Below are 115,343 nucleotides of genomic sequence, written 5' to 3' on the forward strand. Positions count from 1 at the left end.
ATCCGAAAGATCCAAGCACAAATCCAAAAGATCCAAACACAAATGCAGAAGAAAATAGCGATTCAAAAGTTCCACCTACTACAGAAAATGATAAGCCAACATTACTTCCCAACACAGGAGGAACATCAGCAGAAATGAGTTCAATTCTTGGAGGTATGGTATTGTTCCTTTTAGGTGGAATCCTACTCGCTCGTCAGCGAATAAAATAATAAAAAAGCTTTAGATTATTGATTACACTGTAATCTGAGTAGCTGACAAATTAAAAAATTACTATTTGATATTGCTCCCTTTGGGTAAGTATTCAAAAACACTTCACGATAAAGTGAAGGGAAGAATGCAGCCTGAAGGGTTTTTTTATAGAAAAAGAGAACAGTTTCAAGGTGGACTCAATCAGCGGCCCTAAAGCGATAACAAAACCGTCTTTAAAAAGCCTATTATCCATTGGACCATAAGCTTAGAGCATGGTATCGCATGTAATGTAAGGTCAATGCTATACAATAAATGTGTTTTTATTTATATATTACGATTTTAATTATACACGATAATACCATGTAATAAATATGCTTTTATGCATATTTATTTTTTTATTTTTTTTTCAATAAATAGCCACCGATTAATCGGTGGCTTGAAATAGTATTAAGCGGCTTTTTGTTCTGTTTTCACGGTAGATTGAAGGCTATTATGGACGCCTGTACCAATAACCTCTAATGCCATTTTCATACGTTCAGGTGAAATGTTCTCAAATACGTTATCTTGAGGTGTGTGATATACCTTCTCGATATGATAGATTAATGGATTCCAACTATCTACTCCCATCCAAATAAATAGAGCCGCAGGAATGCCAACTTCAGCAAACGGTACGTGATCACTAGAGCCAAATTTCCCTTGAAGAACGAGGTCATTATTTAATTGTTTACCTGCTTGTAAGGCTGCGTCTGTTACAAGGTTTGTAGAACCGTTAGGCGTCATAGCATATAAATTCTTTGCCTTATCGTAATTTGTTGCAACCATGTCTGCGTTAAAGACACCTAAAATTCGATCGCGTTCTTTTTGGGATAGACTATTAACGTAATAATCGGAGCCAAGTAAGCCAGTCTCTTCAGAACCAAAAGCAATAAAACGAATTTCTTTATCAGTTTCTACATTTTGAAAAGCACGAGCTAACTCTAATACTAATCCTGTACCAGAAGCATTATCGTTTGCTCCAGGTGCTCCAACTACACTATCATAGTGCGAACTTACAACGACAGCTTTTTCATTACCTGTACTGTTTTTTGGTTTCTTTTTAGCGATGACGTTTAAGGATTTTAAATTAGATTCATGTCTCGCTTTTAGGGAAAGAATTGTTGTCCCTTTTTTAGCGATTTCTTCTTTAAATGCATTTCCTTGCGCATAAGCAAGACCAAAGACAGGAATAGATTGCTTTTTCGTTAGGCGGGGATTGAAGGTTTGTCCATAATTTCCGCGTCCACCAATTAAACTGTATAAAAGGACACCTTTTGCTCCTTTGCTAACAGCATTTTCAACTTGTTTATTGTAGTCTGCTACTGTTGTTCCCCTTTCAAATAGAACAATCTTTCCATTTACTTCATTTGGAATATCCTCTAATTTTGTCCCATCTTGAACAAAGATAAGAGGAGCTGTAACAGCTTCTGTAGAAATTAGTGCGTTAGGAGCAGCGCCAGCTTGCCAATTACGCTTTGTGGATAATGGGGATTCAATAAAGCCAACGTACTGATCTGGCACTTGAAATGGTTGATAGTCTACTTCATAGCCCATTGATTTAAGTTGCATACCAACGTAGCGAGAAGCCCATTCTTCTGATTTTGTCCCACCAGGGCGAGGACCAATTGTTTCGGATAAGAAACGGATGTGTTCGATGGCGCGGCTTGCATCAACTTGTTTTGTGATAGGTGAAGTCTGTGTGATTTCTGACGTGGAATTAGCTTTGGCTTGTCCAATTGGAGCCAAGCTAACAGCGAGTGATACAGCAAGCAAAGAGCTTACTATTTTTTGTTTTAAAGATTTTTTCATTTTTTCCTCTCCTATTCTTCTATTCTCTCTGACTGACAAAAGAAGACGGATAACGACTTTATTTTACCTTTATATTTTTTATTTTTCAATATTCTGACATTGAGAAATAAAAAATACTATATGCATATTTGCATATTTTTGGTGGAGATATGTATGCTATCATTTTAAATGAAGGTTCGCTTTCTGCTTGGAAAGCTCCTACATTGCATGAATCTAGTGTACCCAAACTTTAGATTATGTAGAGAAAAGAATCCACTGTAGGGTTTCTTTTCTCGTGTTTGAATCATGTGATGATAAATATGTTTCCGCATTTCATAATTATCATCAGTGATATATGTAAGGCATCCATATGAAAATACGAGGCTGTTCAAAGGTTTTCCGTACTTTTGGGCAGCCTCACCCCGTTAAAAAGGTGGTGCCTTGATGCACCACCTTTTATTTATATAAATTTTTGCATACCTAAAAGTACCTAAAAGTAATAAAAAATAGCCGTTTGGTAGGTTTCTGCTACCAAACGGCTATTTTTTATATTTCTGTTAAAATAATCGGTTCGCCGCGAGTTACGACAACTGTATGTTCACATTGTGCAACAAGACTTTTATCAGGTGTAACGAATGTCCAACCATCATCGCCACGTTCGATAATGTGATCAGCTTTCATAGAAATGAATGGTTCTACAGCGATAACAAGACCGTCTTTTAGAAGCGCATTATCCATTGGGTCAAAGTAGCTTAAAATGTGATTTGGTGCTTCATGTAAGCTAAGACCAATACCGTGACCAGTTAGGTTTTGAATCACATTGTATCCATTTTTATGTGCAAAGTTTGAAACAGCACGCCCAATTTGGTTTTGTTTTGAACCAGCTTTAACTTTTTTCATTGCTGCCCAAAATGCATCAACAGCTGCTTGGCAAAGCTTTTCTTTTGCTTCATCTTCTCCAAGTACAAATGAAATACCTGTATCTGCATAATAACCATCAAGTGCAGCAGATACGTCGACATTTACAAGGTCGCCTTCTTTCAATACGCGATCTCCGGGAATACCGTGAGCAACTTCTTCGTTTACACTAATACAAGTTACACCTGGGAAATCATATTCTTTTTCAGGTGCAGAAATAGCACCATGCTCATCTAATACTTTTTTACCGATCAAATCAAGCTCTTTCGTTGTCATACCTGGCTTCGCTTCTTTTTTCATTTCTTCACGTGCAAGCGCAACGATGCGGCCGATTTTTCGTAAGCCTTCTAAATCTTGTTCATTACGAATAATCATGAAAACCACTGTCCTTCCTCGAATGTATATCTTACCCGATTGTATCATGTTTATTTTCGTCCTGCTACTCGCTTGCGGTATGTGGGCTGATTCCTCTCATAAGGAATACATGACAATTGTCATATCGATGTCATGACGCATCATACTGTTTCCTAAGTTTTCCAAAACGTACAATGTAAATATAAGAAACAGCGGGGGTGGAGAGATGGAAAAGATTATAGAAGTAAATGGTGTTTCTAAAACATTTAAATATAAAAAGGCAGTAAATAACGTTTCATTTCATGTGAATAAAGGAGAAATAGTAGCACTACTTGGACCGAATGGTGCAGGAAAAACAACGACGATGTCGATGATGCTTGGATTAAAGGATCCGACGGAAGGAACTGTTTCTATATTTGGAAAGAGTCCCAAACATAGAGATGTTCGTAATAGCCTCGGTGCGATGTTACAAGAAGTAAGTGTCATTGATAGCATTACAGTAGAAGAGGCAATTGAGTTATTCCGTAGTTATTATACGAATCCGGTAGCGAAAGAAACGTTACTACAGTTATCAAATTTAGAATCGGAGCGAAAGCAAAGATGTGAGAAATTATCAGGTGGGCAAAAAAGAAGGTTAAACTTTGCACTCGCACTTGCAGGAAATCCTGATTTGTTATTTTTAGATGAGCCGACAGTTGGAATGGATATTACGTCTCGAAGAACGTTTTGGGAAACAATTCGAAAGTTAGCAAGTGAAGGGAAAACAATTATTTTAACAACGCACTATTTAGAAGAAGCGGATGCATTGGCGAATCGCATTTTATTATTTGCGAATGGAAAGATTATCGCAGATGGTACACCAGATGAGATGAAGGCGACGATTTCGCGAAAAACAATCAAGTTTTATTCGAAGGAAAGTATTCCTGCAAAATTACTAAAAGAATTACCAAACGTAACCGAAGTACAGTCAAACGAAGGGCACTTCACTTTAACAACTGAAGATACAGATGCAACTTTAAAAGCGATTTATCAAAAGAACTTACCTGTAACAGATGTTTCAGTTGAACGTGGAAGTCTTGATGAAGCATTTGAACAGTTTATCGCAAATCAGGAGGAGGGAATCGCATGAGAGCTTTATGGATGCAATGCAAAATAGAAATTTTACGTACGTTTCGCAATAAATTATTTATCTTTTTCTCATTATTAATGCCAGTTATGTTTTACTACATTTTCACAAATGTTATTCAAGTGCCACAAAACGGAGATGCTTGGAAAGCGCATTATTTAATCTCAATGGCGACGTTTAGTATTGTAGGGACGGCACTTTTTAGTTTCGGTGTAAGGATTTCTCAGGAAAAGGGGCAAGGGTGGACACATTTGTTAAAAATTACACCACTTCCAGAGGGGGCATATATAACAGCCAAAATCATCGCTCAAACTGTAGTGAATGCTTTTTCAATCTTAGTTATCTTTATCGCAGGAATATTAATTAATCATGTCGAGTTAACAGTAGGGCAATGGATTGGCGCTGGATTATGGTTGTTGTTAGGTGTAACACCATTTTTAGCGTTAGGAACAGTAATAGGTTCTATTAAAAAGGCAGATGCAGCAGCGGGTTTAGCGAATATTTTAAATATGAGTCTAGCTGTAATTGGTGGCCTATGGATGCCAATTGAAGTATTCCCAAAAATATTAAGAACGATTGGTGAATGGACACCAACATATCACTTCGGAAGCGGCGCATGGAATATTGTAGCTGGAAAATCAGTTGGTTGGGAAAATATTGCGGTACTAGGAGGTTATTTCCTTATATTTGTTGTAATATCAATATATATAAGAAAAAGACAGGAAGCGGTATAAATGATAGAAAAGAAGAGGATTGAGATTTTTCCGAAACATATGGGTTTCTTCCCATATATGTGGTTCGTGTATCTGTTATTTCCAATTTACCATTTAGTGCAGGCGTCAGGGTGGAAGCTTGTAATTGGAAGCGGTATGTTGATAGTTTTTATTATCACATACCGTCAGCTTTATTTTGTGCAGAGGACGTTCGTTTTTTGGGCATGTATTCAAATGGTACTTATCTTTTTATTTGCTTTATTTTACAATCCTTTCATGATATTCTTTGGCTTTTTCACCGCAAGTGCGATGGGATTTGCACCAAATAAGAAAGTGTTTCGAGTGCTATTGTGTTTGTTAGTTATAATGCTTGGGGCATTTTTATTTGTAAATATGAATCAACTAACAACTACAAGTTTAGTAAATATCGTTCCAATGTTTATTTTAATGCTTCTTACACCATTCGGAATGCGAAATTTTAATCAAAAAAAGATGTTAAGGAATCAGTTAGACGAAGCAAACGAACAAATTAAAGACTTAGTAAAACGTGAAGAGCGGCAGCGGATTGCAAGAGATCTTCATGATACGTTAGGGCACACGTTATCACTCATTACTTTAAAAAGCCAGCTCGTGGAGAAGTTAATTGTAAAAAATCCGGAGCGTGCAAGCGCGGAAGCAAAGGAAATTACACAAACATCTCGTACCGCTTTAAAGCAGCTAAGGGAACTAATTTCTGATATGCGTATGATTACAGTAGAAGAAGAGCTTGAGCAAATAAAAGCAATCTTACAAGCAGCTACTATTGAATTAGAAATAAAACAAGAAACGAGTGCAAGTTCGTTATCACCCATTGAACAAAATATTTTAGGAATGTGTTTACGTGAGGCTGTGACGAATGTTGTAAAGCATAGTAAGGCGACGCGTTGCACAGTTTCTGTACTAGAATCACAAGGTGAATTAATTTTGACAGTAGAAGATAATGGAGTTGGTTTAGCAGATCAAAACCATGATGGAAATGGCATTCGTGGTATGAAAGAGCGCATCGCTCTTATTGACGGGTTTGTTGAACTGGGTACGATCAATCCAGGGACACTATTAATAGTAAAAGTACCAGTTGTCATTAGAACAGGAAAAGATGAGGTGAGGGCATGATTCGAATTATTATTGCAGAAGATCAGCGGATGCTTCGTGGTGCATTGGGGGCCCTACTTGATCTAGAAGATGATATTGAAGTAATTGGGCAAGCTGCGAACGGGGAAGAAGCGCTAAAACTAATTGAATCGCTACAACCTGATGTAAGCATTATGGATATTGAAATGCCAATTCAAAGCGGATTAGATGTTGCGGAAACGTTACAGAAAGAAAAATCAGCATGTAAAGTAATGATTTTAACAACATTTGCGCGCCCTGGATATTTTGAACGAGCAATGAAAGCTGGCGTGCACGGATATTTATTAAAAGATAGCCCAAGTGAAGATTTAGCTGCAGCGATTCGTAATGTAATGAAAGGAAAGCGAGAGATTTCTCAAGATTTAATGTTCGGCTTATGGCAGGAGCAAAATCCGTTATCAGATCGTGAAAAAGAAGTATTGTTACTTGCGAAAGAAGGAAAGACGGCAAATGAAATTGCGAAGGCACTTTATCTTTCGCCTGGTACAGTTCGTAATTATATTTCTGAAGTATTAACGAAGCTCGATGCGAAAAATAGAATTGAGGCCATTACAATTGCAGAAGAAAAGGGATGGATATGAAAAGAAGTTTACCTATGAGTGGTAAGCTTCTTTTTTCTTATAAACAAGTATTTCAATAGAGAGTTTTGTCACAGTCGCATCGCTCAGAATTTGAAGTATATCGTGTAATTTAGATTTTACTTCATTTTTCGACAAAAAATTTGTTATAGTAAGATTAGGTTGTTGATTTAAGTTTTGGACAACTTTACCACTAACAGTTGTGATTACTCCATTTTTATCTACTTTTACAATAAGATCTTGGCCATATACTTTATAGTGTTTATATGTTTGTGCAAGGCGAGCTTCGGTTTGATTTTCTTTTGTTGCTTTATTTGTAGGTTGGGAATCTACATTCATTTCAGTTGTCATTCACTTTTGTTGAGCTTTCGCCTCATTTATCTCACCTTTTAAATACTTTTTCAGCATATTTTTTCGTATCATTTTGAGGTTGTGTAATTTTTTAAGCGTTAAATTAGGCTAAGTAATTTCAAATTTTACTTTATTTCTGTCTAATTCTTGGGTGTGAATAACTTCTGCTACTGCTAATAAAGGAAAAAAAACCGAATGTAACGAAGGCACGGGCGAATTTTCTATAATTTATCTATAAAACCACTAATCTATTATTGTATGTGAGACGAATTGTATGAAGAATTTGCCGAATTTTATATATATTATGCATTATTTCATGTCAAAAATTGTCGAATTCACATTATTGTAGTGGTATGACAACTTAACAAATTATATTGTTATAATGGATGGTGAGTAAGTATGCACGCAGAAAAATTAGGAAGTGAAATTAAGAAAATTAGGGTAATGAGGGGATTAACACAAAAACAGTTATCCGAGAACATATGTCATCAATCGGAAGTGAGCCGAATTGAATCAGGCGCGGTATACCCAAGTATGGATATATTGCAAGGTATTGCAGCAAAATTACAAGTTCCCATTATTCATTTTTATGAGGTACTCATTTATTCTGATATTGAGAGGAATAAGCAGTTAAAAGATCAAATTATTATGCTTTGTAAGCAAAAGAAATATAAAGAAATTTATAATAGGGTATGCAATGAGTTGAAAAAGGAAGAATATCATCCCGAGCTTCAGCAATTTCTTCAATGGCAATATTATGTAGCTGCTTACATATTAAAAAAAATCGATTATGAATATTGTATTTTAGAATTAAAGAAATTGCTCAATCAACAATTGGTAGGAATAGATGTATATCAGAATCTTTATATTGAAAACGCAATTGCAAATATTTATGCTGAAAATGGTTATTTGAAGAAGGGTATTGATTTATTTGAAAATATATTAAAACAATTAGAGACATTGCATGATAATAAAGAATTTGATGTGAAGGTGAGACATAATCATGCAAAAGCATTATTCTCAGATAATCAATACGAAGAAGCGCTTTGCCACGCAAATAAAGCTATTGAACTATCGTGCCAAATTAATAGTATGACATTAATTGGACAGTTATACTTTCGAAAAGGTGAATGCCTAGCAAAGCTAGGGTGTGATAGAGCGGAAATTGAAGATGCTTATGAAAAAGCGTGTTTCTTTTTTGATATATTAGGAAACCATACATTAAAAGAATCACTTATGAAAAAAATGAAGAAATAAAAAAGATCTAAAAAATAAATATGCATAATTGCATAATGTATGGATAAATTTTCATGATATATTTAAATAAAAAAATGCGGGTGATGGAATATGAAGAAACTACTTATTGGTAGTCTATTAACGTTAGCGATGGCATGGGGTATTTCATTAGGAGATACAGCATTAGAGAAAAGTCAAATAATTTCTCACAATAATCAAGAGGTACAATTAGCTGGAGAAGTACCTTATGAATATTAAAAAACAACCGTCTTACTTAGACGGTTGTTTTTTTGTGGAGTAACCTCCAAACGTCTTTACTAGAAACAGGCTTGCTAATAAAGAATCCTTGAATGTTGTCACAGTTTTGTTCATATAAAAACTTCCATTGTTCTTCTGTCTCTACGCCCTCGGCAATAACTTCTAAATTTAGTTCTTTTGATAGTGTAATAATGGAAGAGATAATCGCTTCTTCTAAAGGACTAGTTGTAATGCCGCAAATAAATTCCCGAGCAATTTTTAATGTATTAATTGGATATTTTGTTAAATAAGCTAAAGAACTATAACCAGTTCCAAAGTCATCGATTGAAATTTGAATACCGAGATTTTGAAGCTGTTCTAGTTTTGCAACTACAGATTGATTTTGATTAATTGCAATGCTTTCCGTAATTTCAATATCTAGTGCTTCTGGTTTTAGTTCTGTTTCCTCTAACACTTTTGAAATGGTTGGGATTAAATTTGTATGGTTAAATTGAACAACAGATAAATTTACACCAACTTTCAAGTGAGAAAAACCTTGATTATGCCACCTTTTTGCCTCTAAGCAGGCGGTACGTAAAATCCAATTTCCAAGTTCAATAATAAATCCGGTTTCCTCCGCTAGAGGAATGAATTGGGCAGGAGACACGATGCCAAGTTTTGGGTGCTTCCAACGAATTAATGCTTCAAAACCGATAATTTGTTTTGTTTTCGTGCTTACTTGTGGCTGATATTCAAGGAAAAATTCACTTTGTTGTAATGCTTTTGCAAGTTCGCCTTCTAAGAATTGAATTTCATTTTGGGCGATACTCATTTCTTTTGAGAAGAAAACAAATCTGTTTTTCCCATTTGCTTTCGCGCGATACATAGCCATATCGGCATTTTTCATTAATTCAGTAACATCGGTTCCGTAATCAGGATACATGGCAATACCGATACTCGGTGTAATAGATAGTTCTTCGTCTTTAATGAAGAATGGTTTGTTTAAAATGGTTAAAATTTGTTCAGCTATAAAAGCAGCACTTTTTTCTGAGTACATATCTGGTAATAGAATTGTAAACTCATCTCCGCCTTGGCGAGCAACGATATCCTTCGAACGCAAGCAACTGCGTAACCTTTTTGCTACTTCAATTAATAATAGATCTCCGACGTCGTGACCAAGTCTATCGTTAATTTTTTTGAATCGATCTAAATCAAGGAACATGACGGCAACATCATTTGCGCTAGTTTGAGCTATATTTAAAATGTTCTTTAAATCTTTTTCAAACTTTCGGCGATTTGGTAATCCAGTCAGTGCATCATGAAAGGCTAAATGTTCTACTTGTTTTTGTTTTTCATATAAAGTTGTAATATCACGTGCTATGCCGAACATCCCAACAACTTCTTTGTTTATGAAAGTAGGGATGAGTGTAACGTGAAGGTAATAGTAGTAGCCTTCTTTTTCTTTTGTGCGAACTTCTAAAGTTTGTGGTCTACCTTCTTTTGTTATTTGTAAAGCTTTCTTTAGTAGATTATGGTCTTTTGAGTCAATAAAGTGTAGAAGAGAATAGCTTTCTACTTCACAATAGTAGGCAGTAAATAAGCTTTCACAAGCTGTATTAGATTGTTGGAAAATACCATCCATATTTAAAGAGAAAACGGCATCAGGATGATCTTCGAATAATGATTTATAGCGTTGTTCACTCTTTGATAACGCAGATGCACCCTCTTCTACTTTGCCTTCTAGTTGTGTAGTCAACTGTTCATATGTATCGATTAGTGCTTGATTATCTTTCCACATGTAAAGTTGTCGTAGGAATAATAAGATGAGTGATAATACTAGACCGATTAGCATGAACTTATCATCCCAAGGTTGAATAAGAATAAAGGAAAAAGTAATGATTATACTGAAATAGGGTAATATAAAGCGCACATAATCAAATCGATAATACTTTGTTTTCGTTTCATGCTGCATTGGTTTGTCCAAAATGTATAGTATGGAAGATAAACCAATTAATAAAATTGAAGCAGTATGTACTAAATAAGAGACTTCAGAAGAAGTTTTCATCCCCATGTTTAGTTGGAACAGATGTATATACCCGTACACAAGTATGATAGTAAAACCCATAATTAATGAAATTCTGCTAGCAGAATATTGTTCTCGTCTATATAGGCTAATAACGGCGTAAATTACTAATGCTTGTGCAATAAAGTATCCAACTAAAACCCAGTGATCTGTTGTTAACATACGAAAGCTTGAGAGGTCCAAAATAAAAGTTAAGGTAAAATAAATATTCATAATAACAATAAAGATGCTATCGAATGAAAATTGAGCAAGGCCTCTAATAGAGTAATGTTTTATGAATTTGATAGCAAACCCAGAAAAGAGCAAAATATATTGTATGATGAAAAAAGGTAGTGCCTTATATGAGAATATGACTTGATCATATATAGAAAGTGAATGAAGGAATAAAGTTATTTCCATAGTTAGTCCGCATATGCAAGTGCAGAGTAATAAAACCCAAAATAATTTATCACTACGCTTCATTTTCTTAATAGCTTTATATAAGCAATAGCAAGAAAAGAGTGCAGCAAAACAAAATAAGAAGAGAATTCCAATTTCTTTTATATTCAAGTCCTTAGGGATAAGAAATATCCAAAGGGAAAATATAATTATATACATCGTGACAAAGTGTACATATTTTTTTTGATTAATCATATTATGGCTCCGTTTCAATAAAGTTGAATCGCAGGTGGAAAATGCTAATTCCAATCATAGCATATACAATAGGTTGTTTTTTACTATAAAAATTACTTTTTTTGAAAAAAATAGCTCAACATTACAATTTACCATTGTAATGTTGAGCTATTTACTCTTTTTATCCCTCTTATAGAGGATAATTCATCTATTAATTGCAGCATTGCTAAATCTTTCTGTTTACTTTCAATCATAATATCGAAATTATGGTTGATTTTTTTTGCAATGTTTAAGAAAGGCTTAATAAACTCTAAATCAATATATTCAGAGTGAGCTCTAAATTCTTTTTTTGATTTAGGGGAGGAAATGTGAACTTTAGGAGGGACATTTGTATGTGACCAAGTTTCAAAAATTGCAGGGAGTAACACTTCTAGCGGTTCCTCGCAAAGGTTTGCCATGTGATGATGATAATCAAATACGAATGGAATCTTTTCTTTTTGGCAAATCGATAAAGTTTCAGCAGTTGTATATGTTTTATCATCATTTTCAAGCGTCATTTGCTCTTTTATATGTGCAGGAAGTTTTTTTATGTTTTCATGGAAACGTCCAACTGCTTGTTCTTTATTTCCATAGGCACCACCTACATGGATGTTAATATAAGAAGAATCTGCAATTCCTATTGCATCTAATACTTTATAATGATAGGCCATATCTGTAATAGCGTTAGTTGTAATATGTGGCTTGTCGCTTGTAAATAGCGTAAATTGATTTGGATGAAAACTTACTCGTAAATTGTGTTCTTTAATTAATGCCCCAATTTTACGCCAAAGCGGTGTAAATGCCCCGATATAATCAAACTCGACTTCGGGATGCGTTGCAAGTGGGACGATGGAAGAAGATAAGCGATATAATGGAATTTCATGCGCTATATTGTAATGAAGAATACGTATTGTATGCTCAAGATTTTGCCGTGTAACATCGTATAATTTATCTTCTCGTTCTTGTTTATTAAGCTTTTGAAAGCTTGTAAATGTCATCGTTTTAGCCGGAGAACAGTCCCAGAGTGCCATTGCATGTGAGACATATCCGAAACGCATAATCATAATGAATACATCTCCTTTATCCATTATCTTTCCTATAGAAAGAAAGCAAGTATCGTTCCTACCCATTCTTTTCCCCTATCAATAAGAGAATGCGGGCTAACATCTTTAAAGGAAAGTAATGACGCATTTTCTAGATCTTCATGGAATTTGTTTTTTACTGTTTGTATAAAATGTTTATCATATAAAAGGCAGTTGATTTCATGGTTAATATATAAACTTCTCATATCAAAGTTTGCAGTTCCAATATCACAAATATAATCATCGACTATAATAACTTTAGCGTGAAAAAACCCTTGTTGAAATGCGTAAATATTACACCCAGCTTGTATTAACTTTCGGCAATATGGGAATTTTGCTTCGCGAACAAGGGCGTGATCCGCTTTTTCTGGAACGAGAACCGTGATTTGGACCCCACGTTTTCGCGCTTTTAATAATGCATTCATAATTTTCTTCCCAGGAATGAAATATGGTGTACCGATAAAGAGTTCTTTTTCCGCACTTTCGATTAAATGTAAAAATGTATTTTGCAAATAGGCACCATCAGTAGGGATAAAACGATGTAGAATGATTCCTGGTTGTTGCTTAGGAAAATAAAGAGGTGAATCTAATAAATTTTGGTTCGTATCGTCGAGCCAATCATGTAAAAATTGCTTTTGTAAATCTTGTATTCCTTCTCCTGTAAGGCGTAAATGATAATCGCGCCATAATCCTAATTTTTGATTATGCCCTAAATATTCTTCTCCAATATTAAACCCACCAATATAACCAATTTTCCCGTCAATAACTGTAATTTTTCTATGGTTTCTTTGATTTGCAGAAAAGAACGGAAAAGGAAATTTCACTTTATGACAAAATGAAAAAGAGACGCCGTGTTTTTGTAGGGAACGAATTGCCTCGTTTGATAAATAATGGCTTCCCAATCGATCGAGTAAAAGTCTTACTTCAATTCCTTCCTGTGCCTTATCGATAAGTAACTTTAAAAATTCACGACTGATTTTATCGTTTTTTACAATGAAGAATAAAACGTGCACATGGTGCCTTGCTTGTTGTATATCAGTAAATAAAGCATCATATAAATCTTGCCCGTATGTATAAAGGTGAAAATTACTTTGACGTAAAGGGAAAATACGAGAGCGCACACGCTTTAAATGAAGAATCCTCCCATATAAAAGGTCAATTGTGATCCAAAGAGTAACGCATATTAACAAGAGAGATAAGAAGAACATAAGTGGATTCCCTCCTTTGCATTCTTTTCGCCTTCATTTTACTGGCTGCCCGGAAAATCCCGATTGGCTTCACCTTATCCCATATTAAGGGGCGGTAAGCCTCCTACTTAAAAATTAGGCTTACTTAAAGGAATCAGGCGAGAGGAAACAACCCCCTACGGATTAAAGTTTCACTTTATAGTTTCACCGAAATAAACAGCTTTATTAAAAAATATGTTGTTGTATAACAAAAAACTGTTGACTGAATGCTCACTCATTATATAATGAAGACAGGGGATAAAATTCAGAAAATTATATGTTTTTGAAGATTCTAAAAAAGAAAGAGAGCTTACAAAGAGAGGGGTAGCATAAAAATGAATAGCTTACTGATCATTAATTGGCTGGCTGCCATTGCTGTTATTGCTTATGCGGGATATTTGTTTGTGTATCTTATACGGACGAGGATGGCCTACATACAGTTAGGAAAAAAGATTGAATTTGACCGTCGTTTTAAAGAGCGTTGGGATCTCCTTAAGGTCAATGTTTTCGGTCAGAAAAAGCTGCTGAAAGATAAGAAGAGCGGCATTATTCACGTTATGTTCTTTTACGGATTTATTCTTGTCCAATTTGGAGCAATTGACTTCGTTTGGAAAGGACTCGCACCAGGATCACATCTTCCACTTGGACCACTATACCCTGCATTTACATTCTTCCAGGAAATTGTCACACTTGTTATTTTAATTGCAGTCTTTTGGGCTTTTCATAGACGTTATGTTGAGAAGCTAGTTCGTTTAAAACGTAATTTCAAATCAGGCCTTGTTCTTATCTTTATTGGTGGCTTAATGATTTCTGTGCTACTTGGTAATGGGATGGGAATTATATGGCACGGCGAGGAGCTTTCATGGAGTGAACCGATCGCTTCTGCAATCGCTTACGTTTTCTCGGGAATAAATGAAACCGCAGCCATTTCTGTGTTCTATTTCTCTTGGTGGGTGCATCTACTAATTTTGTTAACATTTTTAGTGTATGTTCCACAATCAAAACACGCGCATTTAATTGCGGGACCAGTTAACGTTTTCTTCGGACGTCTTTCAAATCCAGGGAAACTTGAAAAGATTGACTTTGAAGATGAAACGCAAGAAACATTTGGTGTTGGTAAAATCGAAGACTTTAGACAAAATCAGCTTATTGATTTATACGCTTGCGTAGAGTGTGGTCGCTGTACAAATATGTGCCCGGCAACAGGGACAGGGAAAATGTTATCGCCGATGGATTTAATTTTAAAACTTCGCGATCATTTAACTGATAAAGGAGCAGCAGTGACATCAAAAGCACCGTGGGTTCCAGTAGTTGCTTTTAATAATACACAAGGAAATCAGTTAGCGATGATGGCAGCTGGGAAAGGGCAACAAGAATCAGCAGCTACAACGCTTGCTTACGATCCGAGTTTAATCGGAGATGTTATTACAGAGGAAGAGATTTGGGCTTGTACAACGTGCCGTAACTGTGAAGATCAGTGTCCGGTTATGAATGAGCATGTTGACAAAATCATTGATTTACGCCGCTATCTCGTTCTAACAGAAGGAAAGATGGACGCGGAAGCGCAGCGTGCGATGACAAATATCGAGCGTCAAGGGAATCCGTGGGGACTGAACCGTAAAGAGCGTGAAACTTGGCGCCAAGGTGATGATGAAGTAACGGTTCCAACTGTAAAAGAAAAATCGAAAGCTGGCGAGGAGTTCGAATATTTATTCTGGGTTGGTTCAATGGGATCATATGATAATCGTAGTCAGAAGATTGCGATATCGTTTGCGAAGTTAATGAACGAAGCAGGCATTTCATTCGCGATACTTGGTAATAAAGAAAAGAATTCTGGAGATACACCGCGACGTCTTGGAAATGAATTTGTCTTCCAAGAGATGGCGACAAAGAATATCGAGGAATTTGAAAAAGCAGGAGTGAAGAAAATCGTTACGATTGATCCTCACGCTTATAACACATTTAAAAATGAGTATCCAGACTTTGGCTTGCAAGCAGAAGTCTATCATCATACAGAATTGTTAGCTCAGTGGGTGAAAGAAGGACGCTTAAAACCTGTTCACGCTATTGAGGAAACAGTTACGTACCATGATTCCTGTTACTTAGGAAGATACAACGAAGTATACGAAGCGCCACGCGATATTTTGAAAGCAATTCCTGGTGTGAATCTTGTAGAAATGGCACGTAACCGTGAAACCGGAATGTGCTGTGGCGCAGGTGGTGGCTTAATGTGGATGGAAGAGACAGCAGGTTCACGTATTAACGTTGCTCGTACAGAACAAGCACTAGCTGTGCAACCATCCATTATCGGTACAGGTTGTCCATATTGCTTAACGATGATTAGCGATGGGACGAAAGCGAAAGAAGTAGAAGAGAAGGTTCAAACTCTTGATGTAACAGAGATTTTAGAACGCTCTGTTATCGGACAGAAGAAAGAAGCGATGTAATCTGCAAGCATGAATACAACTTTAGAGAGAGGTGCAATCATTGCACCTCTTCTCAACGTAAGAACACCGAGCGAGCGCTCGGTGCTAAAAAAAGAGATGGGGGAAATAGATATGAGTAAAACAGTTATTTTAAGTGCTGCAAGAACACCGGTTGGGAAATTTGGAGGATCTTTAAAAGACGTGAAGGCGACAGAACTTGGGGGAATTGCAATTAAAGCAGCGCTTGAGAGAGCAAATGTTTCTGCTAGTGATGTTGAGGAAGTTATATTTGGAACAGTTATTCAAGGGGGACAGGGGCAAATTCCATCGCGCCAAGCTGCGAGGGCTGCTGGAATCCCTTGGGAAGTACAGACGGAAACAGTGAATAAAGTTTGTGCATCAGGGCTTCGTGCGGTTACGTTAGCGGATCAAATTATTCGTACTGGCGATCAATCACTAATTGTAGCTGGCGGTATGGAGTCGATGAGTAACAGTCCTTACATTTTACGAGGTGCAAGATGGGGATACAGAATGGGGAACAACGAAATCATCGATTTAAACGTTGCTGACGGCTTGACATGCGCATTTTCAGGTATACACATGGGTGTTTATGGCGGAGAAGTTGCGAAGGAAGATGGAATCTCTCGCGAAGCGCAAGATGAATGGGCATATCGTAGCCATCAGCGTGCGGTTTCAGCGCATAAAGAAGGACGTTTTGAAGAGGAAATCGTGCCAGTAACGATTCCACAAAGAAAAGGCGATCCTATTGTCGTTGAAAAAGATGAGGCGCCACGCGCGGATACAACGATTGAAAAATTAGCGAAATTAAAACCTGTATTTGATAAGACGTCGGCAGTGACAGCGGGTAATGCTCCAGGACTAAATGATGGCGGTGCTGCGCTCGTATTAATGAGCGAAGACAGAGCAAAGCAAGAAGGAAGAAAGCCATTAGCGACAATTTTGGCACATACAGCAATTGCAGTGGAGTCTAAAGATTTCCCAAGAACGCCAGGTTATGCAATTAACGAATTGTTGAAAAAAACAGGCAAGACAATTGAAGATATCGATTTATTCGAGATTAATGAAGCATTTGCAGCGGTAGCAATTGCAAGTACAGAGATTGCAGGAATTGACCCAGATAAATTGAATGTAAATGGCGGCGCAGTGGCAATGGGACATCCAATTGGAGCAAGTGGAGCGCGTATTATCGTTACACTTATCCACGCACTGAAGCAGCGCGGCGGCGGAATTGGAATTGCTTCTATTTGTAGCGGTGGCGGTCAAGGTGACGCAATTATGATTGAAGTTTGTTAATTTACGTGTAGGTGATTTTTGATTTATTAACAATTTATATTAAGGGGGAAGAAAGAATGGGTGTACAAAAAATAGTTGTAATTGGTGCAGGACAAATGGGTTCGGGAATCGCACAAGTATGTGCAATGGCAGGATATGATGTGAAGGTACAAGATTTAAAACAAGAGCAATTAGACAGAGGATTGGCTATTATTACGAAAAACTTAGCGCGTCAAGTAGAAAAAGGGCGCATGAAGGAAGAAGAAAAGGAAGCGACGTTAAATCGCCTTACAGTAACGCTTGATTTAGATTGTGTGAAGGAAGCGGATCTTGTTATTGAAGCGGCTGTTGAGAAAATGGACATTAAAAAGAAAATTTTCGCGAATCTAGATGAAATCGCTCCAGAACACGCAATTTTAGCGACGAATACGTCCTCTCTACCAATTACTGAAATTGCAGCAGTAACGAAACGCCCAGAAAAAGTAATTGGCATGCATTTTATGAATCCAGTTCCAGTTATGAAACTTGTTGAAATTATTCGTGGTTTAGCTACAGATGATGAGGTGTATGAAACAATTGAAGATATTACGAAAAAAATCGGGAAAGTGCCAGTCGAAGTAAATGATTTCCCAGGATTTGTATCGAACCGTATTTTATTACCGATGATTAACGAAGCGATCTATACGTTATATGAAGGTGTAGCGACGAAAGAAGCGATTGATGAAGTAATGAAACTAGGTATGAATCATCCGATGGGACCACTTACATTAGCTGATTTTATCGGTTTAGATACATGTTTATACATTATGGAAGTGTTGCATGAAGGATTAGGAGATAGTAAATATCGCCCATGTCCATTATTACGCAAGTATGTGAATGCAGGATGGTTAGGACGTAAAACAGGCCGTGGTTTCTACGTTTACGAATAAAGTCCTCCTTTTATTAAAATAGTGGTCTTACCAAATTATTAAAAAGATATATAGCAAACGGAGGCGGAGTACATGAACTTTCATTTTACTGAAGAGCAACAAATGATGAGGAAAATGGTTCGAGATTTTGCGCAGAAGGAAATAGCTCCCTTTGTTCCTAGTATGGAACAAGGGGTGTTCCCGAAAGAGATTATGCAGAAGATGGGTGAGCTTGGACTAATGGGTATTCCAGCGCCTGCAAAATATGGCGGGGCAGAAATGGATTTTATTTCTTACATTTTAGCAATTGAGGAAATTTCAAAGGTAAGTGCAACGGTTGGTGTAATTTTAGCTGTACATACGTCAGTTGGAATGAACCCGATTTTATATTTTGGAACAGAAGAACAGAAGCAGAAATATGTTTCTAAACTTGCGACTGGTGAATATTTAGGTGCATTTGCATTAACAGAACCAAATGCAGGATCAGATGCAGGGAGTTTGAAATCAAGAGCTGTAAAGAAAGGCGATCACTACATTATTAATGGATCGAAAGTATTTATTACAAATGGCGGTGAAGCAAGTACATACATTGTATTCGCTTCTACAAATCCAGAGGCAGGAAAAAGTGGGATTTCTGCATTTATAGTAGAGAAAGATACACCGGGCTTAGTTATCGGCAAAGATGAGCATAAAATGGGACTTCTTGGTTCTCGCACGGTACAACTTACGTTTGAAGATATGAAAGTGCCGGCCGAGAATTTACTTGGTGAAGAAGGGCAAGGATTTAAGGTGGCAATGGCGAATTTAGATGTTGGACGAATTGGAATCGGAGCGCAGGCATTAGGAATCGCGGAAGCGGCGCTTGCATGTGCGATTGATTATGCGAAAGAGCGTGAGCAATTCGGCAAGCCAATTGCGGCGCAGCAAGGAATCGGATTCAAACTTGCAGATATGGCGACTAGTGTAGAAGCAGCGCGATTACTTGTATACAGAGCGGCATCGCTAAGAGCGCAAGGATTACCATGCGGTAAAGAAGCTTCTATTGCGAAATTATTCGCTTCTAAGACGGCTGTTGAAGTTGCGATTGAAGCGGTGCAAGTATTTGGTGGTTACGGTTATACGAAAGACTATCCAGTAGAACGATTTTTCCGTGATGCGAAAATCACGCAAATATATGAAGGAACGAGTGAGATACAGAAACTTGTTATTAGTCGAGCTTTATAAAAGGACAAGGGGGAGACGGGAATGCATTTTAAACTATCAGAAGAACATGAAATGATAAGAAAAATGGTTCGGGATTTTGCTAAGAACGAAGTAGCACCGACGGCAGCTGAGCGTGATGAAGAAGAGAGATTTGATCGTGCACTATTTGATCAAATGGCAGAGCTTGGTTTAACCGGCATTCCGTGGCCTGAAGAATACGGCGGAATTGGAAGCGATTACTTAGCGTATGTAATTGCTATCGAAGAATTATCTCGTGTTTGTGCTTCAACAGGTGTAACGCTGTCTGCACACACTTCACTTGCTGGTTGGCCAATTTTTAAATTTGGAACGGAAGAACAAAAGCAAAAGTTTTTACGACCGATGGCAGAAGGAGCGAAAATTGGCGCATACGGTTTAACGGAACCAAGTTCTGGTTCAGATGCTGGCGGAATGAGGACAACTGCGAAACGAGATGGAGACCATTACATTTTAAATGGATCGAAAATCTTTATTACAAATGGCGGTATTGCTGATATTTATGTTGTTTTTGCGTTAACTGATCCCGAATCGAAGCAGCGTGGTACGAGCGCGTTTATTGTGGAAAGTGATACACCAGGATTTTCAGTTGGGAAGAAGGAAAGCAAGTTAGGGATTCGCTCTTCACCAACAACTGAAATTATGTTCGAAGATTGCCGTATTCCTGTAGAGAACCTACTAGGGGAAGAGGGGCAAGGATTTAAAGTTGCGATGCAAACATTAGATGGCGGCCGTAATGGTATTGCCGCGCAAGCAGTCGGTATTGCGCAAGGGGCTTTAGATGCTTCTGTAGAGTATGCAAGAGAGCGTCATCAGTTTGGGAAACCAATTGCGGCGCAGCAAGGAATTGGTTTTAAACTTGCAGATATGGCAACGGATGTGGAGGCGGCGCGTCTTCTAACATACCAAGCGGCTTGGCTTGAATCGGAAGGGCTTCCGTATGGGAAAGAGTCAGCGATGTCAAAGGTATTTGCAGGCGATACAGCGATGAAGGTGACGACTGAAGCGGTACAAGTATTTGGTGGTTACGGTTATACGAAAGATTATCCAGTAGAGCGTTATATGCGCGATGCAAAGATTACACAAATATATGAGGGAACACAAGAGATTCAAAGGCTTGTAATTTCTCGTATGTTAACGAAGTAGGAGCAAAGGCGTAGGTATTTTCCTACGCTTTTTCCTTCCAAAAAATAATAGAGAGAGGTGAAGGGGATGGTTAAACATAATGTACATGCGTCCGTGAAAGATGAAAAATTAGTTGCGTTAAGACGTGAACAAATGATTAAAGGTGCGGTGCAATTGTTTAAGCAAAAAGGGTTCCCACGTACAACAACGAGAGAGATTGCGAAGGCGGCTGGGTTTAGTATTGGAACACTTTATGAGTACATTCGTACAAAAGATGATGTTTTATATTTAGTTTGTGATAGTATTTATGAACATGTAAAAGAAAGATTAGAGGAAGTAGTGTGTACAGAGAAGGGAAGTATAGAAAGCTTAAAGATAGCGATAAAGAATTATTTTAAAGTGATGGATGAATTGCAAGAAGAAGTATTAATTATGTATCAAGAGGTACGTTTTTTACCGAAAGAATCACTCCCATATGTATTAGAAAAAGAGTTTCAAATGGTCGGAATGTTTGAGAATATTTTAGAGCAGTGTACAGAAAATGGGACATTTACATTAAATAAAAAAGAGATACAGCTTCTTGCACATAACATTTTCATACAAGGACAAATGTGGGGATTTAGACGTTGGGCCCTGCAAAAACTGTATACGCTTGAAGAATATACAGAAATGCAAATTAGGTATGTACTGCAAGGAGCGCATATGTTTCCGAAATAAGGAATAGACAAATTATAATTTTATTATCATATTAAAGTTTCCCGTTTTTTTTGTAGCATATTTGTGCGACTTTTGTTTATAATGAATAGTATGGATTTTTTTAAGCAGACCGTTATATATAAGGTTATATTTGAAGAAAGGAAGTGCCGCATAAGTGAATTTTAAGCAATATTCACCAGAAGAGCTAAAAGAATGTTCAATGATTGAAGTTGTACATAGCGTTTTAGGGGATAAAAGACAAGCAACGACATTCAACGAGTTGGTTCGAGAAATCGCTCAAGTGCTGGGACTATCTCAAGAGCAAGTTAATGCGAAACTCGCACAATTTTATACAGATTTAAACATCGATGGACGTTTCATTAATTTAGGAGAAAATCGTTGGGGACTACGTAGCTGGTACCCATATGAGCAAATTGATGAAGAAATCTTACCTCAGCCAAAACCGAAGAAGAAACGTAAAGTTGAAGAGGACGGTTTTGACGACTACATCGAAGAAGATGAAGACTTCGACGATGCAGATGCAAATGAAGAAGAGGTAGAAGATTTGGACAAGGTTCTTGAAGAAGAAGACGGAGACGACGATGATCTTGATGATTTAGATGAAGATGATGACGATGACTTCGCCGAAGAAGAACTTGAGTACGATGAAGCTGAGGCTGAAGAAGAAGAAGAGGAAGAACTGTAGTTCTTGACTTTTCATTATCGTCCATGTAGAATCATTTTTGGGCTCTTTAAAAAAGGACGATAATACTTTTAAAGTGTAAATATAAAAGAAAATTGCTCCCTACTTATTACTTTATGTGATGAGGGGAGCAATTTTCTTTTTTGTTTTTTGTTTAGAAAATAAAAAGAGTCTAACAATAAGATGGATACAGTGTTATCTACATACGTTGCGCTTTGCAACGGTGATTATATAACAGCAAAATAGGAGGGAGCTTTTTCATGACTAAGTATATTTTTGTAACAGGCGGTGTAGTATCGTCTTTAGGAAAAGGTATTACAGCAGCATCTCTTGGAAGACTTTTAAAAAATCGTGGTTTAAACGTAACGATTCAAAAGTTTGATCCATACATTAACGTAGACCCAGGGACTATGAGCCCATACCAACACGGTGAGGTATTCGTAACAGATGATGGTGCAGAAACTGATTTAGACCTTGGTCACTATGAGCGTTTCATTGACATCAACTTAAACAAATACAGCAACGTAACAACAGGTAAAATTTACTCTTCAGTTCTTCAAAAAGAGCGTCGTGGTGAATACCTGGGAGGAACAGTTCAGGTTATTCCTCACATTACTAACGAAATTAAAGAGCGTGTATACCGTTCTGGTCGCGAAACAAACGCGGACGTTGTTATTACAGAAATTGGTGGAACTGTTGGTGACATCGAGTCTCTACCATTCTTAGAAGCAATCCGTCAAATTAAGAGCGACATCGGTCGTGACAATGTAATGTACATTCACTGTACGTTAATCCCGTACTTAAAAGCAGCGGGTGAAATGAAAACAAAACCAACGCAACATAGCGTTAAAGAGCTTCGCAGCTTAGGTATTCAACCAAATATTATCGTTGTTCGTACAGAATTGCCTGTTTCTCAAGATATGAAAGACAAGCTTGCATTATTCTGTGACATTGATACAAAAGCAGTTATCGAAGCACGCGATGCAGATACTTTATATGCGGTTCCATTATCTCTTCAAGAACAAAATATGGACCAAATCGTTTGCGATCACTTAAAATTAGACAATCCAGCTGCAGATATGACAGAGTGGACTGCGCTAGTTAATAAAGTACGTAACCTTTCTAAGAAAACAAAAATTGCTCTTGTTGGTAAATACGTAGAGCTTCAAGATGCATATATTTCTGTTGTAGAAGCACTTCGTCATGCGGGTTATTCATTCGACACAGATGTAGAAGTGAAATGGGTAAACGCTGAGCACGTAACACCAGAGAACGTACAAGAATTAGTTGGTGACACAGATGGTATCCTTGTACCTGGTGGATTCGGCGATCGTGGTGTAGAAGGTAAAATCGTTGCAATTCAATATGCTCGTGAAAACAAAGTTCCATTCTTAGGAATTTGCCTAGGTATGCAACTTGCATCAATCGAATTCGCACGTAACGTATTAGGGTTAGAAGGAGCTAACTCTTCTGAAATTAATCCTGACACACCTTATGCAATCATTGACTTATTACCAGAACAAAAAGATGTAGAAGACTTAGGTGGCACACTTCGTCTTGGTCTATACCCATGTAAGCTTGCTGAAGAAACAAATGCTTACAATGCTTACAACGAGCCGGTTGTATATGAGCGTCATCGTCATCGTTATGAGTTCAACAATCAATTCCGTCCGGATATGGAAAAAGCAGGATTTGTATTCTCTGGTACAAGCCCAGACGGTCGTCTAGTTGAAATCATTGAATTAAAAGACCACCCTTGGTTCGTGGCAGCACAGTTCCATCCAGAACTTGTATCTCGTCCAAACCGTCCACAACCATTGTTCCATGACTTCGTAAGTGCTTCTATTACGAATAAAGAGAGCAAGTAATAAAAAAAGCGCCTGAAATAGGGCGCTTTTTTAATATTCATTTAACATTTCATCGATTGTAAATTTGATCCCATGATATGCAAATAAAGCTATCATTAAACTTGGGAATCCGTAGCGATTGCCTTCATCGTCTGGAATAAGGCCTTTTAACAACTTAGTATCAATATGTACATCTGTATATTGTTCTAGTGATTCAGTACCTTCTTGAATAGCAGAGATGCCGACGATAGAGTGTCCATCAGCTTGAAGTTTTTTTGCCATTGCTACAACTTCTTCATCTGTTGAAAAACGGCTAATAAGAAGTACACGGTCTGCAGAAGTTACTTCTACTTCTTTACCATTTTCAAATAATCGTTTTGCTTGCTTCATTGGCTCAGCACCGAATAATGCTTCAGCGACAACGCCCTCCATTTCATTTGTACCATGTAAATAAATGAAACCGTCGCCAACTAATGCTTGAGCAAGTAGACGGGCGCTATCTTCTATATTCATTTCTTCTTTTTGAGAAACTCTGGAGAAATAACCACTTAATTGAGTTGAAAAAATTTTTAACATAATGTTACTCCCTTTCGTACGTGTTTACCGGCTTTCATTATAGTTTATTTTTTTAGAAAGGTGAAATCGAAGGGTAGCATAACAAAATAGGAAACGGTAAAATAAGAAAGAATAGGAAGGAATTTGCCAAAGAATAGCGAAAATTAATCGTTAAGATATAAGAAGCTTTAAATCTTGTATTTACACAGAAAGGTTGGGAGTTATGGAAGGTAAAATTTTAATCGTTGATGATCAATATGGCATTCGTGTGTTATTACATGAAGTGTTCCAAAAAGAAGGTTATCAGACATTCCAAGCAGCGAATGGATTTCAAGCTTTAGATATCGTGAAAAAAGATAATCCAGATTTAGTAGTGTTAGATATGAAAATTCCAGGTATGGATGGTATAGAGATTTTAAAACATGTAAAGGAAATTGATGAGAGTATTAAAGTAATTTTAATGACTGCTTACGGAGAGCTTGATATGATCCAAGAAGCGAAAGATTTAGGAGCTTTAATGCACTTTGCTAAACCGTTTGATATTGATGAGATTCGTCAAGCGGTGAGAGAACAGCTTGCTGTAGAGGCGTAAAAAATGAATTTTTTATAAAAAATATGGAAAAAAGCGTTTACATGGACTATTGAGCAGGTGAATACGGTTGAGTTTTTGAGTACAAGTTGTTATCCTATTGAGTGTAGAAAAAAGTCCGGTATGTAAATATACATATTTTACCTTATTCTGGTCATACTACCAGCGATAAGAACTTATCGGATACAAAAAACGTTTTTTAGGAGGATTCACCATGCCTTTAGTTTCTATGAAAGAAATGCTAAACACAGCACTAGAAGGAAAATACGCAGTTGGTCAATTCAACATGAACAACTTAGAGTGGACTCAAGCTATCTTAGCTGCTGCGGAAGAAGAAAAGTCTCCTGTAATCCTAGGTGTATCTGAGGGTGCAGCTCGTCATATGACTGGTTTCAAAACAGTTGTAGCTATGGTTAAAGCTTTAATCGAAGAAATGAACATCACTGTTCCTGTAGCGATTCACCTTGACCATGGTTCAAGCTTCGAAAAATGTAAAGAAGCAATCGATGCAGGTTTCACATCTGTAATGATCGACGCTTCTCACCACCCATTCGAAGAAAACGTTGAAACTACTAAAAAAGTAGTAGAATACGCACACGCTCGTAACGTATCTGTTGAAGCTGAGCTTGGAACAGTTGGCGGACAAGAAGACGACATCATCGCTGAAGGCGTAATTTACGCTGATCCAGCAGAGTGTAAGCACCTTGTTGAAGCAACAGGTATCGATTGCCTAGCTCCAGCTTTAGGTTCTGTACACGGTCCTTACAAAGGTGAGCCTAACTTAGGATTCGCTGAAATGGAACAAGTTCGTGACTTCACTGGCGTACCTTTAGTATTACACGGTGGTACTGGTATCCCAACTGCTGATATCGTAAAAGCTATTTCTTTAGGTACTTCAAAAATTAACGTAAACACTGAGAACCAAATTGAGTTTACAAAAGCTGTTCGTGAAGCATTAAGCAAAGACCAAGAAGTTTACGATCCTCGTAAATATATTGGACCTGGCCGCGACGCTATTAAAGCAACTGTTGCTGGTAAAATGCGTGAATTCGGTTCTAACGGTAAAGCGTAAGAATAAAATTCCGTTTTGGAAACCGTCTAGTCTTTTAGACGGTTTCCTTTCGTTGTATAATGAAAGCGTGAACAAGTCGAAAGATTTTTATCATTTTGTTTTTGAAATAGAAAATAATGTGCATAGTCCTATTAATAAATGTGATAATGTATCTAAATTGATAATGTAAATTCGATGAATAGTTAATCTTTATCTATTCGTACTACGGGAGAAATGAAGATAATGGTTTCCTATTTATTGAGTGTTAGGGTGGAAAGAGTGATTGAGATTCTTAAGGGGAGCTTTCTATAAGGATATAGAAAGTAAATACATTCACAAGAAGGGAGCTCAATATGGAAAAATTGCTAATTGAAGGCGGAAGAGCTTTAAATGGAACAATTCGAGTGAGTGGTGCAAAGAACAGCGCCGTTGCACTAATTCCAGCGACAATTTTAGCAGATACTCCAGTAACTATTGGTGGTGTCCCTAATATTTCGGACGTGAAAATGTTAGGAGACTTGCTAGAGGAGATTGGAGGAAGAGTAGCTTATGGACAGGAGGAAGAGATGATAGTCGATCCTTCTAACATGGTTGCAATGCCTTTACCGAATGGAAAAGTGAAAAAATTGCGTGCTTCTTATTATTTAATGGGTGCGATGCTTGGCCGTTTTAAAAAAGCTGTTATTGGGCTTCCAGGTGGATGTCATTTAGGACCGAGGCCTATTGATCAGCATATTAAAGGATTTGAAGCGTTAGGTGCACATGTTACGAATGAACAGGGTGCGATTTATTTAAGAGCAGATGAATTGCGCGGGGCACGTATTTATTTAGATGTTGTTAGTGTAGGAGCTACAATTAATATTATGCTAGCAGCTGTGCGAGCGAAAGGTAGAACTGTTATTGAAAACGCAGCGAAAGAACCAGAGATTATTGATGTAGCTACATTGTTAACAAGCATGGGTGCACGCATTAAAGGTGCGGGCACAGATGTAATCCGAATTGATGGTGTGGATTCACTGCACGGTTGTCACCATACGATCATTCCGGATCGTATTGAAGCGGGTACGTATATGATTTTAGGAGCTGCATCAGGAGGAGAAATAACGGTTGATAATGTGATTCCTCAGCATTTAGAGTCAGTTACAGCGAAGTTAAGAGAAGCTGGTGTCCAAGTTGAAACGAACGATGACCAAATTACAGTGAACGGTAATAGAAGGTTAAAAGTAGTTGATATAAAAACGCTTGTATATCCAGGATTCCCAACAGATTTACAACAACCATTTACAACGCTTTTAACAAAGGCGCACGGAACGGGTGTTGTAACGGATACGATTTACGGCGCACGCTTTAAACACATTGATGAATTACGTCGTATGAATGCACAAATTAAAGTGGAAGGTCGTTCGGCAATTGTAACTGGTCCTGTTTTATTGCAAGGTGCAAAAGTGAAAGCAAGTGATTTGCGAGCTGGAGCGGCTCTTGTTATTGCAGGGTTAATGGCGGATGGAATTACAGAAGTAACCGGACTTGAGCATATTGATCGAGGTTATGAAAATATAGTAGACAAGCTTAAAGGTCTTGGCGCAAATATTTGGCGAGAACAAATGACAAGCCAAGAAATTGAAGAGATGAAGAACGCATAAGTGATACTTCCGCAAGGGGGAAGCGAAGCATCACTACTTGCGGAAGTATACTTTGTAGAGAAACACGGTTCACAAAATACGGCAGAAATATAAAGACTTAAAGGAGAGGGATTATCGTGGAAAGAAGTTTATCTATGGAGTTAGTACGTGTAACAGAGGCTGCAGCATTATCATCAGCGCGTTGGATGGGGCGCGGGAAAAAGGATGAGGCAGACGGTGCAGCAACATCAGCTATGCGTGATGTATTTGATACAATCCCGATGAAAGGTACAGTTGTAATTGGTGAAGGCGAGATGGACGAAGCACCAATGCTGTATATCGGAGAGAAATTAGGTACAGGATATGGACCACGTGTAGACGTTGCGGTTGATCCTTTAGAAGGGACAAACATCGTAGCAGCTGGTGGATGGAATGCTCTTGCTGTTATTGCAATTGCAGATCATGGTAATTTGTTACATGCTCCTGACATGTACATGGATAAAATCGCGGTTGGCCCAGAAGCGGTTGGGGCGGTCGATATTGATGCGCCTATTATCGATAACTTACGTGCGGTTGCGAAAGCGAAAAATAAAGATATTGAAGATGTTGTAGCGACAGTTTTAAACCGTCCACGTCATCAAGCGATTATCGAAGAAATTCGTAAAGCTGGTGCTCGTATTAAATTAATTAACGATGGCGATGTGGCTGGAGCAATTAACACTGCATTTGATCGCACAGGTGTAGATATTTTATTCGGCTCTGGTGGAGCACCTGAGGGTGTATTAGCAGCAGTTGCATTAAAATGTTTAGGTGGAGAAATCCACGGAAAGCTTCTGCCTCAAAATGAAGCTGAATTAGCTCGTTGTAAAAAAATGGGTATTGAAGATATAAATCGTATCCTTCGCATGGAAGACTTAGTAAAAGGTGACGATGCAATCTTTGCGGCAACAGGCGTAACAGACGGAGAACTATTACGCGGCGTTCAATTTAAAGGTAGCGTAGGAACAACACAATCCCTTGTTATGCGTGCAAAATCAGGCACAGTACGCTTCGTAGACGGACGTCATAGCTTGAATAAAAAACCAAACTTGGTTATTAAATAAAAAGTGCAAGCGGCTCGTTCAGAATCGCAGGGCATTGGAACTCTCGACCTTGAAGCGCTTTTTGCTTCGAGCGAGAGAGTGAAATGACCGGAGATTCTAGCCGCTGGAACTGGATTGAGTAAAAGGCGTAAGCAGCTCGTTCAGAATCGCAGGGCATTGTAGCTCCTGACCATACTAGCTACTGGAACTAGGTTAAATAAAAGCGAAGACAAATTTTCTTGTCTTCGCTTCTTGTATTTGTGTTTCAACGTATTGATTAAAACTAGATAAAAGGGTTACAATAGTGAATATTACCCTACTTGAACTTATTGCCTTTCATTATTAATTATTTGCCTTCCGTATTTTTTCCCTTTACCCATGTGAAAAGAGAATAACGTTAAAGTGTGGTGTCTGAATGAATTTGTCAATTGCAGCATTAGAAAACATGAAATTAAAAGAGTTATACGAGCTTGCGAAAGAATTTAAGATTTCGTATTATAGCAAATTAACGAAAAAAGAGTTAATCTTCGCTATCCTAAAAGCTCGAGCAGAAAAAGAAGGTTTCTTCTTCATGGAAGGCGTATTAGAAATTATTCAATCAGAAGGATTTGGATTCCTACGTCCTATCAACTATTCTCCAAGCTCAGAAGATATTTATATCTCAGCTTCGCAAATTCGTCGTTTCGATTTACGTAATGGAGACAAGGTTTCTGGTAAAGTACGACCTCCGAAAGAAAATGAACGCTATTTTGGATTATTACAAGTTGAAGCTGTAAACGGAGATGATCCAGAGTCAGCAAAAGAGCGTGTGCATTTCCCTGCATTAACACCATTATACCCAGATCGCCAAATGAAATTGGAAACGGAACCGAAAAAGTTACCGACACGCATCATGGATTTAATCGCACCAGTTGGATTTGGACAACGTGGTTTAATTGTCGCGCCTCCAAAGGCTGGTAAAACAAGTCTATTAAAAGAAATCGCACACAGTGTTACAACAAATCACCCGGAAGCTGAATTAATTGTACTTTTAATTGATGAGCGTCCAGAGGAAGTAACAGACATTGAACGTTCTGTTAAAGGAGATGTTGTAAGTTCTACTTTTGATGAAGTGCCAGAAAATCATATTAAAGTAGCGGAACTTGTGTTAGAACGTGCAATGCGTCTTGTAGAGCACAAAAAAGATGTTATCATTTTAATGGATAGTATTACCCGTTTAGCGCGAGCTTACAACCTTGTTATTCCGCCAAGTGGTAGAACATTATCGGGTGGTATCGACCCAGCTGCCTTCCATAGACCGAAGCGTTTCTTTGGAGCTGCACGTAATATTGAAGAAGGCGGTAGCTTAACGATTTTAGCAACAGCGCTTGTTGATACAGGATCTCGTATGGACGATGTAATTTACGAAGAATTTAAAGGAACTGGAAATATGGAACTTCACTTAGATCGTTCATTAGCTGAGCGTCGTATCTTCCCGGCAATTGATATTCGCCGTTCTGGTACACGTAAAGAAGATCTATTAATTCCGAAAGAACATTTAGACAAGCTATGGGGTATTCGTAAAACAATGCGTGATACACCAGACTTTGTCGAAGGTTTCTTACGTAAACTTCGTCAAACAAAGACAAATGAAGAATTTTTACAAAACATTGTTGCAGACTCAAAAAGATATGTAACAACTAAGTAAAGGGAAAAGATTGGGACTCGCTTATTTTGTGGTAAGCGAGTTTTTTATGTTTTTTAAGGGAATATTAGAGAGAGTAATATATGGGAAAAATTTTATTTTTTGAGATAAAAATTATATTTGGGTCGAGAGTTTGAAGTGTCCCGGATTCTGAACGAGCCGGTTGCGCTTTTAAATTTTAAAAAGACAAAAACAGGTAGTTGCAAAATGGAGTTAGCCTTGTTATAATTTCATCATATGTGTTTCATCAATATAGTTGTGCAAGCAGCTGAAGATGAAAAACTCTGTTTCGAAAATGATTCAGGGCGGAAGGAGATGAAAAGAATGAAAGCAGGAATCCATCCAAATTACAATAAAGTTGTATTTATGGACACGAACACAGGCTTCAAATTCTTAAGCGGGTCTACTAAAGGCTCTAGCGAAACTGTTGAGTGGGAAGATGGTAACACTTATCCATTACTAAAAATTGAGATCAGTTCTGATTCTCACCCATTCTACACTGGACGTCAGAAGTTTGCTACTGCAGACGGACGTGTTGACCGCTTCAATAAGAAATACGGTATCAAGTAATAAAGAACATAAAACAGGCAAGTGTATGTATTCGCTTGTCTGTTTTTTTTGCAAAAATATTAAACCTTTACCCTACTTTGGATTAGGAAAGTAGATGAAAGGAGAGCTCAATGTACTTAATGAATCAAAATGGTTGGATTGAAGTGATTTGCGGGAGTATGTTTTCTGGAAAATCAGAAGAGCTCATCCGCCGTATACGACGTACGCAATTTGCGAAACAACATGCGATTGTATTTAAACCATGTATTGATAATCGTTATAGTGAAGAAGATGTTGTATCACATAATGGATTAAAGGTTAAAGCAGTTCCTGTTTCAGCTTCAAAAGATATATTTAACCATGTAGCAGAAGAAATGGATGTTATTGCAATCGATGAGGTACAATTTTTTGATGGGGACATTGTGGAAGTGGTGCAAGTATTGGCAAATCGTGGCTATCGTGTCATTGTAGCTGGATTAGACCAAGATTTCCGTGGTCTACCATTTGGACAAGTTCCTCAGCTGATGGCGATTGCTGAACATGTAACTAAGTTGCAGGCAGTGTGTTCTGCATGCGGATCTCCTGCAAGTCGTACGCAACGTTTAATCGATGGAGAACCAGCGGCATTTGATGATCCAATTATTTTAGTTGGGGCTTCAGAATCGTATGAACCACGTTGTCGTCATTGTCATGCAGTACCTACAAAACAAAGATAAATGAAACTCGCTATGTAGAGCGGGTTTTTTTCGAAAATAGATGAAGATTGGTGGCCAGCTCTTCGTACAGCTAAGAACTTTAGCAGTCAGAGCTGAGCAAGCCGCTTGCGCTTTTAAATATTATCTAGCTCCAGCGGCTAGAATCTCCGGCCATTTCACTCTCTCGCTCGAAGCAAAGAGCGCTTCAAGGTCGAGAGTTCCAATGTCCTGCGATTCTGAGCAAGCCGCTTACGCTTTTAAATATAATTTGCGTTTTTTTGATTAAGTACCATATACTATTTGTATTAGATACTAGGATGTAGAGGTGAATGGTGTGTTAGATCGTTTGCAGGCTGTAGAAGATCGTTATGAGAAGTTAAATGAATTGTTAAGTGATCCAGAGGTTATTAGCGATACGAATAAGCTTCGTGAGTATTCAAAGGAACAATCTGATATGCAGGAAACGGTAGAGGTGTACCGTGAGTATAAAGATGTTCGTGAGCAATTAAGAGATGCAAAAGCAATGTTAGAAGATAAGTTAGACGCTGATATGCGTGACATGGTAAAAGAAGAGGTTTCTGAATTAGAAGGGCAAGATAAAGAATTGTCAGAGCGTCTGAAAATTTTACTTGTTCCAAAAGACCCTAATGATGATAAAAACGTTATCGTTGAGGTTCGTGGTGCTGCTGGTGGTGACGAGGCCGCTTTATTTGCTGGTGATTTATATCGTATGTATAGCCGTTATGCTGAGGTACAAGGTTGGAAAACTGAAATTATCGAAGCGAGCTATACAGAGTTAGGTGGATATAAAGAGATTATCTTTATGATTAACGGTAAAGGTGCGTTCGCGAAGCTGAAATTCGAGAATGGTGCTCACCGTGTACAACGTGTTCCTGAAACGGAATCTGGTGGACGTATTCATACATCTACAGCAACTGTAGCTGTATTACCAGAGGCAGAAGAAGTGGAAATTAGTATTCATGAAAAAGATGTTCGTGTTGATACGTTTGCTTCTAGTGGTCCTGGTGGACAAAGTGTTAATACAACGATGTCAGCGGTACGTTTAACGCATTTACCGACTGGTGTAGTTGTATCGTGTCAGGATGAGAAATCACAAATCAAGAATAAAGAAAAAGCGATGAAAGTATTACGCGCACGTGTTTATGATAAGTTTAGACAAGAAGCGCAAGCTGAGTATGATCAAAACCGTAAACAAGCTGTTGGTACGGGTGATCGTTCAGAGCGTATTCGTACGTATAATTTCCCGCAAAACCGCGTTACAGACCATCGAATCGGTTTAACGATTCAAAAGCTAGATCAAATCTTACAAGGTAAGTTAGATGATTTCATCAATGCCTTAGTGATGGAAGATCAGGCTCAAAAGATGGAGGCAGCTGAGTAATGCGTGTCTATGAAGCCCTGAAATGGGCTTCTTCTTTTTTACAGGAAAATGGACGAGATGAAAATGCGGGAGAACTTGTCCTTTGTCATGTATTAAAGACGAACAGAACCGGAATGCTCATGAATATGCGTGAAGAAATAACTGTGGAACAAGAAACGAGTTTTACGGAGTTTATTCACAAGCATGTAGAAGGTATTCCTATTCAATATATGATTGGTTATGAAACGTTTTATGGACGGTCGTTCTTTGTGAATGAAGAAGTATTAATACCCAGACCGGAAACAGAAGAGCTTATAGTGGGAGTGTTAGAAAGAATCGAGCGTCATTTTGGCGATGAGAAACTACATATGGCGGACATTGGTACAGGTAGTGGAGCGATTTCTATTACGCTTGCTTTAGAAAATAAAAATCTTCATGTGTATACAGTAGATATTGCACAAGAGTCGATTGAAGTTGCAAAAGAAAATGCAAAAACTTTAGGCGCAGAAGTAACGTTCTATCATGGTGATTTATTGTCACCATTTTATAAAACAGGTCAAAAGTTAGATGTTGTTGTTTCAAACCCTCCATATATACCGGAAGAGGATTGGCGTGGCCTTTCTCCTGTGGTGAAAGAGCATGAGCCAAAGAGAGCACTTGTTGGCGGTGAAGACGGATTAGATTTCTATCGCCGTTTTATGGAAGAGTTGCCGAATGTGTTGCAGAAGAAAGCAATTGTGGCATTTGAAATTGGAGTAGGGCAAGGTGAGGATGTAAAAGGGTTGTTACAACAAGCTTTTCCACATGCTCATGTTGAGGTTGTTTTTGATATTAATGGAAAAGATCGTATGGTATTTGCAGAGATGGAGTAAGGTTCACACCTTACTCTATTTTTTTGTGGGAAAATTTATATAGATTTTGAATTTAATAGTTTAGAAAGATGAAAGTCTGTCCACACTGTTTGTAGAAGGGACGGTGGAGGAAATGAAAAAACAAGTTATTGCTTATCTTCTTCTATTATTAATTGGTGCACAGTTGCTTGTGCAGTTTGGATATATGAAAGCTGATGCGAAAGGGCCTTCAGTTATTCCGAAAGAGGCCGTTCGATTACGGATTTTAGCAAATAGTGATTCAGATAAAGATCAGGCTTTAAAGCGCAAAGTGCGTGATGAAGTAAAAGCACAAATTGATGGATGGGTAGCAGATTTAACTTCATTTGAAGAGGCACGTAAAGTCATTCAAAGTCATATTCCAGAAATCGAAAAAACAGTGGCAAATACGTTGAAAAAAGAAGGAAGTAAAGATTCATTTCAAGTGAAATTTAGTAAGAATGTAAAGTTCCCTACAAAGGTATATGGTAATTTTATTTATCCAGCAGGGGAATATGAGGCGGTATTGATTACAATTGGGGAAGGTGAAGGGGCAAACTGGTGGTGTGTATTATTTCCACCGATGTGTTTCTTAGATTTTTCAAGTGGTACAGCTGTAAGGAAGGAAGAACATGTTGTGAAGGCTGAATCTCCTGAAGAGGGGGAAGTTAAGGAGCAAGATGAGGAAGTAGTGGATGTACCAGAGAAGAAAGAGGATAAGGTGAATGAAAAGAAGGTTGTAAAGCAGGAAGTCGCAAAAAAAGTAACAGCTTCTGAAAAGAAAATAGTAAAAAATGAAACGAAAGTAGAAGAACAACCTGTAAGTAAAGAAGAAACAAAAACTGTGGAAAAAGTGGAGAAACCTGTGGAACAAAAGCAAGAAAAACAAAATGAGTATGTAAAAGTAGAGGAGGAAGAAGAAAAGCCAGAAGTTAAGTTATTTATTGTAGAAGCTTTTACATCTTTATTCTCTAAATAGTACTATTAGTAGGTCCCTTCTCATATATAACAAAGAGGAGGGATTTACTATGAAGAAAGTATATTTTGCTACGAAAGCAGATGTGGAAAAATTGCATTCTTTTTTCGGACAAGCTAATAAAAAAGATGATAAAATAAATGAGTTGTACGCGCAATTTATGATTTTGGAAGAGGCGGAAGAAATACGGGCTGTCATCGGATATGAACAAAGTGAAGAACACGCACTGATTCGTTCTTGTTTATTCACACCTAATGTGGATAAACAGACTTTCTTATATTTTTTTGAAATGTTTTTGCAGTATATGAACGAAAAAAATATTCGACAATTGTACTTACTAACAAATCATCCACAATCTATAACAATCTTTCAGTTTTTTGACTTTGTTACTATAGAGAAAGAAAACGTACCAGAGGGAATTCGACAGTTAGAACACTTTTGTAAAAATATAAAAGAGCCAAATGCAATAATACTAAATTGTCAGCTATTCACAAAGTTATCCACGGATTAATTAGGTTTATCCACATTTTGTGGATAAACCTTGTGTGTCTTTTGGATAAATCTCATAGTAAACTAAAAATAGACAAGTATTTCAGGGTAGAAAAGGACGTGGGAAAAAATGCATACAAATATGTGGGTTGTGGATAATGTTGTGGAAAGAAAAAAATATTATCCACAGTTACAAGAAGCAGCAAAATTATTAAGGGAAAATGAGGCGATTGCCTTCCCTACAGAAACGGTATATGGACTAGGTGCAAACGCGATGAATGATGAAGCAATCGCGAAAATTTTTGAAGCGAAAGGAAGACCGAGTGATAATCCACTTATTGTCCACATCGGTACAAAATCACAGTTAGATGGGATTGTGAAAGAAATCCCGCCAGTTGCAGAGAAGTTAATGGAGCATTTTTGGCCAGGCCCGTTAACAATTATTTTACCTAGAACAGAAGGGATTTCAGAGAAGGTGACGGCAGGACTTAATACGGTTGGAGTAAGAATGCCTGATCATCCAGTAGCGCTTGCTCTTATTGAAGAGGCAAATGTGCCTGTTGCAGCACCGAGTGCGAATCGCTCTGGGCGCCCAAGTCCGACACTAGCTTCTCACGTATATGAAGATTTAAATGAGAAAATTGCAGGTATTGTAGATGGTGGTGCGACGGGAGTAGGTGTTGAATCGACTGTAATTGATTGTACGAGCGAGGTTCCAACGATATTACGCCCAGGTGGGATTACGAAAGAACAATTAGAAGCGGTAATCGGTACTGTTTCTTTAGATCCGGCTTTAAAGGACGAGAAGGAAAAACCGAAATCACCTGGAATGAAATATACACATTATGCACCGAAAGCGCCGCTTAGTATTGTTGAGGGCTCACGTGAATTTATTCAGCTTATTGTGGATAAGAAAAAGGAAGAAGGATTTAAAGTAGGTGTATTAACGACGGAAGAATATCAGCATGTATATAGCGCGGATGTTGTATTATCTTGTGGTGTTCGAAGCGATTTAGCTAGCGTTGCGACTAAATTATATGATGTACTTAGAACGTTTGATGCAAGTGAAGTGGATGTTATTTTTAGTGAATCATTCCCGAATGAAGGAATAGGGAATGCCATTATGAATCGCTTAACGAAAGCGGCAGGCCATCAGGTTATTACTGAATCGTAAGGTACGATTAGCAAACCGAATATTTCTCCTCGGATAAGCATATTTTGAAGTAGCACGTCCGAGGAGGGACATGAATGACGTTTGAACAGCTAATACCTTTAATAATTATGGCATTCGCTTTAGGGATGGATGCGTTCTCGGTGAGTCTTGGTATGGGGATGATGACCTTAAAGTTAAGACAAATCCTGTATATCGGTATGACTATAGGGATATTTCATATTATCATGCCATTTATAGGGATGGTATTAGGTCGTTTTTTATCAGAACAGTATGGAGACATTGCACATTTTGCAGGTGCTATTTTATTAATTGGACTAGGATTCTATATTGTGTATTCATCTATTTTGGAGAATGAAGAGACTAGAACGGCCCCTATTGGAATTAGTTTATTCGTATTTGCATTTGGCGTTAGTATAGATAGTTTTTCAGTAGGCCTTAGTCTTGGTATTTACGGGGCGCAGACAATTATTACGATATTACTTTTTGGATTTGTTAGTATGTTATTAGCGTGGATTGGTTTATTAATTGGTAGACATGCAAAAGATATGCTCGGCACATATGGCGAGATAGTAGGTGGTATCATTCTCGTTGGATTTGGATTATATCTCCTTTTTCCTATATAATTTTAAATAGGAGAGAGTTATGAATAAATTATTGGAATGGTATATTCGATTTTTAACTTTTTTCCCTAGGTGGTTAAGACGGCTTGTTATTTGGGGTATTATTTTGCAAATTTCAATTTTAGGTTGGATGAAGTTAATTCGCGAATGGTAAGATAGCTCCTTTCTGTGCATAGTTTTATTTATACTATACTGATTGCGCTAAAAAATTATAGATATAGAAAGGATGAGATGAATGACGAGATTGAAGCAAGTTTTTGGTATTATTATTAGTTTTTTTGTTTTTTGGTTTAGTATGCTCGGTGTACAAATGTTTGCTGAGTTTTTAGATATTGAGTCATTGAAGTTTGTTGCGGGAAAAACGGAGGCAGCGCGTGCCTTTTATTCTCCGTATCCGTTTATAATCGTTTTTCTTATTACATTGCTTTCCCTATATTTCTTAGTAATTAAGCTTGGGAAACCGAAAAAAGAGAAAGTATCTACTTTAGAGGAAAAAAAGGAAGAATTACAATGATAAAATCCCTTGCTAAATAGCAGGGGATTTTATGTTTGAGTGATGGAAGTAATTGAGTTACATTCGCTCTCTCGCTCGAAGCAAAAAGCGCTTCAAGGTCGAGAGCTCCAATGCCCTGCGATTCTGAACGAGCCGCCTCCGCTTTTAGATATATCCGGTTCCAGCGACTAGCTCTTCGCATCTAAGAACCTCCCGCACGAAAGGTAAAAAGCACCTTTTGTGCGAGAGAACCTTAGCTGGTCAGAGCTGAACGAGTCGCTTCCACTTTTAAATATATCCAGCTCCAGCGGCCAGCTCTTCGCATCTAAGAACCTCCCGCACGAAAGGTAAAAAGCACCTTTTGTGCGAGAGAACCTTAGCCGGTCAGAGCTAAGCGGGCCACTTCCACTTTTAGATAGGCCTTACCAATTCAAATTGTTCTCCTAGTTTTGCGTAGTTGTGTCCTGCTAGACGGCTTACTGGTTTTAGTCCTTCTGCATGAATGCGGCCGTTTTCGTATAGGTGTTCTGCGACGTGGAAACGAACGACGCGTCCGATTAGTAGATCGCAAGCTGGTGAGTCTTCTGTTCCGCCAAGAGGGATTGCGCGTTCTAGTACGCACTCCATTCGAATATTTGCTTCTTTTACACCTGGAACGGAGATAACATCACTTTCAATTGGTGTTAGTTTTGCTAGTTCAATTTCGCTTTCATTTGGCGGGAGGTTAGCCGCTGTTTCGTTAATTGCTTCTACGTAAGATTCATCAGAAATATGTACGACAAACTCACCCTTTTCGATTGCGTTTCGAGAAGTATCTTTCGGTGTTCCTGCTTTTCGTTGTACAGAAACTGAGATAAGTGGTGGATTAGCAGCGACAATATTGAAATAGCTATACGGTGCTCCGTTTAATACGCCGTCTTTTGTTACAGAAGTAACGAATGCGACAGGGCGTGGAATGATACTTCCCGTTAATAATTTGTAATTCTCTTTTTCCGTTTGTTCATTTGGATTAATGGATAACATGCGTAAAATCCCCTTTCTAAATATGACGACTTATTGTTTGTTTACAAGATGTTAGTGGAAAACTCCTGCTGAAAATAATATTTTTATTACATAAAAAGAACTTACTTCATTGTGATTGAAGTAAGTTCCGTCTAAATAATCTCGAATTCAAGATAAAAATTATAATAAAACGTATGCCCCAGGTCCGATTAAAGCTACTCCGACAGCAACAGCGATTAACATTAAATTGTATTCATATCCGTTTTGTGTTACCCAGTAACCATTTTTTCCGTGAACAGTGAAGATTGCCATTAACATTGTTCCAACGATAAATAATGAACCAATTGCAGTGAAAATACCTGATGCGAATAAGAAGCCACCTAATAATTCAGTTGCGCCAGCCATAAATGCCATGAATACACCAGGACGTAAACCGATTGACTCCATCCAGCCGCCTGTTCCTTTTAAACCGTAACCGCCGAACCAACCAAATAGTTTTTGAGCACCATGACCCATGAATGTAATACCTATAATAAGACGAATAATAAGAAGACCGATATCCATCATTTCAAAAAACCTCCTAAAAGTTATTAACTTATCTTATGTAAGTAATGATAAAATAGTTACTTACTTTAGTCAAGTGGATTTCGAAAAAAGTTTGAAAATAATTTTACAAATTAGCGACAAAAAGCAAAATGTAGTAAAGACCTCTAGACAAGTTGGGTAAAAAAAGAGAAAATATAAGTAGAAGTTAACTTCTTATTGTTATTCAGACAATCAGAATTGACTGGAATTTTGCAAAGAGCTACAATAAGAGTCTATTAGTAATGACGTAATTTATTTCGAAAGCGTTTTTACAGTATAATATTCGAAGTATGAAGTCTTACATGTATCCCGAGTTTTACTAGGGATTGCCCTATAAACTTTTAGGTAAATTATGAGGAGGACTATCCTATGTTTAAAAAATTATTCGGTTTTGGTTCAAAAACAAATGAAGAAACAATCGTAGCTCCATTAACTGGAGCAGTGAAAAATATTGAAGAAGTACCAGATCCAGTATTCGCTGGTCGTATGATGGGTGAAGGTGTTGCAATCGATCCTACTGAAGGTCTAGTTGTATCTCCAGTTGATGGTGAAATCGTACAATTATTCCACACAAAACATGCTGTAGGAATTAAAGCGAAAAACGGTACAGAAATTTTAATCCACGTTGGATTAGAAACTGTAAAAATGGAAGGCGAAGGTTTCGAAGCTCACGTTTCTGAAGGCCAAGCTGTAAAAGCTGGAGATAAATTAATCTCATTCGACTTAGAATTAATCCGTGAAAAAGCGAAAAGTACAATTACTCCAATCGTTATTACAAACACAGATGCAGCTGAGTCTATTAAAACAACTGTAGGCGTAACAGCTACAAAAGGTTCAACAGAAGTAATGAAAGTTACAATGAAATAATTATTGTATAAGAGGAATCCGTTTCATATGAAATGGATTCCTTCTTTTGTTTTGTAGTACGCTTGCTATGTATGTTAAAATACTCTAGGCACTTGGAAATAGGGTTTCACATATATGTGGATAAGGCGCATTTTTCTTAGAAAAAATATAAGAGAAATGCGCCTTTCGTATATTCACATTTCTTTTGTTCTATTCTTATGTACGTTATGATGAAAGATAGGAAAAAGAAGAAAAGGGGTGGGTTTGGATGGAACGAGTGTTATTTATTTGCACTGGAAATACATGCCGTAGCCCGATGGCTGAGGCGTTACTTCGTCATCATGGAGAAGGGAAGTTTGAAGTGCAATCTGCTGGTGTTTTCGCCTATCCTGGAAGTGATGCGTCGATATATGCAAAGGAAGCTTTAGCTGAAAAGGGAATTACAATCGATCATGCTTCGCAACAGATAAATGAAGCTTTGATTGATTGGGCAGATATTGTAGTAACAATGACGGAAAACCATAAGCAAATTGTACTTGGGCATTATCCGAGTGTTGAAAAGAAAGTGGATACATTATATGGAGTAACTGAGGGGATAAGTAAGGATATTTCAGATCCATTTGGCGGTTCACTTTCTATTTATAAAGAAACGTTAGAAGAGATGGAAAAACTTGTACAAACTTTACTGAAAAAACATTCAGAAGGTTGATGTTTCGTGTATAATACGATATTGGAGATTACTTCGTTCCGTTAAGGTAACGAGTGAGAAATGAAGATAATTGATTGAAACTTTGGAGGGGTAAAAATGAAAGTAGTAGTAGCATCTGATCACGGCGGTATGAATATCCGTAAAGAACTTGTAAGTTTATTAGAAGAGTTAAATATTGAATATATTGATTTAGGTTGTGAATGTGAAGCTGGTTCTGTTGATTACCCTGATTTTGCGTTTCCAGCAGCGGAAATGGTAGCGAATGGCGAGGTAGATCGTGGTATTTTAGTTTGTGGGACAGGCATCGGTATGTCAATTGCAGCAAACAAAGTAAATGGTATTCGTTGTGCATTAGTTCATGATACTTTCAGTGCGAAAGCAACGAGAGAGCATAATGATACGAACATGTTAGCAATGGGCGAGCGTGTAATTGGTGCAGGTCTAGCACGTGACATCGCAAAAATTTGGTTAACAACTGACTATGAAGGTGGTCGTCACGAAAACCGCGTAGGGAAAATTAAAACATACGAAACAAAGTAATAGATTCTAACTAGAAGTAGTATGAAATATAATTTGGTGAACCAACCTGTGAAAGGAAGAGGCGTAATGACAGAAATCGTAAAGGTAAGAGAACAGTTACAAATTTCGCTTGCTGATTTCCAAGAACAAGCTTCATTACAAAGTGGACAAATTTTTGTAGTGGGGTGTAGCACGAGCGAAGTGCTAGGAGAAAGAATTGGGACATCAGGAACGATGGAAGTAGCAGAGGCGATTTTTTCTGAGTTAAAACAATTTCAAGAACAAACAGGTATTGAGTTGGCGTTTCAATGTTGCGAGCATTTAAACCGTGCTTTAGTAGTTGAGAGAGAGTTGGCGATGAAATATCAATTTGAAATTGTAACAGTTACGCCTGTTAGATCAGCAGGTGGTGCATTAGCAACATATGCGTATCACAATTTGAAAGATCCGGTAGTAATTGAGTTTATTAAAGCAGATGCAGGAATGGATATTGGTGATACATTTATTGGTATGCATTTAAAGCATGTAGCTGTTCCGGTTCGTACAGGTGTGAAGGAAATTGGAAGTGCGCATGTAACGATGGCAACGACACGTGGAAAACTAATTGGTGGAGCACGTGCTGTTTATGCGGCGAAGGAAGAGACTATAACTTGCCGTTAGACATGAAAAATTATAAAGTCGCATAATAGCTTTATATCGAAAGATAAAAGGTATGTAGTCTGACTTTATAATAGAAGAAAGAAAAGACCGATTTTCGGTCTTTTTTTTCTTTTATGATATAGAAAGTCATGTTAGAATGTAGTTGAAAACATGAAGGTTCGAAAGAATTACAACCTGAATTTTCGTTTTTTCTGAATAAATGAGAAAAAACTATTGGGAATCGATGTAATTCGTTCAGAAAAGGGGGATTTTGGTGGATCATTTAAAACGTCAAGATGAAAAGGTATTTGCTGCAATTGAGGCAGAACTAGGAAGACAGCGTTCAAAGATTGAGTTAATTGCTTCGGAAAACTTCGTAAGTGAAGCAGTAATGGAGGCGCAAGGTTCTGTTTTAACGAATAAGTATGCTGAGGGATATCCTGGAAAACGTTACTATGGTGGCTGTGAGCACGTAGACGTAGTGGAAGATATCGCACGTGACCGCGCGAAAGAAATTTTTGGTGCAGAGCATGTAAATGTTCAACCACATTCTGGTGCACAAGCGAACATGGCAGTATACTTTACGATTTTAGAGCAAGGCGATACAGTACTTGGTATGAATTTATCTCATGGCGGTCACTTAACACACGGAAGCCCTGTTAACTTCAGTGGAGTACAATATAATTTCGTAGAATATGGCGTGGATGCTGAATCTCACCGTATTAATTACGATGATGTATTAGCAAAAGCGAAAGAACATAAACCAAAATTAATCGTTGCAGGTGCAAGTGCATATCCTCGTGTTATCGATTTCAAACGATTCCGTGAGATTGCAGATGAAGTGGGTGCATACTTTATGGTTGATATGGCACATATCGCTGGTTTAGTAGCTGCTGGTTTACATCCAAACCCAGTACCACACGCGCATTTCGTTACAACGACAACACATAAAACATTACGTGGTCCACGTGGTGGTATGATTTTATGTGAAGAGCAATTTGCAAAACAAATTGATAAATCAATCTTCCCTGGTATTCAAGGTGGTCCACTTATGCACGTAATCGCTGCAAAAGCTGTTGCATTTGGTGAGACACTACAAGATGATTTTAAAACATATGCACAAAATATCATTAATAATGCGAATCGCTTAGCTGAAGGTCTTCAAAAAGAAGGACTTACACTTGTTTCTGGTGGAACAGACAATCATTTAATCCTGATTGATGTTCGTAACTTAGAAATCACAGGTAAAGTAGCAGAGCACGTGTTAGATGAAGTTGGTATTACAGTGAACAAAAATACAATTCCATTTGAAACAGCAAGCCCATTTGTAACAAGCGGTGTACGTATCGGTACGGCAGCTGTAACATCTCGTGGTTTCGGTTTAGAAGAAATGGATGAAATTGCGTCACTTATTGCTTACACATTAAAAAATCATGAAAATGAAGCTGCATTAGAAGAAGCAAGTAAGCGTGTAGAAGCGTTAACGAGCAAATTCCCAATGTACACAGACCTATAATAGATTAAAGAAGACTGCTGAGACGTAATTGTTTTGGCAGTTTTTTTTTGGACATATATTGTTCTTTAAGTATGTATACAAATGATGAATAAATTTTGGCGATATAATGAAGGATACAGCTCCCATAATTGGTAAAGATACTAGATAGATTCATCGTAAAATCATGATTTTGCCAAATTTGCCCTTGAATATTAGTAGCGTTTTCTTTACAATCGTAAATAGTGTAAAAAAGCGTGCAAACGCATGAATATCATCTAAAGGAGAGATTCACATGGGAAAACTGTATGTATTTGATCACCCGTTAATTCAACATAAGATTACATATATTCGCGATAAGAATACAGGTACGAAAGATTTTCGTGAATTAGTGGACGAAGTAGCAAGTTTAATGGCTTTCGAAATTACTCGCGATCTTCCACTTAAAGACATTGAAATTGAAACACCTGTAAGCAAAGCGACAACAAAAGTGATCGCTGGTAAAAAGCTTGGTTTAATTCCGATTTTACGTGCAGGTTTAGGAATGGTTGATGGAATTCTGAAATTAATTCCAGCAGCAAAAGTAGGACACGTTGGTTTATACCGTGACCCTAAAACATTACAACCGGTAGAATACTATGTGAAACTTCCAACGGATGTAGAAGAACGTGACTTTATCGTACTAGATCCGATGCTAGCAACAGGTGGTTCTGCAGCTGAAGCAATTAACTCTCTGAAAAAGCGCGGTGCAAAACAAATTAAATTAATGTGTATCGTTGCAGCTCCAGAAGGAGTAAAAGTAGTACAAGAAGAACATCCTGATGTTGATATTTATGTAGCAGCATTAGATGAGAAATTAAATGATCACGGATATGTAGTACCAGGTCTTGGTGATGCTGGTGACCGTTTATTCGGAACGAAGTAAGACAACTGACGAGAGGGGATTTCCCACTCGTTTTTTTGTACTATGATGAGGTAGGGGAGGGGGGATAAATATACATAGTATATACAACATAAGTTGAATACACACCACATATAATATAGAAGTCTTACGTCTAAAGAGCACTATATTATGGAAGGAAAGCGTTATATCGTAAAAATATAATAGTGACAAACTTGTGAACATTTCCTTCTATTATAATGAGAAAACTGCTAGAAATTGCATATCTCTAACCAGTATTTAGAAGGGGAACGTTTTCATTTTTGGGAGGAAATGACTAATACTCAAATTTTTTGATTTTTTACGATTTCTCGTTGACACTGTTAATACCCTATTGTATGCTAACAACGGGGATAGATGGTAGGGCTTTCAGTGACAAAAATACATCTATTCCGTGACGAAAATGTAAACTTTTTAATTTGTATAGGATTTATGCAAAAAAATGAGTTATTATTAACACATCGTGAATGAGGGTTACATATTGGAGGGATGAATCCTTGCAAAAAAACGATCGCAGCCATATAAAAGCTTATGCTTTAATGTCAGGTATTCTTGCTCAGTTAGTCGGTTCTATTCTTATTGGAATCTTTGGTGGGCAGTGGATTGATAGTAAGGTTGGAACGTTTCCGTTGTTTCTTATTATAGGGTTATTACTCGGATTAGGAACAGGGATATACGCAATGATTCGACTCATTCGACATTACTATTCGGGAGAGCAATGATGATAGACGTACATGGACTTGTCCAAAGACAAAAGAAATATATGTACTACTTGCTTGCGCTTCTAGTGCTAGGATGGGGATTCACCTCTTACAAGGATGTATTTCTTGGACTGATTATCGGAACGATTTTCAGTTTTCTTAGTTTGCGCATCATTGCACGTAGAACAGACAAGCTGTTGGATCGCGTAACAAATGGAGAAAACGTGAAGTTTAAGGCGACAGCGGTAAGTACATATTCGAGATTCGCCACGATTGGATTATTAATTTTATTTGCAGCCAAATATCAAGAGTTAATTGCGATGTGGGGCCTAGGTGTAGGATTGCTGACAGGATACCTTGTCATGATCATAGATTTTCTTTATTTAGAGTATAAGAGCAGGGAAGAGAGGTGAATTACTAGTGGAACACGGTAAATTAGTTGAATTTCTAGGTTTAACGTTCGATTTGTCATCAGTTATGATGGTTACTGTAGCAGCAGTTATTGTTTTCTTAATCGCTGTTATCGGAACTCGCAGTTTAGCCCTTCGCCCAACCGGGATGCAAAACTTCATGGAATGGGTGTTTGACTTCGTGAAAGGGATTATCAATAGTACGATGGATTGGAAAACAGGTGGACGTTTCTTAACGCTTGGCGTTACGCTTATCATGTTTATCATCGTATCGAACTTCCTTGGTTTACCATTCATGTATTCAACAGTTGAGGCTGGCGAACATATTGCATGGTGGAGATCACCAACGTCTGATCCAGCAGTTGCATTAACATTAGCCGTGATGGTAGTTACCCTCACCCATTATTATGGAATTAAGATGAAGGGTACGAAAGAATACGTAAAAGGTTATTTCCAACCTATGAAATTCTTATTCCCATTAAAGGTTATTGAGGAGTTTGCTAACACATTAACGTTAGGTCTTCGTTTATTCGGTAACATTTATGCAGGTGAGATCTTATTAGGGTTACTTGCTAAGTTAGGCGGGGCATCATTCCTTGGAGCATTAGGTGCGCTTGTACCAATGTTAGCATGGATGGGATTCAGTGTATTCGTTGGATCAATCCAGTCATTTATTTTCGTTATGTTAACGATGGTTTATATGGCTCATAAAGTAAGCCATGACCATTAATATAATTTAAGTAAGAAAAAATTTATTTTTTTATAATACAAAGGAGGACAAATTAAATGAGTTTAGGTGTAATCGCAGCTGCAATTGCAATTGGTTTATCAGCATTAGGTGCAGGTATTGGTAACGGTCTTATCGTATCACGTACAATCGAAGGTGTTGCTCGTCAACCAGAATTAAAAGGCGCGCTTCAAACAATTATGTTCATCGGGGTTGCTTTAGTTGAGGCACTTCCAATCATCGGTGTAGTTATTGCATTCATCGTAATGAACAAATAAGGGAGACTCCCCTTACATAGATGGCGAAGAGTGTTTTTCCGAACTTTCTTCGCCATTGCTTTATGAACGAAACGTATGTCTTTTTTTTTCATATGATCAATTTAGATATTTTGAAGGGAGTGAATCCTTGTGCCAACTTTATTATTAGGGGCTTCCATTCCATTTGGAACGATTGCTTATACATTGTTCATTTTCTTACTTCTATTAGTAATGCTACGCAAATTCGCGTGGGGCCCTTTAATGGGAATTATGAAAGAACGTGAAGAGCATGTTACTAATGAAATCGACGCTGCAGAAAGAAGTAATGCTGAAGCGAAGAAATTAGTAGAAGAACAACGTGAAATGTTAAAACAATCGCGTGTTGAAGCACAAGAGTTAATCGAAAGAGCGAAAAAACAAGCTGTAGATCAAAAAGATGTTATTGTTGCTGCTGCGAAAGAAGAAGCAGAATCAATTAAAGCATCTGCTGTACAAGAAATTCAACGCGAAAAAGAGCAAGCGATTGCTGCTTTACAAGAACAAGTCGCTTCTTTATCTGTTCAAATTGCTTCTAAAGTAATTGAAAAAGAGTTAAAAGAAGAAGATCAAGTTAAGTTAATTCGCGATTATATTAAAGAAGTAGGAGAAGCGCGATGAGCAATGGGATTGTAGCAAAACGTTATGCTGTCGCTCTTTTTAAAATTGCAAAAGAAAAACACGTATTAGAAATGTTTGAAGAGGAATTACGCCTTGTACAAAACGTTTATGTAAAGAACGGAGAACTACATAGCTTTTTAACGCAACCGAACATTTCAAAAGAGCAGAAGAAAACGTTCCTTGCGAACGTATTCGGATCTGTTTCTGAATCTATTTTAAATACGTTATATATTTTAATTGATAACAAACGCATTGATATCTTACCTGAAATTGCAGATGAATATGTTGTTCTTGCTAATGAAGAACGTAACGTAGCCGACGCAACTGTATATTCTACTCGTCTTCTATCAGAAGAAGAGAAGCTTAACATTGCAGAAGCATTTGCAAAGAGAACGGGAAAAGATGCAATTCGCGTAAAAAATGTTGTAGATGAAGATTTACTAGGCGGCATTAAAGTACGTATTGGAAATCGCATTTACGACGGAAGCTTACAAGGAAAATTAGCACGTATTCAGCGTGAATTAATGAAGAATAGATAGGGGTGAAGCACATGAGCATCAGAGCTGAAGAAATTAGCGCACTGATAAAGCAACAAATCGAGAACTATCAGTCTGAAATCGAAGTTAGTGATGTTGGTACAGTTATCCAAGTTGGTGACGGTATTGCGCGTGCTCATGGTCTTGATAACGTTATGGCTGGTGAACTTGTAGAGTTCTCTAACGGCGTTATGGGACTAGCACAAAACTTAGAGGAAAACAACGTAGGTATCATTATTTTAGGACCTTACACAGAAATTCGTGAAGGTGACGAAGTTCGTCGTACTGGTCGCATCATGCAAGTACCAGTAGGAAAAGAACTAATCGGTCGTGTTGTAAACCCATTAGGTCAACCAGTTGATGGTTTAGGCCCAATCAATACAACAAACACTCGTCCAATCGAAAGTCCAGCACCAGGTGTAATGGATCGTAAATCTGTTCATGAGCCACTTCAAACAGGTATTAAAGCGATCGATGCTCTTGTACCAATTGGCCGTGGTCAACGTGAGTTAATCATTGGTGACCGTCAAACAGGTAAAACAGCAGTTGCACTTGATACAATCATTAACCAAAAAGATGAAGATATGATTTGTATCTATGTAGCTATCGGACAAAAAGAATCAACTGTACGTAACGTAGTAGAAACACTACGTAAGCACGGTGCATTAGATTACACAATCGTTGTAACTGCATCAGCTTCTCAACCAGCTCCATTATTATACTTAGCTGCTTATGCTGGTGTAACAATGGGTGAAGAGTTCATGTACAATGGTAAACACGTATTAGTAGTATATGATGACTTATCAAAACAAGCAGCGGCTTACCGTGAGCTTTCATTACTATTACGTCGTCCTCCAGGTCGTGAAGCATATCCAGGGGATGTATTCTACTTACATTCTCGCTTATTAGAGCGTGCAGCAAAATTAAGTGATGCAAGAGGCGGCGGTTCTTTAACTGCACTACCTTTCATCGAAACACAAGCAGGGGACGTATCAGCTTACATCCCAACAAACGTAATTTCTATTACGGATGGACAAATCTTCTTACAATCTGACCTATTCTTCTCTGGCGTACGTCCAGCAATCGATGCGGGTACTTCTGTATCTCGTGTAGGTGGATCTGCTCAGATTAAAGCAATGAGTAAGGTATCAGGTACACTTCGTCTTGACCTTGCATCTTACCGTGAGTTAGAAGCGTTCGCTCAGTTCGGTTCTGACCTTGATAAAGCAACTCAAGCGAAACTAAACCGTGGTGCTCGTACTGTTGAGGTATTAAAACAAGGATTACACAAACCATTACGTGTAGAGAAACAAGTTATCATTCTTTACGCTTTAACACGTGGATTCCTAGATGATATCCCAGTAGTAGATATCACTCGTTTCGAAGAAGAATTCCATGCTTGGTTAGATTCTAATGCGACTGACTTATTAGAAGAAATCCGCACAACTAAGAAACTTGCGGATGACGACAAATTTGCAGCAGCTATTAATGGATTTAAAAAAGTATTCGTAGCTTCTGAATAATAAAAGCGGAAGCGGCTCGTTCTGAATGTGAGGGGGATGGAGCTTCTGACGAAGAGGCGGTTTTTGCCTCATAGGAAGAAGTGAAGCCACCGAGCATTCAAGCCGCTGGAGCTAGATAGTATATATATAAGGCATCTCAAGTTTTGAGATTGCTGACGGTTATGTAAAGGAAAAGAGTAGGTGCACCTATTCTTTTCCTTCAATCATGAGCAAGAATATCTTGCAACGTAGATTAGGAAGAGAATTCTTACTAATCGTGCCAACTTCCGGAAAAAAGGTGGTGAAAACCTGTGGCATCTTTACGCGATATAAAAGCGAAGATTAACTCGACAAAGAAAACGAGTCAAATTACGAAAGCGATGGAGATGGTATCTGCATCTAAGTTAAACCGTGCAGAGCAAAATGCTAAATCTTTCGTTCCGTATATGGAAAAGATTCAAGAAGTAGTAGCGAGCATTGCGCAAGGAAGTAAAGGAATTAATCATCCGATGCTAAATGCGCGTCCTGTAAAGCGTACAGGATACATCGTTATTACATCTGATCGCGGACTAGCAGGTGGTTATAACAGTAACGTATTACGTACAGTAAGTAACGTAATTCGTGAACGTCATAATATGGATTCAAACCAATATTCAATTATTGTGCTTGGCCGACTAGGACGTGATTATTTAAAACGTCGCGGCTTTAACATCATTGATGAAGTAGTTGGACTATCTGACCACCCATCATTTACTGATATTAAAGATCTTGCTTCTCGAGCAATTGCGATGTTTGCAGATGGTGCTTATGATGAGCTGTATATTTACTACAACCATTACGTAAGTAAAATTTCACAAGAAGTAACGGAAAATAAAATTTTACCGCTTACTGATGTGGCGTCTGACAAACCGACGACAGCTTATGAATTCGAACCTTCTGAAGAAGAAATTTTAAAAGTACTATTGCCACAATACGCAGAAAGCTTAGTGTACGGTGCATTACTAGACGGTAAAGCAAGTGAACACGCAGCGCGTATGACAGCAATGAAGAGTGCTACAGACAACGCAATGGAAGTTATCGATTCACTTACACTTTCATTCAACCGTGCGCGTCAGGCAGCGATTACGCAAGAAATTACGGAAATCGTTGGTGGAGCAGCAGCGTTAGAGTAGTAATAAAAAGCGTAGGCGGTTCGTTCAGAATGAGAGGGGGATGGAGCTTTTGACGTAGAGGCGATTTGTGCCTCGCAGGAAAAAGCGAAGCCACCGAACATTCTAACCGCCGGAGCTAGATTCAGTAAAAAGTGGAAGCGGCTCGTCCAGAACAAGAGGGCATTGGAGCTTCCTGAAGAAGAGGCGTTCTTTGCCTCGCAGGAAGGCGCGAAATGACCGACTGTTCTAGCCGCTGGAACTAGATTCAATAAAAAGCGTAGGCGGCTCTTTCAAAAGAGTCGCGTAAGCTATAAACCAATAAAAAATTAAAAGCTAACTGCTCGTAGCAAGTTGGCTAATTAAAAGAAAGCTAGGAGGGAACCCGATGAATAAAGGGCGCGTTACGCAAATCATGGGTCCGGTTGTAGACGTTAAGTTTGATGGCGGAAAGCTACCAGAAATCTACAACGCCCTTACGGTAAAACAAAGCAACGAAAACGGAACAAGCATTAACTTAACATTTGAAGTTGCACTTCATTTAGGTGATGATACAGTTCGTACAGTTGCAATGTCTTCCACAGACGGACTTGTTCGTGGTACAGAAGTAGAAGATACTGGTAAAGCAATCTCTGTACCAGTTGGTGATGCAACACTTGGTCGCGTATTTAACGTATTAGGTGATGCAATTGACTTAGATGGTGAGGTTCCTGCCGATGTACGCCGTGATCCAATTCACCGTCAAGCACCTGCATTCGAAGAATTATCTACTAAAGTAGAAATTCTTGAAACTGGTATTAAAGTAGTAGACTTACTTGCTCCTTACATTAAGGGTGGTAAGATCGGTCTATTCGGTGGTGCCGGTGTAGGTAAAACTGTATTAATTCAGGAATTAATTAACAACATCGCACAAGAACACGGTGGTATCTCTGTATTCGCTGGTGTAGGTGAGCGTACTCGTGAGGGTAACGATTTATACCACGAAATGAGCGATTCTGGCGTAATTAAGAAAACTGCGATGGTATTCGGACAAATGAATGAGCCACCTGGAGCACGTCAACGTGTTGCATTAACAGGTTTAACAATGGCTGAACATTTCCGTGATGAGCAAGGACAAGACGTACTATTGTTCATCGATAACATCTTCCGTTTCACGCAAGCAGGTTCTGAAGTATCTGCCCTTCTTGGTCGTATGCCATCTGCGGTAGGTTACCAACCGACACTTGCAACAGAAATGGGTCAATTACAAGAGCGTATTACATCTACAAATAAAGGGTCTATCACGTCTATCCAAGCGGTATATGTACCAGCCGATGACTATACGGATCCAGCACCAGCTACAACGTTCGCTCACTTAGATGCAACAACAAACTTAGAGCGTCGTTTAACACAAATGGGTATTTACCCAGCCGTAGATCCATTAGCATCTACATCTCGTGCACTTTCTCCAGAAATCGTAGGAGAAGAGCATTATGAAGTAGCTCGTCAAGTACAGCAAACTTTACAGCGTTATAAAGAGCTTCAAGATATCATTGCTATCTTAGGTATGGATGAGTTATCTGAAGAAGATAAGTTAGTTGTACATCGTGCTCGTCGTATTCAATTCTTCTTATCTCAAAACTTCCACGTAGCTGAGCAGTTTACAGGTCAAAAAGGTTCTTACGTACCTGTAAAAAATACAGTTAGCGGATTTAAAGAAATTCTAGAAGGAAAATATGATGACCTTCCAGAAGATGCATTCCGTCTTGTAGGTGGTATTGAAGAAGTTATTGAAAACGCGAAGAAAATGATGGCGTAAGGCCTTAGGAGGGACGAATTATGAAGACATTTCCAGTCAGTATTGTAACTCCTGATGGACCGGTTTACGAAAAAGAAGTAGAAATGGTAAGCGTAAAAGCAGAGAGTGGGGAAATGGGGATCTTACCAGGTCACATTCCAACTGTTGCACCATTAAAAATTAGTGCAGTTCGTCTGAAACATGGTGGACACACTGATTATGTAGCAGTAAGCGGTGGCTTTATCGAAGTTCGTCCAGATAAAGTAACTGTATTATCATCATCTGCTGAAGAAGCAAACCATATCGATATCCATCGTGCAAATGAAGCGAAGCGTCGCGCTGAGCAACGTATGCAAGATAAACAAGCACATGTTGACTTTAGACGTGCAGAAATGGCATTACAACGTGCTGTGAACCGTTTAAACGTTTCCGATATGAAATAAAAAATCCGTAAAGGCTTTGCCTTTACGGATTTTTTTGTGTAGTTCATGGATAATTTTACAAAAATGGTATAATTATATTGATGCTTGTATAAGTAGAGAATGTACAACAATTTATAAAGGGGATGAATAAATGATCGGTGAAATGAAACGAGAAGCGTTGCACTCTTTAAAGGGAAAATGGGGACTAGGTGTTGGATCAACGATTTTATATTTTATTTTAAGTTATGTTGTTTCAATGGCTGCAATGCTTATACTTTTAATTCCAGGAGTTATTATATTTTTACTATTTGCTGGTTTAACAGGTTCACTTGAAGAGGAAACAATATCAATTGGAGCAGGTATTACATTTGGTATTTTTTATTGCATCATAATAATTTTGAGTAACGCATCGTATGGAATTACATCATACGGTTATACAAATGTATTTTTACAGATGAGTAAACGAGAAGGTGTTAAAGTAGATCACTTATTCGAAGGGTTTCGTGGCTTTAAAAGAATGATGAAAACGATGTGGGCAATGCTTGCGATTTTGTTATATACAGGTACATGGATTCCAATGTTGCTAGTAGCCTTATTCGCATTTTTCGGTGAAGAAGGAAATACGTCGTTTACTATCGCTTTCTTTGTACTATTAGCTATTTCAATCGTTGTTATGATTGTGATGTATTTTTCTTATGCGATGACGTACTATGTAATGATTGAAAATCCAGAGTATAGTGTGTCACGAGCAATGAAAGAAAGTAAGCATCTTATGAAGGGACATAAGTTAGATTTATTTCTTTTATGGCTCAGTTTTATAGGATGGGGTATTTTAGCGATTTTAACACTTGGAATAGGTTTTCTTTGGCTTAGCCCGTATATGAGTACAACGACAGCGCATTTTTATCGCTATCTTTCAAAAGATGAATTGTAGTAGGAACATGCTATACTAATAGAGTTATTACGTATAGGAGGAACAATATGATTAGTGATTTAAAAGGAGAAGCGCTAGATTCATTAGAAGGGAAATGGGGATTAGCTGTCGGGGCAACATTACTGATTTCGATTCTTATTTCAGCTTTTAGTTTTAGTATTGATTTCATTTTCTTTCAATTTTGGGATTGGAAAGAAGTAAATAACTCACTTTCAGTAGACGTTATTACAATATTGATGGTAGGTCCATTAACGCTAGGTGGTTATCATTTAGCACTACATATCATTCGTGAAAAAGAAGCGAGTATTGGGCATATATTCAGATGGTTTACAGAAGGAAGTAAGTTTATAAAGTCATTTTTATTATATATAGTAGTGAACATTTATATTTTCTTATGGTTTTTATTATTTATTATTCCAGGCATTATTAAATCATTTTCTTATGCGATGACGTACTTTATAATAAATGATCATCCTGATTATTCCATAAATCAAGCTATTACAGAAAGTCGTCGTATGATGAATGGACATAAGATGGAGTATTTCATTTTATGTTTAAGCTTTATTGGTTGGTTTATATTAAGTTGTATTACGTTAGGGATTGGATTCCTATGGCTAATTCCATATTTTTATACGACGTCAGCAGCTTTTTATGAAGAAATTGCAGAGGAGTATTACGAGAAAACAATTCCGACACTATAAAAACACCCAGTATGAGCTATTGGTTCATACTGGGTGTTTTTTGTAGAAATTTTATAAATTGATGACTAGTAAGTGGTTTACTGAAATAGTAACCTTGCATATATTTACAGTTGTTCTTTTGTAGAAACTTAAGTTGTTTTTCTGTTTCAATTCCTTCAGCAACGACAGAGAGGTTTAAAGTATTTGCAAGGGAAAGGATAGTGGAAACGATAGCTCTTTCCTCAGGTCGATGATCGGCTAGTTGTGTAAATTCTCTCGGTACTTTTAACGTATCGATAGGGAAAATTGATAAATAAGCGAGAGAAGAATAGCCGGTACCGAAGTCATCGATGGACGTTTGAATACCATATTCCTTTAATTGTTTTAGTCTTGATAATGTTTCTTTTTCATCAATCATTGCAATGCGTTCTGTTAGCTCAAGTGTTACATGCTTTGGATCGACTTTAATGTCTGTTAGTATTTGTGAAATGTTGTTGATTAAATTCTCTTGCTGAAACTCTTTTGCGGATAAGTTCACACTTATTTTTAAATCTGTGTAGCCGAAAGTATGCCATATTTTTAACTGGCGACAAGATTCTTTTAATACCCAATGACCGAGCGGAACGACTTGTGGCGTCTCTTCTACAATTGGAATGAACTCACATGGCGGAATGTCACCTAGGAGTGGGTGTTTCCAGCGTAGTAATGCTTCAGCACCAATAATCTTTTTCGTCGTAATATCAATTTGTGGTTGATAGACGAGATAAAACTCTTCGTTTACTAAAGCGAGTGGTAAATCTTTTTCAATTCGAGCTTTTCGTTCCATTTTTTTATACAATTCTTTCGTGTATAGGGAGCTACCATTTTTTCCTTTATTTTTTGCTTCGTACATGGCCATATCAGCATGCTGTAAAATGGATAATGGATCTTCACCTGCTTCAGGATATATTGCAATCCCGATGCTCGGTGAGATTTGTAAATGTTGACTTTCAATTTCGAATGGTTCGTTCATGGCTGCTACAATCGTATCAGCTATTTTTTTCACATCGGGTCTTTTTTTATAATTTTCGATAAGGATTGTGAACTCATCCCCGGCTAGCCGGGCGAGCTTCATATTTGGTGTCGATAGTCTTTCTAGTCTTTTTGCTACAGCAATTAATAGAAGGTCTCCTACCCTATGACCGAGGGTATCATTAATAACCTTAAAGCGGTCTAGGTCGAGAAACATAACAGCAAAAGGCCTTTTTGATATTTCGGATCGAGCAATTGCTTGTTCTACATATTGATGAAATGCACGGCGATTTGCAAGCTCTGTTAAAGTATCATGATATGCTAGAAAATTAATTTGTTCTTGTTGTTGTTTGCTTTCCGTAATATCTTTAATCATTAAATAAACACCAGAAATATGATCCTTTAAAAAGATAGGAACTGCTGTAACATGCAAGTAGTAAATATCCCTATTCTTATGATATGCCCGTACTTCTAAAGAAATAGATTTCCCTTTTTTTACTCGATGAAAGGCATTAATGATTTCTTCCAAATCTTCTTCATACGTAAGTGAATAGTATGGTTGCTTTAATAATTCATTCGTTTGATAACCGAGTAAAGTAGTACCAGCGTTGTTCACGTTGAGAAAATTACCGTACAAGTCTAATGTGAAAATTGGATCTGGATGGTGCTCGTATAAAGATTTAAACATCTGTTGGTTATGATATAGTTCATTTTTTTGTTCTACTAAATCTTCTGTACGTAGTTCAATTTGTTTTTCGAGTTCTGAGTTGAATTGCATTTGAGCTAGTAATAATATTTTATTTTGTTTTCGAACTAAACTATGGCGTATGAGAACGAAGGAGAAAGTTATTATAAGCCCGATTACTACAATAGGTGCAAAAACATATTCAACTAGTATAAAAACAATAAGCATTACTACAGAAATATAAGGTAATGACAATCTGATCGATTCCCCAAGTTTAGGTGTTAATAGTACTTGCTCTTGTCTTTCGGGTTCTTTTGTATGCAGAATACAGGCGATTGCTACTAGTACTAAAGTTACTTGATAGAGAGGAGTAACTGTAAACATAGAATACTCGGGTATGAAGTATTTGATATAAGCATAAATCGCATCTGTAGTAGCATATAAAATTAAAGTACTGCCAAGAAGCGCACCAACTTTTTTGGATAATAAGGATAATGGCTTGAATAACAGATTGATTCCTATGAGAAGAAAGAGCAAATCGGCCATTGGATAGGTAAGTTGAACAAATATGTCGATATAGGATGTTGAAGAAACGTGAATGGTGCGTTCAATAAGTAAGTAGTAACTTAAAGTGAATTGTGCTGTAACAATAATACAAATATCACATATCATAAAAAGCTTTTCTAATAAATCGCGGTTATAGATGATTTCATATAGAAACGCAAATGCAAAGGTAATTAAAAAAAGTAAGTAAAAAAAATCGGACGGATCAACGAATGTATAATAGTCCTTTAAAATTAAACGTTGATAGGCAACGACCATATCACCAATGAAATAAGAGAGAGTTCCAACAGATAAAATGGTCCAAAATAAACGAGGTAACCCTTCTTTCCTATTTGAAAAATAAAGTATATAACTACAAGCGATAATATCAATGAATAAGGTACTCATTCCAATTAATATTTGAAAAGGAAATGAGTATTCATATAGAAAAGGCATTGCCACGTAATGAATCGCTATAGATAACAATATAATGCTTATAAGAATACTTACATGTGTTTGTTTTTTCATTTATCTCACCCACGGTATATACATATAAATTCCTCTTTTTATTTTTTATTGTTTCTTGAAACATATATATAATTTCTATACTTATTTTACACAGGTATAGCGAGTTATAAAAATAGATTTTAATAATTCTCGTTTCGGTCCCCAATATATCGACATAGGAATTTGAAGTTTGCTATAATGATTAAAATAGTTGCATTATTTAGAAAAATTTAAAAATAATAATTACTGCAGCTAGGACATATTGTTTACTAAGTGAACTTGTTCTTAATTCAGGGGGGAGGGTTTCACAATGGCAAGTGTATATGAAAATAGTTATATGATCGTTTTGATTTTCTTGCTATTAGGTATATTGCTGCCGGTAGTGGCTCTTACATTAGGAAAGATGCTGCGTCCAAACAAACCAAGTGCAGCGAAAGCGACGACGTATGAGAGTGGGATTGAGCCTTTTCATGATGCAAATATTCGGTTTCATGCTCGTTATTATATTTTTGCTTTATTGTTTGTCATCTTTGATGTAGAAACTTTATTTTTATATCCATGGGCTGTTGCATATGACAAGCTCGGTTTATTTGCACTGATTGAAATGCTCATCTTTGTTGTAATGTTGCTAGTTGGATTAGCGTATGCTTGGAAAAAGAAGGTGTTACAATGGTTATAAATTTTGAGGAATTACATCCAAATGAGCGGGCGGAATTAGAACGAAATATCTTTTTTTCTACATTGGAGCAGTTAAAAGGATGGGCACGAAGCAATTCTTTATGGCCGATGACATTCGGACTGGCATGCTGTGCAATTGAAATGATGGGAGTAGGTTCATCACATTACGATTTAGATCGATTTGGGTCATTTTTTCGGACATCGCCAAGGCAATCGGACGTTATGATTGTGTCGGGAACAGTAACGAAGAAGATGGCTCCTATTGTTCGGCGTTTATACGATCAAATGCCCGAACCAAAATGGGTTATTGCAATGGGATCTTGTGCGACAGCAGGTGGCCCATATGTAAATTCGTACGCTGTTGTGAAAGGTGTGGATCAAATTGTACCAGTGGATGTGTATATTCCTGGTTGTCCACCCAATCCTGCTGCTTTAATTTATGGAATTAATAAATTGAAACAAAAAATTCGTTACGAGGCAAAGACAGGAAAGCAGGTGACGAATAAATGAGTGATCCAAATAAAGACCTAGAGGATTTGAAAAGAGAAGCGGCTAGGCATGCGAAAGAAGAGGCGAGAAAGCGTCTCGTTGCGAAACATGATGCGGAAATAAGTAAACTTGAGGAAGAAAATCGTGAAAAAGAGAAAGCGCTACCAAAAAATGATGGTATGACTGTGGAAGAAGTAAAACGACGTGCAGCCGCAGCCGCGAAAGCAAAAGCGGCAGCATTAGCAAAGCAAAAAAGAGAAGGAACAGAAGAGGTAACGGAAGAAGAAAAGGCAAAAGCGAAGGCGAAGGCAGCCGCCGCGGCAAAAGCAAAAGCGGCAGCATTAGCAAAGCAAAAAAGAGAAGGAACAGAAGAAGTAACGGAAGAAGAAAAGGCAAAAGCGAAAGCGAAGGCAGCCGCCGCGGCAAAAGCGGCAGTATTAGCAAAGCAAAAAAGAGAAGGAACAGAAGAAGTAACGGAAGAGGAAAAGACCAAAGTGAAAGCGAAGGCCGTGGCGGCAGCAAAGGCAAAAGCGGCGGCTTTAGCGAAGCAGAAGGCCTCGCAAGGTAATGAGGATTCAGGAGATGAAAAGGCGAAGGCAATTGCAGCAGCGGCAGCAAGGGGCGCTGAAGGTAAAGCAGAAGAGGAGCCGAAGCAGGAAGAGCCATCCGTGAATCAGCCGTATTTAAATCAGTATGTTGAATTTATTAAGGGGGAAAAAGGAGAGGATGCATTAGTAGATTCCTACATTAATAAACTTTCAAAAGACGTGCCGACTCTTGTTGTGGATCCCGCAAAATATTATGAAGTGATGGAATTACTGCGATTCCATGAAGGACTTGCTTTTGATTATATGTCAGAGCTACATGCGACGGATTTTGTGACACATATGGAAGTATATGTTCATTTATTTTCATATGGAAAGAAACAGTCAGTAGCGGTGAAGGTGAAGTTGGATAGGGAAGCACCAGAAGTAGAGTCGGTTGCAGCGCTTTGGAAAGGAGCGGACTGGCCAGAGCGAGAAGCGTATGATTTGCTCGGCATTGTATTTAAGGGACATCCGAATTTATCACGTATTTTAATGCCTGATGATTGGATAGGGTATCCGCTTAGGAAAGATTATGAACCGTATGATGTGGAGGTGTAGCTTGTGATCCGTACGGAAGAAATGCTTTTGAATGTAGGGCCTCAGCATCCGAGTACGCATGGTGTGTTCAGGCTTGTTATTAAGATTGACGGGGAAATTATTAAAGAAGCTACACCAGTTATTGGATATTTGCATCGCGGGACCGAAAAGATTGCCGAGAGCTTACAGTATACGCAAATTATCCCTTATACAGATCGAATGGACTATTTATCGGCCATGACGAATAACTACGTCATTTGCCATGCTGTCGAGACGATGATGGGGCTTGAAATCCCGGAGCGGGCCGAATACTTACGAGTACTTGCAATGGAGCTTGGAAGGATTGCGAGCCACCTCGTTTGGTGGGGGACAAATCTTCTTGATATAGGAGCGGTCAGCCCGTTTTTATACGCGTTTCGTGAACGAGAGATGATTATAAATTTATTAAACGAATTATGCGGTGCCCGTCTTACTTTTAACTATATGAGAGTCGGGGGTGTAAAGTGGGATGCGCCGGACGGTTGGATTGAAAAAGTGGAAGAGTTTGTTCCGTATATGCGAGAGCAATTGGCAGGTTATCATGATCTCGTTAGCGGTAATGAGATTTTCTTAAATCGCGTAAAAGGCGTTGGTATATATAGCGCGGAAGAAGCGATTTCGTATTCTTTAAGCGGAGCGAATTTGCGGTGTACCGGAGTAAACTGGGATCTTCGCAAGGATGAACCGTACTCCATTTATGATCGTTTTGATTTCGATATTCCTGTTGGGAGTGTGGGAGATGCTTGGGATCGTTACGTTTGCCGCATGCAAGAGATTGAGGAGTCATTAAAAATTGTTGAGCAAGCTGTCCAACAGTTCCCGAAAGACGGAGCTGTGCTAGCGAAAGTGCCGAAAATCATTAAGGCGCCTAAAGGGGAAGCGTTCGTCCGTATAGAATCGCCGCGAGGAGAGATTGGTTGCTATATTGCTAGTGATGGAAAGAAAGAGCCGTACCGCTTGAAGTTTCGCAGGCCGTCTTTTTACAATTTGCAAATTTTACCGAAGTTATTAAAAGGTGAAAACATCGCCAATTTAATTACGATTTTAGGTGGAGTTGATATTGTACTTGGGGAGGTTGATGGCTAATGATTGAAACGCTCTTACAATCACCTTCAAGCTGGACGAATTTCTTCATTTTTTTCGGATTAGCGGTGCTTCTATTATTTGCAGTCCTTGGCTTCGTTACATATGGTATTTTGGCAGAACGGAAAGTGATGGGTTTTATGCAAGGGCGGATTGGACCAAACCAAGTTGGGGGCCGATTCGGCTTACTGCAAACGGTAGCTGATGTTTTAAAACTATTATTGAAAGAAGATAGTATTCCGAAAGCGGCAGATAAACCGTTGTTTATATTAGCGCCTGTCATTGCATTCGCACCGGCATTTATGGTGCTTGCAGTCATCCCGTTTACTGATAAATTTCAGTTCGCGGATATTGGCGTAGGCTTACTGTATTACATTGCTGTTTCTGGCATTACGACGATTGGTGTCGTAACCGGAGGGTGGGCATCAAATAATAAATATTCCCTTTTAGGAGGGATGCGTGCGGCAGCGCAAATGATTTCTTATGAAATTCCGCTTGTAATGAGTGTAATTGGCGTCGTTTTGTTAGCTGGTAGCCTGAATTTAAATGAAATTGTAGCAGCGCAGGAGAATGTTTGGTACATTTTCGTGCAGCCAATCGGTTTCGTCGTTTTCTTAATCGCAGCGGTAGCAGAGTTAAATAGGACGCCGTTTGATTTACCAGAAGCAGAGTCGGAACTTGTTTCTGGATATCATACGGAATACTCAGGGTTTCGCTGGGCGTTTTTCATGCTTTCAGAGTACGTATATTTCTTCGGAATGGCATCTTTAATTACAGTGCTCTTTTTAGGCGGATGGAATCCAGTTATGTTCCTTGGGTTTATCCCAGGAGCTGTATGGTTTGCTTTGAAATTTAGCAGTGTAGTCTTTCTATTAATTTGGTTCCGCGTTACGTTTCCGCGTATAAGAGGTGACCAGTTAATGGAGTTTGGCTGGAAAGTATTATTGCCAATTGCACTTGCGAATATTTTCTTAACGGCATTGATTAAGGAGTTATTCTTCTAATCTATGAGGGGGGTGCCAGTAAGAGATGAAAGGACTATTTAAAGGATTAAAATATACATTAAGCAATTTGAGTAAGAAGAAGGTGACTTACGATTATCCGAATCAACCGTTGCCGTTGCCAGACCGCTTTCGAGGCATTCAAAAGTTTTATCCAGAAAAGTGTATTGTTTGTAACCAATGCTCCAACATTTGTCCGACAGACTGTATTCAGTTAACAGGAAAAAAACATCCGGATCCTACGAAAAAAGGAAAAATTATCGACACGTATGATATTAATTTTGAAATTTGTATTCTGTGTGATTTATGTACAGAAGTTTGTCCGACAGAGGCGATTGTTATGACAAATAACTTTGAGCTCGCGGAATATTCACGTGATGATTTATTTAAAAATTTGCAGTGGCTTGACGAAAACGACGAAAACGTCAGGAAGGAGAATAAAGCATGAATGGCGAGTTTGTAGCATTCTTCATACTATCCTTGTCTGCAATTATCGGCGGTGTTCTTATGTTGAACTTAACGAAAGTCATGCATATGATGCTAGCTCTCGTTCTGACATTTCTTAGTATCGCAGGTTTGTACTTTCTTTTATCGGCCGAATTTATCGGAGTTGCACAAATTTTACTTTACTCCGGTGCGATTACAATTATTATGATTTTTGGCATTATGTTAACGCAACATAACGCAGAAAATGAATCGCGTCTTACTCTTCGAAAATGGATTATCTTCTTTGCGGTTGTAGCATTTGGGGCAGTTATGTATTTCGCTGTTAACAATATTGATTTTGCAAATGAAAGCACACAAGGAAGTTTACCTCTCCATGAAAAAAACACACTTCAAATCGGTACACTTCTCTATTCGAAATATATTATTCCATTTGAGTTAACCTCAGTTATTTTACTTGTAGCACTTGTTGGCGCGATTATACTTGCGAAGAAGGATGAGAAAGAGGAGGATTCCAATGAGTAGCGTTCCAGCTTCTGCATATTTAACGCTTGCGATTATTTTGTTTTGCATCGGTTTGTTTGGAGCTTTAACGAAGCGAAATACAGTGATTGTATTAGTTTGTATTGAATTAATGCTTAACGCGGCCAATTTAAATTTAGTCGCGTTTAGTAAATTAGGTTTGTTCCCAAATTTAACAGGGCAAATTTTCTCTCTGTTTACGATGGCTGTAGCAGCAGCGGAGGCGGCGGTAGGACTCGCCATTTTAATTGCTTTGTATCGTAATCGTACGACGGTTCATGTAGATGAAATGGATACGCTCAAAGGATAACATTGTGACCGAAAAGGGGGAAGGAAACAATGATCGATTATGCATGGCTCATACCGCTTTTCCCGCTTGTTTCGTTTTTTTTATTACTTATATTCGGGAAGAAAATTAGAGAAGGAAGCAGTGTACTTAGTATTTTCCTCGTCTTTCTCTCCTTTATATTTGCGGTACTTGTATTAGTAGAACGGTTTTCGAAAGTAGGATTGAAGCATAAGTGGGTATGGCTTAGAACGGGAGATATTGATATATCATTTGGCTTTGAAGTGACTGCATTAGGGGCTTTAATGCTGTTTATCGTTACACTTGTGAGTTTACTTGTACATGTGTATTCGAAAGGTTATATGAAAGGTGATGAAAGATTACCAACCTTTTATGCCTATTTAGGGCTCTTCACATTTGCAATGCTCGGGCTCGTTATATCACCGAATTTGTTACAGCTTTATATATTTTGGGAGTTAGTCGGCCTTGGTTCATTTTTACTCATCGGTTTTTATTTCTTTAAAGAAGAAGCGAAGGCTGCTGCGAAAAAGGCTTTTATTATGACTCGTATTGGAGATATCGGTTTATTTATTGGGATGATCTTAATTTTCTGGCATGCAGGTAGTTTTGAATATGACGCAATATTTAGGGCGATTCATACGGGGGATCTTACCCCTACGATGATTACAATAACAGCGATATTAATTTTTATCGGGGCGATGGGGAAGTCAGGTCAGTTCCCGCTTCATACGTGGTTACCAGATGCTATGGAAGGGCCGACGCCTGTTTCGGCACTTATTCATGCGGCGACGATGGTCGCAGCTGGCGTGTATTTAGTGGCGACGATGTTCCCACTATTTTCAGCAAGTGCGGTGGCGATGCAGACGGTGGCAATCGTTGGAGCTTTCACCGCAATCTTTGCGGCTTATATCGGTCTTGTTCAAACGGATATAAAGAGAGTGCTTGCTTATTCTACAGTTAGCCAGCTAGGTTATATGATGCTCGCATTAGGATCTGCTGGTTATGTAGCTGGTGTTTTCCATTTAACGACACACGCCTTTTTTAAAGCGCTACTATTTTTGGCGGCAGGAAGTGTCATTCATGCAGTGCATACGCAAGACATTAATAAAATGGGCGGTTTACAGAAGAAGATGAAAGTAACGGGTGCACTATTTTTAATCGGTACACTTGCAATTAGTGGGGTGCCACTCCTTTCTGGTTTCTTTAGTAAAGATGAAATTTTAGCGGTGACTTGGATGAATGGCAATTACGTTTTATTCATATTAGCAGTAATTGCAGCATTTTTAACAGCATTCTACATGTTCCGGCTCTACTTCCTTGTTTTTACTGGGGAAGCAAAGACAAAGGAAGATGTGCATGAATCGCCCCGCGTTATGACGTATCCGATGATCGTCCTTGGCGTTCTCGCCGTAGTGGCGGGTTATATGAATACACCATGGTTTGGGACATTCCTCGGGGATTGGCTTACGAAAGATGTAGCATTTAAAGTGCGAGAGGCACACGGACCAGTTTGGATTATGATCGTAGCGACTATCGTTTCATTTGCAGGAATCGCTCTCGCATATTTCATATATGGTAAGAAATCTATTTCTAGAGATTGGGCTGGTGGCGATGGAACACCTCTTTATAACCTTTTGAAAGAAAAATATTATGTGGATGAACTATACAATATGACGGTGCTCCCTATTACGAAGGGAATCGCCCATGTGCTTCGCTTATTTGAGGTGTATGTAGTCGAAGGAATTGCCGTTTTAATAGGGAGTCTAATTAAAGGGATAAGCGGACTCGGTTCTAGACTCCAAAACGGAAATGTACAAGTGTACGGCACTGTAACAGCTGTTTCGCTTGCAGTACTCGTCATTATTTTGCTCTATACGGGAGGGGATTTACGATGAATGATTTGTTATTAACGTTCTTCATTTTTTCCCCGCTTTTAGGAATTCTCTTACTTGTATTAACGCCAAAAAAAGAATCGCGTACTGTGCGAGCGCTTGGTTTATTTGGGACGGCGCTTCCATTTGGAATCGCTATCGTCCTCGCTTGTACATATGCTTCTGGAAAGAGTTTGTCGCTATTCGATGAAAAAGTGAAATGGATTAAATTTGGGGATTTTGCAGCGGTGGATAAAAGATGGTTTTCCATTTATTACGAGCTCGGCATTGATGGTTTATCGCTCGTTATGATGGTGCTGACAGCTCTTCTAGCGATGCTTGCAGCAATTGCGGCATTTACTATTAAAAGAAACTTGAAAGCCTTTTATATGCTGCTACTCATGTTAGAAATAGGGATGCTCGGCGTCTTCGCTGCTCAAAATTTAATGTTGTTCTTTATCTTCTTTGAAATTACGTTGCCTCCAATGTTTTTATTAATTGGAAAGTGGGGGAAATTGTCGAGTGAAAAGGCTGCTTATAGTTATTTAATATATAACGGTATTGGCTCCGCTATTTTACTCATCGTTTTCTCAGTTTTATTTGCAAAAACAGGTACAACAAATATTACAGAGCTTAAAGAAATATTAACGAGTGTAGGTGCTGGGGGAGGAATGGCTGTCTCAAGCAGCTTACAGTTCGGTTTGTTTCTTGCCATAATGATTGCCTTTGCGATTAAACTACCCGTTTTCCCGCTACATCGCTGGATGGTCAATGTGCATGTTGAAGCGCATCCGGCTGTAGTTATGCTTCATGCGGGCGTTTTACTGAAGATTGGGGCATACGGTATGATTCGTTTCGGAAAGGGGCTATTCCCGGAATACTTTCGCGAGTTTGCAACGCTTATTGCGATTTTAGGAGTCATTAATTTATTGTACGGAGCCTTCTTAGCGCTCATCCAAACGGACTTCCGGAAGGTACTTGCTTACTCTAGTATTTCGCATATGGGCATCGTATTAATGGGCCTCGCGGCGTTAAATGCACCAGGTACACAAGGGGCACTATTCCAAGTTGTGTCTCACGGTTTAATTGCAGCCTTACTCTTTTTCTTACTTGGCGTTATAGAACAGCGCTTTGGAACTTCGGACATTACAGCGCTTGGCGGACTCGCAAAAAGTGTCCCGGTACTTAGCGGCTTCTTCTTAGCGGGAGGAATGGCATCGCTTGGATTGCCAGGAATGTCTGGATTTGTTAGCGAGTTTCTTGCTTTTCTCGGTTTATTCCAAGGGGAGCCAGTCATTGCTGCAGTTGGTGTACTTGGCATCATTTTAACCGCTGTATACGTATTGAGAGCGACACTTCAAGTAACATTTGGTAAGAAAGAGTGGGAGGCGAAAGCTGATATACACGGTTGGGAGTATGTGCCTATATTGCTACTTATCTTCTGCATTATTGCAATTGGAGTAATGCCAGAAATACTAGGGGATCCGCTTCAAAATACATTGAAAACATTGGGGGTGAAGTAGGATGGATATGAATACGTTACTTAGCTTATCATGGCATCTCATGGTGCCAGAATTCATTATTCTCGGAGCTGCCATCCTTCTTTCCATATGTGATTTGTTTTTTAAGTTGAATCATAGATATGTAGCGCTTAGTGCAATCGCAGCCGTCATATTAGCAATCGTGTCGTTAATCACGCTATACGATGAACCGACAGGAGATATTCTAAATGGATCGTTTGTGTTAGATGGGTTTTCAAAAGGGTTTAAAACGTTGTTATTAGGCGGAGCGGCCCTCATCTTATGCACCGCCATGAGCGATGATAAGAAGAATCCAATTGAAGATAAGGGAGAATATTATTACTTATTTTTAATGGCACTTCTTGGGGCTATGTTTATGGCTTCTAGTGTTGACTTCATTACACTTTTCGTCGGTTTAGAATTGCTTTCACTTTCTTCATATACTTTAGTAGGAATACGAAAAAGGAACCGTGCGTCAAACGAGGCGGCCATGAAATATGTCATTAATGGAGGTATTGGCACGGCAATTACGCTCTTTGGAATGAGTTATTTATACGGTATTACAGGATCAACTAATATCGTGGACATGCAAAAAGTATTCGCAGGGGAGCTTACTGGTGGTATTCAGTTATTGTTAGCTCTCGCATTTCTACTATTACTCGTTGGACTCTCGTTTAAAATTGCGACAGTGCCGTTTCATATGTGGGCACCAGATGTGTATGAGGGAGCGGCTACGCCTGTTACTGCTTTTCTCGGGACGATTTCTAAAATTGCTGGATTCTTACTCATTATTCGTCTGTTTCTCATGGTTTTTGCAAGTGTATCGGTGCAAGGAGACATGCAATCTTTATACGGACGTATGAGCATATACATTGCAGTACTAGCGAGTATTACGATGATTATTGGAAACGTAGTAGCGTTAAAGCAATATAACGTAAAACGCCTATTTGCCTATTCGGGAATCGCACATGCGGGGTATTTACTCGTTCCGCTTGTCGCATTATCGCCATTTACGATGGATAGCATGTGGTTTTACATGCTTGCGTATATGCTGATGAATATAGGCGCATTTGCGATTATCCACGGCTTAATCTTACAAAGCGACAAAGAAAATATCACCATTTTCACTGGATTATATAAAAGGTCGCCATTTACAGCGATAGTAATGACGATTTTTATTTTATCGTTGGCCGGGATACCAGGAACAGCTGGTTTCATCGGGAAAATTAACATCTTTTTAGGTGCACTGCATGTAGAGCCAGCTCATTACGTACTAGCTTCTATTATGATGGGGACTACAGTCATCTCATTCGTATATTATTTCCGTATTCTACAGCAAATGTTTTTCCGGACGGGAGAAGTGGAAGAGAAAATTCGTTTGCCATTGAATATAAAGGTTGTTATGAGCCTTTGTGCAATCTCGATTGTAATACTAGGGATTATGCCGATGATTGGATACAATTTCTTTTATGAATATTTTCCATTAATGAAGGATTTCTTCTTCTTAGGGAACGTGGTACAATAGTGAAAATAAAAGGTGTGGAGTTGTTACTCTGCGCTTTTTATTTTGTGTGAATTACAATTGAAAATGCATGTAGGTATATGTTTTTTGAGAGCAAATTACGATGTGAAATGTAAGATGTTTATTTGTATTTGAAAAAGTGTGGCTCCTACTTATCATGGTATCGTTTTTATAGTATTTCGTAAGTAGTAGCTGGGTAAAAAGGGGTCGATTTTTTGGCACATCTTTTAGGGCAACAAGCACTGATTGCCATTGTTTCGCATTTATTGTTTATTACCATTACGTGGTGGGCCTTACAAGGTGTTCACATTGAGCGTTTAATGAAGTCTGGAAAAGTGATGCAGACGCGAGTGTTACTCATCCTAATTACAATTGCAATTGGGACATCTGTAAGTAACTTTTTCCTTGATTATTTAGGCTATTCAAAGAGTTTAACGTATTTAGTAAAGTAAGTGTATAGAACCTCATATCTCCGTTAACAATGGGGGTAGGAGGGGATGAAATTGAAGCTTAAAGCCATTCTTATTGTTATGATAAGTGTTGTTTTATTTTTGGTTGGATATAGAGAGAGGAAACCGATCAGCGATGAACAGAAAATGGAGAGCATGATTGCAACTTTAGAGAAAAATGATGCTAAAGTAGAGAAGTGGTCATGGTTAGCGCGAGAAACAAAAACAATTTCTAATATACATACGTTTCAAAGGTTGTTAAACGATGTGAAGGACAAGGCGAATATTCAAAAGTGGGAATTAGAGCAATCTCCAGATGGATATAAAGCTACATCCTATAAAAAGTTTTCTTCTTATGAAGAACGAGTAGTAGTAACATGGAGTAAGGAAAATACTAAAGAAAACACTTTCATTATTTTTGAAGTAAGCGGGGCGAAATGGGACCCGAAGTACATTCAGAAAACAAATAAAATTTTTAGTGAAAAACCTATAATTTACACTTGTGTTCAAGGTGTACTGAATGATAAGATTGAAGGTGTTTTGCAAAATAAAACCAATCAGTTTTTGAAAGATCTTTCAGCAAGAGCGATCGAACAGATAGAAGAAAGAGCATTTGTGTCAGTCTCCGCATACAATAAAAAGTGGGATGACGCTCTTTCAACAAATAGAGAGAAAATAAATGTGCAAATAGCAATACGTTCTACAGACAACAAAGATACAATTGTGGTTGGCACACCGATCATAACTTCTGAGTATTGAGTGAATAGATACTGAAAAAAGGACACGGAGGGGAATAATTTGGAAAAGATCATCGTCCGTGGCGGAAAGCGGTTAAACGGCACAGTGCGTGTTGAGGGCGCAAAAAATGCTGTATTACCTATAATCGCTGCAGCCCTATTAGCGAGTGATGGAAAGAATGTACTATCTGAAGTACCAGTTTTGTCTGATGTATACACAATTAATGAGGTATTACGTCATTTAAATGCTGAAGTCGTATTTGAAAATAACCAAGTAACAATCGATGCTTCTAAAGAACTAAACATTGAAGCACCATTTGAATATGTACGTAAAATGCGTGCATCTGTTCAAGTAATGGGACCATTACTTGCACGTAACGGCCGTGCTCGTATTGCACTTCCTGGTGGATGTGCAATTGGTTCACGTCCAATTGACCAACATTTAAAAGGCTTCGAAGCAATGGGAGCAAAAGTACAGGTTGGTAATGGTTTTGTTGAGGCATACGTTGAGGGAGAACTAAAAGGAGCTAAAATTTATTTAGACTTCCCAAGCGTGGGCGCGACAGAAAACATTATGTCTGCAGCTACATTAGCAAAAGGGACAACAATCCTTGAAAACGCAGCGAAAGAACCAGAAATCGTTGACTTAGCTAACTTCTTAAATGCGATGGGAGCGAAAGTACGCGGAGCTGGAACTGGAACGATCCGTATCGAAGGCGTTGATAAATTATATGGTGGAAACCACTCTATTATTCCTGACCGTATTGAAGCGGGAACATTCATGGTTGCAGCGGCAATTACTGGTGGAGACATCTTAATTGAAAATGCTGTACCTGAACATTTACGCTCAATTACAGCGAAAATGGAAGAAATGGGTGTTAAAGTTATTGAGGAAAATGAAGGTGTACGTGTTATCGGCCCAGATAAGTTAAAAGCGGTTGATATTAAAACTATGCCTCACCCAGGTTTCCCAACAGACATGCAATCACAAATGATGGCATTATTACTACAAGCTGATGGAACAAGTATGATTACAGAAACGGTATTCGAAAACCGCTTTATGCACGTTGAAGAATTCCGTCGTATGAATGCTGATATTAAAATCGAAGGTCGTTCTGTTATTATGAACGGTCCAAACAGCTTACAAGGTGCTGAAGTAGGCGCAACTGACTTACGTGCTGCTGCTGCATTAATCTTAGCTGGTTTAGTATCTGAAGGTTACACTCGTGTAACTGAGTTAAAGCATCTTGACCGTGGTTATGTAGATTTCCATAAGAAATTAGCTGCATTAGGTGCAACTATTGAACGTGTAAACGAAAAAGTAGAAGAAGTGAAAGAACAAGAAGTTTCTGATCTTCACGCTTAATTGAAATAGTCTCTACGTCTTTTGACGTAGGGACTATTTTTTTGGGTTATTACTGTTATAGTCAATAAATTCTATACTTATGCACGTACCAGTAAAAATATTTAGAAAATTTCCGTTTTAGCTGCTTCCCCCTTAAGTATGTTCTAAAAGGAAGAGTTGTTCCATAAGAATGAATGGAGTAAAGCTTTTGGATATTGGGGGAAATAAGATGAAATTTTCAAAGCCACTTTTTATCACAGTAGCGCTTCTCATAGCGCTCGTTATCATTGTACCTGCTGCTCTTGTTATTCCGTTTGCGAAAGCAAAAGTAGGGGAAGAAGCAGCTTCTAAAACTCCTCCAGCGATAGAAAGTATACCAGCTCCAGGGAAAGTGGATACAGCGGTTCAAGTTGCTGTATATCGTGAGAAACAGAAAAAGGTAGATACATTACCTATGGAGGAGTATGTGACCGGTGTAGTAGCTTCTGAGATGAATGCCAGTTTTGAAATAGAGGCGCTAAAGGCGCAGGCATTAGCAGCGAGAACATTTGTGGTACAGCGTATGCTAAGCGGAGGAAAGAAAAACAATGCGGACGTGACAGATACGGTGAAAGATCAAGTGTACAAAAGTAAAGAAGAATTGAAGAAACAATGGGGTAATAACTACGAAAATAATTTGAAGAAAATCGAAGAAGCTGTTTCGAAAACCGCAGGACAAGTTTTAACGTATGATGGAAAACCAATCTCAGCATCCTTCTTCTCAACGAGTAATGGCCGGACAGAAAATGCAGCTGATTATTGGGGAAATGATTATCCGTACTTAAAGAGCGTAGATAGTCCGTGGGATCAAGCCTCTCCAAAATTTACGAGCGAGCAAACCTTTACAGTAGCTGACTTTCAAAAACGTCTCGGTGTGAAGGTGTTGGCAGACGGGAAGGTTGGAAATATTAAAGATCTTACGGAAGGAAAGCGAGTAAAAGATGTAGCATTTCAAGGGAAAACATTAACAGGAAAGCAAGTTCGTGAAAAGTTAGATTTACGCTCTTCTGACTTCACATGGAAACAAGAAGGGGATAAAATCGTCGTTACAACGAAGGGATTCGGTCACGGCGTTGGCATGAGCCAATACGGAGCAAATGGCATGGCGGCGGAAGGTAAGAAATATACAGATATCGTTGCTCATTATTATAAGGGTGTCGAAATAAAGTCGATGAATGATTATGAAGGAAAGTTGATGGTGAAGAAGTAGGGGGAAAAGAGGCCGTTCCAAGAGGTATATTGGGACGGTTTTCTTTTGTTAGTGGATAGGTTAATAGATATATTAAAAAAATCGTCAATGTTCAGTGGTGACAGAACTCTGTTTAAAGGGCCCATGGATCGCTGGAAGCTATTATAAGGATGAACGTACAGAAGAATCAATGAAAGACGGTTGGCTCTATACAGGAGACATTGTCACGGTTGATTCGGAAGGATGTATTAAGATTGCTGATCGTACGAAAGACTGAATTAAAAGTGGAGGCGAATGGATTTCTTCCGTAGATTTAGAAAATGCTTTAGTGTCGCACGATAAAGTGTTAGAAGCATCTGTTGTGGCGGTGCTGCATGAAAAACGTCCCGTTTACTTGCGTTGTACTAAAAGAGGGACAAGCAGTAGAAAGAGAAGATCTGTATGCTTTACTAAAAGCAGAATTTCCGAAAACATCTGTAGGGAAATTCTTAAAGAGAGCGCTGCGTGATCAGCTCAAGACGTATGTAGAGCAAAACTAGAGAAGAAGGCTATCCTTTCATTTGGATAGCCTTCTTTTTATGATACTTCATAAAATATCTAAATCTTCCATTAATTGTTTGGTATAATAGGATAAAAAGTATTTGGGGGAGACAGAATGGCGTTATTGGAGTTGAGACAATTAGGGAAGACGAACCAGTTACCGGCAGTTGAACTGAAGGTTGAGAAGGGACAATGCGTTGTTTTGCAATGTAATAACCATACAGCTAAAGTATTGCACCGCATCATTATTGGTGAGGAAGAAGCTTCAACTGGCAACGTGCTATTTGAGGGAGAATCGATTGGAAAGAAAAATTATTCCCGCATCGGTTTTTGTTTTTTGAAAGATGAAGCATATGATCGTTTGAAGGTGAAGGAATACTTTAAGTTTTTAATAGGTCTTTATGAATCGAATATGAGTACGGAAGAAGTTGTACAATATGTCGGCCTTTTAGATAAGTTAAACGTTAAAATAGAAAAACTATCATTTTCAGAGAAACGCCGTCTTCATATCGGGCGAGTTATGGTTCATAATCCGGATTTAGTTATTCTAGAAGAGCCAGAGCAAAATGTAGATACAGAGAGCACGATTATTATTCGAAAAGCGATTATGGCAATGAAGGAGAAAGGAAAGGCGATTTTTATAACGTCATCCTTTCTATCGGACGCCCTTTCGTTAACAGAAGATGTATACATATTAAACAATGATGGTGTGAAGAAAATAGAAATCGAACAAGAAGAAATTGAAGAGGTGGATGAAGAAAAGGTTGTTCAAATGATTCCGCAAATGAAACTTGAAAGAATTCCAGCGAAAGTGAACGATAAAATCATTTTACTTGATCCGATGGAAATTCATTTTATTGAAACGCAAAACGGAGTGACACATATCCATGTGCGCGAAGGTGATTTCGTATGTGCATTAACATTAAGTGAACTAGAAGCGAGATTAACAGGGTTCGGGTTCTTTAGATGTCATCGCTCGTACCTTGTGAATTTACAAAGAGTACGAGAAGTCATTACGTGGACTCGTAATAGCTTTAGTTTAATTTTGGATGACGAAAGAAAAAGTTCAATCCCGCTTTCAAAAGGACGAATGGATGAATTAAAAGGTGTGATTGGGCTATAAAATTTGCTCCAGTAAGCTTAAAATACGATTCATTCACCGGTAAAAATACTCCTTTTACCGGTATTTTACTGCGTAACCCTTTTGTTTTTCATATGATTGAGTCAAGAAAAGCGAAACAAACAAACGAAAAGCGCTAAAGCGACTTTCATCTATAAAAAGAAAAACAAAGGGGATGACGGGATGACATTGGCAATTGAAATGAAAGATGTAATGAAAAGTTTCAACGAAAAAACGGCACTTCGAAATGTAAATATTGAAGTGAAGCAAGGAGAAATTTTTGGATTCCTCGGGCCGAGTGGATCTGGAAAAACAACAACAGTAAAGATTTTAACTTCTCAATTGCTGCATAGCGTTGGAACAGTGAGGGTACTAGGTAAAGATATTACCGGACCAAGCAGCATCGATTATAAACGAATTGGTATTTTAACAGACAACAGCGGTTTATATGAAAGACTTAGCATTTATGATAACTTACTATTATTTTGTGACTTATACGATTGCAAAAAAGAGCGGATTGATGAAGTGTTAGCGCAAGTGAACTTATTAGATGATAAGAAAACATTAGTAAAGAAACTATCAAAAGGAATGAAGCAGCGCGTTACATTAGCTAGAGCAATCCTTCATAAACCAGATATTCTCTTCTTAGATGAACCAACATCTGCACTCGATCCAGTTAACGTACAAAACATTCATAAAATCTTAAAAGACTTAAATAAAGAAGGAACGACGATTTTCTTAACGACGCACAACATGGATGAAGCAGAAACGCTTTGTAACCGCATTGCCTTTCTGTGTGGCGGAGAAATTGTAGCGCTTGATACACCGGAGAACCTTCGCTTACAATACGCGAAAGATCAAATACAAGTCGTGTTAAAGGATAAGAAGAAAGAAACGGTACAAAAAGATGAATTAGGTGCAAAACGCATTTCAGAGTGGATGAAAAAAGGAGAACTATTATCCATTCATTCTTATGAGCCAACGTTAGGCGATATCTTTATTGAAGTTACTGGGAGGGGATTATAATGACATTTTCAATGAGACGTGTATCAGCTATTTTTAGAAAAGAAGTACAGGATTTTAAGACAAATTCACAAGTTTTGTTAATGGCATCTTTACCAATTATATTTGCATTTATATTTAGCCGATTTGGAGAAGGACAGGCAGGAGTTGGCATTATTACTTTAATGTCCTTTCTATTTGTAGCAGGGTTTGTTCAATCAATGGTAATTGCAGAAGAGAAAGAAAAACATACGTTACGTGTGTTAATGCTATCACCGGCTTCTTCTGTTGAAGTTCTTCTTGGTAAAAGTATATTAACAGCATGTTTAACGTTAGGTATTTCCGTTGTAAACTTATTCATTCTAGATCAATTAAGTGGAAATCTCTTATTGCTAGCATTTATTTTCTTATGTGGAACAATTCTATTCATTTTAATTGGAACAGTGATTGGATTATTAGCTGAGTCTGTCCCGCAAACATCACTAATTGGAATGCCGATATTAATGACGATGTATTTAGCTGTACAATTTGAGCCAATGGTTGAAAATAAAGTAATTAAGACGATGATTAGTTATCTTCCAACATCTCATCTTGAAAAGGCGATTAAAAGCTTAGTGGAGGGTGCTGGGTTTAGTAGTATTAGTGGGCATATGCTAAATGTTGGAGTGTGGCTCGTTATTTCACTTATTGCATGTTTAATCGTATATAAAAAGAAACAATTGGACTAAAAACTGAGCCGAAAGTGCTCAGTTTTTTCTTTTTTCAATCATTTCCTCGGAAATTTTACAATTCCTATACATATTTTTACAGATTTTGTCGAAAAGTAATTAGTTATAGGTTGTATAGGATACGTGAATATTGTTCAAAATGATTGCTGAGGTGATGATGGAATGCGAGGAAGAAATAATAAAAAGTCGCAAAAGGTAGTACATTTATTTCAAAAAAGATGGGTGTTTCCGGCACTATACATTGCTTGTGCAGCGGTAATTTTAATGGTTGCGCTATGGTTCCAAGGAGCTAATCCGAAGAAGACTCCGAACCAAGATCAAGCAACACCGTATACACAATCGGAAGATCCAGCAGTACCAGTAACGAAATCTTCAGAAGTAGTGAAAATGCCAGCTGCCGCTAATGCGGAAGTAGTCGTACAGAAGAAATTCTATGAAGATGCAGCAACTGAGGCGGAACAAGAAAAAGCACTTGTCTTTTATAACAACACATATTCCCCAAATAAAGGAATCGACATTGCTGCGAAGAATGGAAAAGAATTCGATGTAGCTGCTGCTTTAAGTGGTACAGTAACGAAAGCTGAAAAAGATTCACTTCTTGGTTATGTTGTAACAGTTGATAGCGGAAATGGTGTAGCAGTTTCTTATCAAAGCTTAGGCAGTGTGAAAGTAGAAAAAGGTGCACGAGTTGCACAAGGTGAAGTATTAGGAAAATCCGGTCTAAGTGCAATGAATAAAGAAGCAGGTTCTCACGTTCACTTTGAAGTACGTAAAGACAACGTGGCTGTGAACCCTGAGCGCTACTTAAATAAGTCAGTAGCAGAAATTAAAGCTGATGCAGGTGCTGCAAAAGCAACGAATGCTTCTGGTAAAAAGGCTGATGAAAAATCTCAAAAAGAAGAGAAGTCAACAAGCACGAAACCAGAAAGTAAAACAGAAGATAAGTCTCAAAAAGAAGAAAAATCAACAAGCGGTTCGACTAGTGACAAAAAAGAAGAGCCGAAGAAAGAAGAAAAATCAACAAATGGTTCTACAGAATCATCTAACAGTTCTTCTTCACAAGAATAAGAAAGTGAAAAAATCAGTTCTCACTAGAGAGCTGATTTTTTTACTTTTACCCCGCATTAACGGGCAGTAAGACCCCTACTTCAAAATTCAGTGAAAGCTAAGAAGTTAGGCCTGGGGTCAACTGCCCGTAAAAGCCCGATTGGTGAAGGCTAAGAATCAGTGGGAAATGGCGCCCACTGATTAAAGTTTCACTTTATATAAAAATACTCAATTTCGAGAAAAAAGTTGCAATAACAAGGAAATATGACGAGATTCTCGAATATATATTACAAACAGGAGGGGATACTGTGTCATTTTTATTTGTTCTGTCGACTGCTATTATTTTATTGTTTGTTTTATTCACTTTATATTATTATATTGCCAGTAAGAAAGAAGTTCCCCACCATCAATTGTTAGAAGAAGAGTTGGAACGAGAAGAATGACACTCCAAGAAAGAGTGTCTTTTTCTTTTGGTACACCTATTGGAATTTTTAGAGCTAGGCCGTATAATAATAATTGTGATTTTTTTACATAGGAAAACGATATTTGAATGCAGTAGGACTCTAAAATACTGTGTTTTTTTGTTGTGGTTGAGGGGGAAGTTTAATGAAAGCTAGAGAAAACAAAAGTTCGAAAAAATTATTTATTTTAATAGCGGTTGTAGTAGCATTAATCGCTGGGATTGGATTTTTTATTTTTAATAAAATGAATGCTGCAGGTAAGCAAGAAAAGGTGCCGGTTTTGCAATATTATTATTTAACAAAAGATAATGATAAAAATCAAAATCCAGTATTAAAAGATAAAACAACTGCGGTATCAGTAGGAATGTTTGAAAAACAAATGAAGTATTTAGCAGATAATCAGTATCATACTCTTACTTTGGAAGAATTTAATCAGTTTATAAAAAATAAAAAGAAACTTCCTAAGAAAAGTGTCTTAATCACATTCGATAACACTTCTAAATCAAATTATGTATATGCGTATCCAATTTTAAAAAAATATAAAATGCATGCTACTTCATTTGCAGTTACATCTAGAATAAGTAATAAGGAAGAAAAATTTAATCCTAAAACCTTTCAAATGTTAAGTATGAATGAAATGGATAAAATGAAAGATGTATTTGAATTTGGAAGTCATACACATACTTTACATAAATTTAAGAATGGATCAGCGGCTATACTTGTTGAGGGAAATCAAATAGTTAAAAATGATATATTAAAAAGTAAAGATGTTTTAAAGTCAAATTATATGTCATATCCATTTGGAAAGTACAATAAAGATACGCTCCAAATATTAAAAGATTTAAAAATGGAGTTAGCATTCACTAGTCTACAAGGATATGCGACACCAGAAAATAATCCCCTAGAAATAAAACGTTGGTTTATTTCAGCGGATACTAAAATGGATAACTTTGAGAAAATAGTCTCAGGTGAATATGAGGTTCCAAATAAGTAAATTTCAAGCCTATTAGAATTATATTTAAATTCTAATAGGCTTTTTTGTTTAAAGAATAGATTTTTTCTTGAAATAAAATTTTTTGTACTTAGTCCTTAAAAATAGTGAACATGTAGCATATATCAGTAGTGCGGGCAATACAATGGTATAAACCAAAGCAAAGAGAGTGTTTGAGGTGAGAAATCGTGAATCATTTCATTATAAATCCAAGAATGTTTAACGCTTACAAACAGCACTCACACTTACTTCTTAGTCGTATGCAGCGAGGCTCATTTCACACTTCTCACATCCAATTTAGGGAGGCGAGTGGTGTGCACGATTACATCAAAGAGAGAACTATCAAGATTGGTAAGTATATCGTGGAGACAAGAAAGACAGTGCGTGTCATTGCAAAGGAATTTGGGGTATCAAAGAGTACAGTCCATAAAGATTTAACGGAACGTCTACCAGAAATTAATCCAGAGCTCGCAAATGAAGTGAAAGAAATTCTTGATTATCATAAGTCTATTCGTCATTTAAGAGGCGGAGAAGCAACAAAACAAAAGTATAGAAAAGAAGATGTAGAAAAGCCGGTCCGTCAATAAATATGCGATCGCAAACATTCCGTTTCAATTCGGTAATATTTTTCAGAAGAATTCTTTTTGCGAATATTACGTTTCTGTTAAATTTATGATAAAATCAGAAATTAGGTGTAAAAGAATTCGGGTGTAACCTGATTTTGAATATCGAGGAGGAAATGACGGGAATGTTTGCGCGAGATATCGGAATTGACCTAGGTACGGCTAATGTATTAATTCATGTTAAAGGCAAAGGTATTGTATTAAATGAGCCATCTGTTGTGGCAATTGATCGTAATAGTGGGAAAGTATTAGCAGTAGGTGAAGAAGCAAGAAGTATGGTGGGACGTACACCTGGTAATATTGTAGCAATTCGTCCGCTTAAAGATGGTGTAATCGCAGATTTCGAAATTACAGAAGCAATGTTAAAGTATTTCATTAACAAATTGGACGTGAAGAGCTTCTTTTCAAAACCTCGCATTTTAATTTGCTGTCCAACAAATATCACATCTGTAGAACAAAAAGCAATTCGTGAGGCTGCTGAACGTTCAGGTGGTAAAACAGTATTTTTAGAAGAAGAACCAAAAGTAGCCGCAGTTGGTGCTGGTATGGAAATCTTCCAACCAAGCGGTAACATGGTTGTTGATATTGGTGGAGGTACAACAGATATCGCTGTACTATCTATGGGTGATATTGTTACCTCTTCCTCTATCAAAATGGCTGGCGATAAGTTTGATATGGAGATCTTAAACTACGTTAAACGTAAGTATAAGCTATTAATTGGAGAACGTACTTCAGAAAATATTAAAATTAAAGTTGGTACAGTATTCCCAGGTGCACGTAGCGAAGAGCTTGAAATTCGCGGACGTGACATGGTAACGGGCTTACCACGTACAATTACAGTATGCTCTGAAGAAATTACAGAAGCACTAAAAGAAGACGCGGCTATCATTGTACAAGCTGCAAAAGGCGTACTAGAGCGCACGCCACCAGAACTATCTGCGGACATTATCGACCGCGGTGTTATTCTAACAGGCGGTGGGGCTTTACTACACGGTATCGACATGCTTCTAGCAGAAGAACTAAAAGTACCAGTATTAATTGCTGAAAACCCAATGCAATGTGTTGCGGTTGGTACAGGTATTATGTTAGAGAATATCGATAAATTACCAAAGCGTGCTTTGAGATAAAAAAATTCAATTGTAAATAAAAAACCAGAAAGAAGCAATTCTTTTCTGGTTTTTTTATATAATAAGATATACTGGAAAAACACTTACAAATAAGCATTGTTAGCGCTTTCTTTATGCATATATTACATAAAATGCATATTAATTGTAATAGTTGGTCAATAAAAAGTATGTTATAATCTCTAGTGTGAATTTCGTGTGAACTTAATGTAAATAATTTGTAAATCTTATTGGTTTACATAGGGCTTTTGTTATTTGAATAATGATGCGGGGAAGGTCCTATTGTTTTTTTATTCTTAGAAAAATTCGCAGGAGGACAATTAAATTATGAAAAAAGTAATTACATATGGAACATTTGACTTATTACACTGGGGACATATCAATCTGCTAAAGAGAGCAAAAGACTTAGGGGATTATCTAATTGTGGCTATATCCTCAGATGAATTTAATAAACTAAAGGGAAAAAAAGCTTATCATAGTTATGAAAATCGCAAAATGATTTTAGAAGCGGTTCGTTACGTAGATGAAGTAATTCCTGAACATGAATGGGAACAAAAAGAAAAAGATGTTCAAGAGCATGACGTTGATTTATTTGTTATGGGCGATGATTGGGAAGGTGAATTTGATTTCTTAAAGCCTCATTGCGAAGTTAAGTATTTACCACGTACAGCAGGTATTTCAACGACAAAGATTAAACAGGAATTATTATTAGTGGCTAGATAATTTTTATGATTAGAGAGATACAAATTGCTATATACCTTACAATATTTAGACTACTATTTAATCTTTTCAGAGTGTTTCCAATTCAAAAAAAAGCGACTTTTATTATGTCATATGGGGAGAATGCACTCTCTATATACGAAGAAATGAGAGAGAAAAAAATTGATTTAGATGTCGTGTTCTTATATAAACCTACTTGTAAATATAAATTAAAAGATTATCCTGAAGTGAAGTCTTATCAATTTGAAACACTAAGTATAGTGAATATGATTGAAGCTGTTTATCATTTGACAACATCTAAATATGTTATTATTGACAATTATTTTGGTTTTTTATCTGCTATTAAGTTTAAAGAAGGAACGGAATGCATTCAACTTTGGCATGCAGCAGGATCTATAAAGAAATTCGGGTTATTAGATCCAAATTTTAATAAAAGAAGTAAACGTGCTCAAAAACGATTTAAAAGGGTTTATAATAACTTTCATAAAATTGTTGTGGGATCTGAATTATTAGCGGATATATATATGAGTGCGTTCTCAGTAGACCATCATCAAATGGTACGGACAGGTATACCGAGAACGGATTTGTTTTTTAATCGAATTCGGCAAGAAGAAATTAAAAAAAAGTTGTTTTTGGAAAATCCAAATTTGATAAATAAAAAAGTAATATTATACGCTCCAACTTTTAGAGATAACGAAATAAATTCTTTTAAATTACAATTGGAAATAGAAGAAATGTATAGAGAATTTCATGAAGAATACGTATTGTTTATTAGATTACATCCAGCAATAAAGGAAGAATTATACTATGAAATTGAGCACTCGCAATTTATATATGATTATTCAATGTATCCAAATATTAATGATTTGTTCTTGGTAACTGATATTCTAATTACTGATTATTCTTCAATCCCATATGAGTTTTGTTTGTTAAAGAAGCCCATGGTTTTCTATCCTTATGATTTAGAGGAATATAAAAAACAAAGAGGAATTATAGGTGAATATGATTCTTTAGTCCCGGGACCAGTTGTATATTCTACAAAGGAGTTAGTTTCAATAATAAATAATAATGAGTTTGATTTATCAAAAGTAGAAGAATTCTCTTTGAAATGGAACCAATATTCAAAAGGGAATTCTAGTGAGAGTTTTATAAGAGAAATATTCAAAATATAATATAAATCTAATTTAGATATAAGAGGTGCGGAATGAATTTTTTAAGGTTTTTATGGCTACCTAAAGAACAAGGCCATTGTGTTTTGCAAGAGATTAAGTATTCTCAACAAAAATTGAACATTGTATTGAGAATAGAAGGAATTACTAGAAATCTAGGGTTGGATAAATATTATTTCATTTTAGTTAATCGAAAATCGAAAGAAGAAATTAAAGTATGTGCCAATATACAAAATAATACAGAGTTATTGGATGCTCAAGTTGAACTGAATGAGTATATTGAAAGTCTTGCAAAAGGAATATGGGATGCCTATCTTCAAATTGAAGTGGGTGGGAAAATAAACAAATTCCGTATTAAGAACGACGTAACTGATGCTATTGAATTTTCCCCTTTTTATATTAAAGAATTAAATAAAATTTTTATAGGTTATTCCACAGTGAAGGGGAATTTATCATTTAAATCTCAAGAGAGTAGTGCATATCTCGATGTTGAGGTAATTAATTTGAAAGAAAATGGGGTTCTGGAACTAAGTGGGTATTTCTTGATGCTACCATGGAACACTAGGGAAGAAACTGAAATAACAAAAAAATTAGTTATGCGTTCAGAAAATAATACTTGGAAGATACCCGTTAATAATGTTAAAAGAACAGATGTAACAGCTTTTTATGGTCAATCAGGTGGAAGCTATGATTGGACGGGATTTAGTGTGCAATTAGACTTCAGAAAAAATACATACGGGTTAGAAAACAATAAATCCACTCAAATTTTTATCGAAATGGAGCATAAAGGAGAGGTTGTTTTACTGCCAGTAATTATTTCACCTAATATGGTGTTTAATAACTGTGCCATTATAAATACATTAGAAGGTATTAAAAAAGTATTATTTAGTACAGATCAAGAAAGTAATCAAGGTTATATATTATTAACTAGAGAAGATTTACAAGCTGAAGTTAATTGTATTTACTCCGAAGATAATCAAATTACAATTGTAGGAGAAGTTATACAGCAACAAATGGTTGAGAAATCTTCTGAAGAACCTACGAGTTTAATTATAAAAAAACGTAATACGGAAGAAAAATATGAATTTGAAATTGAGTTAGATGGGTTTAATTATGCACACACGTTTAATTTAGAGGATCTTGTATCTAAAGGATTATTTGGCAAGGGAATATGGGATATATATTTAAAAATTAATAATCATTTTTATCGCTTAGTGACACGTCTAGATGGAATTGCAAATAAGCAAAAGGTCATTAACATACCACAGCAGCTTTTATCAGATTTAGAGGGACGAGCTATTGTCATAAAGCCCTACTATACTTTACACGATGAAGTTTCCATTTTAGTTCGTGAATATCTTAATGTGAAATCAATTCAGGAAGTGAAAATAGAGAACGACGCATGGATTGTATCAGGGAAATTAAATATTCAGACTCCAAATAAAATGATCCCAGTTCAAACAAATGGAAGTATGACCATTAAAGGGAGTTATGGAAAAAGAAATAAGATTCCGGTTATATGGAATTTGGAGAAAAATGAAAAGACAAAGCAAGAGTTTAAATTTAGGGCCATTTTAGATTTGTCTACTATTCAACAGAGAGAAGAAAGAGATAAGTTATTAACGGATATAAATTTTGATTTAATTGAATGTGAATTTAAGCTTAATGGAGGCATAGCTTTATTTACTATGAACATAGATCCCTCGAAAATTATTTTAACGTTAGAAGATAGATTAAAACAAATCATAAGAATCCGCAAATTTATTAATAAATGGGACAAATCTTTATATCGAATTTTTAATAGAATCTTACCTATTAATCAAAAATATATTATTTTTCAAAGTTTTCATGGGAAAAGTTACTCATGTAATCCGCGAGCAATTTATGAACAAATGTTAATAGAAAAGCGTGATATGAAGGCTATATGGATAGTTAATAATATTATGCAGGAAATACCAGGTAAACCAATTGTGGTTAAACCAGGTTCGGTTAAATATTACTATTATATGGCAAAATCTAAGTATTTTGTTAATAATGGAAATTTCCCAGACTTTTATGAGAAAAGAAAAGGGACTGTTCATTTGCAAACCTGGCATGGAACACCTTTAAAGAAGCTTGGTTTTGATATTGATCCAAATTCACCTTCATATGCCGAGAATACTTCTCCAGCTTTGTTAAGGCGCAATGAGAGGTGGGATTATTTAATAGGGCCTAATAGTTATACATCAAAAATTTTAAAGAGAGCTTTTAATTTCGAAAAGATTATGTTAGATGTTGGTTATCCAAGAAATGATATTTTTTACAATAAAGACATTGATAAAAAATCCGATGAAATTAAAAAGAGATTAAATATTGATCCTAAAAAGAAAATTATTTTATACGCACCAACATGGCGAGATTATGATTTTCATAATGGTAATCAGCATAAGCCTTACGAATTTAAATTTGATCTTAATAAATTTAAGGAAAAATTTGGGGAAGAATACGTATTGTTATTAAGATTACACTATAGAGATGCTACTCGCATTCAAATTAACGGTTTGGAAGAATTCGTTTATAATGTATCCAGTTATAACGATATCCAAGAATTATATCTAATTTCAGATATATTAATTACTGACTATTCTTCAGTAATGTTTGATTTTGCAAATTTAAATAGACCAATTATTTTCTTTACTTATGATTTATTTAGATATGGTTCTCAAATTCGAGGCTTTTATTTTAATTTTCAAGAAGAAGCTCCAGGACCGATTATTTTAAATCAGGAGCGTCTATTTAAGACAATAGAAGATATCAGTAAGGTAGAAGCAAAATATGCGGAACGGTATAAAAAGTTCCAAGATAAATTCTGTCATCTTGAAGATGGGCGCGCTTCTAAAAGAACTATAGAAGCTATGATTGGAAAATAATTTAGACAGGAGATAAGGTTGTGAAGATACGTTTTTTAGTATTTGATATTTATGGAATGGGTGGCACAGTACGTACTGTATTAAATGTAACAAATTATTTGGCACAAAATGGTTATGACGTTGAAATTATTAGTGTTTTTCGTCATCGCAAAATAGCATTTTTTGAAATAGATCCAAGAATTAAAATTATCGTTTTACATGATGTTGCAAATCGAAATAAAAGTGATAAACAATTTCAAACGAGAATAGCGAATAGAATGTTAAAGATGAAAAGTAAGTTAATTCATCCAGATGATGAAGGATATCATTTCTTTTCATTGTTGACGGATATTAAAATGTATAATTATTTAAAAGGTATTGATTCGGGGATTTTAGTGACAACAAGGCCAAGTTTTAATATATTTGCAAGTAAGCATGCAAATAAAGGCATATATCTTATCGGACAAGAACATTTGAATTTCTCAATCTATCCTAAAAGGTTAAAGAAATCTATATTAAAGCACTATATTAATTTAGATTGTTTAGCTACTTTAACAGATGAAGATACAGTTGATTATCAAAAACTTCTTCTAAACGGAAAAGTAGAAGTAAAGAAAATTACAAATTCAATTCCAAAGCTTAGAGGGGGGGTATCTTCTCTAACATCTAAAACAATTGCTGCTGCTGGGCGATTAGTTCCGCAAAAAGGCTTTGATTTATTAATTGAGGCCTTCAAAATTGTAAATAAGCAATATCCTGATTGGAAACTTAAAATCTATGGAACTGGTAGAGAGCGAGCAAATTTAGAAGAATTAATCGAAAAAAATAAATTGTACAATCATGTTATTCTAATGGGAGCTACCCAGCATATAGATGTAGAACTTTCTAAAGCATCATTATATGCCTTGAGTTCAAGGTTTGAGGGATTTGGAATGGTAATTATAGAAGCAATGCAATGTGGAGTACCAGTAGTTAGTTTTGATTGTCCAAAAGGACCAAGTGAAATTATTGATCATGATAAGGATGGTTTTTTGGTAGAAGAAGGAAATGTGGAGCTACTTGCAAAGGCATTAATGGAGTTAATGAATGACCCTGTGAAGAGGGGCGAATTTGCTAAAAGGGCTATAAAGAATGTGAAAAGGTTTGAAATAGATGAGATAGGTAAAATATGGATGAGAACTATTGATGAAGCTACTCATCAAATTAATCATTAATAAAAGATTTGTTTTGTTATTAGTATAGGAGATGTTAGTGTGAATGTAGTTGTAACGAATATAAATTTTAATAATGGTTGTATATACATTGATGGAAAAGCGGACTTTATTTTGGAGGAGGAAAGTTGCTTTTTCTCTATTAGAAGACGTGAAAGTGAGCATGGTATAGAGTATACGGAAAATCATTTTTTTTCAATAAAAGCTAGCGGAAAGACTTTTAGCTTTAAAAAAAATATCGATCTACTTTTTAAGGAAGCTTCCGTAGAAAATAATTTAATTTGGGACCTATTTTTAATTTGCAATGGGACATATATAAAACTAAAAACAGATAGTTTATTGGATTTTAAAGCTAAATCATATTATTTATTAGATAATAACCTTTTTAAAGCTAAACCGTATATTACGGGATATAAGGGTGTTTCAATCTATGTAATACGGAATGATATTAAGGCACTTATGCAAGATGCCGAATTTAATCAAGGGACTTTAAACGTAAGTTTCTATTTAGAGCAGTTACAGGAAGTAAATTTAGAAGAGAAAATCGTTAGTTTAATATTAAAAAAGAGAGAACAAGAATCCTTATTTGAATACTCTGAAACTAAGGTGCTAGAAACAAACGTAAATCAAGGTATTTTTAAATTTTCAATGAACATTGATCAAATGTTTAAAGATTATAAACTAAGTTCAAATATGATATGGGATGCATTCGTAAAAATTCAAGACTCTAATGGTGTAGAAATGGAGATCCCCTTACTTGATACCATAAGTAATAAGTCGAAATTTAGATATCATACGTTCAAACATAATGATTTGTTTAGAGTTAAGCCATATATTACTGGATTAGATAATTTAGCGCTTTTTATTAGAGAAAAAGAATTTATTATTGAATCATCAGATTTTAAATTTGAAAATAATACGCTTTATGTTGAAGGAGAAATTTCTTCAAAAGAGTATAATGTACTAGATTTTGATGAAAATGGTACATATGTCGTATTTAAAAAGCGTTATACAGCTAATGGAGAGCCACTCTATTTTGATGAAATAGCAAAGGGTTTAAATATTCTTAATGGTAAATTTAAAATGGACGTAAATGTTTCAGAGCTTTTAAAAAAACAAAAAATACGTCAGAAAGATGTTTGGGATATTTTTATTCGCCTAACGACTTTGGATGGTAGGATAATAGATATAGAATTAAAGCCGGAAAAACGATTAGAAAAAAATCTTTATATGTACGAAGTGATGGCAGAAAATAACGAATGGAAATTCAAACCCTATATAAATGCTAAAAAGTCATTTTCTATTTATTTTTTAGATTCGGGGAAAGTGGTAGAAGAGTCATTGAAAATCGCTGTTCTTGGTTCTTGTTTTAGCCGTAACGCATTTAATTCAGGGGAATATTTTAATCCTGGGTATAAAAAAAATTACAATTGTAACTTAACACAATTTCACTCCTCTATTGTAAGTATCATGTCAAACCCTATTCATATTGATATGGAAAGATTAGAAGGTGTCACGGATAAAAATAAAGAATTTATTCGTTGTGATTTTGAGAAAGATTTTTTTGATAAACTAAAAGAAGCTAAACCAGATTACTTAATTGTTGATTTGTATGCAGATGCAGCTAGGGATTTAATTAAATTAAATGATGAGAGTTATATTAGTGCGAGCTTGGTCCTTAGGGAAAGTCCATATTTTAAAGAATTAGGCGAATATGAGCGTATTGGTCATAGCAATAATCAATTATATTTTGAAATATGGAAGGAACATATGGAGAAGTTTGCTCGAAAAGTTAAAGAGATATTACCTGAAGAGCGTATCATTTTGAATACGGGAGGGTTCACGTATAAATATATTGATAGAGATAACAAAGTGAAAAAATTCTCTTGCCCAGAAATAATAAAAAGAAATAATTATTTTTGGGATATACTTAACGGGTGGTTCGTAAATTGTATCCCAAATTGCAAGGTTCTTGATTTAAAGGATACTAATTATATAGGGCATTATAACCATCCATTTGGAAATACCTTTTCGCATTACCAATCAGGTTATTACAAGGAATTTATGAATAGGTTGAATAAATCTATTATGCAAGATTTACAAAACAAAATTCATAATTCATTGGAAAGAGATTAAGCCAAATATATCCCTCTAAGAGTTAATTTTTAGGGGGATATATTTTTATTGCGAATTTAGCCTTTTATATAAAATATAGTGAATAATTAGTAGAGGACGGGAAAAATGGAGGAAATTACAGTTATAGGAGCCGGAAGTTGGGGAACTGCTCTATCTATGGTTCTCGCGGATAATGGACATGAAGTACGGATTTTCGGGAATAATAAGAAACAGATTCAAGAGATTAATGAGCAACATACAAATAAGGCTTACTTACCAGGGATTCAACTATCCAAAGGAATAAAAGGATACGAGTCTTTAGAAGAGGCGATGGATGGAGTCAATACAGTGTTACTGGTTGTACCAACAAAAGCAATTCGTGATGTTATAGGGAACTTGAAATCTATTGTAAAACAGCCAATAACAGTTATCCATGCGAGTAAGGGAATTGAGCCTGGATCATTTAAACGTATTTCGGAAATGATTGAAGAAGAGATGCCAAAAGAGTTAGTTGAGAGCATCGTTGTTCTTTCTGGGCCAAGTCATGCAGAAGAAGTAAGCCTTCGCCATCCTACGACGGTAACTGCAGCTTCTTACCATCTACAAGCTGCAGAGGAAATACAAAGATTATTTATGAATAATAATTTTCGAGTATATACAAATCGAGATGTGATTGGTGTTGAATTAGGGGGGGCATTGAAAAATATTATCGCTCTGGGAGCTGGTATTTCAGATGGACTTGGCTACGGAGATAATGCAAAGGCAGCCTTAATTTCACGTGGTTTAACGGAGATTACACGTTTGGGATGTGAAATGGGGGCAAACCCGCTTACTTTTGCAGGTTTAACAGGTGTTGGTGATTTGATTGTGACTTGTACGAGTATTCATAGCCGAAATTGGAGAGCAGGAAATTTACTTGGAAAAGGTCATAATTTAGATGAAGTGTTAGAAAATATGGGGATGGTTGTTGAAGGCGTACGTACAGCGGAGGCAGCATATCATTTAGCTAAAAAAGTTAATGTTGAAATGCCAATTACTAATGCGATATATAATGTTCTTTTTAATGGGAAGAACGCAAAAGAAGAAGTAGATATGCTTATGGGGAGAAACGGAAAAGGTGAGATTTTACAATAATATAATTACAGTTATGTGAGATAAATGAATTAGAAGGTGTGCAAAACAGATGGGTTTTATAAGGAAAATAAAAAATCATCGGATAGTTAAAAAGATATGTAAAGCAATCTTTTTATTTTGTAGTTATTTACCGCCAAGAAAAAAAATGATCTTGTTTGAAAGTTATTCTGGAAAACAATATAGTTGTAATCCAAGGGCCATATATGAACATATATTAAAAAATAATATGGATTTTGAAATGGTATGGAGTGTGAATAAAACATATAAGGATAGATTTGAAAAATATGGGATTCCATATGTGAAAAGGTTCTCCATTCGTTGGTTTATCGTGTTGGCACGCTCAAAGTATTGGGTGACAAATAGTAGAATGCCTTTATGGTTACCTAAACCAAAACATACGGTATATATCCAAACTTGGCATGGTACGCCATTAAAGAAATTAGCTGGTGATATGAAAGAGGTACATATGCCAGGTACAACAACTGAAAAATATAAGCATAATTTTCATCAGGAAGCGCAAAATTGGGATTACCTACTTTCGCCCAATAACTATTCTACGGACATCTTTAGAAGAGCATTCCAATTTGAAAAGGAAGTTGTAGAAGTTGGTTATCCACGTAATGATTTTTTATATCAGAGTAATAATTCTTCAGGAGTAGAGCTCTTAAAGAAAAAGAATAACTTACCGATAGATAAAAAAATTATTTTATATGCACCAACATGGAGAGATGATCAATTTTATAGTAAGGGAAAATATAAATTGGATTTACAATTAGATTTGGATCTCTTACAAAGTAAATTAGGAACCGAGTATATTATTTTATTACGTATGCATTATTTAATAGCGGAAAAATTTGATTTAGTTAAATATAAAGGGTTTGTTTATGATTTTTCTAAGCATGTCGATATTAATGAACTATATGTAATATCTGATATGTTAATTACAGATTATTCTTCAGTCTTTTTTGATTATGCAAATTTAAAACGCCCAATTATTTTCTATACGTATGATATTGATTCTTATCGAGATAAATTAAGAGGATTTTACTTTAATTTGGAGGAAGAAGCTCCTGGCCCAATTGTAAAGAATACAAGAGAAGTATTAAGAGAAATAGTAAAGTATGAATCGAATGGATTAGGAGAATTTGCAGAGAAATACGATAGTTTCTATAATAAGTATTGTTATTTAGAAGATGGTGGTGCTTCTAAACGAACTGTAAGGAAAATATTTTTCGGAGAGGCATAGTAAAGATGAAATCAATGGTCATGGTATTGAAAGAACAGATAAGCAGTTTATATTTAATTAAACGCTTATCTATTTATCAAGTGAAAACTACAAATAATAATAATTATTTAGGGCTCTTTTGGGAATTTTTGAATCCAATAATACAGATGAGTATTTATTGGTTTGTTTTCGGCTTTGGTATTAGAGGGGGACAAGGTGTTGATGGGGTCTCCTTCGTTTATTGGTTATCTGCAGGGTTAGTTGTATGGTTTTTTATAAATCCGGCAATGATGCAAGCTTCTAAATCGATTTATACGAGGCTGAACATGGTTTCAAAAATGAATTTCCCCATGAGTGTTATTCCAAGCTTTGTAATCATGTCTAATTTCTATTCGCATGTAATCCTTGTAGGAGTTATAACAATTTTATTTTTAGTAACAGGACAAGGGATTTCTATTCACTATATTCAGCTTATTTATTATATGTTTGCGACGCTGATGCTAGTATTCTCATTGTCTCTAATTACATCCACTTTAGCGACAATAGTAAGGGATACTCAAATGATTGTGCAATCAATTATGAGAATGTTATTATATTTGACTCCTATATTATGGACTCCTGAAAGATTACCAACTATTTTCCAAAAGATTATGAAATTAAATCCTTTTTGTTATATTGTTGATGGATACCGAGCGTCTTTATTAGGGACAAATTGGTTCTTTCAAGATATAAATTATACATTGTATTTTTGGGGATTTGTTTTTATTACTTTTTTAATTGGCTCAACATTACATGTGAAATTTAGAAAGCATTTTGCAGATTATCTATAATGAGGGTTGTAAAAAATGAATGAATCAGTCAGGTTTCATAATGTAACAAAAAAATACAAAATGCACAGTAAAAATTCAGATAAACTTAAGGATATCGTATATCCTGGAGGATTTGGCGAAGATTTCTATGCACTAAGAAATTTAGAGTTTGTAGCTCAAAAAGGTGATGTAATTGGTATTGTCGGGGTGAATGGATCAGGAAAATCGACGATGTCAAATTTAATTGCTGGAATTACACCTCCTACAAAAGGGAAAATTGATATTAAAGGAAAAGTTGCACTTATTGCTATTGCAGCTGGGCTGAACAATCAACTTTCCGGTAGGGAAAATATTGAATTAAAATGTTTGATGATGGGATTAAGTAAAGAAAAAATTGAGAAGTTGACACCGGAAATCATTGAATTTGCCGATATTGGAAAATTTATTGATATGCCAGTCAAGAAGTACTCAAGTGGAATGAAATCTCGTTTAGGTTTTGCTATTTCAGTAAGTATTAATCCAGACGTCCTTGTAATTGATGAGGCACTTTCAGTAGGTGATCAAACATTTGCTGATAAATGTTTGACACGTATGAATGAGTTTAAAGAACAAGGGAAAACTATCTTTTTTGTAAGTCACTCTTTGGGACAAGTGAAAAAGTTCTGTACAAAGGCTTTATGGTTAGAATATGGAGAAATTAAAGATTATGGTCCAATTCAAGAAATTATGCCGAAATATGAGAATTTCTTAAAAGAGTACAAGGCTATGAGTAAAGAAGCGCAGCAGAAGTTTAAAAAGGAATCAATGGAGAAACAGGCAGGTAAAACCTTAATAAAAAATGAAGCTGCGAAAAGTAAGAATGAAGCTCAAGCTGTAGATTATGTATCATTATTAAGAAAACAAAGCTCACATCATATAAAAAAGAAAAATGGTCCAAAGTTCTTAAGTGCCTTTATAGTATTGATGATGCTTGGCGGGATAACTTATTGGCAAAAGGATAATATTTTACATTCCTTGCAGGCGAAAGAGGTGCAGGAAAAAACGTTAGATAAGGTAGCTCCTACTAAAAAAGAGGAGAACCCGCTTGCAACTTTAGACGTCCGTTATGTAAATTCTGCAAAAGGTCGTGTTAGAAGTAAGCCGAATTTAGATGGACAGGTAGTAGGGACGATATTATTTGGAACGCCGTTTATTGTAAAAGAACAACAAAAAGAGATAGAATCAGATATTAATTGGTTAAAACTCACATTAGAAAACGGGGAAGAGGGATGGATTAGTGAATCCATAGTTAAATCAATCCCGTATAATCAAGCGATATCTTATAACAAGTTTTTAGGGGAATTAAAACAAATAGAGGGAATTACCCCAAATTTAGAAGAGTACCTTGCTTTTTTAGGAAAGACTAAAGAAGAAATAATCAATACACTAGGTAATTCACAAAATGAGGAACAGTTAGCAGCTGGAACATTAGTTCAATATAAAGATGTTGATATAGTATATAACAAACAATTGATTGTTCAGAAGATAAATATTAAAAATATGAAAATATCAAAAGAAAATTTATTTGAAACATTAGGTGAAGCGCAATTAAAAGCTGAAGACGATTCACTATTGATTTATCGATCAAATAAATTTGATTTTAACTTTTCTTTAATGGGTTCTACAATTAATACAATATCAATCTTAGATATTTCAAAGTATTAAATTTTATTACTATAATTAAATGTGTAATATTTAGATGTTTTTAGGAGGATTATCATTGAAAACAGTAAAAAAAGCTATTATCCCAGCAGCTGGACTAGGAACTCGTTTTCTACCAGCAACTAAAGCAATGCCAAAGGAAATGTTACCAATTGTTGATAAGCCAACAATTCAATACATTGTAGAAGAAGCGATTCAATCTGGAATTGAAGATATTATTATCGTAACTGGAAAAGGGAAGCGTGCTATTGAGGATCACTTTGATCATTCTTTTGAGTTGGAACAGAGCTTACTAGAAAAGGGTAAGCATGAAATCCTTAAGAAGGTGCAAGAGTCTTCCAAAATTAATATCCACTATATTCGTCAAAAAGAACCGAAAGGCTTAGGTCATGCTGTATGGTGTGCTCGTAAGTTTATTGGTAATGAGCCATTCGCTGTTTTACTGGGGGATGATATTGTACAAGCTGAAACGCCATGTTTACGCCAATTAATGGATCAATATGAGGCAACACAATCATCGGTAATCGGCGTTCAAACTGTTCCGGAAACGGAAACAGATCGCTATGGTATTATTGATCCGCTAGTACAAAATGGTCGTAGTTATCAAGTTAGTAAGTTTGTAGAAAAGCCAGCTAAAGGAACAGCGCCATCTAATTTAGCGATTATGGGACGCTATGTACTAACACCTGAGATCTTCATGTTCCTAGAGAACCAACAAACAGGAGCAGGTGGAGAGATTCAGTTGACGGATGCTATTCAGCGTTTAAATGAGATACAAAGAGTATTTGCTTATGATTTCGAAGGAAAGCGATACGACGTTGGAGAGAAGCTTGGATTTATTCAGACAACAATTGAAATGGCATTACAGCATGATGAGTTAAAGAATGAATTATTAAGCTATATGGAGAAATTATTTAAAACAGAAATGGTTAATAATTAACTTTTACAAAAAAAACATCCCGGAAATTTATTGTAAAATAAATTTCTGAGATGTTTTTTTATAACTGTTTCATTAATTTATCTGCCACTTTTTTAGAAAGGTGCTTTGTCATTTTAGGGACAAATGGTTTTATTGCGCCGTTAAAAACAAAGGCTCCTTTACCAGTTGTTCGCAATTCTAACTGACTTGTTACCTTTGTAGTAGAAGGAGAGATTGCTTCAGCATGAAAAAAGCCGCTACCAATTAATTTTTTTGTTGGAGAAGTCATCGTAAAGCTAATTTTATTAGGCATTTGCCATTCAATAATTTCAACATTTAGACTAACGTCTCGTTTAATAAATCCTAAATCACCGTGCAAACGCCAAGTCGAATGTTTGTCATCAATAACTTTATGTTTAACATAGCCTGTGACTAGTGGAGCCCAATTGTTTATATCACTAATAAATTTCCAAATTTGATCTGGTGAAGTATTTAACTCTATAGTATGTATACCTTTTGCCATTTTTGGATTCCTTTCTAAAAATAAAGGTATTTGAATAATTAGGTTAAAATCCTATATTCATTTTATTATAATATGATTATGTAAATTCTATTACAAGCGTTTTTTGCTTTTATTTTAATAATTTTTTATTAAAATTCATATTTCTAAATATCACATTTAAGAGAATGTAAGGAAAATAGAGAAATCATGAGTAATATTAGGGAATTAATACGAAAAAGGTCGAAAATTAGGTTTTAATTTCTTATTTTTGTCATATATAATGAATCTTGAATACGACATTAAGGCTTAATATATTTGATATAATTTGCCTTTCCCTAACTTGGGTATACACTCTTTTCAACCTCCGTGTCAGTGATAATACATATTGAAAAGAGTGTATACATTTTTTTATTTAGAAGAGAAATCTTGAAATCCTTTTTTATAATGACAAATGAGATTTAAAATGGGATAATGATAGTATAACTTCCGGTGGTATGACCAATCTTGTGTAAGGAGAGAAGTGTATGCTAGATATTCAACAAATTAAAGAAATAATTCCTCATCGCTATCCATTCTTACTAGTGGATAAAGTTTTAGAAGTAGAAGAAGGAAAGCGTGCTATTGGGATAAAGAATGTTACAGCTAATGAAGAATTTTTTAATGGACATTTTCCGGATTATCCTGTAATGCCAGGTGTTTTAATTGTAGAGGCTTTAGCACAAGTTGGTGCTGTTGCTATGTTGAAGAAAGAAGAGAATCGTGGTCGCTTAGCATTCTTCGCAGGCATTGATAATTGCCGTTTTAAACGACAAGTCCGTCCAGGTGACCAACTTCGTTTAGAAGTTGAAATGACACGTGTACGTGGAGCAATTGGAAAAGGAAAAGCAATTGCTACTGTAGATGGTGAAATTGTTTGTGAAACAGAAATCACGTTTGCGCTTGGTGACAAGAAAGAATAAATATATTAAGATATGTGATAGACAAATAACAATATATAATTGTTGTTTGTCTATTTTTTGTGGATTGCTATATTATTTGGTTTTATTAAGTTTTTTTTTTGTATAATAGGATTTATATGTATTGTAAGTTAGGCTTAAGAAAGAAGGTTACAATAATGAAAAAGAAAATTTTATTTTGGGTACTCGGTATTCTTGGGGTACTAATCATAGGTGGAGGAATTTATGCCTATAATGTATATTCTTCCGTATCTAATACATTAAAGGAAGTTCATCAACCTTTAAAACGTGATCAAAACAACAGTAACGTTGGAGAAAAAGTTAGCAAGAGTGAACCAGTTTCAATTTTACTACTAGGAGCAGATGAGCGCGGTGATGACAAAGGGCGTTCAGATTCTTTAATGGTGATTACATTAAATCCTAAAAATAACTCTATGAAAACAGTAAGTATTCCTCGTGATACTTACACAGAAATTGTTGGAAAAGGCAAAAGCGATAAAATCAATCATGCTTATGCATTCGGCGGAGTAGATATGTCTGTAGCGACCGTAGAAAACTTCTTGAATGTTCCTATTAATTATTATATTGAAGTGAACATGGAAGGCTTTAAAGATATCGTTGATGCAGTCGGTGGAGTAGATGTAACTAATGATTTAGAATTTACGCAGGATGGAAATCATTTTGCGAAAGGAAATATTCATTTAACAGGTGATCAAGCTCTAGCATTCACACGTATGCGTAAACAAGACCCACGTGGTGACTTTGGTCGTCAAATGCGCCAACGTCAAGTGATGCAAGGTGTTATCAAAAAAGGTGCAAGCTTCTCTTCTTTAACAGGTTATGGCGATGTGTTAACAGCAATTCAAAAGAATGTGAAGACAAACTTAACGCAAGATCAAATGTTTGATATGCAAAAGAACTATAAAGATTGCTTGAAAAATAGTGAGGATATCCAAATCCCAGGTGACGGTCACAAGGCTGCTGATGGCATTTGGTATTACTATGTTCCAGATGCAGCAAAACAAGATTTAACGAATAAATTAAAAACGCATCTTGAAGTGACTAAGTAATGATTCAACTTCTTTAGACAAAGTGCTAAAGGCCACGAAGTTTGGGCACAATATGTAACGGATTATTTCGTTGCTAAGTAATAAAGGTACACAAAAGGTATACGAGCAATCGTATACCTTTTATAATAAGAGAGTGAGTAAGAAATCCTAATATATGTAGGAGGAAGACAATGAATTCAATTCTAATCTGCGGCGGAGCTGGTTATATCGGTTCTCACGCTGTGAAAAAATTAGTAGACGAAGGTTTATCTGTAGTAGTAGTAGATAACTTACAAACTGGTCATGAGGATGCAATTACGGAAGGTGCGAAATTTTATAATGGCGACCTTCGTGATAAAGCATTTTTAAGAGATGTTTTTAAACAAGAGAATATTGAGGCGGTTATGCATTTCGCAGCTGATTCTTTAGTTGGAGTTAGTATGGAGAAGCCTCTTCAATATTATAATAACAATGTGTATGGTGCACTTTGCTTATTAGAGGTAATGGATGAGTTTAAGGTAGATAAGTTTATTTTCTCTTCTACTGCGGCGACGTATGGTGAGGTAGATGTAGACCTTATTACTGAGGAAACGATGACAAATCCAACGAATACGTATGGAGAAACGAAGTTAGCAATCGAGAAGATGCTTCATTGGTATAGCCAAGCTTCTAATTTACGTTATAAGATTTTCAGATACTTTAACGTGGCTGGTGCAACTCCAAATGGTATTATTGGGGAAGATCACCGCCCAGAGACGCATTTAATTCCTCTTGTGCTGCAAGTGGCGTTAGGTCAACGTGAGAAGATTATGATGTTTGGTGATGATTATAATACACCAGATGGTACTTGTATCCGTGATTATATTCATGTTGAAGATTTAGTGGCAGCTCACTTCTTAGGACTTAAAGACCTACAGAACGGCGGAGAGAGTGATTTCTATAACTTAGGAAATGGTAATGGTTTCAGTGTAAAAGAAATCGTTGATGCAGTTCGTGAAGTTACAAATCATGAAATTCCAGCTGAAGTAGCGCCACGTCGTGCGGGAGATCCAGCACGTTTAGTTGCTTCTTCTCAGAAAGCGAAAGAAAAGCTAGGATGGGATCCTCAGTATGTAAATGTGAAGACAATCATTGAGCATGCTTGGAATTGGCATCAGAAGCAACCTAATGGGTATTCTAAATAAAATATAATAAGTGAAAGAGAGGGTATTGTCGTTCAACATATGTTCGACAATACCCTCTCTTTTTTTATAGGATTTTTGCTATACTAAACTGTACTATAATACGGGATGGAAGGAGGAGAATAATGAAAATACTTGTAGTTGATGATGAATCGAGTATTCGTAATTTGATTCGGATGCAGTTGGAGATGGAAGGGTATGAAGTGCTCACGGCGGCTGATGGAAGAGAAGCTTTAGAGAAGTGGAATGAAGGGCCGGATGTATTAATTTTGGATGTTATGCTTCCAGATACAGATGGGTATGAGTTGCTTCGTTTGTTCCGTGAGAAGAATAGGGATATTCCAGTGCTCATGTTAACTGCAAAGAGTCAGATGAATGATAAATTGCTTGGTCTGCAGCTTGGTGCAGATGATTATGTGACGAAGCCATTTAATTATGCTGAGCTTATTCTTCGGGTCAAGAATATGACGCGGCGTGTGAAGAAGACAGAGGTAACGGTAAGTCATGAAGTGATTGGGGCTGGGGAGATAACGATCTGTCCTAAGGAAAGAAAGGTACATGTTAGTGGACAAGAAATTCAGTTAACGTACAGAGAGTTTAATTTATGTCAGTTGTTTGTTTCAAATCCGCAGCGTGTATTTATGAGAGATGAGTTACTTGAGAAAGTATGGGGGTTTGAGTATATCGGAAATACGAGAGCGGTTGATATTATGGTGCAAAGGCTGCGGAAGAAGCTAGGGAATAGCGGGGAATATATTAAGACAATTTATGGCGTTGGCTATAAACTAGATTGTTAAGTGGTGATGGTATGTCTTTAAAAAGGAATATGGTGTTTGGAATAGTGGGACTGTTAATCCCGATTTTTGTTCTTTTGTACGCAGTTGTTTATATTACGTTAGAAAAGAATATGTATCATAACGCGGCAAATTCTTTAGAGAAGTTAAGTGTAGAAGCACAAATTTATACGATGAATTATTTAGAGAAGGAAGCAGAGGTCGAGACGCTCGGCCCGAATTCACTTTTAATTGCTTCGTATTTAGCAAAGCGCATGGATGTACGTGTACAGATGATTGGGAAGAATGGAGATGTTGTTGCGGATACGCAAAAGGGAGCACTTCTGCACCGGAATATTGATATTGAGAGCTCTTTGAAGGGGAAGAAATCGTATGTTTTTGAAGAGGGAGACCCAGCTCCAATTCTTTTGTTTTCAAGCCCAGTTTATTATGGAAACGATGTCATCGGAAGTGTTCGTTTTATAAATGAGTTAACGGGTGAGAAGGAAGTTTTAACAAATGTTGGCTGGACGTTCTTAATGACGTCTCTTTGTCTAGTAGCTGCAGGTATTTTCTTTGCAATTCGTTTGGCGAAGTCTCTTCATAAGCCGATTGATCAGTTAAGACAAATGGCAAAGCGGCTTGCGAATGGTGATTATAAAAGTAAGATTGAGCTAAATGAATATGTGGAAATTGCTCAGCTTTCAGCATCTTTTAATGCGATGGCTGATGGAATTGAATTGCATATTAAGCAATTGAAAGAGGAGAAAGAGAAGCAGAAAGATTTCTTAGACCGCATTACGCATGAGCTAAAAACACCGTTAACGGCGATTATTGGCTATGTGGATTTAATTCCGAAGTTAAAGGCGAAGGAAGATGTAAAAGAGAGCCTGCGATATGTGGCTGTAGAGAGTGAGCGTTTATTATCACTTGTAGAGGAATTGCTTAAGTCTTCAAAGTACGGGAAGAGTACGTTTGAAGTGTCACCTACAGTTGTGAATGTAAAGGAATTAGCCGAAGAAGCAGTTTCAATTGTGAAACCTCGTCTGCAAAAATTTGAGATTGAAGTGATAAATGAGTTAACAGATGTACATGTTGTTGCGGATTTCGATAAGACGAAACAGATTTTCTTAAACGTGCTGGATAATGCGATAAAATATAGCGATGCTACGCAAATTCGTATGAATGTAATTGTAAATGAACGTGAGGCAAAGGTTTTTGTTCATGATGATGGCATTGGTATAGATGAAGGTGTGCTTGCAGAGTGGAATGAAGCACCAGAAGGGAAGGTACTGCCTTCTAGTTACGGGAATGGTTACGGTTTGTATATTTGTCAGGAGATTATGAATAAGCAGGGCGGAAGTATGCGAATTGAGAGTAGTGAAGAGATTGGTACTACAATATTTATTACATTTTTGCTTCCGAGACGGATGGAAGACATAAAAAACTTGAAAGCGGTTAAATGATACATTTATGAAACAATTATGCGGTATTTTCGAAACAACGTTTTTTTATCTTGGAGGTAGGCAGAAATGAAAAGGCTATCATTTCAAATTCTTATGTTTGTTCTTTGTATAATTGTTTCTCTTATTTTGTTTTATGTGATGGAGAAGCAAATATATAATCGAATCACAATAGTGAATGACAAACAAACTGTTTTACAAAGAGTGAATGAATCCCTGCCTACTGAAATGAAGGTTAGGCATGAAAAGTGGGGAGAAATTGTTATAACGGATGAAGTTCGTTTGCATACGATTGTTTCATTCTTTGACCGAATTCAAATAGAACCGAGAGAAGCTAAGAATCAAGAACAAGTATTTACTGGAGAAGTAACGTACTTGAATGGACATAAACGTACTTTTGCAGTAGGTGACTTGTTCCAGTACGGGGCTGATATGTACGGAAAGAATGGTACGGACCCAATGATTTCAGCATTTCAAACGTATTTGTTAAGCCTGTATTACACACCAGAACGTATTAGTGATTTTTTTGCGTCAGCGCAGGATGTCATAGTACGCCAAGGTGATGTAGAACGTGCGATGAATCTTACGCACATACTTGATTCGATTCGGTACGCAAAGCAAATTACAGATTACGGAGAAATACAGAAATTATTACAATCACAGAATGAACCGATTGCTTATATTACCGCTTATAAAACAGGGAAGCGTATAAAGAATGAGCGGGAAGACATTCTTACTATTTCTGTATATCCATCTTACTTTGTTGTGCAATATCTCGGCGATAATAACGGGAATGTTATGTATATGAAAAGCTCCCTCGCAAATTTATTTGTAAAGGAGAATGTGTCATGAGAAAGATAGCCTTTTTCTTCTTTTTGCTAGTAATTGGAGGAGCGATGTCTAGTTGCTCTCGAGATACAACCTCTATTAAATATAATAAAAGTGGTCTCCCTATTTTGGATGATCGTCATCTTGTTGCGTATGTAGCAGCTCGTGAGGAAGTGGGTGAAGCTTTGCTTTCATCATTTTGTAAACAACGCGGCTGTACGTATGAATTTATTCGTCTTTCGACAGAAGAGCTTCTTCGGAGGGTAGAAGAGGAAGCTGGAAATCCGAAAGCGGATATTATTATTGGCGGTACGGTAGACGCGCATCAAATGATGAAGCAAAAAAATCTATCTATTCCTGTTACGAGTCAGCATGCGAACCGTATTTCAAAAACTGTTAAAGATAAAGACGGTTATTGGTACGGTTATGAAGTGGAGAAACTGGCAATTGCAATTAATAAAGAGCGGTGGAATGAAGAAATGGCATCGCTCGGACTTCCTTATCCATCAAGGTGGCAAGATTTATTAAATCCAGTATATAAGGGAAAAATTGTGATGCCAGATCCAAATGTCTCAGGAACAGCATATACGTTTTTTCAATCACTTATTGATACTTTAGGTGAAGTGGAAGCGAAGGAATATGTGAAGAACCTTGCAGGACAAGTTGGTGAAGTAACGGTGAATGGTTACATACCAGTAGAACTTGTTGCGAGCGGTGAGTATATGATAGGCATCAATTTCATGGGAGATCAGAGAATGCTTCAAAAACGAGGCTTTCCAATTGTAAGTATTGTACCTGAGCAAACAGGGTTATCTGTTAATGCGATTTCGAAACTAAAACGTGCACCGAATGGTATTATTGCGGATTTATTTATTGATTATTGTTTATCAGAAGAAGCGGGTCACATTTTAGAAAAGGTTTCGTTTGGCGTACCAACGATGTTTGCGAAGAACGAGAAAGAAATAGAAGGACAGCCGGTTAGAAGAACAAACCAAAATATATCAAATAGCGGAATAATCGAGATATGGAATAGACAGCGTCTCTCTCAGAAGTGAGAAAAGGAGACGGAAATATATGTTTAAATGGCTCAAGCCAGCACCTACAATTGAAAGATTGCCAGCGGATATGATTGATCGAGTATACAAATTATTACGTATTCGTGTATTGATGGGAATTTCAGTTGGGTATGCTGCTTATTATTTAGTTCGTAGTAACTTTACGTTATCAAGTACGTATTTAGTACAAGAATATGGATTTAGTACAGCTGAAATTGGACTACTAGGTTCAATCATGGCAATTGTTTATGGATTTAGTAAGTTCTTTATGGGTAATTTGTCAGATAAAGCTTTCGCCCAGCGCTTTATCGCAGTCGGTTTATTCTTATCAGGGCTTGTAAATATTTGTTTCGGTTTTGCATCGTCATTTGGAATGATTGTTACACTACTTATTCTAAATGGTATTGTACAAGGTATGGGAGCACCACCTTGTAGTATCGTTATGACGAAATGGTTCTCGAAGAAAGAACGCGGTACGAAAACAGGTATTTGGAATATTTCACATAACGTTGGCGGAATGCTCGTACCACCACTTGTCGGAATTGGTGTAGCTATTTTTGGTGAAAATCATTGGCAAGGCGGCGTGTTTATTTTCCCAGCGATTATCGCAATGGTAATCTCAGTTCTTGTTTGGATTAATGCGAAGGATACACCAGAATCAGAAGGTCTTCCTCCAATTGATGAGTATCGTAATGACTATGAAAATCTTGAAAAAGCAGATAATGCTAACAAGATGTCACCAAAAGAAATTTTAATGAAGTATGTAGTGAAAAATAAATTTGTATGGTTCTTATGTATTGCAAATGCATTTGTGTATTTAATTCGTTTCGGCGTTATTAACTGGGTTCCACTTTATTTAACGACAGTTAAAGGCTTCTCAAAAAATGAAGCACACGCGGCGTACGCAATCTTTGAAGGTATGGCAATTCCAAGTTCATTAATAGTTGGTCTTTTAAGTGATAAATTATTTAAAGGAAAGCGTATGCCATTATGCATCATTAGTATGGTCGGAGTTGTTATTGGTACGTTTGTATATTGGCAAGCAACTAGCATACTTGTTGTAAGTATTGCCGTTTCTATTATCGGTTGTTTAATTTATGTACCACAGTTCTTAATCGGTTTAAGTGCAATGGAATTAGTACCGAAATTTGCAGTAGGTACGACAGTTGGTATGTGTGGTCTGTTCGGTTATGTAGGCGGAAGTCTTGTAGCAAACGCAGCAATCGGTGTTATTGTTGATCGTTCTGGCTGGGACGGTTGCTTCATCTTACTATTAACAGGTGCAATTTTATCAACAATCTTCTTGTTCATCGTTCAACGTGGGCATGAGGGGAAAAAAACTAAAGTAGCGTAATATTTTGTTTGAAAAGCTATCCAATTATCATTTTGGATGGCTTTTCTTATATTAATATAATCTTTCCTTAAATCTATCTTAAAAGATAATATGTCATATTTCTAATCATTGGAATTTTTGTTACAATATAAATGGATGTGTAAAACTTTGTAAAAAGAATGTAATAATATGTAATTATTTTTCAGAAAGTTTTATACAATTTTTATATTAAACTATTAAGTTATAAAAGGAGAGAGAATATGGTACCAAATACGGTTCGTACTCCAAACAAGAAGAAGAAATGGATTATTATCGGGGTTATTGCACTAATTGTTATTGTAGCAGCAGTTAATATTTTTGTAATGCAAGGGAAGAAGAAGGGCGCAGCAACGACAGCTGATGCTGTAAGCTTTGAGAAGGTAACGGAGCGAAAGCTTAATAATACGAAGTTAATTTCTGGTCAGGTGAAACCAGGGAATATTGAAAGTTTCTATGCGGATCCGACTAAAGGAAAAGTGAAAGATATTGCAGTGAAAGAAGGACAAGAGGTAGAGAAAGGTACGAAGTTATTCTCTTATGATAATGAAGAGATTAACTTGCAAATGAAGCAAGCTGAGCTTGATCAGAAGATGGCAGATATGCGTTATGATCAAGGAAAGAAGAAAATTGATTCGTTGAAGAAAGAAATTAAGAAGGCAAAGGATAGCGGAGCTGGGAAAGAAGTAACGGATTCGATGGACGAGCAAGTAAGTGAGTTAGAGATGGCGCAAAAGACAACTGATCTTGAGAAAGAAAAAGGGAAGTTGCAAAAAGAAGAGTTAAGTAAAAAGCAGAAAGAGCTTACGATTTATAGTAATTTTACTGGTGTCGTTCAAAAGTTAGATAAAGATGCGGCGCAAAGTTCATCTCAAGCGTTAGGTGGTCAAGGGAAAGCATTTTTACAAGTGGCGTCTAAAGATCCATTCCAAGTTCAAGGGACGTTAACTGAGCTTCAGAAGTCACAAATTCAACCAGATCAAACATTTACTGTCACTGCGAAAGCGAATAATAAGAAGAAGTGGACAGGTAAAATTACAGAGGTAAGTGAATTCCCAACGAGTGCAGAGATGGCTCAAGCTGGTGGTGTGGGTGAAGCGACTCAAAATATGTCTCAATATACATATAAAGCAAGTCTTGATAGTCAAGATGGTTTATCTCCAGGGTATCACGTTTCTCTGCAAGTAAATTTAGAGAATAAGAAGATGATTGCTGTTCCAACTAAGAGCATTGTAGAAAAAGGCGATGATGCATTTGTTTATATTGAAGAGAAAGGGAAGCTTCGTAAACAAAATGTGAAAAAAGGTTCTACTGATGGAGATTGGACAGAGATTGTTGAAGGCGCAAAAGTGGGGCAAAAGGTGGTTAAAAATCCTTCCGACGACGTGTATGACGGAATGGAAGTGAAAGAGAAATGATTACGTTAAATAATATTGCTAAAACGTATTATCAAGGAAAATTGGCAGTGCCGATTTTGCACGGTATTAGTTTAACAATTCAAAGCGGTGAGTTCGTTTCGATTATGGGACCGTCTGGTTCTGGTAAATCAACGCTTATGAATATTATCGGTTGTTTAGATCGTCCAACAGAAGGCGAATATATGCTGAATGATGTGAATATCTTAACAGCAGACGAGTCAAAGCTTGCTTTAATTCGTAATGAATATATTGGCTTTGTGTTTCAGCACTTTAATTTGCTTCCGCGTCTTTCGGCAGTCGAAAATGTTGAACTTCCGCTCGTATACGGTGGTGTGAAGAAAGCAGAGCGTCGTCAAAGGGCTCTGGAAGCGCTTGGTAAAGTCGGTTTGTCAGATAGGGTTCATCATTTGCCGAATGAATTATCAGGTGGACAGAAGCAGCGTGTAGCGATTGCAAGGTCGATTGCGAATAATCCAACGTTCATTATGGCTGATGAGCCTACTGGTGCGCTTGATACGAAGTCTGGTGAGCAAGTGATGAATATTTTCACGAAGCTTAATGCAGAAGGTACAACGATTGTTATGGTTACGCATGAAGAGGAAGTAGCAGCGTATTCTTCCCGCCGCATTGTACTGCGAGACGGGAAAATTACAGAAGATAGAAGGTGTGCGGTATGAGTTTACTAGATAGTATAAAAATTGCCCTATCTTCTATTTTAGCTCATAAACTGCGTTCAGCTCTTACGATGCTCGGTATTATTATCGGTGTTGGTTCTATTATTACTGTCGTTGCAATTGGGCAAGGCGGGGAAGCGATGCTGAAGTCGAAATTCGCAGGTTCTGGTGGTAATAACCTTATGCCAATTCAATTTAAACCAGATATGAATGATGAGTTTGCTATAGGTGGATTTGAAATACCAAAGTTAACAGAAGAGGATATTATGGAAGTAAAACAAGTGAAAGACGTTTCACATGTTATTACGACAAATTCGACAACAGAGATATTGGATGTAAATGATAAAAAAGCAAATCTGAATGTTATTGGTCTTGATAATGAATATTTTGCGGTTAATAAAGTAAAGGTCGTAAAGGGACGTACTTTAGGTGAATCAGATATTTCTCATGCAAATAACGTTGTGATGATTAGTACAAAAACAGAGGAAACGTTATTTAAGGACGTAAACCCAGTAGGACAAATTATTGAGATGAAGGGGCAGCCAATGCAAATTGTTGGTGTGTATACATCTGATAATGAGTTTATGGGATTTGAAATGGAAGAAGCGTTAATCCCCCTTACATTATGGCCTGTTTTATTTGGAACAGATGATATTCAAAATATCGCAATTCAAGCTAAAAATGTAGACGATTTAGAAGCAGCTGGGAAACAAGCTGTTGATGTGTTAAATAGTCGTAAGCCAAGTGAAATTCCAGGTAAATATGAACTGGTGAATTTAAAAGAATTACAAGAAAATGTTTCTAAAGTCACTAGCATCATGACGATGATCATTGGCGGTATTGCGGGTATTTCATTAGTCGTTGGTGGTATTGGTGTTATGAATATTATGCTCGTATCTGTAACGGAGCGTACGCGCGAAATTGGGATACGTAAAGCGCTTGGGGCAACGCGTAGTAAAATTTTATTACAATTTTTAATTGAAGCAGTCATGTTAACGCTTCTAGGTGGTTTGATTGGAATTGGTCTTGGATATGGCGGAGCATATATCGTTTCCACATTTGCGAAATGGCCACCACTCGTTTCATGGGAAGTTGTCGTTGGAGGCGTACTATTCTCTATGACACTTGGTATTATTTTCGGATTAATTCCAGCGAATAAAGCTGCGAAGTTAGATCCAATTGAAGCATTACGTTATGAATAAGTTAGTAGTGTAGTAGAGAGGGGCTCTCTACTACACATTACCGTTCTAGTGGGCGGTTCGTAGCCTCTATGTTGAGGAAGTGAACCGCCCGTTAGAACGGGTTATATAAATAGAAGGAGGCGTTATAATGGAAGCGAATTTGAATACGCAAAAAGCTGGCGGAGAGAAGCCATCATTGTTTGGAATGATGACTTCTCCTGGCTTACAGTTTGAGAGAATGAAGACGACTGAGAAAGTTTGGGGCATGTTCTTCATAGTGGCACTATTACAAGGACTTGTAGGTGGTTTAAATTCGTATATTACGTATACATCACCTGAGATGATTGAAATGCAAAAGAAATTAGGTGGTGCACTTGCAGAACAGGGCTCGCTTGTATCAAATGTAGTTTCTAGTACGATATGGGGAACAGTAGGTGTTATGATCGCAACATTCGTTGTTGCAGCTATTTATAAAGTGTTTATGATGTTCTATGGGAATGATACTTCTTATAAAAAAATAGTAATGATTATTGTATACGCGGATATTATTGTTATTATTGGTGGTCTCATTAATGGTATTATAGCTTTAATTTTAGGTGCTGCACCAACTGCGTATACAAGTTTAGGTCCGTTATTTGAGAAAGGCTCACTTGTATACGGAATCGGTAATTCAATCGAAGTGTTCTCTTTATGGAATTTAGTTTTAATTTGGTTAGGATTACAAGTTACAGCAGGATTAAGTAAAGTGAAAGCAGCTATTCCAATTATCATTTTATTCCTTATTAAGGCAGTATTCTTAGCTGCGATTGTTGTATTGATGGCAAAGTTTTTACCTGGTTTACCGGTATAATATGATTGGACTAAAAGGTGACTCTCCCAAGAGTCACCTTTTTTATTTTTACCCTTATTTCAAATACGACCAGCAGAATTTCAAATTCTACTTCGTGTAATTTAAAATTTCGGCGGTCGTATTTGAAATTACTCACAGTGAAATCGCTTCTTTATTTTTATATTGTGGAGGTACCGGCGGAATAACAAAGAGGTATACCTTTTAGAAACAGGTACTGTGTGAAGCCAGCGACTTTTACAGAGACAGTTGTTTTGTATGAAGGAATGATTGTAAATCAAATAAAGAAGCTCGGTATTTATCAAGATCATGAAGAGTATTATCAATGTGGTTTAATTGGTCTTTGGCATGCTTATGAAAGATTTGATGCGGAGAAAGGAAGTTTTCCTGCATATGCAGTTGTAACAGTGCGTGGTTATATATTGGAAAGGTTGAAGAAAGAGTCTGCCTTGCAAGAAAGGAATGTTTACGTAGGTGAATATGAGGAGATTTTTACGTTTGAAGATGTTGAAATAAGAGCAAAGGATTTTATGAGTGTATTAGATGAGAAGGAGAAGTATATTATTTTCGAACGTTTTTTTGTAGGGAAGACGATGGGGGAAATCGCTAGCGAGATGGAAATGACTTATTATCAAGTGAGGTGGGTGTATCGGCAAGCACTTGAGAAAATGCGAAATAGTTTAAGAGAATAAATATGATTATAAGAATGGAAGGCAATGGATATTGCTTTCCATTCTATTTATTCTGTTAAGGTAGTAAATGTAATAAGAGGTTTTTAAATTGTAGTGAATCTTGCATGTTCATACGTGATAATACGTATCCAGCTTTTAATAATTGTTGTTTTAACTTATGGGGACTGATATGTATTGTTGTAGTAGTGCCATTTGAAAAATGAATGTTAGCTTTTTTGCTCTTTTTGAAAAATTCTATGTCATCTATATGGTTATAAAATAGCCATATACAGTTTGGAGAAGAAGGAGATTCTGTCGGGAAAGCACAAATATATTCTCGATGATTAATTGGAATTGGGACATTTTGTTTGAATTTAAAGTTTGTTTGGACTGCATTACGTCTGCCTTGATAAGTAGAGTGAACATTGGTTAGACAAGATTGCTTGATGAGTTGGAGAGCAGTTTGACAGGAGTAAAGATGGTTCCCGCTACTGTCGATAATTTTGGTGCGATAATAAGGGTGCTTGTAAGGTTCCAGCATCATTGTAGAATTAGAAATAATAATATCATTTTCTTCATTCATAAATTTGATTCCTCCCTTATAAATAATGGTAATACCAAATATAATTATATACGAATTAAGTAAATTAATTATTAATATTCTGTTTCATATTGTAAATTTTGACTATTCGTTTACAATCAATAGATGTTAGTCTTTCTAATTTGCATCGCTTGTACATATATATGAAAATAGAAAAGAGTAGGCGGTGAGATAGTATGAAGAAAAAGTATATTATTATGGCTCTAGTTGTTGTTCTTCTAGTATATTTAGCAAATAGTAATCCGAGTAAAGGTGAATATACGGATTGGGCAGCGAAGCAGTTTATGAAACGTAATGATGTAAGTAAGAAGCTAGACGAAGTTCAAAAGGAAAATGAAGAAGGTCTCCTTGGCGATTTAGCATCGGCTGGTAAGAAGTTGGCGAAAAAATATGTTGAGCCACAAGTTGGATTATTAATCGAGAATTATACAAAGCGAAATGATTATATTTTCTTCTCAACATATACGACCGAGTTTGATATAGGCGGAGAACATTATAAATATGTATGCGTCGGTTTTTCAAAAATCTTTATTCCGATTGAAATGCCGAAGAAAAAAGACGAATCTGCAACATGATGCAGATTCGTCTTTTTGTTTATAAGTTAATTGGAACTTCAGATACATTCTTTTCTACGAGACGGGCTCCTTTTTTTCGGGTATTTTCATTAATTGATGAAAATACAGATGAGGCAAGGATGGTATCCATTACTTGATTTACGACTTGTGCATCGACGGGTGTGATAGGTTTCTCGATAGAAAAAACAACTGTTTTTCCATCTTCTTTCGCAAAAATTAATTCTAGTACTTGCATATGTTATTTCCTCCTTTTTATTTATCCCGCTATATTGCGGGCAGGGTGATTGGTGTTGGTTCATACTTAGCGGGGGATGAACACCCCCCACTAAGTAAATTTTAACCTTATAGGGTAGAAAGATCTGATGTGCTAACAAGCTGTATAGTGTGAAGCGGTGATGCTTGTAAAGAAGCAAGAGCACGTGCTACGTTTTGTACTTGCTCTAAGTTTGCGTTTGTTTTAACACGCTTAAATTGTTTTTGCTTAAAAGCTGTTTTTCCGTTCTGATCTAATCCATTGTTTAAGACAAGACGTAAAGTTAAGTCCGTTACGATTGTTTCGACTGCCATGTTTATCACCCCCTTTCACTTTATAAATAGGGTGCAAATGTCATGTTTTGGCGTGAAATTTATTCTTTTTTTTGGTACGCTTAAAAGACTAAGAGAGGGGTTTCGGAAGAATGAATCGTAAATGGTTATTTTGGATTCCTGTTTTACTATGGATGGGGTTGATTTTCTATTCCTCGGCACAACCATATAAAAAGCAGGATATGCGTTCGGATATTGAACAATATGTAAATGTTGAGTTTGTGAAAGAGCATTTCTCGTGGGTATCTATCGATTATGGCGGTGGTACACCTGTTAGCATTGCAAATAAAGGTGTAGGCGGATTTATTGAGTTTTTCCTTCGTAAAGGTGCGCATTTTATGGTGTTCTTTATGCTCGGCTCATTGACGTATTACGCTTTTCATCGATCAGGTTATTCGAGGAAAAGATGTTTTATATATGCTCTTCTTTTCGTTGCGGGATATGCAACATTTGATGAAATTCATCAATGGACTACGGGAGATCGTACACCGATGTGGCAAGATTCATTACTGGATACATGCGGCGGATTAACAGGAATTATAATAAGCAATTGGTTTTGGAATAGAAAAAGGAGCTAATCTTTTGAGATTAGCTCCTTTTGTTTATACACCAAGTAATTCTTTTAGTTCATCTGTAGATAGTTCGGTCATCCAACTATCGGTTGTAATGACAGCGTTGTTTAATGATTGTTTTCTTTCTAACATTTCATCAATTTTCTCTTCGAGTGTCCCCGTTGTAATCAGTTTATGAACGTGAACGAAGCGTTTTTGACCAATACGATATGCGCGGTCTGTTGCTTGGTTTTCTACAGCTGGATTCCACCAACGGTCGTAGTGAATGACATGGTTGGCAGCGGTTAAGTTTAAGCCAGTTCCACCTGCTTTTAACGATAAGATGAAAATGTCATACGTTCCGTTTTGGAACTGCTCGATCATTTTGTCACGTTCTTTCTTCGGTACACTACCGTTTAAGAAGAGGACGCGCTGACCGAAATGTTCTTCTAACACATTTTTTAGCATGTTCCCCATACCGATGTATTGTGTGAAGATTAAACAACTTTCATTTTGATCTTTTATATTTTCAATTAGCTCCATTAGCGTGCTCGTTTTCATGGAACGTTCGATGATGTCTTTTGGTTCTGTTTCTTTTAAATAAAGAGCAGGGTGATTACAAATTTGTTTAAGTTTGTTCAGCATGAGTAATATAAATCCGCGTCTTTCAATCCCACTTAATCCTTCTACATTGTGCAATGTATCTTGAACAAGTTGCTCATATAAGGAAGCTTGTTCACCAGTAAGTGGACAGTACGCTTTCTGTTCTTGTTTATCTGGTAAGTTTAATGCGACTGTTTGATCTTTTTTCGTACGACGCAGTAAAAATGGTGAGATAAATCGTTGAACTTGTTGGATTTTTCCTTCGTCACGATCTTTTTCAATCGGTGAGACGAAGCGGCGCTGGAATTGTCCTAAGCTGCCAAGATATCCGTGATTAATGAAGTCAAAAATAGACCAAAGCTCGGAAAGTCGGTTTTCCATCGGTGTACCGGTTAAAGCGATTTTGTGAGTTGCTTGCAAGTTTCGTACTGCTTTCGACTGCTTCGTATGTGGGTTTTTAATATTTTGTGCTTCATCCAAAATAACAGCATCCCAGCATAACGTACTAAGTTCTTCTTCATCAAGCTGAGCTAATGCATAAGATGTTAATACAACATCTGCTGATTGAAGGAAGTCTTTAAATGATTCACCTTGTGCTCGGTTACTTCCATAATGTAACTGAACACGTAGATTTGGTGCGAAACGCTCAAATTCTTTTTGCCAATTTCCAAGAACAGATGTCGGTGCTACGATTAAAGCAGGGCCTGTTTGGAGATTGTTCTCTTTTATATATAGTAAGTAAGTGATCGTTTGAATACTTTTTCCAAGTCCCATGTCGTCAGCTAATAATGCTCCGAATCCAAGCGTTCTTAAATATAATAACCACTCAATGCCATGTTGTTGATACGGACGGAGTGTTGCGTTTAGTGCAGAAGGGACATCTACTTTTGGAATATCTCCAATGTGCAGTAGTTTTTGGAATAGTTCTTCATAATATCCATCTAGCTCGATTTCAATATCGGTAAATGGACTATCTTCTTCTACAATTTCTGTTTCAGCAGTGTTTGATAAATGTTGCTGAAGGACATCTTTCATTTCTAGTCCATATTTATCGGCACGGTTCATAAGCTTTCGTACTTCTTCAATAAAGGCTGGATCCAGTCTCATCCATTGACCATTTATATTGAATAACCGTTTGTTTTGTTCAACGAGTTCGAAAAATTCGCTTTCGGATAAATCAATGCCGTTCGTTGAAATGCGCCAGTCAAAGTTAACGAGTGTATTCATGCCGAAGAAAGATTGCGTTTGCGTGGCATTTTGCTTCAGCTGCACACGTAATTTTGGTTTTGTCGCTTTTAAATTTTGCCACCAGGATGGCAGTAAAATCGTAATACCTGCAGCGAGTAATTCGTTACTTGCTTCAGTTAAGAAGTTCCACGCTTCTGTTTCAAAGAGCTCACTTCGGAATGTATCGCCTTCTTTTAACCACGGCACGAGCTTACTGAATCCTTCTTGTGTTTCAAGAATACGTTCTTCATAATCGTGCCATCGTTTTGGTAAAGAATCGATACTTTCATATACATATATGCGATGTGCCCCGCGCTTTGGTGTAACAATTGTCTCAAGCTTCCACATTTCAAATTCTTCTTGCGGCTCTTGTAGCCGTAGTCCAATTGTAAAGGGAAGGTCATCTTCAATGTAACCAATTTTTCGAAGCCAATCTTCTTCATGTAGTGCTGCATCCAATTGTCTTTTCGTAAAGTCGTAATGTTCATAAAGTCTCTTTGCATCTTCCCATCCGTCGTTTGAACGGTTATCTTGTAATATGCTTTCATTTACCGCGGCCGAGAAAAGAGATGCCAATGTGTCATCTTCGATTGGGGTATTTTGCACTTTCCAAGATGGTTGTTTGGGCCAACGCTCCATATCAGGTACGAAGCTACCGCTTGTGAAGGCATCCCATAATTCGTTCGCATCTTTCGTAAGTGCTGTAATAGGGCCATTCATTTGAATATGGGCAAAGGAGTTCATCGGTTTATTAGCGATGTATTCAAATGCTTGTGCGTTTGTTAGCATAACACCTTGTTTTCCTTCAAAGGTTGCTTCCTTTAGAAACGTGCCGTAGAAGGAAGTGGAGTGCCATGTAAATGCATTTCGTTTCCAACTTGTTACGGATAATGGAGTACCGCTGTCATCTTCTCCCCAAAGGAACCAACCTTGACTAACGTGCTGGAGCCTAATTGTTACTTCAGTTTGATTGATCATCGATTAATTTTCCTTTCCGTAATTCCTCTTGTAGTGCACGCAGACGTGAATGTAAGTTTGCGATGTGAATAATGAAAGCATCCCATTCATCAGTACGCTTTAATCGTTTATATAATGTACGTAATTTCTTTAAGTAACGAACTGCACGTCTATATGATTTGCGGTTTCGCTCTTCAATGGCCTCGGTAGCAGCAAGGTGATAAAGAGGAAGGGCTGCTTCTGGTGCTTCCTTTTCAATATCTTTCAGTGGCTCTTTCAAAAGTTCAATTGCTTCAAACCCATGTAAGAGCTGAAGTTCTGCCCATGTACGATATTGCTTTTTCGCGAGTACGTATTGCTCATAGTTTGCGAAACTATATGGTAATAGCTCTTGCAAAATCATTTCGAGTCCGGCTTGTTCATTTGTATGGGTTGCATACGTTTCATACATGATGACAAATAAGCGAACGATATCTTTTATGAAAATCGTATTTTCGTGCTCATGTATCGTTTTCTTCACTTGTTTATACGTAAAGGAAAGCCAGTTTTTCGCACGATCCCACTGCATTGTATTTAATAGCTCTTCTAACCAATAGAAGTACAGACTTACAACAGAAGCAGGCTGTTTCTTTAGTAAGTCCATAGCTAATAGGTCTTCGTCATTTAAAAAGAGTAGATGAGAAGATGCTAATGCTTTGGAAAGTGGAGTGATTTTCGTATCGATTCGCTTTTCTTCTTCTTGCAGTTTCTCTTTATTGTGTAAGAGTTCACTCCATATGTGACGATAAATAAAAAATCTTTCTTGCGTATAGGCGTCAGTGGAGAAGAATACTTCGTGAACGAGACGAGCTGTTTCTTGCAAAATTCCTTCAGACTCTGAAGGAATCGCTTCTGATTGTAAGTCCCGAACGATGGATTCCACTTTATCTACAAATAAGCGAACGACGTTAACAGGCTGGTGATAAGAATACGTTTTATTTGCTTCGAAGTCCTGAATTTCTTCTAATAATTTTTGAAAGCAATAAAGCGCTGCATGTAGCCTGAACAACTCATGTATCGCAACGATACGCGGAGCTTTCCGCTCGAGTTTCGTATAGAAGTCTGTAAAAATACTCATAAGAAAATACATTTGTTTATAAGTAAGCCGAGCTTGTTCTTTTTTAAATGATTCATATTCGTTGTCAAAATACGATTGCCAACTTTTATAATCCGTTTCTTCAAACGCTGATGATTGCAATACTTGTCTTGCAGTTCGAATAGGAGGAAGGGAAGGTTTCGTATTATTTTTAAATAAAGTTAATACATCTCCTACTTGCCCGAAACTAGATGCTGCAGATAGTAAAACAGCGAGCATATGCTCACATTGCGTTGGTGCAAAGCAATCGCAATAGCTTTCAGCGACGTTACGAATCGGGATATGGACGCTATATACGCTGCCTGCAGCATCTACAGTTCCTGATAGCGTATAACCATCAAAGTCAACGTTGTAGACAACACCACTACGATATAGGTGCCGAGCTGTAGCGACATGTTCCTGATCAGCTGTTTGCTGTGGATCTAGTCCTTGAACGAACTCATTCGCAATCATCATAATTTCATCTTTCGTAATTGAGTGTTGCAGCATAATATTCCTCCGTACACATATTTCTTTCCTTTACCATTATAAACAAAAAATGCTCAAAACAGAAAAAATGAAATTTGGATTATCATATTGTAACTGTGAATGGAGATGGAAAGGTGTTTTTCAATATTTTTGAACGGCATCTTTTTTGTAGTTTACTTCTCTTGTCAATCTTTGTCGGTAAATCGATATTTTGTGTCGAACCGTTAATATATTTTTCTCTACTCGTGTTTACGAAGGGAAAATAAAAAGGATATCACTTAGCCGAAAAAATCCGACGAGGTGATATCCTTTTTTACAATTATGAGCGTGTTTCCTTTAATATCGCTTGCACATATGGATCATGTAATATTTGTTCTATAATTGGTAACATGTTTTGTTCGAATGGAATATCGATAGGAAATGGCTTTTGTGAGCCGGGTTTGATCCCATATTGGACAACTTTGTAATGTGTATTTTCTTCAGAGTGGAGCACAATTAATTTATACCGATTGTCATCGCCGGCGAGTGAAAAGTCAATGGAAGTAGCGTCGTATGTTACTTCATCTTTATATATATACGGTTTTGGTGTACCGATCCAGTCTACTTTTGCTTGTACATTCATGAACATAACCTCCTTATAGTTATTATAAAAAAATAAAAGCCAGCTCTCAACAAAGAGAACCGGCTTTAGCAGTCATTGGTTATTTTAAAATTTTCACTTTAACAGTTTTGCGTCCCCATTTTTGAGCAGCGCTATCTGATCCAAGTAGAATGTCGATACGGTTACCTTTAATTGCACCGCCAGTATCTCCAGCGATAGCTTCTCCGTAACCTTCTACCCATACTTTAGATCCTAATGGGATTACTTTCGGGTCAACAGCGATCATTTTCATGTTTGGGTTCGCTGTTAAGTCATGACCCATTGCAGTTAATACACGGCCGCCATATGTGCCACCGTTTTCGCTCGGATGAGCTGTATATGCTGTAGCTACAACTGTTAACTCACGACCATTAGAAGGTTCGCTAGTTTCAGCAGCTTTCACAGCAGGCTTAGCAGCTGGTTTTGCTTGTGCTGCAGGTGCTTTAGCTGGTGCTACAGTTTTAGCAGGAGCAGGTTGTTCTTGTTTCTCAATAACAGGCGCTGTACCTGTTAAGAAAGGAACGTGAACATAAGCTGTTTTCCCGTTATATTCAAATTGTAACCACTCATTTTGTACTTGGTTCGTTGTTTCGATCATATCGTCTTTCTTCAACGTTCCAAGAATTTCTGAGTTTGTGTTCGCTTCAGCACGTACGTTTAATACGTTAGCTGTTACGTAGTAGATGCTTTTTGTGAACTCTGCACTTACGAACGTGTCTTTACCATCTAAAGTGATTTTTGACCATCCGTTCTCTGTATTTTGAACATCTATTTTATTACCGTTTAGTAATTTACCGACAACTTTTGATTCAGTAGTAGGGTTTTCGCGCACATTTAGTACGTCTGTTGTTACAACAGTTTCTGCATTAGCAGATGATGTGAAAATCCCAAGACCAAAAACTGCTGCTGTTGCTATTCCAATTAATTTTTTCATGATAGCCTCCATTGCGTTTGTTTTCGTGTCCTCATTATAGCAACAGATTTTTTCGGATTTGGGGAAAACACACAATTACAAACCATTCGTAATCAGTCGTTAACATCCTGTAATATAACAAAAAATATAGGAAAACGTTTTTCATTCTATGTGATTAGTAGGTTTCTACTTATATTCAAAA

The 115,343-nt window shown here is 37.0% G+C and carries 115 protein-coding genes and 1 pseudogene; 98 read left to right on the plus strand and 18 right to left on the minus strand.

Annotated features, from left to right (window positions below):
- Window positions 1–209: LPXTG cell wall anchor domain-containing protein (locus tag DM800_RS08820; RefSeq protein WP_147786735.1), on the plus strand; the 209-nt coding region annotated here is incomplete at its 5' end.
- A 427-nt stretch (window positions 210–636) separates the two neighbouring features.
- On the opposite strand, the gene DM800_RS08825 is transcribed toward DM800_RS08820, so the two are convergent.
- A complete protein-coding gene (locus DM800_RS08825) occupies window positions 637–2,034 on the minus strand; it encodes a M28 family metallopeptidase (protein WP_147786736.1) in 1,398 nt (465 codons plus the stop codon).
- 525 nt (window positions 2,035–2,559) lie between these two features.
- Window positions 2,560–3,354, minus strand: coding sequence for a type I methionyl aminopeptidase (gene map, locus DM800_RS08830; protein WP_002096176.1), 795 nt, complete (start codon window positions 3,352–3,354; stop codon window positions 2,560–2,562).
- Window positions 3,355–3,511: 157 nt separating this feature from the next.
- Here map and DM800_RS08835 point away from each other — a divergent pair, with 157 nt between their 5' ends.
- The 4 genes from DM800_RS08835 to DM800_RS08850 are packed head-to-tail and all read left to right on the plus strand — an operon-like array spanning window position 3,512 to window position 6,875.
- Window positions 3,512–4,414: an ABC transporter ATP-binding protein gene (locus DM800_RS08835; RefSeq protein WP_147786737.1), complete on the plus strand. Its 903-nt coding sequence runs from the start codon at window positions 3,512–3,514 to the stop codon at window positions 4,412–4,414.
- Entirely contained in the window at window positions 4,411–5,145 is a 735-nt protein-coding gene (locus tag DM800_RS08840; RefSeq protein ID WP_147786738.1) for an ABC transporter permease, read from the plus strand. Before DM800_RS08835 ends, DM800_RS08840 begins: the two co-directional genes overlap by 4 nt.
- Window positions 5,146–6,276 carry a sensor histidine kinase gene (locus tag DM800_RS08845; RefSeq protein WP_088064874.1) on the plus strand — a complete coding sequence of 377 codons (1,131 nt, stop codon included), beginning with the start codon at window positions 5,146–5,148 and terminating at the stop codon, window positions 6,274–6,276.
- The gene (locus DM800_RS08850; protein ID WP_000619265.1) at window positions 6,273–6,875 is read left to right on the plus strand and encodes a response regulator transcription factor; all 603 of its coding nucleotides are present in this window, start codon (window positions 6,273–6,275) and stop codon (window positions 6,873–6,875) included. Before DM800_RS08845 ends, DM800_RS08850 begins: the two co-directional genes overlap by 4 nt.
- A 12-nt stretch (window positions 6,876–6,887) precedes the next feature.
- Here the strand turns inward: DM800_RS08850 and DM800_RS08855 are convergent, their stop codons facing one another.
- Entirely contained in the window at window positions 6,888–7,211 is a 324-nt protein-coding gene (locus DM800_RS08855; protein WP_147786802.1) for a bacillolysin, read from the minus strand.
- A gap of 411 nt (window positions 7,212–7,622) precedes the next feature.
- Between DM800_RS08855 and DM800_RS08860 the strand changes: the two genes are divergently transcribed.
- A complete protein-coding gene (locus DM800_RS08860) occupies window positions 7,623–8,480 on the plus strand; it encodes a helix-turn-helix domain-containing protein (protein WP_097889519.1) in 858 nt (285 codons plus the stop codon).
- Between the two features lie 90 nt (window positions 8,481–8,570).
- Complete coding sequence (locus DM800_RS08865) at window positions 8,571–8,717, plus strand: quorum-sensing peptide PapR (RefSeq protein ID WP_097889520.1); 147 nt, start codon at window positions 8,571–8,573, stop codon at window positions 8,715–8,717.
- Between the two features lie 16 nt (window positions 8,718–8,733).
- Here the strand turns inward: DM800_RS08865 and DM800_RS08870 are convergent, their stop codons facing one another.
- The 3 genes from DM800_RS08870 to cls all read right to left on the minus strand — a co-directional run bounded on the left by DM800_RS08870 (window position 8,734) and on the right by cls (window position 13,720).
- Window positions 8,734–11,412 (minus strand): DUF4084 domain-containing protein, encoded by a 2,679-nt coding sequence (locus DM800_RS08870; protein ID WP_147786739.1) that lies wholly within the window; start codon window positions 11,410–11,412, stop codon window positions 8,734–8,736.
- 128 nt (window positions 11,413–11,540) lie between these two features.
- Window positions 11,541–12,494, minus strand: coding sequence for a UV DNA damage repair endonuclease UvsE (gene uvsE, locus DM800_RS08875; protein ID WP_147786803.1), 954 nt, complete (start codon window positions 12,492–12,494; stop codon window positions 11,541–11,543).
- A 32-nt stretch (window positions 12,495–12,526) separates the two neighbouring features.
- Entirely contained in the window at window positions 12,527–13,720 is a 1,194-nt protein-coding gene (gene cls, locus DM800_RS08880; protein WP_147786740.1) for a cardiolipin synthase, read from the minus strand.
- Between the two features lie 353 nt (window positions 13,721–14,073).
- Between cls and DM800_RS08885 the strand changes: the two genes are divergently transcribed.
- The 8 genes from DM800_RS08885 (at window position 14,074) to pyrG (ending at window position 23,996) form a co-directional block, all read left to right on the plus strand.
- Window positions 14,074–16,185: a (Fe-S)-binding protein gene (locus DM800_RS08885; RefSeq protein WP_001086763.1), complete on the plus strand. Its 2,112-nt coding sequence runs from the start codon at window positions 14,074–14,076 to the stop codon at window positions 16,183–16,185.
- A 9-nt stretch (window positions 16,186–16,194) separates the two neighbouring features.
- On the plus strand, window positions 16,195–17,478 hold the full coding sequence (locus DM800_RS08890; RefSeq protein WP_098230433.1) for an acetyl-CoA C-acetyltransferase: 1,284 nt from the start codon (window positions 16,195–16,197) through the stop codon (window positions 17,476–17,478).
- A 56-nt stretch (window positions 17,479–17,534) separates the two neighbouring features.
- A complete protein-coding gene (locus tag DM800_RS08895) occupies window positions 17,535–18,386 on the plus strand; it encodes a 3-hydroxybutyryl-CoA dehydrogenase (protein WP_000538863.1) in 852 nt (283 codons plus the stop codon).
- A 72-nt stretch (window positions 18,387–18,458) separates the two neighbouring features.
- Entirely contained in the window at window positions 18,459–19,589 is a 1,131-nt protein-coding gene (locus tag DM800_RS08900) for an acyl-CoA dehydrogenase (RefSeq protein WP_147786741.1), read from the plus strand.
- Between the two features lie 21 nt (window positions 19,590–19,610).
- Window positions 19,611–20,750 (plus strand): acyl-CoA dehydrogenase AcdA, encoded by a 1,140-nt coding sequence (gene acdA, locus DM800_RS08905; RefSeq protein WP_088064870.1) that lies wholly within the window; start codon window positions 19,611–19,613, stop codon window positions 20,748–20,750.
- A gap of 66 nt (window positions 20,751–20,816) precedes the next feature.
- A complete protein-coding gene (locus tag DM800_RS08910; RefSeq protein WP_048542708.1) occupies window positions 20,817–21,446 on the plus strand; it encodes a TetR/AcrR family transcriptional regulator in 630 nt (209 codons plus the stop codon).
- 154 nt (window positions 21,447–21,600) lie between these two features.
- Window positions 21,601–22,131: a DNA-directed RNA polymerase subunit delta gene (gene rpoE, locus DM800_RS08915; protein WP_048542705.1), complete on the plus strand. Its 531-nt coding sequence runs from the start codon at window positions 21,601–21,603 to the stop codon at window positions 22,129–22,131.
- Window positions 22,132–22,388: 257 nt separating this feature from the next.
- Window positions 22,389–23,996: a CTP synthase gene (gene pyrG, locus DM800_RS08920; RefSeq protein WP_000170450.1), complete on the plus strand. Its 1,608-nt coding sequence runs from the start codon at window positions 22,389–22,391 to the stop codon at window positions 23,994–23,996.
- Between the two features lie 30 nt (window positions 23,997–24,026).
- Here pyrG and DM800_RS08925 read toward each other — a convergent pair whose 3' ends face one another.
- A complete protein-coding gene (locus tag DM800_RS08925; protein WP_000912405.1) occupies window positions 24,027–24,551 on the minus strand; it encodes a DUF2529 domain-containing protein in 525 nt (174 codons plus the stop codon).
- Window positions 24,552–24,753: 202 nt separating this feature from the next.
- On the opposite strand from DM800_RS08925, the gene spo0F reads away from it, so the two are divergent.
- From spo0F to DM800_RS08995, 15 genes are all read left to right on the plus strand, one after another.
- Window positions 24,754–25,122 carry a sporulation initiation phosphotransferase Spo0F gene (gene spo0F / locus DM800_RS08930; protein ID WP_000398593.1) on the plus strand — a complete coding sequence of 123 codons (369 nt, stop codon included), beginning with the start codon at window positions 24,754–24,756 and terminating at the stop codon, window positions 25,120–25,122.
- A gap of 211 nt (window positions 25,123–25,333) precedes the next feature.
- Window positions 25,334–26,191, plus strand: coding sequence for a class II fructose-bisphosphate aldolase (locus DM800_RS08935; RefSeq protein ID WP_001131858.1), 858 nt, complete (start codon window positions 25,334–25,336; stop codon window positions 26,189–26,191).
- 332 nt (window positions 26,192–26,523) lie between these two features.
- On the plus strand, window positions 26,524–27,813 hold the full coding sequence (gene murA, locus DM800_RS08940; RefSeq protein ID WP_000413258.1) for a UDP-N-acetylglucosamine 1-carboxyvinyltransferase: 1,290 nt from the start codon (window positions 26,524–26,526) through the stop codon (window positions 27,811–27,813).
- Window positions 27,814–27,929: 116 nt separating this feature from the next.
- On the plus strand, window positions 27,930–28,895 hold the full coding sequence (gene glpX, locus DM800_RS08945) for a class II fructose-bisphosphatase (protein WP_000442336.1): 966 nt from the start codon (window positions 27,930–27,932) through the stop codon (window positions 28,893–28,895).
- 394 nt (window positions 28,896–29,289) lie between these two features.
- The gene (gene rho, locus DM800_RS08950) at window positions 29,290–30,561 is read left to right on the plus strand and encodes a transcription termination factor Rho (RefSeq protein ID WP_001053898.1); all 1,272 of its coding nucleotides are present in this window, start codon (window positions 29,290–29,292) and stop codon (window positions 30,559–30,561) included.
- 321 nt (window positions 30,562–30,882) lie between these two features.
- On the plus strand, window positions 30,883–31,128 hold the full coding sequence (locus DM800_RS08955; RefSeq protein WP_000643447.1) for a type B 50S ribosomal protein L31: 246 nt from the start codon (window positions 30,883–30,885) through the stop codon (window positions 31,126–31,128).
- Window positions 31,129–31,238: 110 nt separating this feature from the next.
- Complete coding sequence (locus DM800_RS08960; protein WP_000281084.1) at window positions 31,239–31,823, plus strand: thymidine kinase; 585 nt, start codon at window positions 31,239–31,241, stop codon at window positions 31,821–31,823.
- Window positions 31,824–32,136: 313 nt separating this feature from the next.
- Entirely contained in the window at window positions 32,137–33,204 is a 1,068-nt protein-coding gene (gene prfA / locus DM800_RS08965) for a peptide chain release factor 1 (protein ID WP_002096180.1), read from the plus strand.
- Window positions 33,204–34,055, plus strand: a complete 852-nt coding sequence (prmC, locus tag DM800_RS08970) for a peptide chain release factor N(5)-glutamine methyltransferase (RefSeq protein ID WP_147786742.1) — start codon at window positions 33,204–33,206, stop codon at window positions 34,053–34,055. The genes prfA and prmC overlap by 1 nt, the downstream gene beginning before the upstream one ends.
- A gap of 112 nt (window positions 34,056–34,167) precedes the next feature.
- The gene (gene spoIIR / locus DM800_RS08975; RefSeq protein ID WP_137011807.1) at window positions 34,168–35,031 is read left to right on the plus strand and encodes a stage II sporulation protein R; all 864 of its coding nucleotides are present in this window, start codon (window positions 34,168–34,170) and stop codon (window positions 35,029–35,031) included.
- 49 nt (window positions 35,032–35,080) lie between these two features.
- On the plus strand, window positions 35,081–35,539 hold the full coding sequence (locus tag DM800_RS08980; protein WP_147786743.1) for a GNAT family N-acetyltransferase: 459 nt from the start codon (window positions 35,081–35,083) through the stop codon (window positions 35,537–35,539).
- A gap of 108 nt (window positions 35,540–35,647) precedes the next feature.
- Window positions 35,648–36,691, plus strand: coding sequence for an L-threonylcarbamoyladenylate synthase (locus tag DM800_RS08985; RefSeq protein WP_147786744.1), 1,044 nt, complete (start codon window positions 35,648–35,650; stop codon window positions 36,689–36,691).
- Window positions 36,692–36,765: 74 nt separating this feature from the next.
- Window positions 36,766–37,314 (plus strand): manganese efflux pump MntP, encoded by a 549-nt coding sequence (locus DM800_RS08990; RefSeq protein WP_048542694.1) that lies wholly within the window; start codon window positions 36,766–36,768, stop codon window positions 37,312–37,314.
- A 19-nt stretch (window positions 37,315–37,333) separates the two neighbouring features.
- Window positions 37,334–37,465, plus strand: coding sequence for a hypothetical protein (locus DM800_RS29585; protein ID WP_001037624.1), 132 nt, complete (start codon window positions 37,334–37,336; stop codon window positions 37,463–37,465).
- 81 nt (window positions 37,466–37,546) lie between these two features.
- Window positions 37,547–37,825 carry a DUF3935 domain-containing protein gene (locus DM800_RS08995; RefSeq protein WP_048542692.1) on the plus strand — a complete coding sequence of 93 codons (279 nt, stop codon included), beginning with the start codon at window positions 37,547–37,549 and terminating at the stop codon, window positions 37,823–37,825.
- 390 nt (window positions 37,826–38,215) lie between these two features.
- Here the strand turns inward: DM800_RS08995 and DM800_RS09005 are convergent, their stop codons facing one another.
- Window positions 38,216–38,827, minus strand: coding sequence for a flavin reductase family protein (locus DM800_RS09005; protein ID WP_073517195.1), 612 nt, complete (start codon window positions 38,825–38,827; stop codon window positions 38,216–38,218).
- 159 nt (window positions 38,828–38,986) lie between these two features.
- Window positions 38,987–39,373, minus strand: a complete 387-nt coding sequence (locus DM800_RS09010) for a DoxX family protein (protein ID WP_087985979.1) — start codon at window positions 39,371–39,373, stop codon at window positions 38,987–38,989.
- A 387-nt stretch (window positions 39,374–39,760) separates the two neighbouring features.
- On the opposite strand from DM800_RS09010, the gene DM800_RS09015 reads away from it, so the two are divergent.
- From DM800_RS09015 to DM800_RS09110, 19 genes are all read left to right on the plus strand, one after another.
- Complete coding sequence (locus DM800_RS09015) at window positions 39,761–40,258, plus strand: PTS sugar transporter subunit IIA (RefSeq protein ID WP_087985978.1); 498 nt, start codon at window positions 39,761–39,763, stop codon at window positions 40,256–40,258.
- A 247-nt stretch (window positions 40,259–40,505) separates the two neighbouring features.
- Window positions 40,506–40,946 (plus strand): low molecular weight protein arginine phosphatase, encoded by a 441-nt coding sequence (locus tag DM800_RS09020; RefSeq protein ID WP_048542685.1) that lies wholly within the window; start codon window positions 40,506–40,508, stop codon window positions 40,944–40,946.
- 96 nt (window positions 40,947–41,042) lie between these two features.
- Window positions 41,043–41,486, plus strand: coding sequence for a ribose 5-phosphate isomerase B (rpiB, locus tag DM800_RS09025; protein WP_000869917.1), 444 nt, complete (start codon window positions 41,043–41,045; stop codon window positions 41,484–41,486).
- 21 nt (window positions 41,487–41,507) lie between these two features.
- A complete protein-coding gene (locus tag DM800_RS09030) occupies window positions 41,508–42,125 on the plus strand; it encodes a TIGR01440 family protein (RefSeq protein WP_095205689.1) in 618 nt (205 codons plus the stop codon).
- A 253-nt stretch (window positions 42,126–42,378) separates the two neighbouring features.
- Window positions 42,379–43,620, plus strand: a complete 1,242-nt coding sequence (gene glyA / locus DM800_RS09035; RefSeq protein ID WP_000349796.1) for a serine hydroxymethyltransferase — start codon at window positions 42,379–42,381, stop codon at window positions 43,618–43,620.
- Window positions 43,621–43,891: 271 nt separating this feature from the next.
- A complete protein-coding gene (upp, locus tag DM800_RS09040) occupies window positions 43,892–44,521 on the plus strand; it encodes a uracil phosphoribosyltransferase (protein WP_000517539.1) in 630 nt (209 codons plus the stop codon).
- 372 nt (window positions 44,522–44,893) lie between these two features.
- A complete protein-coding gene (locus DM800_RS09045; RefSeq protein ID WP_048542683.1) occupies window positions 44,894–45,007 on the plus strand; it encodes a DUF4024 domain-containing protein in 114 nt (37 codons plus the stop codon).
- 26 nt (window positions 45,008–45,033) lie between these two features.
- Complete coding sequence (locus DM800_RS09050) at window positions 45,034–45,258, plus strand: AtpZ/AtpI family protein (protein WP_001171220.1); 225 nt, start codon at window positions 45,034–45,036, stop codon at window positions 45,256–45,258.
- A complete protein-coding gene (locus tag DM800_RS09055) occupies window positions 45,258–45,650 on the plus strand; it encodes an ATP synthase subunit I (RefSeq protein ID WP_000567600.1) in 393 nt (130 codons plus the stop codon). The genes DM800_RS09050 and DM800_RS09055 overlap by 1 nt, the downstream gene beginning before the upstream one ends.
- Window positions 45,651–45,657: 7 nt before the next feature.
- Complete coding sequence (atpB, locus tag DM800_RS09060) at window positions 45,658–46,377, plus strand: F0F1 ATP synthase subunit A (protein ID WP_000399874.1); 720 nt, start codon at window positions 45,658–45,660, stop codon at window positions 46,375–46,377.
- Window positions 46,378–46,433: 56 nt separating this feature from the next.
- Window positions 46,434–46,652 (plus strand): F0F1 ATP synthase subunit C, encoded by a 219-nt coding sequence (atpE, locus tag DM800_RS09065; protein WP_000052064.1) that lies wholly within the window; start codon window positions 46,434–46,436, stop codon window positions 46,650–46,652.
- 129 nt (window positions 46,653–46,781) lie between these two features.
- Window positions 46,782–47,288: a F0F1 ATP synthase subunit B gene (gene atpF, locus DM800_RS09070; RefSeq protein WP_001142625.1), complete on the plus strand. Its 507-nt coding sequence runs from the start codon at window positions 46,782–46,784 to the stop codon at window positions 47,286–47,288.
- The gene (gene atpH / locus DM800_RS09075) at window positions 47,285–47,827 is read left to right on the plus strand and encodes a F0F1 ATP synthase subunit delta (RefSeq protein WP_000064683.1); all 543 of its coding nucleotides are present in this window, start codon (window positions 47,285–47,287) and stop codon (window positions 47,825–47,827) included. The genes atpF and atpH overlap by 4 nt, the downstream gene beginning before the upstream one ends.
- A gap of 11 nt (window positions 47,828–47,838) precedes the next feature.
- On the plus strand, window positions 47,839–49,347 hold the full coding sequence (gene atpA, locus DM800_RS09080; protein WP_000027511.1) for a F0F1 ATP synthase subunit alpha: 1,509 nt from the start codon (window positions 47,839–47,841) through the stop codon (window positions 49,345–49,347).
- Between the two features lie 290 nt (window positions 49,348–49,637).
- Window positions 49,638–50,498 carry a F0F1 ATP synthase subunit gamma gene (atpG, locus tag DM800_RS09085; RefSeq protein ID WP_000157696.1) on the plus strand — a complete coding sequence of 287 codons (861 nt, stop codon included), beginning with the start codon at window positions 49,638–49,640 and terminating at the stop codon, window positions 50,496–50,498.
- Between the two features lie 364 nt (window positions 50,499–50,862).
- Window positions 50,863–52,272: a F0F1 ATP synthase subunit beta gene (atpD, locus tag DM800_RS09095; RefSeq protein WP_001032603.1), complete on the plus strand. Its 1,410-nt coding sequence runs from the start codon at window positions 50,863–50,865 to the stop codon at window positions 52,270–52,272.
- A 20-nt stretch (window positions 52,273–52,292) separates the two neighbouring features.
- Window positions 52,293–52,694, plus strand: a complete 402-nt coding sequence (gene atpC, locus DM800_RS09100) for a F0F1 ATP synthase subunit epsilon (protein WP_000847206.1) — start codon at window positions 52,293–52,295, stop codon at window positions 52,692–52,694.
- A 130-nt stretch (window positions 52,695–52,824) separates the two neighbouring features.
- Window positions 52,825–53,607 (plus strand): DUF975 family protein, encoded by a 783-nt coding sequence (locus tag DM800_RS09105; RefSeq protein ID WP_147786746.1) that lies wholly within the window; start codon window positions 52,825–52,827, stop codon window positions 53,605–53,607.
- Between the two features lie 47 nt (window positions 53,608–53,654).
- On the plus strand, window positions 53,655–54,308 hold the full coding sequence (locus DM800_RS09110) for a DUF975 family protein (RefSeq protein WP_088608236.1): 654 nt from the start codon (window positions 53,655–53,657) through the stop codon (window positions 54,306–54,308).
- Window positions 54,309–54,324: 16 nt separating this feature from the next.
- Here DM800_RS09110 and DM800_RS09115 read toward each other — a convergent pair whose 3' ends face one another.
- The gene (locus tag DM800_RS09115; RefSeq protein ID WP_147786747.1) at window positions 54,325–57,054 is read right to left on the minus strand and encodes a putative bifunctional diguanylate cyclase/phosphodiesterase; all 2,730 of its coding nucleotides are present in this window, start codon (window positions 57,052–57,054) and stop codon (window positions 54,325–54,327) included.
- A gap of 289 nt (window positions 57,055–57,343) precedes the next feature.
- Here DM800_RS09115 and nuoA point away from each other — a divergent pair, with 289 nt between their 5' ends.
- The 34 genes and pseudogenes from nuoA (at window position 57,344) to galU (ending at window position 92,940) form a co-directional block, all read left to right on the plus strand.
- Entirely contained in the window at window positions 57,344–57,712 is a 369-nt protein-coding gene (gene nuoA / locus DM800_RS09120; RefSeq protein ID WP_000179270.1) for an NADH-quinone oxidoreductase subunit NuoA, read from the plus strand.
- Window positions 57,703–58,221: an NADH-quinone oxidoreductase subunit NuoB gene (nuoB, locus tag DM800_RS09125; protein ID WP_147786748.1), complete on the plus strand. Its 519-nt coding sequence runs from the start codon at window positions 57,703–57,705 to the stop codon at window positions 58,219–58,221. Before nuoA ends, nuoB begins: the two co-directional genes overlap by 10 nt.
- Window positions 58,218–59,345: an NADH-quinone oxidoreductase subunit C gene (locus DM800_RS09130; RefSeq protein WP_147786749.1), complete on the plus strand. Its 1,128-nt coding sequence runs from the start codon at window positions 58,218–58,220 to the stop codon at window positions 59,343–59,345. The genes nuoB and DM800_RS09130 overlap by 4 nt, the downstream gene beginning before the upstream one ends.
- Before the next feature lie 3 nt (window positions 59,346–59,348).
- Window positions 59,349–60,449, plus strand: coding sequence for an NADH-quinone oxidoreductase subunit NuoD (nuoD, locus tag DM800_RS09135; RefSeq protein WP_000621434.1), 1,101 nt, complete (start codon window positions 59,349–59,351; stop codon window positions 60,447–60,449).
- Window positions 60,449–61,450 (plus strand): NADH-quinone oxidoreductase subunit NuoH, encoded by a 1,002-nt coding sequence (gene nuoH, locus DM800_RS09140; protein ID WP_000573437.1) that lies wholly within the window; start codon window positions 60,449–60,451, stop codon window positions 61,448–61,450. Before nuoD ends, nuoH begins: the two co-directional genes overlap by 1 nt.
- 25 nt (window positions 61,451–61,475) lie before the next feature.
- On the plus strand, window positions 61,476–61,895 hold the full coding sequence (gene nuoI, locus DM800_RS09145; protein WP_000677191.1) for an NADH-quinone oxidoreductase subunit NuoI: 420 nt from the start codon (window positions 61,476–61,478) through the stop codon (window positions 61,893–61,895).
- Window positions 61,892–62,416, plus strand: coding sequence for an NADH-quinone oxidoreductase subunit J (locus tag DM800_RS09150; RefSeq protein WP_001012824.1), 525 nt, complete (start codon window positions 61,892–61,894; stop codon window positions 62,414–62,416). The genes nuoI and DM800_RS09150 overlap by 4 nt, the downstream gene beginning before the upstream one ends.
- Window positions 62,409–62,723 (plus strand): NADH-quinone oxidoreductase subunit NuoK, encoded by a 315-nt coding sequence (gene nuoK, locus DM800_RS09155; protein ID WP_000100078.1) that lies wholly within the window; start codon window positions 62,409–62,411, stop codon window positions 62,721–62,723. The genes DM800_RS09150 and nuoK overlap by 8 nt, the downstream gene beginning before the upstream one ends.
- Window positions 62,724–62,752: 29 nt before the next feature.
- Window positions 62,753–64,615 carry an NADH-quinone oxidoreductase subunit L gene (nuoL, locus tag DM800_RS09160; protein ID WP_147786750.1) on the plus strand — a complete coding sequence of 621 codons (1,863 nt, stop codon included), beginning with the start codon at window positions 62,753–62,755 and terminating at the stop codon, window positions 64,613–64,615.
- Window positions 64,612–66,114 carry an NADH-quinone oxidoreductase subunit M gene (locus DM800_RS09165; protein WP_098155991.1) on the plus strand — a complete coding sequence of 501 codons (1,503 nt, stop codon included), beginning with the start codon at window positions 64,612–64,614 and terminating at the stop codon, window positions 66,112–66,114. The genes nuoL and DM800_RS09165 overlap by 4 nt, the downstream gene beginning before the upstream one ends.
- A gap of 7 nt (window positions 66,115–66,121) precedes the next feature.
- Entirely contained in the window at window positions 66,122–67,636 is a 1,515-nt protein-coding gene (gene nuoN / locus DM800_RS09170; protein ID WP_370512863.1) for an NADH-quinone oxidoreductase subunit NuoN, read from the plus strand.
- A 212-nt stretch (window positions 67,637–67,848) separates the two neighbouring features.
- Window positions 67,849–68,085 carry a DUF1146 family protein gene (locus DM800_RS09175; RefSeq protein ID WP_000940744.1) on the plus strand — a complete coding sequence of 79 codons (237 nt, stop codon included), beginning with the start codon at window positions 67,849–67,851 and terminating at the stop codon, window positions 68,083–68,085.
- Between the two features lie 51 nt (window positions 68,086–68,136).
- On the plus strand, window positions 68,137–68,841 hold the full coding sequence (locus DM800_RS09180) for a YwmB family TATA-box binding protein (protein ID WP_370512864.1): 705 nt from the start codon (window positions 68,137–68,139) through the stop codon (window positions 68,839–68,841).
- A gap of 39 nt (window positions 68,842–68,880) precedes the next feature.
- Complete coding sequence (gene murA, locus DM800_RS09185; RefSeq protein ID WP_000411269.1) at window positions 68,881–70,185, plus strand: UDP-N-acetylglucosamine 1-carboxyvinyltransferase; 1,305 nt, start codon at window positions 68,881–68,883, stop codon at window positions 70,183–70,185.
- 208 nt (window positions 70,186–70,393) lie between these two features.
- Window positions 70,394–71,413, plus strand: a complete 1,020-nt coding sequence (spoIID, locus tag DM800_RS09190) for a stage II sporulation protein D (protein ID WP_088064859.1) — start codon at window positions 70,394–70,396, stop codon at window positions 71,411–71,413.
- Between the two features lie 103 nt (window positions 71,414–71,516).
- Window positions 71,517–71,931, plus strand: a pseudogene (locus tag DM800_RS09195) (AMP-binding enzyme); the annotation flags it as partial.
- A 116-nt stretch (window positions 71,932–72,047) separates the two neighbouring features.
- Window positions 72,048–73,055, plus strand: coding sequence for a LytTR family transcriptional regulator DNA-binding domain-containing protein (locus DM800_RS09200; RefSeq protein WP_088064858.1), 1,008 nt, complete (start codon window positions 72,048–72,050; stop codon window positions 73,053–73,055).
- A gap of 180 nt (window positions 73,056–73,235) precedes the next feature.
- Window positions 73,236–74,078 carry an ABC transporter ATP-binding protein gene (locus tag DM800_RS09205; protein WP_000170848.1) on the plus strand — a complete coding sequence of 281 codons (843 nt, stop codon included), beginning with the start codon at window positions 73,236–73,238 and terminating at the stop codon, window positions 74,076–74,078.
- Window positions 74,078–74,782 (plus strand): ABC transporter permease, encoded by a 705-nt coding sequence (locus DM800_RS09210; protein ID WP_098155993.1) that lies wholly within the window; start codon window positions 74,078–74,080, stop codon window positions 74,780–74,782. The genes DM800_RS09205 and DM800_RS09210 overlap by 1 nt, the downstream gene beginning before the upstream one ends.
- Window positions 74,783–74,944: 162 nt before the next feature.
- Window positions 74,945–75,850: a stage II sporulation protein SpoIIQ gene (locus DM800_RS09215; RefSeq protein WP_088064856.1), complete on the plus strand. Its 906-nt coding sequence runs from the start codon at window positions 74,945–74,947 to the stop codon at window positions 75,848–75,850.
- 287 nt (window positions 75,851–76,137) lie between these two features.
- Window positions 76,138–76,272, plus strand: coding sequence for a hypothetical protein (locus DM800_RS09220; protein ID WP_000008907.1), 135 nt, complete (start codon window positions 76,138–76,140; stop codon window positions 76,270–76,272).
- 163 nt (window positions 76,273–76,435) lie between these two features.
- Window positions 76,436–77,284, plus strand: coding sequence for a polysaccharide deacetylase family protein (locus DM800_RS09225; RefSeq protein WP_088064855.1), 849 nt, complete (start codon window positions 76,436–76,438; stop codon window positions 77,282–77,284).
- A gap of 311 nt (window positions 77,285–77,595) precedes the next feature.
- Complete coding sequence (spoIIID, locus tag DM800_RS09230) at window positions 77,596–77,868, plus strand: sporulation transcriptional regulator SpoIIID (protein WP_000544012.1); 273 nt, start codon at window positions 77,596–77,598, stop codon at window positions 77,866–77,868.
- Between the two features lie 161 nt (window positions 77,869–78,029).
- Entirely contained in the window at window positions 78,030–79,031 is a 1,002-nt protein-coding gene (gene mreB, locus DM800_RS09235) for a rod shape-determining protein (RefSeq protein ID WP_076541461.1), read from the plus strand.
- Between the two features lie 324 nt (window positions 79,032–79,355).
- Window positions 79,356–79,751: a glycerol-3-phosphate cytidylyltransferase gene (gene tagD, locus DM800_RS09240; protein ID WP_088064854.1), complete on the plus strand. Its 396-nt coding sequence runs from the start codon at window positions 79,356–79,358 to the stop codon at window positions 79,749–79,751.
- 5 nt (window positions 79,752–79,756) lie between these two features.
- A complete protein-coding gene (locus DM800_RS09245) occupies window positions 79,757–80,920 on the plus strand; it encodes a CDP-glycerol glycerophosphotransferase family protein (RefSeq protein ID WP_088064853.1) in 1,164 nt (387 codons plus the stop codon).
- Between the two features lie 32 nt (window positions 80,921–80,952).
- Window positions 80,953–83,826, plus strand: coding sequence for a CDP-glycerol glycerophosphotransferase family protein (locus DM800_RS09250; RefSeq protein ID WP_147786753.1), 2,874 nt, complete (start codon window positions 80,953–80,955; stop codon window positions 83,824–83,826).
- Between the two features lie 20 nt (window positions 83,827–83,846).
- Complete coding sequence (locus DM800_RS09255; protein ID WP_088064851.1) at window positions 83,847–85,019, plus strand: glycosyltransferase family 4 protein; 1,173 nt, start codon at window positions 83,847–83,849, stop codon at window positions 85,017–85,019.
- A gap of 39 nt (window positions 85,020–85,058) precedes the next feature.
- On the plus strand, window positions 85,059–87,152 hold the full coding sequence (locus tag DM800_RS09260) for a DUF6270 domain-containing protein (protein WP_088064850.1): 2,094 nt from the start codon (window positions 85,059–85,061) through the stop codon (window positions 87,150–87,152).
- Between the two features lie 105 nt (window positions 87,153–87,257).
- Window positions 87,258–88,265, plus strand: coding sequence for an NAD(P)H-dependent glycerol-3-phosphate dehydrogenase (locus DM800_RS09265; protein ID WP_147786754.1), 1,008 nt, complete (start codon window positions 87,258–87,260; stop codon window positions 88,263–88,265).
- A gap of 49 nt (window positions 88,266–88,314) precedes the next feature.
- Window positions 88,315–89,511, plus strand: a complete 1,197-nt coding sequence (locus DM800_RS09270) for a CDP-glycerol glycerophosphotransferase family protein (protein WP_088064848.1) — start codon at window positions 88,315–88,317, stop codon at window positions 89,509–89,511.
- 5 nt (window positions 89,512–89,516) lie between these two features.
- Window positions 89,517–90,320: an ABC transporter permease gene (locus DM800_RS09275; RefSeq protein ID WP_088064847.1), complete on the plus strand. Its 804-nt coding sequence runs from the start codon at window positions 89,517–89,519 to the stop codon at window positions 90,318–90,320.
- A 15-nt stretch (window positions 90,321–90,335) separates the two neighbouring features.
- Complete coding sequence (tagH, locus tag DM800_RS09280) at window positions 90,336–92,003, plus strand: teichoic acids export ABC transporter ATP-binding subunit TagH (RefSeq protein ID WP_147786755.1); 1,668 nt, start codon at window positions 90,336–90,338, stop codon at window positions 92,001–92,003.
- A 55-nt stretch (window positions 92,004–92,058) separates the two neighbouring features.
- Entirely contained in the window at window positions 92,059–92,940 is an 882-nt protein-coding gene (gene galU / locus DM800_RS09285) for a UTP--glucose-1-phosphate uridylyltransferase GalU (RefSeq protein ID WP_147786756.1), read from the plus strand.
- A gap of 58 nt (window positions 92,941–92,998) precedes the next feature.
- Here the strand turns inward: galU and DM800_RS09290 are convergent, their stop codons facing one another.
- A complete protein-coding gene (locus DM800_RS09290) occupies window positions 92,999–93,442 on the minus strand; it encodes an SRPBCC family protein (RefSeq protein WP_147786757.1) in 444 nt (147 codons plus the stop codon).
- Between the two features lie 503 nt (window positions 93,443–93,945).
- Between DM800_RS09290 and fabZ the strand changes: the two genes are divergently transcribed.
- From fabZ to DM800_RS09355, 13 genes are all read left to right on the plus strand, one after another.
- Window positions 93,946–94,380 carry a 3-hydroxyacyl-ACP dehydratase FabZ gene (fabZ, locus tag DM800_RS09295; RefSeq protein ID WP_147786758.1) on the plus strand — a complete coding sequence of 145 codons (435 nt, stop codon included), beginning with the start codon at window positions 93,946–93,948 and terminating at the stop codon, window positions 94,378–94,380.
- Window positions 94,381–94,535: 155 nt separating this feature from the next.
- Window positions 94,536–95,447 (plus strand): polyisoprenyl-teichoic acid--peptidoglycan teichoic acid transferase TagU, encoded by a 912-nt coding sequence (gene tagU, locus DM800_RS09300; RefSeq protein ID WP_147786759.1) that lies wholly within the window; start codon window positions 94,536–94,538, stop codon window positions 95,445–95,447.
- A 170-nt stretch (window positions 95,448–95,617) separates the two neighbouring features.
- Complete coding sequence (gene galE, locus DM800_RS09305; RefSeq protein WP_088064842.1) at window positions 95,618–96,610, plus strand: UDP-glucose 4-epimerase GalE; 993 nt, start codon at window positions 95,618–95,620, stop codon at window positions 96,608–96,610.
- A gap of 122 nt (window positions 96,611–96,732) precedes the next feature.
- Window positions 96,733–97,404: a response regulator transcription factor gene (locus DM800_RS09310; RefSeq protein ID WP_061679386.1), complete on the plus strand. Its 672-nt coding sequence runs from the start codon at window positions 96,733–96,735 to the stop codon at window positions 97,402–97,404.
- 11 nt (window positions 97,405–97,415) lie between these two features.
- Window positions 97,416–98,846: a HAMP domain-containing sensor histidine kinase gene (locus DM800_RS09315; protein ID WP_098067748.1), complete on the plus strand. Its 1,431-nt coding sequence runs from the start codon at window positions 97,416–97,418 to the stop codon at window positions 98,844–98,846.
- A gap of 66 nt (window positions 98,847–98,912) precedes the next feature.
- Window positions 98,913–99,695: a DUF3919 family protein gene (locus tag DM800_RS09320; protein WP_000826638.1), complete on the plus strand. Its 783-nt coding sequence runs from the start codon at window positions 98,913–98,915 to the stop codon at window positions 99,693–99,695.
- Window positions 99,692–100,726: an ABC transporter substrate-binding protein gene (locus DM800_RS09325; protein WP_088608264.1), complete on the plus strand. Its 1,035-nt coding sequence runs from the start codon at window positions 99,692–99,694 to the stop codon at window positions 100,724–100,726. Before DM800_RS09320 ends, DM800_RS09325 begins: the two co-directional genes overlap by 4 nt.
- Window positions 100,727–100,745: 19 nt before the next feature.
- On the plus strand, window positions 100,746–102,080 hold the full coding sequence (gene pgtP / locus DM800_RS09330; protein WP_088608265.1) for an MFS transporter: 1,335 nt from the start codon (window positions 100,746–100,748) through the stop codon (window positions 102,078–102,080).
- A gap of 239 nt (window positions 102,081–102,319) precedes the next feature.
- Entirely contained in the window at window positions 102,320–103,513 is a 1,194-nt protein-coding gene (locus DM800_RS09335; RefSeq protein ID WP_147786760.1) for an efflux RND transporter periplasmic adaptor subunit, read from the plus strand.
- Window positions 103,510–104,190, plus strand: coding sequence for an ABC transporter ATP-binding protein (locus DM800_RS09340; RefSeq protein WP_098133472.1), 681 nt, complete (start codon window positions 103,510–103,512; stop codon window positions 104,188–104,190). The genes DM800_RS09335 and DM800_RS09340 overlap by 4 nt, the downstream gene beginning before the upstream one ends.
- Entirely contained in the window at window positions 104,187–105,389 is a 1,203-nt protein-coding gene (locus DM800_RS09345; protein ID WP_098857491.1) for an ABC transporter permease, read from the plus strand. Before DM800_RS09340 ends, DM800_RS09345 begins: the two co-directional genes overlap by 4 nt.
- A 127-nt stretch (window positions 105,390–105,516) precedes the next feature.
- Window positions 105,517–106,218 (plus strand): YknW family membrane protein, encoded by a 702-nt coding sequence (gene yknW / locus DM800_RS09350; RefSeq protein ID WP_088608267.1) that lies wholly within the window; start codon window positions 105,517–105,519, stop codon window positions 106,216–106,218.
- Between the two features lie 218 nt (window positions 106,219–106,436).
- Window positions 106,437–106,907: a sigma-70 family RNA polymerase sigma factor gene (locus DM800_RS09355; protein WP_147786761.1), complete on the plus strand. Its 471-nt coding sequence runs from the start codon at window positions 106,437–106,439 to the stop codon at window positions 106,905–106,907.
- A 55-nt stretch (window positions 106,908–106,962) separates the two neighbouring features.
- On the opposite strand, the gene DM800_RS09360 is transcribed toward DM800_RS09355, so the two are convergent.
- Window positions 106,963–107,469, minus strand: a complete 507-nt coding sequence (locus tag DM800_RS09360; RefSeq protein WP_048542596.1) for a competence protein ComK — start codon at window positions 107,467–107,469, stop codon at window positions 106,963–106,965.
- Window positions 107,470–107,663: 194 nt separating this feature from the next.
- On the opposite strand from DM800_RS09360, the gene DM800_RS09365 reads away from it, so the two are divergent.
- Window positions 107,664–108,062: a DUF4359 domain-containing protein gene (locus DM800_RS09365; RefSeq protein WP_147786762.1), complete on the plus strand. Its 399-nt coding sequence runs from the start codon at window positions 107,664–107,666 to the stop codon at window positions 108,060–108,062.
- Window positions 108,063–108,081: 19 nt separating this feature from the next.
- On the opposite strand, the gene DM800_RS09370 is transcribed toward DM800_RS09365, so the two are convergent.
- Both DM800_RS09370 and DM800_RS09375 read right to left on the minus strand, forming a co-directional pair.
- Entirely contained in the window at window positions 108,082–108,297 is a 216-nt protein-coding gene (locus tag DM800_RS09370) for a DUF2922 domain-containing protein (protein WP_001197599.1), read from the minus strand.
- A 107-nt stretch (window positions 108,298–108,404) separates the two neighbouring features.
- Complete coding sequence (locus DM800_RS09375) at window positions 108,405–108,629, minus strand: DUF1659 domain-containing protein (protein ID WP_097889544.1); 225 nt, start codon at window positions 108,627–108,629, stop codon at window positions 108,405–108,407.
- A gap of 110 nt (window positions 108,630–108,739) precedes the next feature.
- Between DM800_RS09375 and DM800_RS09380 the strand changes: the two genes are divergently transcribed.
- Window positions 108,740–109,225, plus strand: coding sequence for a VanZ family protein (locus tag DM800_RS09380; RefSeq protein ID WP_071758490.1), 486 nt, complete (start codon window positions 108,740–108,742; stop codon window positions 109,223–109,225).
- 24 nt (window positions 109,226–109,249) lie between these two features.
- Here DM800_RS09380 and DM800_RS09385 read toward each other — a convergent pair whose 3' ends face one another.
- The 4 genes from DM800_RS09385 to DM800_RS09400 all read right to left on the minus strand — a co-directional run bounded on the left by DM800_RS09385 (window position 109,250) and on the right by DM800_RS09400 (window position 115,162).
- On the minus strand, window positions 109,250–112,006 hold the full coding sequence (locus tag DM800_RS09385; protein ID WP_147786763.1) for a DEAD/DEAH box helicase: 2,757 nt from the start codon (window positions 112,004–112,006) through the stop codon (window positions 109,250–109,252).
- Window positions 111,990–113,609: an SWIM zinc finger family protein gene (locus DM800_RS09390; protein ID WP_147786764.1), complete on the minus strand. Its 1,620-nt coding sequence runs from the start codon at window positions 113,607–113,609 to the stop codon at window positions 111,990–111,992. Before DM800_RS09390 ends, DM800_RS09385 begins: the two co-directional genes overlap by 17 nt.
- Before the next feature lie 298 nt (window positions 113,610–113,907).
- Window positions 113,908–114,210, minus strand: a complete 303-nt coding sequence (locus DM800_RS09395) for a DUF3910 family protein (protein ID WP_075309753.1) — start codon at window positions 114,208–114,210, stop codon at window positions 113,908–113,910.
- A gap of 79 nt (window positions 114,211–114,289) precedes the next feature.
- Window positions 114,290–115,162, minus strand: a complete 873-nt coding sequence (locus tag DM800_RS09400; RefSeq protein ID WP_016085532.1) for a cell wall-binding protein EntA — start codon at window positions 115,160–115,162, stop codon at window positions 114,290–114,292.
- Between the last annotated feature and the right edge of the window lie 181 nt (window positions 115,163–115,343).

Source organism: Bacillus sp. AY18-3, assembly GCF_008042305.1.
Taxonomy (GTDB): domain Bacteria; phylum Bacillota; class Bacilli; order Bacillales; family Bacillaceae_G; genus Bacillus_A; species Bacillus_A wiedmannii.

Bases quoted from the DNA above. Each gene is read 5' to 3' on its own strand.
- DM800_RS08825 (WP_147786736.1), bottom strand. From the start codon at position 2,034: ATGAAAAAATCTTTAAAACAAAAAATAGTAAGCTCTTTGCTTGCTGTA.
- map (WP_002096176.1), bottom strand. From the start codon at position 3,354: ATGATACAATCGGGTAAGATATACATTCGAGGAAGGACAGTGGTTTTC.
- DM800_RS08835 (WP_147786737.1), top strand. From the start codon at position 3,512: ATGGAAAAGATTATAGAAGTAAATGGTGTTTCTAAAACATTTAAATAT.
- DM800_RS08840 (WP_147786738.1), top strand. From the start codon at position 4,411: ATGAGAGCTTTATGGATGCAATGCAAAATAGAAATTTTACGTACGTTT.
- DM800_RS08845 (WP_088064874.1), top strand. From the start codon at position 5,146: ATGATAGAAAAGAAGAGGATTGAGATTTTTCCGAAACATATGGGTTTC.
- DM800_RS08850 (WP_000619265.1), top strand. From the start codon at position 6,273: ATGATTCGAATTATTATTGCAGAAGATCAGCGGATGCTTCGTGGTGCA.
- DM800_RS08855 (WP_147786802.1), bottom strand. From the start codon at position 7,211: ATGAATGTAGATTCCCAACCTACAAATAAAGCAACAAAAGAAAATCAA.
- DM800_RS08860 (WP_097889519.1), top strand. From the start codon at position 7,623: ATGCACGCAGAAAAATTAGGAAGTGAAATTAAGAAAATTAGGGTAATG.
- DM800_RS08865 (WP_097889520.1), top strand. From the start codon at position 8,571: ATGAAGAAACTACTTATTGGTAGTCTATTAACGTTAGCGATGGCATGG.
- DM800_RS08870 (WP_147786739.1), bottom strand. From the start codon at position 11,412: ATGATTAATCAAAAAAAATATGTACACTTTGTCACGATGTATATAATT.
- uvsE (WP_147786803.1), bottom strand. From the start codon at position 12,494: ATGATTATGCGTTTCGGATATGTCTCACATGCAATGGCACTCTGGGAC.
- cls (WP_147786740.1), bottom strand. From the start codon at position 13,720: ATGTTCTTCTTATCTCTCTTGTTAATATGCGTTACTCTTTGGATCACA.
- DM800_RS08885 (WP_001086763.1), top strand. From the start codon at position 14,074: ATGAATAGCTTACTGATCATTAATTGGCTGGCTGCCATTGCTGTTATT.
- DM800_RS08890 (WP_098230433.1), top strand. From the start codon at position 16,195: ATGAATACAACTTTAGAGAGAGGTGCAATCATTGCACCTCTTCTCAAC.
- DM800_RS08895 (WP_000538863.1), top strand. From the start codon at position 17,535: ATGGGTGTACAAAAAATAGTTGTAATTGGTGCAGGACAAATGGGTTCG.
- DM800_RS08900 (WP_147786741.1), top strand. From the start codon at position 18,459: ATGAACTTTCATTTTACTGAAGAGCAACAAATGATGAGGAAAATGGTT.
- acdA (WP_088064870.1), top strand. From the start codon at position 19,611: ATGCATTTTAAACTATCAGAAGAACATGAAATGATAAGAAAAATGGTT.
- DM800_RS08910 (WP_048542708.1), top strand. From the start codon at position 20,817: ATGGTTAAACATAATGTACATGCGTCCGTGAAAGATGAAAAATTAGTT.
- pyrG (WP_000170450.1), top strand. From the start codon at position 22,389: ATGACTAAGTATATTTTTGTAACAGGCGGTGTAGTATCGTCTTTAGGA.
- DM800_RS08925 (WP_000912405.1), bottom strand. From the start codon at position 24,551: ATGTTAAAAATTTTTTCAACTCAATTAAGTGGTTATTTCTCCAGAGTT.
- spo0F (WP_000398593.1), top strand. From the start codon at position 24,754: ATGGAAGGTAAAATTTTAATCGTTGATGATCAATATGGCATTCGTGTG.
- DM800_RS08935 (WP_001131858.1), top strand. From the start codon at position 25,334: ATGCCTTTAGTTTCTATGAAAGAAATGCTAAACACAGCACTAGAAGGA.
- murA (WP_000413258.1), top strand. From the start codon at position 26,524: ATGGAAAAATTGCTAATTGAAGGCGGAAGAGCTTTAAATGGAACAATT.
- rho (WP_001053898.1), top strand. From the start codon at position 29,290: ATGAATTTGTCAATTGCAGCATTAGAAAACATGAAATTAAAAGAGTTA.
- DM800_RS08955 (WP_000643447.1), top strand. From the start codon at position 30,883: ATGAAAGCAGGAATCCATCCAAATTACAATAAAGTTGTATTTATGGAC.
- DM800_RS08960 (WP_000281084.1), top strand. From the start codon at position 31,239: ATGTACTTAATGAATCAAAATGGTTGGATTGAAGTGATTTGCGGGAGT.
- prmC (WP_147786742.1), top strand. From the start codon at position 33,204: ATGCGTGTCTATGAAGCCCTGAAATGGGCTTCTTCTTTTTTACAGGAA.
- spoIIR (WP_137011807.1), top strand. From the start codon at position 34,168: ATGAAAAAACAAGTTATTGCTTATCTTCTTCTATTATTAATTGGTGCA.
- DM800_RS08980 (WP_147786743.1), top strand. From the start codon at position 35,081: ATGAAGAAAGTATATTTTGCTACGAAAGCAGATGTGGAAAAATTGCAT.
- DM800_RS08985 (WP_147786744.1), top strand. From the start codon at position 35,648: ATGCATACAAATATGTGGGTTGTGGATAATGTTGTGGAAAGAAAAAAA.
- DM800_RS08990 (WP_048542694.1), top strand. From the start codon at position 36,766: ATGACGTTTGAACAGCTAATACCTTTAATAATTATGGCATTCGCTTTA.
- DM800_RS29585 (WP_001037624.1), top strand. From the start codon at position 37,334: ATGAATAAATTATTGGAATGGTATATTCGATTTTTAACTTTTTTCCCT.
- DM800_RS08995 (WP_048542692.1), top strand. From the start codon at position 37,547: ATGACGAGATTGAAGCAAGTTTTTGGTATTATTATTAGTTTTTTTGTT.
- DM800_RS09005 (WP_073517195.1), bottom strand. From the start codon at position 38,827: ATGTTATCCATTAATCCAAATGAACAAACGGAAAAAGAGAATTACAAA.
- DM800_RS09010 (WP_087985979.1), bottom strand. From the start codon at position 39,373: ATGATGGATATCGGTCTTCTTATTATTCGTCTTATTATAGGTATTACA.
- DM800_RS09015 (WP_087985978.1), top strand. From the start codon at position 39,761: ATGTTTAAAAAATTATTCGGTTTTGGTTCAAAAACAAATGAAGAAACA.
- DM800_RS09020 (WP_048542685.1), top strand. From the start codon at position 40,506: ATGGAACGAGTGTTATTTATTTGCACTGGAAATACATGCCGTAGCCCG.
- rpiB (WP_000869917.1), top strand. From the start codon at position 41,043: ATGAAAGTAGTAGTAGCATCTGATCACGGCGGTATGAATATCCGTAAA.
- DM800_RS09030 (WP_095205689.1), top strand. From the start codon at position 41,508: ATGAAATATAATTTGGTGAACCAACCTGTGAAAGGAAGAGGCGTAATG.
- upp (WP_000517539.1), top strand. From the start codon at position 43,892: ATGGGAAAACTGTATGTATTTGATCACCCGTTAATTCAACATAAGATT.
- DM800_RS09045 (WP_048542683.1), top strand. From the start codon at position 44,894: ATGGTAGGGCTTTCAGTGACAAAAATACATCTATTCCGTGACGAAAAT.
- DM800_RS09055 (WP_000567600.1), top strand. From the start codon at position 45,258: ATGATAGACGTACATGGACTTGTCCAAAGACAAAAGAAATATATGTAC.
- atpE (WP_000052064.1), top strand. From the start codon at position 46,434: ATGAGTTTAGGTGTAATCGCAGCTGCAATTGCAATTGGTTTATCAGCA.
- atpH (WP_000064683.1), top strand. From the start codon at position 47,285: ATGAGCAATGGGATTGTAGCAAAACGTTATGCTGTCGCTCTTTTTAAA.
- atpA (WP_000027511.1), top strand. From the start codon at position 47,839: ATGAGCATCAGAGCTGAAGAAATTAGCGCACTGATAAAGCAACAAATC.
- atpD (WP_001032603.1), top strand. From the start codon at position 50,863: ATGAATAAAGGGCGCGTTACGCAAATCATGGGTCCGGTTGTAGACGTT.
- atpC (WP_000847206.1), top strand. From the start codon at position 52,293: ATGAAGACATTTCCAGTCAGTATTGTAACTCCTGATGGACCGGTTTAC.
- DM800_RS09105 (WP_147786746.1), top strand. From the start codon at position 52,825: ATGATCGGTGAAATGAAACGAGAAGCGTTGCACTCTTTAAAGGGAAAA.
- DM800_RS09110 (WP_088608236.1), top strand. From the start codon at position 53,655: ATGATTAGTGATTTAAAAGGAGAAGCGCTAGATTCATTAGAAGGGAAA.
- DM800_RS09115 (WP_147786747.1), bottom strand. From the start codon at position 57,054: ATGAAAAAACAAACACATGTAAGTATTCTTATAAGCATTATATTGTTA.
- nuoA (WP_000179270.1), top strand. From the start codon at position 57,344: ATGGCAAGTGTATATGAAAATAGTTATATGATCGTTTTGATTTTCTTG.
- nuoB (WP_147786748.1), top strand. From the start codon at position 57,703: ATGGTTATAAATTTTGAGGAATTACATCCAAATGAGCGGGCGGAATTA.
- DM800_RS09130 (WP_147786749.1), top strand. From the start codon at position 58,218: ATGAGTGATCCAAATAAAGACCTAGAGGATTTGAAAAGAGAAGCGGCT.
- nuoH (WP_000573437.1), top strand. From the start codon at position 60,449: ATGATTGAAACGCTCTTACAATCACCTTCAAGCTGGACGAATTTCTTC.
- nuoI (WP_000677191.1), top strand. From the start codon at position 61,476: ATGAAAGGACTATTTAAAGGATTAAAATATACATTAAGCAATTTGAGT.
- DM800_RS09150 (WP_001012824.1), top strand. From the start codon at position 61,892: ATGAATGGCGAGTTTGTAGCATTCTTCATACTATCCTTGTCTGCAATT.
- nuoK (WP_000100078.1), top strand. From the start codon at position 62,409: ATGAGTAGCGTTCCAGCTTCTGCATATTTAACGCTTGCGATTATTTTG.
- nuoL (WP_147786750.1), top strand. From the start codon at position 62,753: ATGATCGATTATGCATGGCTCATACCGCTTTTCCCGCTTGTTTCGTTT.
- DM800_RS09165 (WP_098155991.1), top strand. From the start codon at position 64,612: ATGAATGATTTGTTATTAACGTTCTTCATTTTTTCCCCGCTTTTAGGA.
- nuoN (WP_370512863.1), top strand. From the start codon at position 66,122: ATGAATACGTTACTTAGCTTATCATGGCATCTCATGGTGCCAGAATTC.
- spoIID (WP_088064859.1), top strand. From the start codon at position 70,394: ATGAAATTTTCAAAGCCACTTTTTATCACAGTAGCGCTTCTCATAGCG.
- DM800_RS09200 (WP_088064858.1), top strand. From the start codon at position 72,048: ATGGCGTTATTGGAGTTGAGACAATTAGGGAAGACGAACCAGTTACCG.
- DM800_RS09205 (WP_000170848.1), top strand. From the start codon at position 73,236: ATGACATTGGCAATTGAAATGAAAGATGTAATGAAAAGTTTCAACGAA.
- DM800_RS09210 (WP_098155993.1), top strand. From the start codon at position 74,078: ATGACATTTTCAATGAGACGTGTATCAGCTATTTTTAGAAAAGAAGTA.
- DM800_RS09215 (WP_088064856.1), top strand. From the start codon at position 74,945: ATGCGAGGAAGAAATAATAAAAAGTCGCAAAAGGTAGTACATTTATTT.
- DM800_RS09225 (WP_088064855.1), top strand. From the start codon at position 76,436: ATGAAAGCTAGAGAAAACAAAAGTTCGAAAAAATTATTTATTTTAATA.
- mreB (WP_076541461.1), top strand. From the start codon at position 78,030: ATGTTTGCGCGAGATATCGGAATTGACCTAGGTACGGCTAATGTATTA.
- tagD (WP_088064854.1), top strand. From the start codon at position 79,356: ATGAAAAAAGTAATTACATATGGAACATTTGACTTATTACACTGGGGA.
- DM800_RS09245 (WP_088064853.1), top strand. From the start codon at position 79,757: ATGATTAGAGAGATACAAATTGCTATATACCTTACAATATTTAGACTA.
- DM800_RS09250 (WP_147786753.1), top strand. From the start codon at position 80,953: ATGAATTTTTTAAGGTTTTTATGGCTACCTAAAGAACAAGGCCATTGT.
- DM800_RS09265 (WP_147786754.1), top strand. From the start codon at position 87,258: ATGGAGGAAATTACAGTTATAGGAGCCGGAAGTTGGGGAACTGCTCTA.
- DM800_RS09270 (WP_088064848.1), top strand. From the start codon at position 88,315: ATGGGTTTTATAAGGAAAATAAAAAATCATCGGATAGTTAAAAAGATA.
- DM800_RS09275 (WP_088064847.1), top strand. From the start codon at position 89,517: ATGAAATCAATGGTCATGGTATTGAAAGAACAGATAAGCAGTTTATAT.
- tagH (WP_147786755.1), top strand. From the start codon at position 90,336: ATGAATGAATCAGTCAGGTTTCATAATGTAACAAAAAAATACAAAATG.
- DM800_RS09290 (WP_147786757.1), bottom strand. From the start codon at position 93,442: ATGGCAAAAGGTATACATACTATAGAGTTAAATACTTCACCAGATCAA.
- fabZ (WP_147786758.1), top strand. From the start codon at position 93,946: ATGCTAGATATTCAACAAATTAAAGAAATAATTCCTCATCGCTATCCA.
- tagU (WP_147786759.1), top strand. From the start codon at position 94,536: ATGAAAAAGAAAATTTTATTTTGGGTACTCGGTATTCTTGGGGTACTA.
- galE (WP_088064842.1), top strand. From the start codon at position 95,618: ATGAATTCAATTCTAATCTGCGGCGGAGCTGGTTATATCGGTTCTCAC.
- DM800_RS09310 (WP_061679386.1), top strand. From the start codon at position 96,733: ATGAAAATACTTGTAGTTGATGATGAATCGAGTATTCGTAATTTGATT.
- DM800_RS09315 (WP_098067748.1), top strand. From the start codon at position 97,416: ATGTCTTTAAAAAGGAATATGGTGTTTGGAATAGTGGGACTGTTAATC.
- DM800_RS09320 (WP_000826638.1), top strand. From the start codon at position 98,913: ATGAAAAGGCTATCATTTCAAATTCTTATGTTTGTTCTTTGTATAATT.
- DM800_RS09325 (WP_088608264.1), top strand. From the start codon at position 99,692: ATGAGAAAGATAGCCTTTTTCTTCTTTTTGCTAGTAATTGGAGGAGCG.
- pgtP (WP_088608265.1), top strand. From the start codon at position 100,746: ATGTTTAAATGGCTCAAGCCAGCACCTACAATTGAAAGATTGCCAGCG.
- DM800_RS09335 (WP_147786760.1), top strand. From the start codon at position 102,320: ATGGTACCAAATACGGTTCGTACTCCAAACAAGAAGAAGAAATGGATT.
- DM800_RS09340 (WP_098133472.1), top strand. From the start codon at position 103,510: ATGATTACGTTAAATAATATTGCTAAAACGTATTATCAAGGAAAATTG.
- DM800_RS09345 (WP_098857491.1), top strand. From the start codon at position 104,187: ATGAGTTTACTAGATAGTATAAAAATTGCCCTATCTTCTATTTTAGCT.
- yknW (WP_088608267.1), top strand. From the start codon at position 105,517: ATGGAAGCGAATTTGAATACGCAAAAAGCTGGCGGAGAGAAGCCATCA.
- DM800_RS09360 (WP_048542596.1), bottom strand. From the start codon at position 107,469: ATGAATGAAGAAAATGATATTATTATTTCTAATTCTACAATGATGCTG.
- DM800_RS09365 (WP_147786762.1), top strand. From the start codon at position 107,664: ATGAAGAAAAAGTATATTATTATGGCTCTAGTTGTTGTTCTTCTAGTA.
- DM800_RS09370 (WP_001197599.1), bottom strand. From the start codon at position 108,297: ATGCAAGTACTAGAATTAATTTTTGCGAAAGAAGATGGAAAAACAGTT.
- DM800_RS09375 (WP_097889544.1), bottom strand. From the start codon at position 108,629: ATGGCAGTCGAAACAATCGTAACGGACTTAACTTTACGTCTTGTCTTA.
- DM800_RS09380 (WP_071758490.1), top strand. From the start codon at position 108,740: ATGAATCGTAAATGGTTATTTTGGATTCCTGTTTTACTATGGATGGGG.
- DM800_RS09385 (WP_147786763.1), bottom strand. From the start codon at position 112,006: ATGATCAATCAAACTGAAGTAACAATTAGGCTCCAGCACGTTAGTCAA.
- DM800_RS09390 (WP_147786764.1), bottom strand. From the start codon at position 113,609: ATGCTGCAACACTCAATTACGAAAGATGAAATTATGATGATTGCGAAT.
- DM800_RS09395 (WP_075309753.1), bottom strand. From the start codon at position 114,210: ATGAATGTACAAGCAAAAGTAGACTGGATCGGTACACCAAAACCGTAT.
- DM800_RS09400 (WP_016085532.1), bottom strand. From the start codon at position 115,162: ATGAAAAAATTAATTGGAATAGCAACAGCAGCAGTTTTTGGTCTTGGG.